General features: G+C 32.2%; 114 protein-coding genes, 10 tRNA genes, 3 rRNA genes, 2 other RNA genes, 1 pseudogene, 1 riboswitch and 2 other annotated features (2 of these 133 running past the window's edge). Of the genes and pseudogenes, 84 read left to right on the top strand and 46 right to left on the bottom strand.

Annotation, left to right across the window (positions count from 1 at the left end):
* The 3 genes in view from pheT to ACY3JJ_RS06865 are tightly spaced (at most 3 nt apart) and all read left to right on the top strand, a layout consistent with a single transcriptional unit that may run on beyond the window.
* Window positions 1–1,693, top strand: partial view of a phenylalanine--tRNA ligase subunit beta gene (pheT, locus tag ACY3JJ_RS06875; protein ID WP_463091356.1) — the 3' portion only. 704 nt of this gene lie to the left of the window's left edge; 1,693 of the gene's 2,397 nt are visible here — the last part of the coding sequence; its start codon lies beyond the left edge, outside the window; the stop codon is at window positions 1,691–1,693.
* Window positions 1,694–4,024, top strand: coding sequence for an endonuclease MutS2 (locus ACY3JJ_RS06870; RefSeq protein ID WP_463091355.1), 2,331 nt, complete (start codon window positions 1,694–1,696; stop codon window positions 4,022–4,024).
* A 3-nt stretch (window positions 4,025–4,027) separates the two neighbouring features.
* Window positions 4,028–5,098, top strand: coding sequence for an LptF/LptG family permease (locus ACY3JJ_RS06865; protein WP_463091354.1), 1,071 nt, complete (start codon window positions 4,028–4,030; stop codon window positions 5,096–5,098).
* Between the two features lie 3 nt (window positions 5,099–5,101).
* Here the strand turns inward: ACY3JJ_RS06865 and ACY3JJ_RS06860 are convergent, their stop codons facing one another.
* The 11 genes from ACY3JJ_RS06860 to ACY3JJ_RS06810 all read right to left on the bottom strand — a co-directional run bounded on the left by ACY3JJ_RS06860 (window position 5,102) and on the right by ACY3JJ_RS06810 (window position 9,997).
* Window positions 5,102–5,566 carry a 23S rRNA (pseudouridine(1915)-N(3))-methyltransferase RlmH gene (locus ACY3JJ_RS06860; protein WP_463091353.1) on the bottom strand — a complete coding sequence of 155 codons (465 nt, stop codon included), beginning with the start codon at window positions 5,564–5,566 and terminating at the stop codon, window positions 5,102–5,104.
* Window positions 5,566–6,735 (bottom strand): S1C family serine protease, encoded by a 1,170-nt coding sequence (locus ACY3JJ_RS06855; RefSeq protein WP_463091352.1) that lies wholly within the window; start codon window positions 6,733–6,735, stop codon window positions 5,566–5,568. Before ACY3JJ_RS06855 ends, ACY3JJ_RS06860 begins: the two co-directional genes overlap by 1 nt.
* Entirely contained in the window at window positions 6,732–7,550 is an 819-nt protein-coding gene (proC, locus tag ACY3JJ_RS06850) for a pyrroline-5-carboxylate reductase (protein WP_463091351.1), read from the bottom strand. Before proC ends, ACY3JJ_RS06855 begins: the two co-directional genes overlap by 4 nt.
* Window positions 7,551–7,570: 20 nt before the next feature.
* Window positions 7,571–8,818: a glutamate-5-semialdehyde dehydrogenase gene (locus ACY3JJ_RS06845; RefSeq protein WP_463091350.1), complete on the bottom strand. Its 1,248-nt coding sequence runs from the start codon at window positions 8,816–8,818 to the stop codon at window positions 7,571–7,573.
* 57 nt (window positions 8,819–8,875) lie between these two features.
* On the bottom strand, window positions 8,876–9,124 hold the full coding sequence (locus ACY3JJ_RS06840) for a putative signal transducing protein (RefSeq protein WP_463081931.1): 249 nt from the start codon (window positions 9,122–9,124) through the stop codon (window positions 8,876–8,878).
* Window positions 9,117–9,530, bottom strand: a complete 414-nt coding sequence (locus ACY3JJ_RS06835) for a SoxR reducing system RseC family protein (RefSeq protein ID WP_463091349.1) — start codon at window positions 9,528–9,530, stop codon at window positions 9,117–9,119. The genes ACY3JJ_RS06840 and ACY3JJ_RS06835 overlap by 8 nt, the downstream gene beginning before the upstream one ends.
* 18 nt (window positions 9,531–9,548) lie before the next feature.
* Window positions 9,549–9,623, bottom strand: a tRNA-Thr gene (locus ACY3JJ_RS06830).
* 27 nt (window positions 9,624–9,650) lie between these two features.
* Window positions 9,651–9,729, bottom strand: a tRNA-Asp gene (locus ACY3JJ_RS06825).
* 26 nt (window positions 9,730–9,755) lie between these two features.
* Window positions 9,756–9,831: transfer RNA gene (locus ACY3JJ_RS06820), tRNA-Val, on the bottom strand.
* Between the two features lie 4 nt (window positions 9,832–9,835).
* Window positions 9,836–9,913: transfer RNA gene (locus ACY3JJ_RS06815), tRNA-Glu, on the bottom strand.
* Window positions 9,914–9,921: 8 nt separating this feature from the next.
* Window positions 9,922–9,997: transfer RNA gene (locus tag ACY3JJ_RS06810), tRNA-Lys, on the bottom strand.
* Between the two features lie 170 nt (window positions 9,998–10,167).
* On the opposite strand from ACY3JJ_RS06810, the gene ACY3JJ_RS06805 reads away from it, so the two are divergent.
* Window positions 10,168–11,154: a Gfo/Idh/MocA family protein gene (locus ACY3JJ_RS06805; protein WP_463091348.1), complete on the top strand. Its 987-nt coding sequence runs from the start codon at window positions 10,168–10,170 to the stop codon at window positions 11,152–11,154.
* On the opposite strand, the gene ACY3JJ_RS06800 is transcribed toward ACY3JJ_RS06805, so the two are convergent.
* Window positions 11,146–12,285: a DUF362 domain-containing protein gene (locus ACY3JJ_RS06800; protein WP_463091347.1), complete on the bottom strand. Its 1,140-nt coding sequence runs from the start codon at window positions 12,283–12,285 to the stop codon at window positions 11,146–11,148. The genes ACY3JJ_RS06805 and ACY3JJ_RS06800 overlap by 9 nt on opposite strands.
* A 194-nt stretch (window positions 12,286–12,479) precedes the next feature.
* Between ACY3JJ_RS06800 and rplU the strand changes: the two genes are divergently transcribed.
* From rplU to ACY3JJ_RS06765, 7 genes are read left to right on the top strand one after another with little or no spacing between them, the layout of a single operon-like run.
* Window positions 12,480–12,794, top strand: coding sequence for a 50S ribosomal protein L21 (gene rplU, locus ACY3JJ_RS06795; RefSeq protein ID WP_463091346.1), 315 nt, complete (start codon window positions 12,480–12,482; stop codon window positions 12,792–12,794).
* Between the two features lie 19 nt (window positions 12,795–12,813).
* Window positions 12,814–13,074: a 50S ribosomal protein L27 gene (gene rpmA / locus ACY3JJ_RS06790; RefSeq protein ID WP_148807410.1), complete on the top strand. Its 261-nt coding sequence runs from the start codon at window positions 12,814–12,816 to the stop codon at window positions 13,072–13,074.
* A gap of 8 nt (window positions 13,075–13,082) precedes the next feature.
* Window positions 13,083–14,387: a GTPase ObgE gene (obgE, locus tag ACY3JJ_RS06785; protein WP_463091345.1), complete on the top strand. Its 1,305-nt coding sequence runs from the start codon at window positions 13,083–13,085 to the stop codon at window positions 14,385–14,387.
* A gap of 2 nt (window positions 14,388–14,389) precedes the next feature.
* Window positions 14,390–15,004 (top strand): nicotinate-nucleotide adenylyltransferase, encoded by a 615-nt coding sequence (gene nadD, locus ACY3JJ_RS06780; RefSeq protein WP_463091344.1) that lies wholly within the window; start codon window positions 14,390–14,392, stop codon window positions 15,002–15,004.
* Window positions 14,994–15,449: a VOC family protein gene (locus ACY3JJ_RS06775; protein WP_463081938.1), complete on the top strand. Its 456-nt coding sequence runs from the start codon at window positions 14,994–14,996 to the stop codon at window positions 15,447–15,449. The genes nadD and ACY3JJ_RS06775 overlap by 11 nt, the downstream gene beginning before the upstream one ends.
* Window positions 15,450–15,452: 3 nt before the next feature.
* Window positions 15,453–16,064 carry a ThuA domain-containing protein gene (locus tag ACY3JJ_RS06770; RefSeq protein WP_463091343.1) on the top strand — a complete coding sequence of 204 codons (612 nt, stop codon included), beginning with the start codon at window positions 15,453–15,455 and terminating at the stop codon, window positions 16,062–16,064.
* Window positions 16,055–17,083 carry a polyprenyl synthetase family protein gene (locus ACY3JJ_RS06765; RefSeq protein WP_463091342.1) on the top strand — a complete coding sequence of 343 codons (1,029 nt, stop codon included), beginning with the start codon at window positions 16,055–16,057 and terminating at the stop codon, window positions 17,081–17,083. Before ACY3JJ_RS06770 ends, ACY3JJ_RS06765 begins: the two co-directional genes overlap by 10 nt.
* Here ACY3JJ_RS06765 and ACY3JJ_RS06760 read toward each other — a convergent pair.
* Genes ACY3JJ_RS06760 through ACY3JJ_RS06750 form a run of 3 tightly spaced genes read right to left on the bottom strand, consistent with a single transcriptional unit; the run spans window position 17,050 to window position 19,553 of the window.
* A complete protein-coding gene (locus ACY3JJ_RS06760; RefSeq protein ID WP_463091341.1) occupies window positions 17,050–17,664 on the bottom strand; it encodes a YaaC family protein in 615 nt (204 codons plus the stop codon). The genes ACY3JJ_RS06765 and ACY3JJ_RS06760 overlap by 34 nt on opposite strands.
* A gap of 14 nt (window positions 17,665–17,678) precedes the next feature.
* Window positions 17,679–19,118: a glutamate--tRNA ligase gene (gltX, locus tag ACY3JJ_RS06755; protein ID WP_463091340.1), complete on the bottom strand. Its 1,440-nt coding sequence runs from the start codon at window positions 19,116–19,118 to the stop codon at window positions 17,679–17,681.
* Between the two features lie 24 nt (window positions 19,119–19,142).
* The gene (locus tag ACY3JJ_RS06750; protein ID WP_463091339.1) at window positions 19,143–19,553 is read right to left on the bottom strand and encodes an OsmC family protein; all 411 of its coding nucleotides are present in this window, start codon (window positions 19,551–19,553) and stop codon (window positions 19,143–19,145) included.
* 128 nt (window positions 19,554–19,681) lie between these two features.
* On the opposite strand from ACY3JJ_RS06750, the gene ACY3JJ_RS06745 reads away from it, so the two are divergent.
* The 3 genes from ACY3JJ_RS06745 to ACY3JJ_RS06735 are packed head-to-tail and all read left to right on the top strand — an operon-like array spanning window position 19,682 to window position 22,127.
* Complete coding sequence (locus ACY3JJ_RS06745) at window positions 19,682–20,752, top strand: bifunctional phosphoglucose/phosphomannose isomerase (protein WP_463091338.1); 1,071 nt, start codon at window positions 19,682–19,684, stop codon at window positions 20,750–20,752.
* Entirely contained in the window at window positions 20,749–21,333 is a 585-nt protein-coding gene (locus ACY3JJ_RS06740; RefSeq protein ID WP_463081945.1) for a metallophosphoesterase family protein, read from the top strand. The genes ACY3JJ_RS06745 and ACY3JJ_RS06740 overlap by 4 nt, the downstream gene beginning before the upstream one ends.
* A 2-nt stretch (window positions 21,334–21,335) precedes the next feature.
* A complete protein-coding gene (locus tag ACY3JJ_RS06735) occupies window positions 21,336–22,127 on the top strand; it encodes a DUF4032 domain-containing protein (RefSeq protein ID WP_463091337.1) in 792 nt (263 codons plus the stop codon).
* On the opposite strand, the gene ACY3JJ_RS06730 is transcribed toward ACY3JJ_RS06735, so the two are convergent.
* Window positions 22,124–23,374, bottom strand: a complete 1,251-nt coding sequence (locus ACY3JJ_RS06730) for an endonuclease Q family protein (protein WP_463091336.1) — start codon at window positions 23,372–23,374, stop codon at window positions 22,124–22,126. The genes ACY3JJ_RS06735 and ACY3JJ_RS06730 overlap by 4 nt on opposite strands.
* 94 nt (window positions 23,375–23,468) lie before the next feature.
* Here ACY3JJ_RS06730 and ACY3JJ_RS06725 point away from each other — a divergent pair, with 94 nt between their 5' ends.
* Together ACY3JJ_RS06725 and ACY3JJ_RS06720 are read left to right on the top strand one after the other, a co-directional pair.
* On the top strand, window positions 23,469–24,467 hold the full coding sequence (locus tag ACY3JJ_RS06725) for an alpha/beta hydrolase family protein (RefSeq protein ID WP_463091335.1): 999 nt from the start codon (window positions 23,469–23,471) through the stop codon (window positions 24,465–24,467).
* 72 nt (window positions 24,468–24,539) lie between these two features.
* Complete coding sequence (locus tag ACY3JJ_RS06720; protein WP_463091334.1) at window positions 24,540–24,953, top strand: RrF2 family transcriptional regulator; 414 nt, start codon at window positions 24,540–24,542, stop codon at window positions 24,951–24,953.
* Between the two features lie 6 nt (window positions 24,954–24,959).
* Here ACY3JJ_RS06720 and ACY3JJ_RS06715 read toward each other — a convergent pair whose 3' ends face one another.
* The 6 genes from ACY3JJ_RS06715 to cysE all read right to left on the bottom strand — a co-directional run bounded on the left by ACY3JJ_RS06715 (window position 24,960) and on the right by cysE (window position 31,208).
* Complete coding sequence (locus tag ACY3JJ_RS06715; protein WP_463091333.1) at window positions 24,960–25,961, bottom strand: DUF933 domain-containing protein; 1,002 nt, start codon at window positions 25,959–25,961, stop codon at window positions 24,960–24,962.
* Window positions 25,961–26,377, bottom strand: a complete 417-nt coding sequence (locus ACY3JJ_RS06710) for an archease (RefSeq protein WP_463091332.1) — start codon at window positions 26,375–26,377, stop codon at window positions 25,961–25,963. Before ACY3JJ_RS06710 ends, ACY3JJ_RS06715 begins: the two co-directional genes overlap by 1 nt.
* Entirely contained in the window at window positions 26,374–28,797 is a 2,424-nt protein-coding gene (gyrA, locus tag ACY3JJ_RS06705; RefSeq protein WP_463091331.1) for a DNA gyrase subunit A, read from the bottom strand. Before gyrA ends, ACY3JJ_RS06710 begins: the two co-directional genes overlap by 4 nt.
* A gap of 69 nt (window positions 28,798–28,866) precedes the next feature.
* Window positions 28,867–29,511, bottom strand: coding sequence for a thiamine diphosphokinase (locus tag ACY3JJ_RS06700; protein ID WP_463081953.1), 645 nt, complete (start codon window positions 29,509–29,511; stop codon window positions 28,867–28,869).
* An 11-nt stretch (window positions 29,512–29,522) separates the two neighbouring features.
* Window positions 29,523–30,323 carry an energy-coupled thiamine transporter ThiT gene (locus ACY3JJ_RS06695; RefSeq protein WP_463091330.1) on the bottom strand — a complete coding sequence of 267 codons (801 nt, stop codon included), beginning with the start codon at window positions 30,321–30,323 and terminating at the stop codon, window positions 29,523–29,525.
* An 84-nt stretch (window positions 30,324–30,407) separates the two neighbouring features.
* Window positions 30,408–30,518, bottom strand: a riboswitch (TPP riboswitch).
* Window positions 30,519–30,539: 21 nt separating this feature from the next.
* On the bottom strand, window positions 30,540–31,208 hold the full coding sequence (gene cysE, locus ACY3JJ_RS06690; protein ID WP_463092596.1) for a serine O-acetyltransferase: 669 nt from the start codon (window positions 31,206–31,208) through the stop codon (window positions 30,540–30,542).
* Between the two features lie 129 nt (window positions 31,209–31,337).
* Window positions 31,338–31,574 (top strand) — a binding site (T-box leader).
* Between the two features lie 43 nt (window positions 31,575–31,617).
* On the opposite strand from cysE, the gene ACY3JJ_RS06685 reads away from it, so the two are divergent.
* The 48 genes and pseudogenes from ACY3JJ_RS06685 to ACY3JJ_RS06450 all read left to right on the top strand — a co-directional run bounded on the left by ACY3JJ_RS06685 (window position 31,618) and on the right by ACY3JJ_RS06450 (window position 74,569).
* A complete protein-coding gene (locus ACY3JJ_RS06685; RefSeq protein ID WP_463091329.1) occupies window positions 31,618–32,970 on the top strand; it encodes a TrpB-like pyridoxal phosphate-dependent enzyme in 1,353 nt (450 codons plus the stop codon).
* A 106-nt stretch (window positions 32,971–33,076) separates the two neighbouring features.
* Window positions 33,077–33,151, top strand: a tRNA-Ile gene (locus ACY3JJ_RS06680).
* Window positions 33,152–33,779: 628 nt separating this feature from the next.
* A tRNA-Val gene (locus ACY3JJ_RS06675) sits at window positions 33,780–33,855 on the top strand.
* Window positions 33,856–34,477: 622 nt separating this feature from the next.
* A pseudogene (locus ACY3JJ_RS06670) lies at window positions 34,478–35,764 on the top strand (glycoside hydrolase family 127 protein); the annotation flags it as partial.
* Between the two features lie 67 nt (window positions 35,765–35,831).
* Window positions 35,832–36,335 (top strand): hypothetical protein, encoded by a 504-nt coding sequence (locus ACY3JJ_RS06665; RefSeq protein ID WP_463092595.1) that lies wholly within the window; start codon window positions 35,832–35,834, stop codon window positions 36,333–36,335.
* 53 nt (window positions 36,336–36,388) lie between these two features.
* Window positions 36,389–37,105, top strand: a complete 717-nt coding sequence (locus ACY3JJ_RS06660) for a zinc ribbon domain-containing protein (RefSeq protein ID WP_463091328.1) — start codon at window positions 36,389–36,391, stop codon at window positions 37,103–37,105.
* 315 nt (window positions 37,106–37,420) lie between these two features.
* Window positions 37,421–37,789: RNase P RNA component class A (gene rnpB, locus ACY3JJ_RS06655), an RNA gene on the top strand.
* Between the two features lie 170 nt (window positions 37,790–37,959).
* Complete coding sequence (gene mraZ / locus ACY3JJ_RS06650) at window positions 37,960–38,400, top strand: division/cell wall cluster transcriptional repressor MraZ (protein ID WP_463081982.1); 441 nt, start codon at window positions 37,960–37,962, stop codon at window positions 38,398–38,400.
* Window positions 38,388–39,281, top strand: a complete 894-nt coding sequence (gene rsmH / locus ACY3JJ_RS06645) for a 16S rRNA (cytosine(1402)-N(4))-methyltransferase RsmH (RefSeq protein ID WP_463091327.1) — start codon at window positions 38,388–38,390, stop codon at window positions 39,279–39,281. The genes mraZ and rsmH overlap by 13 nt, the downstream gene beginning before the upstream one ends.
* Window positions 39,278–39,583: a hypothetical protein gene (locus tag ACY3JJ_RS06640; RefSeq protein ID WP_463091326.1), complete on the top strand. Its 306-nt coding sequence runs from the start codon at window positions 39,278–39,280 to the stop codon at window positions 39,581–39,583. The genes rsmH and ACY3JJ_RS06640 overlap by 4 nt, the downstream gene beginning before the upstream one ends.
* 21 nt (window positions 39,584–39,604) lie before the next feature.
* Window positions 39,605–41,158: a peptidoglycan D,D-transpeptidase FtsI family protein gene (locus tag ACY3JJ_RS06635; protein WP_463091325.1), complete on the top strand. Its 1,554-nt coding sequence runs from the start codon at window positions 39,605–39,607 to the stop codon at window positions 41,156–41,158.
* Window positions 41,155–42,645 carry a UDP-N-acetylmuramoyl-L-alanyl-D-glutamate--2,6-diaminopimelate ligase gene (locus tag ACY3JJ_RS06630; protein ID WP_463091324.1) on the top strand — a complete coding sequence of 497 codons (1,491 nt, stop codon included), beginning with the start codon at window positions 41,155–41,157 and terminating at the stop codon, window positions 42,643–42,645. Before ACY3JJ_RS06635 ends, ACY3JJ_RS06630 begins: the two co-directional genes overlap by 4 nt.
* A complete protein-coding gene (locus ACY3JJ_RS06625) occupies window positions 42,635–44,032 on the top strand; it encodes a UDP-N-acetylmuramoyl-tripeptide--D-alanyl-D-alanine ligase (RefSeq protein WP_463091323.1) in 1,398 nt (465 codons plus the stop codon). Before ACY3JJ_RS06630 ends, ACY3JJ_RS06625 begins: the two co-directional genes overlap by 11 nt.
* Window positions 44,029–44,967 carry a phospho-N-acetylmuramoyl-pentapeptide-transferase gene (mraY, locus tag ACY3JJ_RS06620; protein WP_463091322.1) on the top strand — a complete coding sequence of 313 codons (939 nt, stop codon included), beginning with the start codon at window positions 44,029–44,031 and terminating at the stop codon, window positions 44,965–44,967. Before ACY3JJ_RS06625 ends, mraY begins: the two co-directional genes overlap by 4 nt.
* Complete coding sequence (gene murD, locus ACY3JJ_RS06615; protein ID WP_463091321.1) at window positions 44,952–46,322, top strand: UDP-N-acetylmuramoyl-L-alanine--D-glutamate ligase; 1,371 nt, start codon at window positions 44,952–44,954, stop codon at window positions 46,320–46,322. The genes mraY and murD overlap by 16 nt, the downstream gene beginning before the upstream one ends.
* Window positions 46,309–47,394 carry an FtsW/RodA/SpoVE family cell cycle protein gene (locus ACY3JJ_RS06610; protein ID WP_463091320.1) on the top strand — a complete coding sequence of 362 codons (1,086 nt, stop codon included), beginning with the start codon at window positions 46,309–46,311 and terminating at the stop codon, window positions 47,392–47,394. Before murD ends, ACY3JJ_RS06610 begins: the two co-directional genes overlap by 14 nt.
* Complete coding sequence (locus tag ACY3JJ_RS06605) at window positions 47,391–48,470, top strand: UDP-N-acetylglucosamine--N-acetylmuramyl-(pentapeptide) pyrophosphoryl-undecaprenol N-acetylglucosamine transferase (protein ID WP_463091319.1); 1,080 nt, start codon at window positions 47,391–47,393, stop codon at window positions 48,468–48,470. The genes ACY3JJ_RS06610 and ACY3JJ_RS06605 overlap by 4 nt, the downstream gene beginning before the upstream one ends.
* Before the next feature lie 2 nt (window positions 48,471–48,472).
* Window positions 48,473–49,864: a UDP-N-acetylmuramate--L-alanine ligase gene (gene murC, locus ACY3JJ_RS06600; protein ID WP_463091318.1), complete on the top strand. Its 1,392-nt coding sequence runs from the start codon at window positions 48,473–48,475 to the stop codon at window positions 49,862–49,864.
* Window positions 49,848–50,732, top strand: coding sequence for a UDP-N-acetylmuramate dehydrogenase (gene murB / locus ACY3JJ_RS06595; protein ID WP_463091317.1), 885 nt, complete (start codon window positions 49,848–49,850; stop codon window positions 50,730–50,732). The genes murC and murB overlap by 17 nt, the downstream gene beginning before the upstream one ends.
* Before the next feature lie 4 nt (window positions 50,733–50,736).
* Window positions 50,737–51,315: a hypothetical protein gene (locus ACY3JJ_RS06590; RefSeq protein ID WP_463091316.1), complete on the top strand. Its 579-nt coding sequence runs from the start codon at window positions 50,737–50,739 to the stop codon at window positions 51,313–51,315.
* The gene (gene ftsA / locus ACY3JJ_RS06585) at window positions 51,316–52,527 is read left to right on the top strand and encodes a cell division protein FtsA (RefSeq protein ID WP_463091315.1); all 1,212 of its coding nucleotides are present in this window, start codon (window positions 51,316–51,318) and stop codon (window positions 52,525–52,527) included. It abuts the gene before it with no gap.
* Between the two features lie 27 nt (window positions 52,528–52,554).
* Window positions 52,555–53,625, top strand: coding sequence for a cell division protein FtsZ (gene ftsZ, locus ACY3JJ_RS06580; RefSeq protein WP_463081996.1), 1,071 nt, complete (start codon window positions 52,555–52,557; stop codon window positions 53,623–53,625).
* Window positions 53,622–55,319: a radical SAM protein gene (locus ACY3JJ_RS06575; RefSeq protein ID WP_463091314.1), complete on the top strand. Its 1,698-nt coding sequence runs from the start codon at window positions 53,622–53,624 to the stop codon at window positions 55,317–55,319. The genes ftsZ and ACY3JJ_RS06575 overlap by 4 nt, the downstream gene beginning before the upstream one ends.
* A complete protein-coding gene (locus ACY3JJ_RS06570) occupies window positions 55,316–56,029 on the top strand; it encodes a purine nucleoside phosphorylase YfiH/LACC1 family protein (RefSeq protein WP_463091313.1) in 714 nt (237 codons plus the stop codon). Before ACY3JJ_RS06575 ends, ACY3JJ_RS06570 begins: the two co-directional genes overlap by 4 nt.
* Entirely contained in the window at window positions 56,026–56,937 is a 912-nt protein-coding gene (locus tag ACY3JJ_RS06565) for a hypothetical protein (protein WP_463091312.1), read from the top strand. The genes ACY3JJ_RS06570 and ACY3JJ_RS06565 overlap by 4 nt, the downstream gene beginning before the upstream one ends.
* A gap of 6 nt (window positions 56,938–56,943) precedes the next feature.
* Window positions 56,944–57,657 (top strand): YggS family pyridoxal phosphate-dependent enzyme, encoded by a 714-nt coding sequence (locus ACY3JJ_RS06560; protein ID WP_463091311.1) that lies wholly within the window; start codon window positions 56,944–56,946, stop codon window positions 57,655–57,657.
* Window positions 57,654–58,346 (top strand): response regulator transcription factor, encoded by a 693-nt coding sequence (locus tag ACY3JJ_RS06555; RefSeq protein WP_463082001.1) that lies wholly within the window; start codon window positions 57,654–57,656, stop codon window positions 58,344–58,346. Before ACY3JJ_RS06560 ends, ACY3JJ_RS06555 begins: the two co-directional genes overlap by 4 nt.
* Window positions 58,339–59,379, top strand: a complete 1,041-nt coding sequence (locus tag ACY3JJ_RS06550) for a sensor histidine kinase (RefSeq protein ID WP_463092594.1) — start codon at window positions 58,339–58,341, stop codon at window positions 59,377–59,379. Before ACY3JJ_RS06555 ends, ACY3JJ_RS06550 begins: the two co-directional genes overlap by 8 nt.
* A complete protein-coding gene (locus ACY3JJ_RS06545) occupies window positions 59,376–60,599 on the top strand; it encodes a DUF1015 family protein (RefSeq protein ID WP_463091310.1) in 1,224 nt (407 codons plus the stop codon). The genes ACY3JJ_RS06550 and ACY3JJ_RS06545 overlap by 4 nt, the downstream gene beginning before the upstream one ends.
* Window positions 60,600–60,602: 3 nt before the next feature.
* Window positions 60,603–61,706 carry a rod shape-determining protein RodA gene (gene rodA / locus ACY3JJ_RS06540; protein WP_463091309.1) on the top strand — a complete coding sequence of 368 codons (1,104 nt, stop codon included), beginning with the start codon at window positions 60,603–60,605 and terminating at the stop codon, window positions 61,704–61,706.
* Window positions 61,703–63,493 (top strand): TIGR03960 family B12-binding radical SAM protein, encoded by a 1,791-nt coding sequence (locus ACY3JJ_RS06535; RefSeq protein ID WP_463091308.1) that lies wholly within the window; start codon window positions 61,703–61,705, stop codon window positions 63,491–63,493. Before rodA ends, ACY3JJ_RS06535 begins: the two co-directional genes overlap by 4 nt.
* Window positions 63,486–64,121, top strand: coding sequence for a TIGR03936 family radical SAM-associated protein (locus ACY3JJ_RS06530; RefSeq protein ID WP_463091307.1), 636 nt, complete (start codon window positions 63,486–63,488; stop codon window positions 64,119–64,121). Before ACY3JJ_RS06535 ends, ACY3JJ_RS06530 begins: the two co-directional genes overlap by 8 nt.
* Window positions 64,114–64,866: an HAD family hydrolase gene (locus ACY3JJ_RS06525; protein WP_463091306.1), complete on the top strand. Its 753-nt coding sequence runs from the start codon at window positions 64,114–64,116 to the stop codon at window positions 64,864–64,866. The genes ACY3JJ_RS06530 and ACY3JJ_RS06525 overlap by 8 nt, the downstream gene beginning before the upstream one ends.
* A 13-nt stretch (window positions 64,867–64,879) precedes the next feature.
* Window positions 64,880–65,191, top strand: a complete 312-nt coding sequence (cutA, locus tag ACY3JJ_RS06520) for a divalent-cation tolerance protein CutA (protein ID WP_463091305.1) — start codon at window positions 64,880–64,882, stop codon at window positions 65,189–65,191.
* An 8-nt stretch (window positions 65,192–65,199) separates the two neighbouring features.
* Complete coding sequence (locus tag ACY3JJ_RS06515; protein WP_463091304.1) at window positions 65,200–65,634, top strand: nucleoside deaminase; 435 nt, start codon at window positions 65,200–65,202, stop codon at window positions 65,632–65,634.
* Window positions 65,635–65,664: 30 nt separating this feature from the next.
* Window positions 65,665–65,756: transfer RNA gene (locus ACY3JJ_RS06510), tRNA-Ser, on the top strand.
* A 36-nt stretch (window positions 65,757–65,792) separates the two neighbouring features.
* Window positions 65,793–66,020 carry an ABC transporter permease gene (locus ACY3JJ_RS06505; RefSeq protein WP_463091303.1) on the top strand — a complete coding sequence of 76 codons (228 nt, stop codon included), beginning with the start codon at window positions 65,793–65,795 and terminating at the stop codon, window positions 66,018–66,020.
* Between the two features lie 12 nt (window positions 66,021–66,032).
* An RNA gene (ffs, locus tag ACY3JJ_RS06500) (signal recognition particle sRNA large type) lies at window positions 66,033–66,298 on the top strand.
* A 22-nt stretch (window positions 66,299–66,320) separates the two neighbouring features.
* Window positions 66,321–67,085 (top strand): TatD family hydrolase, encoded by a 765-nt coding sequence (locus tag ACY3JJ_RS06495; protein WP_463091302.1) that lies wholly within the window; start codon window positions 66,321–66,323, stop codon window positions 67,083–67,085.
* Window positions 67,082–67,681, top strand: coding sequence for a TatD family nuclease-associated radical SAM protein (locus tag ACY3JJ_RS06490; protein ID WP_463091301.1), 600 nt, complete (start codon window positions 67,082–67,084; stop codon window positions 67,679–67,681). The genes ACY3JJ_RS06495 and ACY3JJ_RS06490 overlap by 4 nt, the downstream gene beginning before the upstream one ends.
* Window positions 67,678–68,583 (top strand): radical SAM protein, encoded by a 906-nt coding sequence (locus ACY3JJ_RS06485; RefSeq protein ID WP_463091300.1) that lies wholly within the window; start codon window positions 67,678–67,680, stop codon window positions 68,581–68,583. The genes ACY3JJ_RS06490 and ACY3JJ_RS06485 overlap by 4 nt, the downstream gene beginning before the upstream one ends.
* 48 nt (window positions 68,584–68,631) lie before the next feature.
* Window positions 68,632–68,769 carry a hypothetical protein gene (locus tag ACY3JJ_RS06480; protein ID WP_463082013.1) on the top strand — a complete coding sequence of 46 codons (138 nt, stop codon included), beginning with the start codon at window positions 68,632–68,634 and terminating at the stop codon, window positions 68,767–68,769.
* Window positions 68,770–68,776: 7 nt separating this feature from the next.
* Window positions 68,777–70,325: ribosomal RNA gene (locus tag ACY3JJ_RS06475) — 16S ribosomal RNA — on the top strand.
* An 80-nt stretch (window positions 70,326–70,405) separates the two neighbouring features.
* Window positions 70,406–70,482: transfer RNA gene (locus ACY3JJ_RS06470), tRNA-Ile, on the top strand.
* 15 nt (window positions 70,483–70,497) lie between these two features.
* Window positions 70,498–70,573: transfer RNA gene (locus ACY3JJ_RS06465), tRNA-Ala, on the top strand.
* A gap of 55 nt (window positions 70,574–70,628) precedes the next feature.
* Window positions 70,629–73,643, top strand: a 23S ribosomal RNA gene (locus ACY3JJ_RS06460).
* 66 nt (window positions 73,644–73,709) lie between these two features.
* Window positions 73,710–73,826: ribosomal RNA gene (rrf, locus tag ACY3JJ_RS06455) — 5S ribosomal RNA — on the top strand.
* Together the 16S, 23S and 5S rRNA genes with 2 tRNA genes alongside form the textbook arrangement of a ribosomal RNA operon.
* A 224-nt stretch (window positions 73,827–74,050) precedes the next feature.
* Entirely contained in the window at window positions 74,051–74,569 is a 519-nt protein-coding gene (locus tag ACY3JJ_RS06450; RefSeq protein WP_463091299.1) for a TlpA disulfide reductase family protein, read from the top strand.
* A 118-nt stretch (window positions 74,570–74,687) separates the two neighbouring features.
* Here ACY3JJ_RS06450 and ACY3JJ_RS06445 read toward each other — a convergent pair whose 3' ends face one another.
* Window positions 74,688–75,242 (bottom strand): 5-formyltetrahydrofolate cyclo-ligase, encoded by a 555-nt coding sequence (locus ACY3JJ_RS06445; protein WP_463091298.1) that lies wholly within the window; start codon window positions 75,240–75,242, stop codon window positions 74,688–74,690.
* A 155-nt stretch (window positions 75,243–75,397) separates the two neighbouring features.
* On the opposite strand from ACY3JJ_RS06445, the gene ACY3JJ_RS06440 reads away from it, so the two are divergent.
* The 6 genes from ACY3JJ_RS06440 (at window position 75,398) to ACY3JJ_RS06415 (ending at window position 82,395) form a co-directional block, all read left to right on the top strand.
* Window positions 75,398–76,123 (top strand): ECF transporter S component, encoded by a 726-nt coding sequence (locus ACY3JJ_RS06440; protein ID WP_463091297.1) that lies wholly within the window; start codon window positions 75,398–75,400, stop codon window positions 76,121–76,123.
* A gap of 3 nt (window positions 76,124–76,126) precedes the next feature.
* The gene (locus ACY3JJ_RS06435; RefSeq protein WP_463082017.1) at window positions 76,127–76,894 is read left to right on the top strand and encodes a type III pantothenate kinase; all 768 of its coding nucleotides are present in this window, start codon (window positions 76,127–76,129) and stop codon (window positions 76,892–76,894) included.
* Between the two features lie 56 nt (window positions 76,895–76,950).
* Entirely contained in the window at window positions 76,951–78,723 is a 1,773-nt protein-coding gene (locus ACY3JJ_RS06430) for a FecR family protein (RefSeq protein WP_463091296.1), read from the top strand.
* A 75-nt stretch (window positions 78,724–78,798) separates the two neighbouring features.
* Window positions 78,799–80,550 (top strand): CHASE2 domain-containing protein, encoded by a 1,752-nt coding sequence (locus ACY3JJ_RS06425; RefSeq protein ID WP_463091295.1) that lies wholly within the window; start codon window positions 78,799–78,801, stop codon window positions 80,548–80,550.
* Window positions 80,540–81,676 (top strand): HD domain-containing phosphohydrolase, encoded by a 1,137-nt coding sequence (locus ACY3JJ_RS06420; RefSeq protein ID WP_463091294.1) that lies wholly within the window; start codon window positions 80,540–80,542, stop codon window positions 81,674–81,676. Before ACY3JJ_RS06425 ends, ACY3JJ_RS06420 begins: the two co-directional genes overlap by 11 nt.
* Entirely contained in the window at window positions 81,661–82,395 is a 735-nt protein-coding gene (locus ACY3JJ_RS06415; RefSeq protein ID WP_463091293.1) for a DUF3307 domain-containing protein, read from the top strand. The genes ACY3JJ_RS06420 and ACY3JJ_RS06415 overlap by 16 nt, the downstream gene beginning before the upstream one ends.
* On the opposite strand, the gene ACY3JJ_RS06410 is transcribed toward ACY3JJ_RS06415, so the two are convergent.
* The 12 genes from ACY3JJ_RS06410 to ACY3JJ_RS06355 form a co-directional block, all read right to left on the bottom strand.
* Window positions 82,364–83,155, bottom strand: a complete 792-nt coding sequence (locus ACY3JJ_RS06410) for an HAD-IIA family hydrolase (protein WP_463091292.1) — start codon at window positions 83,153–83,155, stop codon at window positions 82,364–82,366. The genes ACY3JJ_RS06415 and ACY3JJ_RS06410 overlap by 32 nt on opposite strands.
* Entirely contained in the window at window positions 83,130–83,867 is a 738-nt protein-coding gene (locus ACY3JJ_RS06405) for a biotin--[acetyl-CoA-carboxylase] ligase (RefSeq protein ID WP_463091291.1), read from the bottom strand. The genes ACY3JJ_RS06410 and ACY3JJ_RS06405 overlap by 26 nt, the downstream gene beginning before the upstream one ends.
* A complete protein-coding gene (locus ACY3JJ_RS06400; RefSeq protein ID WP_463091290.1) occupies window positions 83,867–85,450 on the bottom strand; it encodes a bifunctional riboflavin kinase/FAD synthetase in 1,584 nt (527 codons plus the stop codon). The genes ACY3JJ_RS06405 and ACY3JJ_RS06400 overlap by 1 nt, the downstream gene beginning before the upstream one ends.
* Before the next feature lie 5 nt (window positions 85,451–85,455).
* A complete protein-coding gene (gene truB, locus ACY3JJ_RS06395; RefSeq protein ID WP_463091289.1) occupies window positions 85,456–86,334 on the bottom strand; it encodes a tRNA pseudouridine(55) synthase TruB in 879 nt (292 codons plus the stop codon).
* On the bottom strand, window positions 86,309–87,304 hold the full coding sequence (locus tag ACY3JJ_RS06390) for a DHH family phosphoesterase (protein ID WP_463091288.1): 996 nt from the start codon (window positions 87,302–87,304) through the stop codon (window positions 86,309–86,311). The genes truB and ACY3JJ_RS06390 overlap by 26 nt, the downstream gene beginning before the upstream one ends.
* Window positions 87,288–87,650 (bottom strand): 30S ribosome-binding factor RbfA, encoded by a 363-nt coding sequence (gene rbfA, locus ACY3JJ_RS06385; RefSeq protein ID WP_463082027.1) that lies wholly within the window; start codon window positions 87,648–87,650, stop codon window positions 87,288–87,290. Before rbfA ends, ACY3JJ_RS06390 begins: the two co-directional genes overlap by 17 nt.
* A 21-nt stretch (window positions 87,651–87,671) precedes the next feature.
* Entirely contained in the window at window positions 87,672–87,953 is a 282-nt protein-coding gene (locus tag ACY3JJ_RS06380; RefSeq protein ID WP_463084233.1) for a DUF503 domain-containing protein, read from the bottom strand.
* 3 nt (window positions 87,954–87,956) lie between these two features.
* The gene (infB, locus tag ACY3JJ_RS06375; RefSeq protein WP_463091287.1) at window positions 87,957–89,945 is read right to left on the bottom strand and encodes a translation initiation factor IF-2; all 1,989 of its coding nucleotides are present in this window, start codon (window positions 89,943–89,945) and stop codon (window positions 87,957–87,959) included.
* Window positions 89,945–90,232 (bottom strand): RNase P modulator RnpM, encoded by a 288-nt coding sequence (rnpM, locus tag ACY3JJ_RS06370; protein WP_463091286.1) that lies wholly within the window; start codon window positions 90,230–90,232, stop codon window positions 89,945–89,947. Before rnpM ends, infB begins: the two co-directional genes overlap by 1 nt.
* Window positions 90,225–91,313: a transcription termination factor NusA gene (gene nusA / locus ACY3JJ_RS06365; protein ID WP_463091285.1), complete on the bottom strand. Its 1,089-nt coding sequence runs from the start codon at window positions 91,311–91,313 to the stop codon at window positions 90,225–90,227. Before nusA ends, rnpM begins: the two co-directional genes overlap by 8 nt.
* A 15-nt stretch (window positions 91,314–91,328) precedes the next feature.
* Entirely contained in the window at window positions 91,329–91,799 is a 471-nt protein-coding gene (locus tag ACY3JJ_RS06360; RefSeq protein ID WP_463091284.1) for a ribosome maturation factor RimP, read from the bottom strand.
* A 138-nt stretch (window positions 91,800–91,937) separates the two neighbouring features.
* Complete coding sequence (locus tag ACY3JJ_RS06355; protein WP_463091283.1) at window positions 91,938–92,237, bottom strand: hypothetical protein; 300 nt, start codon at window positions 92,235–92,237, stop codon at window positions 91,938–91,940.
* 226 nt (window positions 92,238–92,463) lie between these two features.
* Between ACY3JJ_RS06355 and rpsB the strand changes: the two genes are divergently transcribed.
* The 10 genes from rpsB to galK all read left to right on the top strand — a co-directional run bounded on the left by rpsB (window position 92,464) and on the right by galK (window position 100,298).
* The gene (rpsB, locus tag ACY3JJ_RS06350; protein ID WP_463082034.1) at window positions 92,464–93,207 is read left to right on the top strand and encodes a 30S ribosomal protein S2; all 744 of its coding nucleotides are present in this window, start codon (window positions 92,464–92,466) and stop codon (window positions 93,205–93,207) included.
* A 28-nt stretch (window positions 93,208–93,235) separates the two neighbouring features.
* Entirely contained in the window at window positions 93,236–93,832 is a 597-nt protein-coding gene (tsf, locus tag ACY3JJ_RS06345; RefSeq protein WP_463082035.1) for a translation elongation factor Ts, read from the top strand.
* 3 nt (window positions 93,833–93,835) lie between these two features.
* Window positions 93,836–94,585, top strand: a complete 750-nt coding sequence (gene pyrH / locus ACY3JJ_RS06340) for a UMP kinase (RefSeq protein ID WP_463091282.1) — start codon at window positions 93,836–93,838, stop codon at window positions 94,583–94,585.
* Window positions 94,578–95,135 carry a ribosome recycling factor gene (gene frr, locus ACY3JJ_RS06335; protein ID WP_463091281.1) on the top strand — a complete coding sequence of 186 codons (558 nt, stop codon included), beginning with the start codon at window positions 94,578–94,580 and terminating at the stop codon, window positions 95,133–95,135. The genes pyrH and frr overlap by 8 nt, the downstream gene beginning before the upstream one ends.
* A gap of 4 nt (window positions 95,136–95,139) precedes the next feature.
* Window positions 95,140–95,355 (top strand): hypothetical protein, encoded by a 216-nt coding sequence (locus ACY3JJ_RS06330; RefSeq protein ID WP_463091280.1) that lies wholly within the window; start codon window positions 95,140–95,142, stop codon window positions 95,353–95,355.
* Window positions 95,333–96,061 carry an isoprenyl transferase gene (locus ACY3JJ_RS06325; protein ID WP_463091279.1) on the top strand — a complete coding sequence of 243 codons (729 nt, stop codon included), beginning with the start codon at window positions 95,333–95,335 and terminating at the stop codon, window positions 96,059–96,061. Before ACY3JJ_RS06330 ends, ACY3JJ_RS06325 begins: the two co-directional genes overlap by 23 nt.
* Window positions 96,054–96,836, top strand: coding sequence for a phosphatidate cytidylyltransferase (locus ACY3JJ_RS06320; protein WP_463091278.1), 783 nt, complete (start codon window positions 96,054–96,056; stop codon window positions 96,834–96,836). The genes ACY3JJ_RS06325 and ACY3JJ_RS06320 overlap by 8 nt, the downstream gene beginning before the upstream one ends.
* The gene (gene dxr / locus ACY3JJ_RS06315) at window positions 96,833–97,975 is read left to right on the top strand and encodes a 1-deoxy-D-xylulose-5-phosphate reductoisomerase (protein WP_463091277.1); all 1,143 of its coding nucleotides are present in this window, start codon (window positions 96,833–96,835) and stop codon (window positions 97,973–97,975) included. The genes ACY3JJ_RS06320 and dxr overlap by 4 nt, the downstream gene beginning before the upstream one ends.
* Window positions 97,976–98,190: 215 nt before the next feature.
* The gene (galT, locus tag ACY3JJ_RS06310) at window positions 98,191–99,150 is read left to right on the top strand and encodes a galactose-1-phosphate uridylyltransferase (protein ID WP_463091276.1); all 960 of its coding nucleotides are present in this window, start codon (window positions 98,191–98,193) and stop codon (window positions 99,148–99,150) included.
* A 2-nt stretch (window positions 99,151–99,152) separates the two neighbouring features.
* On the top strand, window positions 99,153–100,298 hold the full coding sequence (gene galK / locus ACY3JJ_RS06305) for a galactokinase (RefSeq protein ID WP_463091275.1): 1,146 nt from the start codon (window positions 99,153–99,155) through the stop codon (window positions 100,296–100,298).
* Here galK and cimA read toward each other — a convergent pair.
* Genes cimA through ilvB form a run of 8 tightly spaced genes read right to left on the bottom strand, consistent with a single transcriptional unit; the run spans window position 100,295 to window position 109,510 of the window.
* On the bottom strand, window positions 100,295–101,869 hold the full coding sequence (gene cimA, locus ACY3JJ_RS06300; protein ID WP_463091274.1) for a citramalate synthase: 1,575 nt from the start codon (window positions 101,867–101,869) through the stop codon (window positions 100,295–100,297). The genes galK and cimA overlap by 4 nt on opposite strands.
* Before the next feature lie 6 nt (window positions 101,870–101,875).
* A complete protein-coding gene (gene leuB / locus ACY3JJ_RS06295; RefSeq protein ID WP_463092593.1) occupies window positions 101,876–102,970 on the bottom strand; it encodes a 3-isopropylmalate dehydrogenase in 1,095 nt (364 codons plus the stop codon).
* On the bottom strand, window positions 102,967–103,467 hold the full coding sequence (gene leuD / locus ACY3JJ_RS06290) for a 3-isopropylmalate dehydratase small subunit (RefSeq protein ID WP_463092592.1): 501 nt from the start codon (window positions 103,465–103,467) through the stop codon (window positions 102,967–102,969). Before leuD ends, leuB begins: the two co-directional genes overlap by 4 nt.
* A 2-nt stretch (window positions 103,468–103,469) precedes the next feature.
* A complete protein-coding gene (gene leuC / locus ACY3JJ_RS06285) occupies window positions 103,470–104,744 on the bottom strand; it encodes a 3-isopropylmalate dehydratase large subunit (protein ID WP_463091273.1) in 1,275 nt (424 codons plus the stop codon).
* 37 nt (window positions 104,745–104,781) lie between these two features.
* A complete protein-coding gene (locus ACY3JJ_RS06280; RefSeq protein ID WP_463091272.1) occupies window positions 104,782–106,293 on the bottom strand; it encodes a 2-isopropylmalate synthase in 1,512 nt (503 codons plus the stop codon).
* Window positions 106,294–106,316: 23 nt separating this feature from the next.
* On the bottom strand, window positions 106,317–107,312 hold the full coding sequence (gene ilvC, locus ACY3JJ_RS06275) for a ketol-acid reductoisomerase (RefSeq protein ID WP_463091271.1): 996 nt from the start codon (window positions 107,310–107,312) through the stop codon (window positions 106,317–106,319).
* Between the two features lie 26 nt (window positions 107,313–107,338).
* Window positions 107,339–107,821 carry an acetolactate synthase small subunit gene (gene ilvN, locus ACY3JJ_RS06270; RefSeq protein ID WP_148807603.1) on the bottom strand — a complete coding sequence of 161 codons (483 nt, stop codon included), beginning with the start codon at window positions 107,819–107,821 and terminating at the stop codon, window positions 107,339–107,341.
* A gap of 15 nt (window positions 107,822–107,836) precedes the next feature.
* Entirely contained in the window at window positions 107,837–109,510 is a 1,674-nt protein-coding gene (gene ilvB / locus ACY3JJ_RS06265) for a biosynthetic-type acetolactate synthase large subunit (RefSeq protein ID WP_463091270.1), read from the bottom strand.
* Window positions 109,511–109,553: 43 nt separating this feature from the next.
* Window positions 109,554–109,774: a binding site (T-box leader), on the bottom strand.
* Between the two features lie 254 nt (window positions 109,775–110,028).
* Here ilvB and ACY3JJ_RS06260 point away from each other — a divergent pair.
* From ACY3JJ_RS06260 to ACY3JJ_RS06245, 4 genes are read left to right on the top strand one after another with little or no spacing between them, the layout of a single operon-like run.
* Window positions 110,029–111,741: a DUF4900 domain-containing protein gene (locus tag ACY3JJ_RS06260; protein WP_463091269.1), complete on the top strand. Its 1,713-nt coding sequence runs from the start codon at window positions 110,029–110,031 to the stop codon at window positions 111,739–111,741.
* Window positions 111,738–111,980, top strand: coding sequence for a hypothetical protein (locus ACY3JJ_RS06255; RefSeq protein WP_463091268.1), 243 nt, complete (start codon window positions 111,738–111,740; stop codon window positions 111,978–111,980). The genes ACY3JJ_RS06260 and ACY3JJ_RS06255 overlap by 4 nt, the downstream gene beginning before the upstream one ends.
* A 21-nt stretch (window positions 111,981–112,001) precedes the next feature.
* Complete coding sequence (locus tag ACY3JJ_RS06250) at window positions 112,002–112,562, top strand: type IV pilus modification PilV family protein (RefSeq protein WP_463091267.1); 561 nt, start codon at window positions 112,002–112,004, stop codon at window positions 112,560–112,562.
* Window positions 112,559–113,320, top strand: a complete 762-nt coding sequence (locus ACY3JJ_RS06245; protein WP_463091266.1) for a pilus assembly FimT family protein — start codon at window positions 112,559–112,561, stop codon at window positions 113,318–113,320. The genes ACY3JJ_RS06250 and ACY3JJ_RS06245 overlap by 4 nt, the downstream gene beginning before the upstream one ends.
* On the opposite strand, the gene ACY3JJ_RS06240 is transcribed toward ACY3JJ_RS06245, so the two are convergent.
* The 3 genes in view from ACY3JJ_RS06240 to ACY3JJ_RS06230 are tightly spaced (at most 2 nt apart) and all read right to left on the bottom strand, a layout consistent with a single transcriptional unit that may run on beyond the window.
* On the bottom strand, window positions 113,317–113,847 hold the full coding sequence (locus tag ACY3JJ_RS06240) for a hypothetical protein (RefSeq protein ID WP_463091265.1): 531 nt from the start codon (window positions 113,845–113,847) through the stop codon (window positions 113,317–113,319). The two genes, ACY3JJ_RS06245 and ACY3JJ_RS06240, sit on opposite strands and share 4 nt — an antisense overlap.
* 2 nt (window positions 113,848–113,849) lie before the next feature.
* On the bottom strand, window positions 113,850–114,395 hold the full coding sequence (locus ACY3JJ_RS06235) for a hypothetical protein (RefSeq protein WP_463091264.1): 546 nt from the start codon (window positions 114,393–114,395) through the stop codon (window positions 113,850–113,852).
* Window positions 114,392–115,343: the 3' portion of a PilN domain-containing protein gene (locus ACY3JJ_RS06230; RefSeq protein ID WP_463091263.1), read on the bottom strand. Its footprint extends 434 nt past the window's final position; only the last 952 of its 1,386 coding nucleotides appear in the window; the start codon falls outside the window, past its right edge; its stop codon occupies window positions 114,392–114,394. The genes ACY3JJ_RS06235 and ACY3JJ_RS06230 overlap by 4 nt, the downstream gene beginning before the upstream one ends.

Below are 115,343 nucleotides of genomic sequence, written 5' to 3'. Positions count from 1 at the left end.
GAAAATAGAAAGAGTTGGACTTAGATCTATAAACAATGTAGTTGATGTTACTAATTATATAATGTTAGAAACAGGCCAACCTTTGCATGCTTATGATTTTGATCTTATTAAAGGAAGAAAATTAATTGTCAGAAGAGCGAAACAGAGAGAAAAGATTATACTAATAAATGGGGAAGAAAAAGAATTGGATGAAAATGTTTTAGTTATAGCTGATGTTGAGAGAGCTGTAGGTATTGGTGGTATTATGGGAGGAAAAGAGACGGAAATAAATGAAAACACTAAGAATGTACTTCTTGAAGCAGCCAATTTTATGCCTGTTAATATTAGAAGAAGTGCAAGAAAATTAGGCTTAAGAACTGATGCTTCTTTGCGTTTTGAAAGAGGTGTAGATATTTATAGGACTGCAGAGATATTAGATTATGCTGCTGAGATGATAAGATTGGTTGCTGGAGGTGAGATATCAAAAGATAAAATAGATCTGAATCAAGGATTGCCCCCTTTACCAAAAATATTTTTAAGACCTCAGAGAGTAAATAAGATTCTTGGTACAGAATTAAAAGAACATGAAATTACAGAAATATTATCAAAAATAGAATTTAAAGTTATATCTCATAATCCAATATTAGAGATAGAAATACCATCTCATAGACAAGATATTAGGGAGGAAATAGATTTAATAGAAGAGGTTGCACGTTTTTATGGATACAATAACATAGCATCTTTACCACTCCAGAAAGGAATGGTTGTAGATCCACCTTTGGTAGAGGAGATTGTTGAAAGAAAAATAAGAGAACTTCTATCTGATATAGGGATTTATGAGACCATCAATTTTAGTTTTATGTCATACGAAGATCTTAAAAACTCAGGTGTATTAGACACTTCTCCATTCAATAATTATATAAATATACAAAATCCATTAAGTTTGGAAAACTCTGTATTAAGAACTTCTCTTCTTCCGTCTCTTCTGAAAGTTGCCCAAATCAATAATAATAGACAAAATAAAGATGTATTTCTATTTGAAATTGGAAAAGTATTTTACAAAAACACTAGCGGTTATATTGAGGAAAAACATTTGGCAATTTTGCTTTCTGGGGAATGGTATACGAATACATGGAATATACCATATGAGCTTAGAAAAGTAGATTTTTATGACTTAAAAGGAATAATAGAACTTCTTTTTGAAAAGATATGGGGTATTAAGCCTGATTTTCTAAATAGTACTTATTCTTTTCTACATCCTTTAAGACAAAGCCAAATATCTTTAAATGGAGAAATAGTGGGATATCTGGGTGAAGTAAATCCATGGATTACTCAAGAAATGGATTTAAGGGAGAGAGTGTATTTTTCTGAGATAAATTTAGATAAACTTAATTTTGTAAAAGAAAAGACAAAATATAAACCTATACCAATATATCCTGGCATTAAGCGAGATCTTGCTCTTCTTATTCCAGAAGATATGCAAGTAGTAAACATAGAAAATGTTATAAGAAAAGTTTCTGGAAATTTATTAAAGAATTTAAGTGTTATTGATGTATATAAAGGGGAGAAGATAGAAGGAGGATACAAAAGTGTTACTTTCTCTATGTTTTTTGTTTCAGAAGATTATACCCTTACTGATAATGAAGTAGATGATGTTATCAAAAATATACTCTTAAATCTTTCAGAAATAGGAGTGTATTTAAGACAGAAATAAATGGAAAAAGCCTTAAAAGTATTAGAATGGGAAAAGATTATAAAAGAGATAGAAAAAGAGGCTGAAACTACAGGTGGAAAAGAGCTAATTTTAAGTTTGAGGCCAATTACACAGATAGATATTATTAAGAGATGGCATTTATTAAATGAAGAGGCTTTGAAAACAGTCTATTCTTTAGGTTATCCTACCTTTTCTGGAGTAAAAGATTTAAGAAATTATATTGAGAGGGCAGAGATAGGTGGAATAATATATCCTGAAGAATTTGAAGAAATTGCAAATACATTAGAGACTTTTAAAAAATTGAAAGATTATCAGAATAAAGCTAAAAATTTAGCACCAAATCTATGGGGAAGAAATATATTTGTATTATCATATCTTTATTCGCAGATAAGAAAAGCTATTCAAAATGCTGAAATACTTGATACAGCGTCTCCTGAGTTAAAGTCCATAAGACAAAAGAAGGAGAGAATTCAACAAAAAATCAAAGAAACTTTAAATAATATTATAAATAAAGATTGGCGTATATATTTACAAGATCAAATTGTTACTATAAGGCATGGAAGATATGTAGTCCCTGTAAAACAAGAATTTAAGACTAAAATTTCTGGAATTGTACATGACCAATCTACTTCTGGACTTACGGTATATGTAGAACCTCTTTCTATTGTTGAGTTAAATAATCAGTTAGCTTTATTAGAGGTTGAAGAAAAAAAAGAGATAGAGAAGATACTAAGAAAGCTTTCTTTACAATTCTTAGAACATAAAGAGGAGGTTTTAGAAACCTTAGATACTGCTTTTTATTTGGATTTTGTATATGCGAAAATTAAATGGGCACAAAGGTATAATGCTGCTATACCCATTATAGATGAAAATCCTGTAATAATTATAAGGGAAGGTAGGCATCCGTTTCTTGGAGAAAAGGCTGTTCCTATAAGTTTAGAAGTAGGAAGACAATTTAATACCTTAGTTATTACAGGTCCTAATACTGGAGGAAAAACTGTAACATTAAAAACTATCGGTCTTTTTGTACTTTTAAATCAAGCAGGAATTCCGGTACCTGCTAAAGAAGGCACTGTTCTTGGAATATTCAATCAATTATTTCCAGATATAGGAGATGAACAAAGTATTGAGCAAAATCTTAGTACCTTCTCTTCCCATATGACTAATATAATTTCATTTATAGATTATTTGGAGAAAACTGGAGATAGAAAGGTTTTAGTAATTCTGGATGAACTTGGAGCAGGTACAGATCCACAAGAGGGTGCTGCTTTAGCCGTAGCTTTGTTGGAGTACTTCCATAGTAAAGGTACAATAAATGTTATAGCAACTCATTTTCCTCAACTTAAGATTTTGGCTTCAAAATATGAAGGTATGGAGAATGCTTCTCTTGAATTTGATGAGAATACTCTTAAACCTTTGTATAAAATAAACATCGGAATACCTGGTAAGAGTAACGCACTTTTAATTGCTAAAAAGCTTGGTTTGCCAAGAAAAGTTTTAGATAGAGCAATGGGTTTTCTAAGTGAAGAAGAAATAGAATTGGAAGAAGTTATAGGAGAATTACAAAGGGGAAGAAGAAAGCTTCAAGAAGAAATAGAAAAGGTAGAAAAGATGAAGAAAGAGTTACAGGAGGAGAAAAGGAAGATAGAAGAAGAGAAGAGAAGTATACAAAAAGAAAAGGAAGAATTAAAGGATAAACAGAAAAAGGAGATAATAAAGGAATTATTGGAAGTAGAGAATAAAGTAAAAAATATAATCAGGGAATTGCAAAAAGGGAATATTAGTATGAAAGAAGCACAGAAACTTCAAGAAGATATAAAATTAATTAAAAAGGATCTTATCTCTCAAGAAGAATTTGTTAATATAGAATATATTCCTCAAGAAGGAGATAGAGTAAGGATTAAAAATACAAAAAAAGAAGGTATTGTACTGGATATAGATAGAGAGGAAAGAATAGTTACAGTACAAGTAGGAATTATAAAGATAAACGTTCCTTGGAATGAATTAGAGCAGGTTATACCAAAGGAGGAACAGATTATTAATAAATATGTATATATACAAAGAGATAATAAAGATAATGTTCCTTCAGAGCTTAATATAAGAATGATGACTGTAGATGAGGCATTAGAGGAATTGAAAAAATATTTAGAAAAGGCCTTTTTAGCAAGATTAAGGAGAGTAAGAATAATTCATGGTAAAGGAACTGGTAAATTAAGAAATACTGTTCACGAATATTTAAAAAGTGTACCTTATGTAAAAGAATTTTATTTAGCATCACCAGCGGAGGGAGGAGAAGGGGCTACAATTGTCATATTGGAAAGCCCCGTTTAGGCTTTGAAAATAATTTCTCAATATTTTCTCAAAAATTTTATACCTGTGTTTATTGTGGGAGTTTTACTTTTTTCTACCATCCTAATTATTTCTCCCCTTTTCAGTATTATGGATTTGGTTATAGCTCGTTCGGTATCTTTAGATTTAGCTTTCCAGATTTTTCTAACAAAGATTCCCCAATACTTAACATATACTTTTCCTATGGCTATATTTCTCGCAGTTATCTTTGTTATTGGCCAATTTAATGAACATGGAGAGATTATGGCAATGAAAGCTTCAGGAGCTTCTATAAGATATTTTTTGCCTGCTATACTTATTTTGTCTTTTTCTGTACAGATTATTATGTTTTATTTTAATGAGATTCTTACTCCTATAGCCTATGAAAGAGAAAAAATACTGTTAAGCAAGGTATATAATACAGTATTAGTTCCTACACGTGAGAATGTATTTTTCAATGAAAATCATAATTTCTACTTTTTCAGAAAAGTGGATTCTAAAAATAAAAAATTCGAGGATATACTATTAATTCAATTTTTAGAGAATGGAAAGATAAAATTAATTATGTCTGCTAAAAGGGCATATTTCAATGAAAACGTGGGTTGGAGATTTCAAGATGGAGAGATATATTCATTTAATGATAACGGGGAGATGATTTTTCAGGGAAAATTCAAGGAGCAAAAGGTTAATCTGACTAGAACTCCAGAACAATTAACACCTTCATCAAAGCCTATTGAGGAAATGAGTATTTTTGAGATTATAAATCAGATAAGGCTTTTTGAAGGAATTGGATTAAATACAAGAAATCTAAAGACAGAGTTTCATATAAGAATTGCTCTCCCTTTTACTTGTCCAATTTTTGCAATTTTAGCTCTTGGATTAGGTCTTCAGATAGGAAAAGGTGGTAGATCTCTTTCTTTTGGTTTAAGCGTTATTTCTATTTTTGTTTATTACATTTTATTTTCTATAGGAAGATCTCTTGCCAAGACAGGGATTATTCCTTACTTTTTAGGAGCATGGTTAGGAAATATAATCTTTTTAATCTTAGGTATATATCTTCTTACAAGGAGGAAATAATCTTTAATAATGATAAGGTTCGTTTTTTAAAATTTTTATCCCTCTGTATATCTGTTCTAATAGGATTAATAATGCAAATTCGTGAGTGAAGGTCATTTTGGAAAGTGATAAGATAAGATTACTGGATTTTTTGATATCTTCTGGTATTCCGTATATTCCTCCGATAATAAAAATTATTTCATTATTTTTAGAGATTTTGTCTAAATCAAAAAGCTTATAAGCAAATTCTTCAGAGGATAATTCTTTGCCTTCTTTATCTAAGGATATAATATATTTTTTATCCTTAATTATTTTCTTTATAATTTCTTCTTCTTTTGATAAAGCCATTTCCTTAGGTAAATCGGAGAAATTTTGTAGATATTCGATGTCTATATTAAAAAAGGGTAGGAGTCTTTTTCTATACTCATGGACTCCTACCCTAATAAATTCATTTCTTATTTTTCCTACTAATAAAATCTTAATTTTCACTATCCAGATATGTCTTCAGGCATTGCTTCTAACTTAATTTTAACAGTATATTCCTTTCCATTTCTTATATATGTTATTTCTACCACATCTCCTACTTTTCTTTTTTGTATTTCTGATCTTAGTTCTTCCATGCTATCTACGCTTTTTCCATCTATTTTAGTGATGATATCTCCACCTACAATTATTTGAGTACCATCTACATAAATGACTCTGTTTCCTCCTTTTAAACCAGCTTTATCAGCAGGACTTCCAGGCACTACTTCTGCTATGACTACTCCTTTATTTACAGGGAACTTAATATAATCCAACATATCAGAAGTAATAGCATATCCTCTTATACCTATCCATGGGTAGGTAATTTTTCCTTCTTTAATTAATTTGTTTGCAATTTGTTTAGCTTTATTAATTGGTATAGCAAACCCAATTCCTTGGGCATCACTTTTTATTGCAGTATTTATACCTATAACTTCTCCCTTTATATTTATAAGTGGTCCACCACTATTTCCAGGGTTAATAGCAGCATCTGTTTGAATAAGATTTTCAAGTCTTACTCCGTTAGGTTCAATAATGGTTCTATTAAGAGCACTAACTATTCCTAAGGTGACCGTCCTATTAAGACCATAAGGGTTTCCTATAGCTATGGCAAACTGACCTGGTTCTAATTTATCAGAATCTCCTAAAGGTAGATAAGGAAGATTTTCAGCATCTATTTTGATTACTGCTAAATCTGATCTTTTATCATATCCTATTACCTTACCTGTGTATTTTTTACCTTCGGATAGAGTAACTTCTATTTTTCTTGCTCCTTCTACTACATGATAGTTTGTAAGAATGTATCCCTTAGGATCTATGACAAAGCCTGAACCTACTCCTGATTGAGGATATACTCCAAAGAAAAAGTCTTCAACTAAAGTAATAGTACTTATGTTTACTACTGCTGGCATTGTCTTTTTAACAATAGCTACTATATCTTTTTCAAAAGATCCTAAGGCACTTGGTACATAAACCTCTTGAGTGGGAAGAATATTATTGGATATTTCTGTGGATGATGTTTTATTTTTATTACTAACTAAATAGTAACCTCCAACAGTTCCAATTAAGCCACCTATTATAGCTCCCAAGATGAAAATGATAAGTATAACCTGCCATATTCCTCTTTCTCTTCTCATAGCAGTCCCTCCTTAATCTCATTAGTTATTTCAGAGCCTCTATTTTTGGATGACGTTATAGCATTCATAATTATTCCAATAATCCCTTCATTATATAGAACTTCAAGTCCCATGATGGTTGTGCCAGCAGGTGATGAGGTCATTCTGATTATATCTTCAAAGGTAAGATTTTTACTCTTAATATACTCCAATACTCCCTCGAAAAGTTGAATAACCATCTCTTTTGATATATTATATGGTATCCCACCTTTTACACCTGATAATGTAAAACCTTGTAGAATTAAAGCAACAAAAGCTGGACCACTTCCCGTAAGAGCGGTTACTGTATCAAAATATTTTTCAGGTAAAATCCATACTTTTCCAATTGTTTCAAAAAGGCTTTTAGTAAACTTAATATCTTCCTCCTTTGCTTCTGAATATGTAATCGTTATTGTTCCTTTATTAACAGTGCATGGAAGATTAGGCATTACTCTAATAATACTTCTTGCTTCTTTTATATATTTAGATATTAAGGAAATAGGAATACCAGCTGCTATTGATATTATTACATGATGGGATTTTATATGTGGGGAAGTTTCCTGAAGTACTTCTTTGAAATTTTGAGGCTTTATAGCTAAAAGAATATATTCACAATTATTCACAGTATATACATTATCAGAAACCACCTTTATTTCGTATTTTTCTGTTAAGTATTTCTTTCTTTCCTCAAGAGGTTCTGAGACTAATATATCTTCTTTTTTTAAAAAGGAAGAGGAAAGTATACCCGAGAGAATAGCTTCTCCCATCATTCCTCCACCAATAATACCAAGTTTCATACTAAATTCTCCCTTCTTTTTTATTCTCTTATCTGACCTTCTCCAAAGATGATATATTTAGTGGTGGTCAGCTCCTTTAATCCCATAGGTCCTCTTGCATGAAGTTTCTGGGTAGATATTCCTATCTCTGCTCCAAGCCCAAATTCTCCACCATCAGTGAATCTTGTAGATGCATTAACATAAACAGCAGCTGCATCAACTCTTTGCAAGAAAGTCATTGCTTTATGATAATCTTTTGTTATAATTGCTTCTGAATGTTTTGTATTGTATTTATTTATGTGTTCTATAGCTTCCTCCAAAGAATTTACTACCTTTATTGCAATAATAAAATCTAAATATTCAATGTACCAATCTTCTTCTGTAGCTAAAATTGCATCTTTTATAATTTGACATGTTTTTTCACAACCTCTAATCTCTACATTATATTTTCTTAAATCTTCAACTATTAGTGGTATAAATTTATCTGCAATATTTTTGTGAATAAGAAGTTTTTCAATAGCGTTGCAAACAGATGGTCTTTGAACTTTTGCATTTATTATTATTTTTCTTGCCATATCAAAATCAGCATCTTCTTCTACATATATATGATTATTTCCTGCGCCAGTTTCTATAACAGGTACCTTAGATATATTAATTACATGTTTAATAAAATTTGCACTTCCTCTCGGTATAACCACATCTACATAATCTCTCATTTGAAGAAGTTTTTCTACAGCTGAATGTTCTGGTGTCTCTATGATTTGGATACTTTCTGGGGGTACTTCTGATTCTAATAATGATTCCTTCATTATATTAGCAAGGACAATATTCGAATATGATGCATCTGAACTTCCTCTTAAAACTATAGAATTTCCTGATTTTATTGCTAAAATTGCTCCATCAACAGTTACATTTGGTCGTGCTTCGTAGATTAAAGCTAAAACACCGATAGGTACTCTCATCTGTCCTACTAGTATCCCATTAGGTCTTTTTTGCATAGAAATGATTTCTCCAACCGGATCTGGCAGTTTAATTACATCTTCAATGCTTCGAACAATATCTTTTAGACGTTTCTCATTTAGAAGTATTCTGTCCATTAATGCTTTACTTAAGCCTTTTTCTTCTCCTCTTTTTAGATCTTTTTTATTTTCCTCCAATATTATTGGAATATTCTTCTCTATACCTTCTGCTATTTTTCTTAATGCTTCATTTTTTGCCTTGGTACTGAGTAATGCTAATTTATAACTTGCAGTTTTAGCTTCTTGTAATTTCTTTTCCATATTCTCCATCTTTTCTCACCCCAGAACTTAAGATTTTTCTGATTATAAAAGGGTTAGTAAATTAAGTCAATTATTATCTATGTTTTCTTCTTCTATAACTCTTTTAGCCTCTTCAAACTCGTTTTCTGGTACTATTATGTAAACAGGTAATCCTCTGCCCATATATACAGGATCTGTGTAGGGAAAAGAGGAAGATAAAATTTGAGGATGTAAACCTGAAGTGGTTAATAAGTTATATACTAATTCACCAATTATATAGTTTGGTGCAGTTATGAGTAATTTATATCCCTTTGGAGGCTTAAAATCTTTAAACAACTTTTTTAGCCACTATAATATATTGTTGTTTTTTACTTAACTTACGATCTAAAAATCTTACCAAAATATAACCAAGAGTCATTAATAAGAAGCCTAAGATTAATCCAAAAAGTTGAGGGTCAAAATGTATTTTGGGATTGAATAAGTATCCCAAAATAACGCCAATAATGAAAAGAGTTAAAGGTAATCCGTATATTAAAAATAAGGCCTTATAATATTTTTTTCTTTCTATCTCAATAACGACTGTGTCACCAACTTTTGCGTTACAATTATCTAAGGCATCGAGATAAAAGTTATATGTACCTTCCGAATGACAAAGAACACATATCTTACACGTAGAGGTAGGGTTTAATTCTATCTTTAAAATATTCCCCTTTTTATCTACAACCTTGCCAAATTCAACCATATAAATAACACCTTCTTATGGAGCCGGAGGCCGGATTCGAACCGGCGACATGCCGATTACGAATCGGCTGCTCTGCCTCTGAGCTACACCGGCCCTCAAGGTTCAATTTACTATAAAAAATGGCGGGGTCGACGGGATTCGAACCCGCGGTCTCCTGCGTGACAGGCAGGTGTGTTAAACCGGGCTACACCACGACCCCACATTATATATTATATCATTTTTTAATGGTGGGCGGAGCAGGACTTGAACCTACGACCTCCTGCTTGTAAGGCAGGCGCTCTAACCACTGAGCTATCCGCCCACTTTGGCGCCCTCAGGGGGATTCGAACCCCCGTCACCGCCTTGAAAGAGCGGTGTCCTAGGCCGGGCTAGACGATGAGGGCCCTTTCATTGGTGAGCCGCACAGGAATCGAACCTGTGACCCCCTGATTAAAAGTCAGGTGCTCTACCGACTGAGCTAGCGGCTCACACAGGTATTTTTATATACTATATTATTGATAGTTTGTCAACATCTCAAATGTACAATTTATCTTCTGATCTTTCCAAGCTGTATTTTATCAAAAATTATGAGATTTTTCAATGATCATTTCTAAGATATAATAATCATAGAAATTATCTATTTAGGAGGTAAAAAGTAATGAAAATAGTCATTATAGGTGGTTCTGGACATATAAATTACGTGATGGAAGGATTAAAGGAAATTACAGATTATAAAATTGTTGGTGTTGCTCCTGGATCATATGGTGAGGATATAAGCAAAGTTTTAGAAATGATAAAAGCTCTTCCTTATAAGGTAAATGTGTATGATAATTATGAGAAGATGATAGAAGAAACTAAGCCTGATATAGCAGTAGTTGCTTGTCATTTTGGAGACATTGCAAGGTTAAATATGAAAGTATTGAAGTATGGTTGTCATGTTTTTAGTGAGAAACCATTAGCTACTACCATGGAAGATCTAGAAAATCTGAAGAAAGTTTATTATGAATCCAATAAACATCTATGTGCTATGTTTGGAATAAGATACAAATCATGGTTTCTAACAGCTTGGCATAAAATTCAAGAAGGTGTAATAGGTAATATTAGATTAATAAACACTCAAAAATCTTACAAATTAGGGAATAGACCAGAGTTTTATAAACACAGAGAATCTTATGGGGGGACAATTCCATGGGTAGGAATTCATGCTATTGATTGGATTTATTGGTTTACCAATAAGAAATTTAAAAAAGTATATGCTACTCACTCAAGAAAATATAACAAAGATAATGGGGATTTAGAGGTCACAGCTCTTTGTTTTTTTACTTTGGAAAACGAAATATTTGCTTCTTTAAGCATTGATTATTTAAGACCATCTAATGCTCCAACTCATGATGATGATAGAGTAAGAATTGTGGGTACGGATGGTATAATAGAAATCATTTTTAACAAAGTATTTTTAATAAACAAGAAGTATAAAGGTGAAGAGTTACTACTTATGCCAGGAAAAAGGATCTTTGTGGATTTTATCAATGAAATAATGGGGAAGGGTAAATGTATGGTTAGGCCAGAAGATTCCTTCTATGTTACTGAGGTAGCTATTAAGGCAAGAGAATCGGCAGATAGCGATAAAATTATATTACTTTAAATTTTTAATATCCTTTATTGCTTGCTTTGCCATATTAGCTCTTGGGGGACAACCTTGTACATATAGTCCTCTATCTCTATATGGAAAAGTGCAATTCCCAAAAAGAATGATTTTATCTGTCAGTTTAAATTTGTCCAAATCTTCAACAGGGCCTAATACTATAGTTACATCTGAAATGTCAACATCTGGATAGTTTTCAATGATGTCTGAGAGCCCACTGCTTACTGCCCTTTTACATCCATGGCATGCCTTAAATGGATCTATTATATTTATTCTGTCTCTAAAATTTTCATAGTCTATAATTGGCCAAGCTATATTTTTTCTCCATTCTAAAGATTCAATAGATTCACCAACAAGTTCTATATTCTCCATATCTATAGGTCCAAGTCCTAAGTCATTTGCTAAAGTTAGGTGTCTTATATTGTGAGGATCAGCATTTAATATTAATGCTGATACAGAATCTACAGCAACTACATTATCTCCAGCAATTAATGTATTACTCTCTATTCCATATCCTGTAACTGGGAAATTTCCAACTATAGTATGTATTGCAGTAGAAATTACAAGATTACTTCTTCTAAAATAGTTAAGATCTACAATTGCATCCTCTAATCCAGAAAGGTGTATCAAAAGAGTTGTTTCCTTAGGCATAATTCCCATTATGTTTTTCATACCATTTGATATAATAGTTAAGGCATGAAATCTCAGACCAGGTACATTTATAAATACATCACATTCTTCTACAGTTTTAGGTATGGGAACAGCTGTTTTTATAACTCTGGCATTAGGTAATACCCTTAAATTAAAATGAATGTCATCAAAGCATACTACTTTTGCTATATCTATTTTCTCTTGAGGATACCATTTATTAGCAGTAGGTGTTCTTTCTCCTATATATACCTCTTTTGCTCCTTGTTCTTTACATAACCTTGCTATGGAAAGAACCACATCAGGGTCTGAAATAAAACCTTTCTCTTCCTTACTTATAAAGGCATTTGGTTTTATTAGAACAACATCACCTGACTTTACAAATTTATCAATTCCGCCGATAAGATCTATCGCATCTCCAACAGCATTATATATATTTTTATTAGTTGTTCTCACTATACTAACCTTACTTTTTTGGTTCATATTATTTACCTCCATTTTCATAATTTGCAAAATATATGTATAAAAGTAAAAGCTTATTAAAGTATAGAATTATATAACTAAAGTTGTCAAATTTTATTTTCTAATCTTGAAATCTTGACAAATACTTGTATAAAGTGATAAATTGTAGTGTTAATTCATTTAAAATATCAACTTTTGTAAGGAGGTTATAGGGAATGTTTGCTATAGTGGAAACAGGAGGAAAACAATATAAAGTAAGTGTAGGAAGCTTAGTTAATGTGGAAAAAATAAAAGCAAATGTGGGTGAAGAGGTAGTATTGGATAAAGTTCTATTGGTAAGTAAAGAGGATAACGTTTTGGTAGGAAAGCCATACGTAAATGGTGCTAAGATTAAGGCAAAGGTAGTTAGGCAGGATAAATATCCAAAAGTAATTGTATTTAAGTTCAAAAGAAAGAAACATTATAGAAGAAAGTATGGTCATAGACAGCCGTTTACACAACTCTTAATACAAGAAATAGTAACACCTTAAAAATAGGAGGTGAAAATAAATGGCTCACAAAAAATCAGGTGGAGCAAGTAGAAATGGTAGGGATAGTAATCCTAAATATTTGGGAGTAAAGAGATTTGAGGGGCAGTTGGTGGATGCTGGAAATATATTAGTTAGACAGAGAGGTACAAAGATTTATCCAGGTATAAATGTGGGTTTGGGTAAAGATTTCACTCTTTATGCATTAAAACCAGGTATTGTTAAGTTTTCTGTAAAACATGGCAGAAAATATATAAATGTTCTCCCTGTTTCTCAAAATTAATCCAAGGTATGTTTATAGACTGGGCAAAAATATATATTAAAGCAGGTGATGGGGGTAACGGATGTATTGCTTTTCGTAGAGAAAAGTATGTGCCCAAAGGAGGACCTGCTGGTGGTGATGGTGGTAAGGGTGGAGATGTAATTATAGAAGCTGATGAGAATTTGGATACTCTGCTCGATTTCCATTATAAACGTCATTATTATGCTGAGAGAGGAGAGCACGGAAAAGGTAAAAAACAAAAAGGAAAAGATGGAAGGGATTTAATTATTAAAGTTCCAGTAGGAACTTTAATTTTTGATGCTGAAACAGGAGAATTTCTAGGGGATTTGACATCCCATGGGCAAAGAATAGTAGTAGCAAAAGGTGGTAAGGGTGGTAGAGGTAATGCTAATTTTGCAACCTCTACAAGACAGACCCCTTATTTTGCAGAAAAGGGAGAAAAAGGAGAGGAAAGGTGGCTATATTTAGAATTAAAACTTTTAGCTGACGTAGGACTTGTGGGCTTGCCAAATGTGGGTAAATCAACTCTTCTTTCAAAAATAACTAATGCAACTCCAGAAATTGCTCCCTATCCTTTCACAACAAAATTCCCTAATCTTGGTGTTGTGGATAGAGGAGATTTTACATTTACTGTAGCAGATATTCCAGGAATCATAGAAGGAGCTCATGAAAACAAGGGAATGGGAGATGAATTTTTAAGACATATTGAGAGAACATCAGTTCTGGTTTTTGTTCTTGATGGAAGTGATTTGGAGAATCCTCTACAAAAAGCATATGAAATATTACAAAAAGAGTTAAGTCTTTATAGCCCAAAACTTCTTGAAAAACCGAGGATTATTGTAATCAATAAAATTGATTTACCAGAGACTCAAGAAAGAATGAAAGAAATTAAAGAATGGTTTAAAAGCTTAAGTATACCTTATATCTTTATCTCAGCCAAAGAGGGAATAAATGTAGATAAGTTTTTAGAAATATTAGAAAAATATGTGAAAGAAAAGAAGAAAAATATTCCTGCTATTGACTTAGATAAAGAGATTTCTAATAAAGAATTAATTAAAGAGTTAGAGGTACCATTACTTGAGAAAAATGAAGAAAATATATGGGTACTTAAAGATGATAAGACTGAAAAAGTAGCTAATAAATTAGATCTTTATAATCCGCAAGCCTTTGCCTATTTTTCTAATTATATTAAAAGACGAGGAATTATAAAACTTTTGAATAAATATAGAGTGTCTGATGGAGATATAGTTAAAATAGGAGATTACATGTTTATATTTGATAAAAAAAATAATTCTTTAATATTGAAGGGATAACTATGAAGAGAATTGGCGTTTTAGGAGGTACTTTTGATCCTATTCATTATGGACATCTCTGGTTTGCAGAATATGCAAGAGAAAAATTTCATTTAGATAAGGTATTTTTTATACCTAATAAGATACCACCCCATAGAGAAATTCCAGAAGCTACCTCAAAACAAAGATATGAGATGGTTATGTTAGCTATTCTTAATAATCCTTATTTTGAGGTATTACCTATAGAGCTTGAAAGAGAAGGTGTTTCTTACACTATTGACACTTTAAAAGATCTATCTACTCTTTTTTATAATACGGAGATGTATCTTTTACTGGGACAAGATGCATTTAAATATTTTCTAACTTGGAAGGATCCTTATGATATTTTGGGACTTTCAAAAATAGTTATTGGAAGTAGAGGAGAAAATTATTTTTCCGAAGAGATTAAGGAACTTTTTGAAAAATTTGAAGATAGAATCTTTTCTCTGGAATTTCCATATTTCCCAATTTCGGCAAGAGAGATTAGGGATAGAATAAAAAAAGGGTTGTCTATTAAATACTTGGTACCAGAGCTTGTAGAAAATTATATAATAAAAAATAGAATATATTGTAAGGAGGAAAAAGAAAATGGTGAATGATATTTTAGGTACTGATGTAGTGGTTCAGATAGGTATAATTGTGAGAGATATTGAAAAGGCAGTAGAGGAATATTCTAAAATTTTTGGGGTTGAAAAACCTGAAATTATTATCACTGATGTCTATGAAAAAGCTAAGACACAATATAAAGGAAATCCTACACCAGCAAGGGCTAAGCTTGCTTTCTTTAAAAATTTTAAGAATGTAGAGATAGAACTTATTGAACCGGATGAAAATCCTTCTACTTGGAGAGAGTTTTTAGATACTCATGGGGAAGGGGTACATCATTTAGGATTTTTAGTAAAGGGTACGAAAAAGATAATAGAGGATTTTAAGAAAAATGGGATAGAAGTTGCTCAGCAAGGCTACTATACAGGTGGTATGTATACTTATCTTGATTCATTTGAAAGAATAAAATTTATAATAGAACTTTTGGAGAATTTTTAGAAAATGAGGAGAATTCTTGCAATATTAGGGGATTTTTATCATCCTGAAGTTTATTTGAAAGAAGTCTTAGAAAAAGTAAAAAATAAAGAGGACTATATTGATTATATAATTCCAGATGATTTTCCTATTAATTTAAAAAATTATCATCTAATTATTTTGGGAAGGGAAAATAGAATAGGGCAAGATAAAGACAAAGTTTGGATGCGAAAAGATATAGAAAGTAATATACAAAATTATATATTTGAAGGAGGAAAATTTTTAGTCTGGCACTCTGGTCTTGCCTCCTATGATCCAGAAAGTCTTTTTGTAAAAGATATATTAAAAGGTTATTTTAAATATCATCCTGAAAGAGGGAAAGTAGAATATTTCGGAAAATCGCCTAAGGATGGGAAAAATATAAATTTTGAGCTTCTTGATGAACACTATTTTGTATATTGTGATAAAGGAAGAACAAATGTTTTTCTTTATTCCAAATCCTTAAATGGGGAATCCATAGCAGGATGGTATCATTATTATGGTAATGGAAAGGTGGTATGTATAACACCAGCTCATAACGAAGCTTTATCAGATAAACATTTTTTGGAATTTTTTAAAGAATTAATGGAATGGATATGAACGAAATTCAAAGATATCTTCTTCAAATAGAGAAAAGATTACAAGAAAATTGGAATAAGTTTTCATCAGAGGTTCCAGTTCATTTTATTACTGCATACCATATGGGCTGGGTGGATGAAAACTTTCAGCCTCTTATGGAGTTTAAAGGTGGAAAAAGATTAAGACCTCTTTTTTGTGTATTAATAAATCAATCCTTAGGTGGTGATCTTGACTCTGTTTTAGATATAGCATCCTCTTTAGAATTTCTTCATAATTTTTCTCTTGTTCATGATGATATTCAAGATAGAGATGAGAAAAGACATGGAAGATGGACTGTATGGAAAATTTGGGGAGAAGCTCAAGCTATAAATGTGGGAGATCTTTTATTTGATATGACATTTCAGGTTCTATCTAATTTAAATCCTCAGCTTCTTGCTAAAACCCTATCAACTATTACTGAGACTATAAGAGAACTTATAGAAGGTCAATATCTGGATTTATTGTTTGAAAAAAAGAAAGAAGTATCTCTTAAAGAATATCTTATTATGATAGAGAAAAAGACAGCTAAGCTTTTTTCTACAAGCTTTTATTTAGGGGCTTATTCAGCAATTTATAAGGAAGATCCAGCAAAAATCTTCCAAGAGATTGGTAGAGATTTTGGAATGTTCTTCCAGATAGCTGATGATGCTATGGGAATTTGGGGGGACCCAAATAAAACAGGAAAGAACACCTTTAATGACCTCTTACGACGGAAGAAAACTTATCCTGTATTGTACTTATATTCGGAGGCTTCAGATAAGGAAAGAATGATGTTAGAAGAAATATGGATGAGGGAAAGATTATCTGAAAGAGATATTTTATATATAATTGAGCTTTTAGATAAAAAAAGAGTAAAGGAAGCTACGTTTAATACTGCTGAAAAATATTTTGACAAAAGTTATAATAAGCTAATGAGTTTTAAAGATCTTTATAATATTTCCCTAATTAAGGATCTTTTTGAAAGTTATTATAAATTAATCTTTTCTCTCCAAAGATCATAAATTTCTCTTCCTACAATTTTTAAATAGGTATTCAATTCTCTTGAGAAAGAGGATTTTTCATATGCCCATCCCCACTTTTGAGGTTCATATCTTGCTAACATAGATAGAAGAAATAGAATAAGATAATGGACAGCTAAAGGTTCTAATGAGGTTTTTCTTTCGAGAAAGAGGAAGAGATCTCCTAAGGTGTATTTTTCACCCTCGGGAAGAGCATGGGAAGATATAGATTTGTAAAAAGTAGGAAAAAGACCTTTTTCCTTAACAAGAACTGTTTCATTTTTGGGATCATAATTTTTAGTCCAATCTATGGATTTTTCTCCAGCTACTCTTACTGTAAGTCCATGTAAAACCTCTCTTGGTATAATCTTGGAATTTTTCAAAATTATAATTTTGGCTAATGCTACTATACCATAGAAAAAGAGAAGAGGAGAGACAAAATAGTCAGATTTTTCGGCTATTTCCAGATTACTTTTTGCTTGTATTAAGGTATAGTGCAGAAAAAGACGCTCTCCTTCTCCTATATCCTTAGAAAGGATATTTTCGTAATTTATTATATCTTTATAAGGAGAGCGTCTTAACATATTACTTTTGGGCTTTAAAGTCTTTTAAGGAACTCTATAAACTCTTCTAATCTTTTTATGACTCTTTCTTTCCCAAGAATTTCTGCAAGCTCATAAAGACCTGGACCAACAGTTTTATTTGTTAACGCAACACGGATAGGATGGACTAAATTTTTCGTTGGAATCTGATGGGTTTCTGCTAAATTTCTTAATATGTTTTCTAAATTTTGAGCGTTGAATTCTGAATTTGAAATTTTAGACCATTCTTCTTTAATTTTCTCTAAATAAATATGTATATCTGGACTTTTACATACTTTTTTTACAGTTTCAGGGTCGTAATTTAGATTATCTAAGAAGAAATAATCTCCATATTCTCGTATCTGAGATAGAGTTTTTAATCTTTCTTGTAGAATAGAGACAACTTTTAGATAGTAATTTTTGTCAAAATTATTCTTATTGAACCATTCTGCTTCTTCTAAGAATGGTAAAGTCAGCTCAGCCAATTTTTCTACAGAAAGTCTTCTTATATGTTGTGTATTTATCCACTCAAGTTTTGTTATATCAAAAATACCTGGATTTTTAGTGACCCTTCTTAAATCAAAAAGTTCTATTAGTTCTTCAATCGTATAAATTTCTTTATTTTCTTCTGGGGTCCACCCTAAAAGAGCAAGGTAGTTAACTAAAGCGTCTGGTAAATATCCCATCTTTTTATATTCTGTAACAGATGTAACACCATGTCTTTTTGAAAGTTTAGATCGATCTGGGCCAAGAAGTAAAGGTAAATGGGCGAATTCAGGTGGAGTCCAGTTAAGGGCATTATATATAAAAAGCTGTTTGGGAGTATTTGATATATGATCTTCTCCTCTTATCACATGAGTTATTCCCATTGTGTAGTCATCTACAACTACAGCAAAATTATAGGTAGGAATGCCGTCTGATTTCATTATCACAAAATCTCCTATATCCTCATTATCAAATTCTATTTCGCCTCTTATGATGTCATTAAAAACAGTTTTACCTTCTGGAACTAATAATCTTATAACAGGTTTTCTTCCCTCTCTTTCGTATTTTGCTATTTCTTCATCTGATAGATATAAGCATTTTCTATCATATTTTGGAGGTCTTTTTTGAGCTAAAGCCTCTTTTCTTCTTTGTTCTAATTCTTCAGGAGTGCAATAACAATAATATGCTGCACCTATTTTAAGAAGCTCTTCTGCATATTTTCTGTACAGATCTAATCTTTGAGTTTGATAATATGGACCTTCATCCCAATATAGACCAAGCCAAGTTAATCCTTCTAAAATATTTTCTTCATATTCTTTTGATGACCTTTGTATATCAGTATCCTCAATTCTTAATATAAATTTTCCATTGTTATGCTTTGCAAAAAGCCAGTTAAAAAGAGCAGTATGAGCAGTCCCTACATGGAGATATCCAGTGGGACTTGGTGCTATTCTTACTCTTATATTATCCATACTTAGCCTGTTCTCTCCCTTCCACTAAAGTATTTTATATGAGTATGTAACTTCTGCTGTGTTTCTTAACATAGCAGATACAGAGCAGTATTTTGTTTGAGAAAGATCTATAGCTTTTTTGATATTAGCTTCATTTAAATTTTCCCCTTTGAAAATGTATTCAATATGTACTTTGGTATAAACTTTAGGATGCTCTTGGGCTCTTTCTGCTGTGATTTTCATTTCAAAATGTTCAACCTTCTCTTTCATTTTATTTAAAATAGAGATTACATCCATACCTGTACATCCCCCAAGAGCTACAAGTATAAGCTCCATAGGGCGAGGTCCTTCATTTCCTCCTCCATGATCTGGTGTAGAATCCATGACGATATTGAAGTTAGAAGGAGTTGTTCCTGTAAATTTCATTTTTCCATTCCATACAACCTTTGTTTCCATTTCTTTCATCCTCCTTTCTTAAATTATTTTAAATACTTTTAAAGTATACAGAGTATTTAATTATTGTCAACGATTTAATTATAAGCTAAAATAATTTCACAAACAAAATAATTAAAGGAGGCATAAAGATGGTAGAGAAATTGGATCAAATTGATGTTCTTAAAAACTTAGACCCCAAGGACATGTATTCAGCAGTTTATAGTTTGCCAGAACAAATAGAAAGAGCCGCAGAAGTTTCTTATTCTGCTCCTATAAAAAATGTGTCTTATAATATAGAGAGGGTTCTTGTGCTTGGTATGGGCGGATCTGCTATAGGAGGCGACGTTTTACAAAGTGCCCTTTTTAAAGAAGCAAGATTTCCTATATATGTAAACAGAGATTATGATCTCCCTACTTGGGTGGATAGTAAAACCTTAGTATTTGCGGTTAGTTATTCAGGTAATACTGTAGAAACTTTAAATTCTGCCAAAGCTGCTTATGATAAAGGAGCCTCTGTTGTAGCAGTAACAAGTGGAGGAAAATTAAAAGAATTTGCAAATGAAAAAAATCTTACTTTGGTTGAGATACCATCAGGCATGGCACCAAGAGCTGCTATAGGCTATGTAACAATTCCTTCTTTTGTAGTTTTGGAAAAAATAGGAGCAGTATCCTCTAAAAAGTCAGAGATAGAGGAGACTATTAATTATCTTAAAAAGGCAAGAGAAAGCTTCAAGAGAGAAGTACCAACAGAAGAAAATGTGGCAAAAAAAGTTGCAAAAATGATCTTTAAGCGTATTCCTGTTATTTATGCTGTAGAGGAAAAATGGAAGGTAGCAGCTTATAGATGGAAATGTCAAATCAATGAAAATTCAAAATATCCTGCATTTTATCACTTCTTTCCAGAGCTTAACCATAATGAAATTATGGCGTGGGAAGCTATGGATGAAGTTATTAAGCCATTAACTCTTATTTTCTTGTACACCTCTCTTGATGGAGAAATGAAGATTAGGGTAGAGTTCATGAAAGAGAAAATATCTGAAAGAGGAGTACCTATATTCATGTGGCAAGCTGAAGGAAAATCTCCTCTTACTCAGTTCTTTTCTATGACATATTTAGGAGATTTTGCTACTGTATATCTTGCTTATTTAGCAGATAAGGATCCTTTCTCTATAGGATATATTAATGAACTTAAGATGAGGATAGGACAGCCCTTAAGTTGAAGGTATTAGCTCTATCTGACATTGAATCTCCAAATTTTTATGAAAAATTTGATATAACTCCATATAAAGGGGTAGAGGGGGTTATATCCTGTGGTGATGTTATGCCGGAACTTCTTACTTATATAGCTACAATGTTAAATGTACCAGTATTTTATGTACATGGAAATCACGATGAGATATATGAAAAGAGGCCTCCAGAAGGTTGTGAAAGTATTGATGGAAGGATGATAGAGTTTAAAGGGAGGAAAATTTTGGGACTTGGTGGTTCTATAAAATATAGTGTAGGTAAATTTCAATATACCGAAGAGGAAATGGAGTGGAGAATTAGAAGATTGTTTTTAAAGTTAAGAAAAGGGGTGGACATTGTGGTAGCTCACTCTCCACCTTTTGGAATTCATGAAGGAGATGATTTAGCTCATAAAGGTTTTAAAGCTTTTCTAAAATTAATAGAGAAATATCAACCTCAATATTTTCTTCACGGGCATACACACATGAATTATGTTTATAACTCTAAAAGGTTTGCAGAGCTTGGTAATACAAAAATTATAAACTGTTCTGGAATAATTCTTTTGGATTTATAGAAATGAGGTTTTTTAAGAGATTTTTAAAAAATAAAAAACATTTAAAGAGTTTTGATGAAGTTTTAAAAGAAGAAGAAATTTCAGGATGGAGAGACTTAGGTTATCAGACTATTGAGGTTGATAAGATTGTTGGTAGTGTTGGAAGATATAAAGATTTTGATGAAGAGTTTAGACCTTTAAAAGGTAGTTCAAAAAGTAGATTACAAGAGCTTGAAAATGCAATTTTGAGAGGAAAAATTTTACCTCCTATCGAGGTTTATAAGATAAAAGATGAATATTATGTTGTTGATGGAAATCATAGAGTGGCTGTAGCAAAGAAATTAGGTCAGAAAGAGATCGATGCTCATGTAATTGAATATATTCCTTCTGAAAACAGTATAGAAAATATATTACACAGAGAAAGGTCAGATTTTGAATTAATTACAGGGTTAAGAGGGATAATTCTTACAGAAATAGGGCAGTATAGAAAGCTTTTAAATCAAATTTTAGAACATAAATATTATATGAGCGAAAAAAAGGGGGAAGAGGTTAATATTAAAGAAGCGGCAAGAGATTGGTATAGAAATATTTATCTACCAATTGTTAAAAAAATCCAACAAGAAAGACTTTTGGATGCTTTTCCAGGAAGAACAGAAGCAGATCTTTACGTTTATATATCAGATCATAAATGGTTAGAGAGTCAGAAAAGAGGTTATGATATCGGATTTGATAAGGCCATTGAAGATTTTAAAAACTTACTACCAGGCATAACTTTAAAGGATAAAATTTTAGAGCTTTTCAAAAGATCTTTTTAGAAGAGAGAAAGTTGATTTTCTGAAGATGCCTCTTCTGGAAAAATTATTATTTTACCATAGACCCCATCATATCCCGGAATTTTTTTTATTTTTCCTTGTCTCATAAGGTTTATGCCTTTGGCAATTTTTTCTCCAGAAATTCTAATTATATCCTCTAATGATACATCCATTAAGATGCTTAGCTCATTTCCAAGATTTGATATGGTTTTTAAATATTCCCTTTGTACTATAGGTGATGAAGGTTCTTTATTTAAAGATTGCCCAATAATCTCTTCCAATGGTACTAAATTTTTATAAGGTATTTTAATAGGTAAATATACCTCTTCTCTATCAGCTAATTCTTCTACTCTATGTAGAACACCTATAGTAAGTGGTTTACCGCAAATGGGACAGATTTTCCCTAACTTAATACTCTCTTTGGGGTGTAATGATATATTACAATTTCTATGACCATCAAAGTGGTATTTTCCTTCTTCTGGGAAAAATTCTATAGTATATAAAAATTTATCTTTATCTTGATTTTTAATAGCATTAAAGATATCTTTGTAATTTAAATTGCAATTAAGTACATTAGCTTCTCTACCTATTTTATTTGGAGAATGGGCATCTGAATTTGAAATTAAACAAATCTTATCTAATTTACTTAACCTCCAATTCATAGAGGGATCACTACTTAATCCAGTCTCTATAGCAAAAATGTATTTAGAATAATTACCAAAGGCTTCTTCTATTGAGTCAAAACCTGATTTTGAGCCAAATATAGAGTACCAAGGAGTCCAAGCATGAGCAGGTATTATATGGATCTCTTCAGATAAATCCCAAAGTTGAGGTATAACTTTTTGTATGGGTTCACCCAATGTTGGCCTTCCATCTGACGTTAAATTACTATATTTTTCAAGTATGCGATTAATCTTATATGCTATCTCAAAGGAAGGAGCAAAAATAAGAAGATGAATTCTCCTTAATTTGTTATTTTGATTATATATAAGACTTATCTCTGAGGATAAAATAAAATAAATATCGTTGTAAGAATATATGCCGTAATTTTCTTCTTTTAATTTACCTTTCAACCCGTTAAACCATAATGGATGCGTAAAATCGCCAGTACCTAAAATATTTACTCCCTTAATTTTAGCCCATTTTGTAAGGCTATGGAGATCCATATCTTTACTTGTAGCCCTGCTATATTTTGAATGTATGTGAAAATCCGCAATTAACCTCAATTTATTAATCTCTTTATATTTCATTTTAAGTTATTTTAAAACAATCATTTATTTTTGTTAACATCAGATAAATTAATAGTGTACAATATAAACATTATTTTGATTAAGGAGGATACTTATGGACTTTTTATATTTTAAAAAGCTTTATCAAAACGAAAGATTATATGGATTTAAAGCAAAGAATAAGGAAGAATGGCTAAATTGGAGAAAAAATTTTAGATTAAAGTTAATTGAACTTTTAAGGGGATTTCCAGAAAAATGTGATACCAATTTGAGGGTTTTAGATACTAAGGATTTTGAGGATTATAAGAGAGAACTTATTATATTCAATTCGGCAGAAGATATAGAAGTTTATGCTTATCTTCTTACTCCCAAAAAGGTAGAACTTCCTGCTCCTGCTGTTATTGCTGTTCCTGGTCATGGAATAGGGATGAATGATGCTGTTGGACTTGATGAGAATGGTAATGAGAGAGAAATTCCATCTGGTTATATGAAGGATTTTGGAATCTCATTGGTAAAACAGGGTTTCATTACATTTGTTATTGAACAATTGGGTTTTGGATACAGGAAAATAGTAAAGAATGAAAAGATTTCTTCTTGTAGAGAGTTATTTTTCTGGGCTTTAATGCTTAGTAAAACAGTTATAGGACTTAGGGTTTGGGATATAATAAGAAGTATTGATTTACTTCAAGGTTTCCCTGAGGTAAAAAAAGATTCTATAGGCATTTATGGGATTTCAGGTGGTGGGACCTCTTCCTTATTTGCATCATCATTAGATGATCGTATTAAAGCTACCATTATTAGTGGATATTTAAATACCTTTAGAGACAGCATATTAAGTATTTCTCATTGTGAATGCAATTATATTTATGGTATTTTGAAATATGCAGAGATGTATGATATTGCAGGACTTATTGCACCAAGATTTCTATTTATTGAACATGGTATAAAAGATCCTATTTTTCCTATAGAAGCAACAAAATTTGCTTTTTCAAAGATTAAAAAAGTATATGATTTTTTAAATGTATCTGATAATTTAAATTATGAGTTTTTTAATGGGGGACATGAGATTTGGGGGAATAAATCTTTTCAATGGCTGAAGAATGTTTTGGTCTGATTGATGTTTGACTTTTAAAAGGATAACATGTAAAATATCCTAAAAAAGTATGAATTTAGAGGTGTAATAATTATGAAATTATCAACAAGGTCAAGATATGGTTTGAGAGCTCTCATATACATAGCTAAAAATCAAAAAGAGGGAAATCCTGTAAGTGTAAGGAGAATATCTGAGGCTGAAGAGATTCCTCTAAGATACTTGGAAAGAATTATGAGAATTCTTTCGCAAAACAAATTTGTTAAGGCTGAGGTTGGAGCAGAAGGTGGTTATTATATAAATGGTGATCCAAAGGAAATTAAGATTTTAGAGGTGGTAGAGGCTTTAGAAGGTAGGACTGCATTAGTGGATTGTATAGTTTTTCCTAATAAGTGCAAGAGGGTTTCTCAGTGTAAAACAAGACCTTTATGGATTGAGATGACAAATAAACTAAGAGAAACGCTAGCTAAATATACACTTTATGATTTTGTTAAAGAAGAAAAGACTTAATTAATTTTATATGTGGAATCTTATATATAATACATCTCCATCTTCTACTATATAATCTTTCTTTTCTACTCTTACTTTTCCTTCTTGATATGCCTTTTTCCAATCACCGATTTTTACAAGCTCGTCCCATCTTATTACTTCAGCTCTTATAAAACCTTTTGCAATATCTGTATGAATAACACCAGCAGCATTTAAAGCTGTGCTTCCTTTTTTTAGCTTCCAAGCTCGAGCATCCTTTTCTCCAACTGTAAAGAAGGAAATAAGATTGTTAAACTCAAAAATTTTATCTATTAATAGGTTTCTTATGCTTTTTGATAAGTTATACATGGACAAATACTCTGTTACATCTTTTTCATCAAGTTCTAAGAGTTCTTCTTCTAATTTAGCCGGAAATAAGAAATAGATTTTATCTTTTAATTTCTCCTTTATGGAATTTAGAAGTTTTTCATCTTCTAATTGAGTATTTGAGATATTTATTATGTAAAAAATTGGTTTTATAGATAGTAGATTCCAAGCAGAAAGTATTTTTAGTTCATCCTCTCTAAATTCCATATTGCTTAATGGAATCTCATCTAATAAACTTTTTTGGATTTTATCTAAAACTGCTTTTTCAGGTATACCTAATTTTCTATTTTTCAAAAGTTTTTCTGTAGTTTCCAGATCTTTTAGTATAAATTCATTTTCTTGGTTTTTTATCTCATCAAGATCTTTATCTTCTCTAAAAAGAGGCAGCATATAAAGAATTATTTCTGCTTTTTGTATTTTTTCATAAAGTTGGGGATTTAGGTATGTAAAAGTAGCATTACCTGGTGGATCCATAAAGTCTAAGTTTATAAAATTAATAGATTTACTTTTAAAGATTTTCCAAAGTTCTATTAGCCTTTCATCCTCTTTGGGTACTGCACATATATTATAATCAGAAAATTTAATGTGTGCCTTTCCTTTTGAAAGGACTTTTATAAGTGTTGTTTTTCCTGATTGAGATTCTCCAACTATTAAGTTTGCCATTAAATATCAAATACCACCTGTATTATCCATTGGTTATCTTTATTTTCAATCTTTAATAGATTATATGTTACTGCTTTTATTTCTCTTATGATTTCATGTTTTTTAGGATCAAATTTCTCACCAAAACAGTGGCTTATTAGTTGATTATTCCCTATAAGGGTGACATTAAATTTTTTGAATATAAGTCTTTTAACGTCAAATACATAAAGGAGTTCATTTAACCATGTAACAAGTAGAGATTCTAAATCTTCAGCATCTACTTCAATGTCAAACCTTTCCTTTTCATCAATTTTTTCTAACGGACACATAAGGTCAAACATTGCTTCTGCTGATACCTCAAAAGCTTCTTCCTTTGTACTTCCATATGCAATTATTCCTATATCTGCTGTATGATCTATTAATTCATATTTTTTCATTCTTCGTTACTCACCAGATCAATACTAACTACTCTATCTTCATCATTTAATTTTACCAATTTTACCCCTTGAGTATTTCTACCCATGATAGGTATATTTTTCACAGCTAATCTTATGATTTGACCCTTTTGAGTGCTAATTAATATTTCATCATTTTCTGACACATTTTTTACTCCTATTAAATTACCTGTTTTAGGTGTTATTTTTATTGCTCTAATTCCAATTCCACCTCTTTTTTGCAAATTGAATTCATCAGGTTTTATCCTCTTACCTATGCCATATTCTGTAACAAGTACAATGTCTTTATCTTTTTTAACTATTATTCCACCTATTACAGAGTCGTCCTTTCTTAGTTTTATTCCTACCACTCCTTGAGCAGATCTCCCCATAGGTCTAACATCTTTTTCATCAAATCTTATAGCATTACCTTTCTTTGTAAGTAATATAATATGATCGTTTCCAGTAGTTAAGAATACATTAACTAATAGGTCATTATCTGCTAATTTTATAGCATTTATGCCGGTTTTTCTAACATTTTGAAATTCTTCCACAGGAGTCTTTTTGACTATTCCTTGAGAGGTTACAAATAGAAAATAGAGATTTTGAGGAAATTCATTTAAAGATATAATTTCTGTTATTTCTTCTCCTTCTGATATGCCTATATAATTCTTAAGAGGAGTACCTTTACTTTGTCTTGAAGTTTCATCTAATTCATAGGTTTTTATGTAAAAGACCCTTCCTTTGTTGCTGAATAAAAATAATGTACTTCTTGTAGATGTAACCACAAAAGAGGTTATTATGTCATTTATATTATTGGCAAGAGTATTAAGACCCTTTCCACCTCTTTTCTGTATTTGATACGTGGATAATGGAAGTCTCTTTATATATCCTTCTCGAGTAAGACATACAACTTCAGGATTATCAGGTACTAAATCCTCAATAGTTATGTCGCTTTTTTCTTCCTCTTGAATTTCTGTTCTTCTTTTATCAGAGTATTTATTTTTTATCTCTTTTAATTCCCCTGCAATTACTTTCCATAATTCTTTTTCATCGTTAAGTATTTTTTGTAGTTCTTCAATAGTTTTTCTTATGCTTTCCATCTCATTTATTAATTTCTCTTTTTCAAGCTTTGTTAATTGATGTAATCTCATGTCAAGAATTGCCTGAGCTTGTACCTGTGTGAGCTTAAATTTTATCATTAATTCCTCTCTCGCAGAATCAGCATTCTCAGCTTGTCTTATAATTCTTATTACTTCATCTAAGTGATCTAATGCTATTAACAGTCCCTCTAAAATATGAGCCCTTGCCTTTGCTTTCTCCAGATCATACTTAGTTCTTCTCAGTACAACATCTTTTCTATATTCTAAGAAAATCTTAAGTAATTCTATAAGATTAAAGACTTTAGGCTGACCATCCAAAATAGCGAGCATGATAACTCCAAAAGTGGTCTCTAATTGGGTATGTTTATAAAGCTGATTAATAACAATTTGGGGTTCTGCTTCTTTTCTAAGCTCTATTACAACTCTTATTCCATGTTTATCCGACTCATCTCTTAGATCTTTTATTCCAGTTATTTTCTTTTCTTGTACAAGTTCGGCAATTTGGGTTAGTAGATTAGCCTTGTTAACCTGATAGGGTATTTCGGTAATAATAATATTTTTTTCACCTTTCTTTGTTTCCTCTATTTTAACCTTTCCTCTTACTATGATTTTACCTTTACCTGTTAAGTAACTTTCCCTTATTCCTTTTCTTCCCACAATTATTCCACCTGTTGGAAAATCAGGACCATCTATAAACTTTAATATTTCATCAAGCCCTGTATGAGGATTTTCTATTAAATATAGTAAGGCATCTATTAATTCTCCTAAATTATGAGGTGGGATATTAGTTGCCATTCCTACGGCTATTCCAGAAGAACCATTCATAAGAAGCTGAGGAATTTTAGTGGGAAGTACTACCGGCTCCTTTAGTGAATTGTCATAGTTGGGTACAAAATCTACCACATCTTTTTCTATATCTGCAATCATTTCTGAGGCTATAGGAGCAAGTCTTACCTCTGTGTATCTCATAGCTGCTGGTTCGTCTCCGTCTATGGAACCAAAATTCCCATGTCCATCTATTAATGGGTATCTGAAGGAAAAATCCTGAGCCATTCTTACTAATGCTTCATAGACTGCAGCATCCCCATGAGGATGATATCTACCTAAGACATTACCTACTACATGGGCACTCTTTTTGTAGGGTCTATTATGTAGCATTCCAGATTCGTACATAGAATATATAATTCTTCTTTGTACAGGTTTTAGTCCGTCCCTTGCATCAGGTAAAGCTCTTCCTACGATTACGCTCATAGCGTAATCCAAGTAGGAATTTTCCATCTCTTTTTCTAAGCCAACTAATATTATTTTGCTTTTTTCCATTTTCTCCTCAGAATTAAAAAAATTTCAATGATATTGAAAAATAAAGACTATATATTTTAACATAAGAGCTTATTTTTTGTGTAGATGTATTACAAAGAGTGTCCCTTCAGAAGTTTTTATTTTTGCTTGCGGTAAAAGGAATTCATTACTTATTCCTCTTGTAAGCTTTCTATATAATGGTTCATTTTGTAAGGGGTATTTTAAGCCTTCTAAAGAGATCCCATCAACCACATCTGATAGGGGAATGAGGGAGAGTGTATCTCCCTTGTTCCCCCAAAATATTCTTTCTTCTTCCCCTTTCATAAGATATATATTTAAATTTTTATCTATTACATATGGCTCTATGCCCATATCTTTTACTTTTTCTAAAAAGAATAGATTAGAAAGTAAATGGTCAATCCTTCCCCCCAATAGTCCAATAAAATATATTTCTTGGGGGTTGAATTTTATAGCTTCTCTTACAGCTAATTCTAAATCAGTTTCATCTTTTTCTTTTGGATAGATTTTCCACTCTATTTTTTTATTCTCAAACTTTTTAGATATATCTTCTGTTAATGAATCTAAATCACCTACAATTATGTCAGGTGTTATATCAAACCTTAATGCCAATTTAGTACCACCGTTAGCACAAATAATTTTGTCGACAGGGAATATAGTTCCTATATCATTTATATCTAAATTGCTTTCTCCATTTGCAAAAATTACTATTTTCATAGATTCTTTTATTATATCTCACTTTCTTTTAGTCTGGGGTATATAAGTAGTACTAATGGTAAACATACAAAAGTACTAGGTACAACTACAAAAAGATTATATATTAGGGAGTAAATCCATGCAGGTGTCCCAGGTGGAGCATATTGGGAAAAGAAAATCACGCCTGACAGGAAATGAGCAAATAATCTTCCGAGGCCTCCAATAAATACTCCAAGTTCTATGGGTTCTTGGGTCTTTCTGAGGACAGCACCATAAATTAAAAGTAATGCCCCAAGAATACCTGCAACTATTAAAACTATTCTTGAAATTGGGAACCACTTCAATTTAAATTCTAAATCTTTAATATCCTCTTCTATATTAGTTTTTTCTTCACCTTGGGCAGATTGAAGTTTTAATTTTAACTCTTCTAGAGTTTTTTGAGCTTGAGGAAGTTCATTAGATATATTAACTACAAACAGAATTGAACCTGCTAAGAAAAGTAAAGCTATAAAAAAGGAAATTATTTTTGAGGCTTTAATCTTTTTGGCTATTCCTGAAAGGCCTATTAAACCAAAGGCGATGGGATAATCTAATAAATATTGGGCCCAATGAACAACATACATATCTTGTAAGGAGTGTATAACCCCATATACTAATCCTACTAAAATACCTGGTAATGTTCCCCATCTTAAAGCAAAGATAAAGAGAGGAAGCATTTGCATACTTATACTTCCACCTTGAGGCATAGCTCCGATACGTAAATACCAAAGGAGAAGAGATAAAGCTATAGAAAGAGCACCTTCTGTGATGAGCCTTACAGGTTTTTGAAACATTAGGAAGCACCTCCTGTATAAAAATTTAAGGTCCCCTTGCCAGCATAGTTGGAAGGGAACCTTAAATTTTACACATATTTGTCTTTTTCAACTTTATCCCTTCCCTACGCTGGCATTACCCAGATCAGGTTCAAAGGGTCGGTAGCTTCCGCTACCCTCTCAGCCTCGGATTCAGAGGCTCCCCCGGGAACCTTTTTCTCTTAATTTGTGATTATATCATAAGTTTTCTGATTTTTCTCTTAATAATTTCTCTAGCATTTCTATTCTATTTTCAAGGTTCTCAATTCTTGATTTTAGTTCTTCAATTAAACTTAGCTCAGGATCTGGAATATTACCATGTTCCAACATTTCCTTAGGAGTTAATTTTCTTCCTTCTTGGACTATAACTCTTCCCGGCACTCCCACAACTGTACAGTTAGGTGGTACAGACTTTAATACTACAGACCCAGCGCCTATTCTCGTGTTATCTCCTATGGTTATTGGTCCAAGGACTTTTGCTCCTGCTCCAATAACCACGTTATTGCCTATTGTAGGATGTCTTTTACCCTTTTCTTTACCTGTACCTCCTAAAGTAACACCTTGATATATGAGTACGTTATCTCCTATTTCTGTTGTTTCACCTATAACTACCCCCATACCATGATCAATAAAGAAACCTTTACCAATCTTTGCTCCAGGATGGATCTCTATTCCTGTTAAAAGTCTATTGAGATGGGAAATTAAACGTGGAATAACTGGTATTTTTAATTTCCAAAGAAAATGGGCTAATCTATGTAATAATATAGCATGAAAGCCCGGATAACAAAGTATTACTTCTAAAAAATTTCTTGCAGCAGGATCCTTTTCAAATACAGCCTTGTAGTCTGCAACTATTGTTTCAATTATTTTAAGCATTTTTTCACCCCATCCTTTATAAATTATACCAATTTGATATAAAATAACATAAAAATAAAAAATTTTCCACTGAGAGTTTTTGTTATTAAAAATTTATAGTATAATATCATCTAAAAATTAGGAAAGGCTGTGAAGGGAAATAGTAACTACCAAATAGCAAGATAACAGAGAGGTTGGTATTAGCTGTAAACCAGCCATCTTGCAGGTAGTGAATGGGGCCTGGAGCCTTGGAACGAAAGAGATAATATATCTTCGAGTAGTCTCCAACGGGTTAGCCTCCGTTAAATGGGCAAAGAGTTGGGGGATATCTACCTCAATTAAGGTGGTACCACGAGACCAAGCCTTCTCGTCCTTTGTGGATGAGAAGGCTTTAATTTTTATTAGGGGAGGTTTTTAATGTATGAGTCAGTATAAGTATATTTTAGAAGAATCAAAGCTTCCTAAGGATTGGTACAACATTATACCTGATCTTCCTTTTCCGCTACCCCCTGTAATTCATCCTGCAACATTACAGCCTGTTAAGCCTGAAGATCTTGCACCTATTTTCCCCTTGGAGTTAATTAAACAAGAAGTGAGTCAAGAAAGGTATATTCCTATTCCTGAAGAAGTGTTAAATATTTATAAGCTTTGGAGACCCACACCTTTGTATAGAGCTGTAAATTTGGAAAAATATTTAGATACACCAGCACATATATATTATAAATATGAAGGGGGTAGTCCTCCAGGAAGCCATAAACCAAATACTGCAGTAGCTCAAGCTTTCTACAATAAACTGGAAGGTGTAAAAAGATTATCTACAGAGACTGGAGCAGGCCAATGGGGCTCTGCTTTATCTATGGCATGCAATTTCTTTAAGTTAGAATGTAAGGTATATATGGTTAAAGTAAGTTATTATCAGAAACCTTATAGAAGATCCTTAATGGAAATATGGGGTGCAAAGGTTGTACCAAGCCCAAGTCAAGATACAGAAGCTGGAAGAAGGATTTTGGAGAAAGATCCAGATTCTCCTGGTTCATTAGGTATCGCTATTAGTGAAGCAGTAGAAGATGCAGTTAAGAGAGATGATACAAAATACTCCCTTGGTAGTGTACTTAACCATGTACTTTTACATCAGACCATAATTGGAGAAGAAGCTTTGATGCAGATGGAAATGGCAGAAGAATTTCCTGATGTGGTTATAGGATGTGTGGGTGGGGGAAGTAATTTTGCAGGTCTTTCTTTTCCTTTTGTAAGAGAAAAACTTAAGGGTAAAAAGATTAGAATTATTGCTGTAGAACCCGAATCTTGCCCAAGTCTTACAAAAGGTATATATACATATGATTTTGGTGATGTGGCTAAAATGACCCCCCTTTTAAAGATGTATACACTTGGCCATAATTTTATCCCTCCTTCTATTCATGCAGGAGGTTTACGTTATCATGGAATGGCACCTTTGGTAAGTGCTCTTTATCATAATGGATATATTGAGGCTGTAGCGTATCCTCAAACAAAAGTATTTGAAGCAGGAATTCTTTTTGCAAGGACGGAGGGTATTGTACCAGCACCAGAATCTTGCCATGCTATAAGAGCAGCTATTGATGAGGCTTTGGATGCCAAGGAAAAAGGAGAAAGAAGAGTAATATTATTTAACCTTAGTGGTCACGGTTTCTTTGATCTTTCTGCCTATGATCAATATTTAACAGGTAGACTGGAAGATTATTCTTATCCTAAGGAAAAGGTTGAAGAAGCACTTAAGGATCTACCTAAGATTTAAGCTATTTGAAGAGGGGAGAATTTAAGATTTCTCCCCTTTACTTTTTAAATCACACTTAAGCTCTTGAAATTTGTAAAAGAATATAATATAATTTACGTTGAAAGTTGGGCCCGTAGCTCAACGGCAGAGCAGCCGGCTCATAACCGGTTGGTTCTAGGTTCGAATCCTGGCGGGCCCACCATTTTTTATATAACTTTCATCATAAATCCTTATAACTCCTTAAAGTCTATATGAATTTTTTAATTTAACCTATTTGATTTTAGTTAATGGATGAAAGGAGAGAAGAAGATCAAAATATTCTTTTTGTAAAATACTTTAATTAGTAAAAGAGTTTTAAAGGAAAACCCAATTTTAACCTCTAAAAAGGTAGTCAAACCTTAATTCCATGGCGATATGTTTATCATTTTATCTTTGGCTATTTTAAACTTTATATAAATTTTCACATAAGCGAGGTCTTAGAATATATCATTATAAGTTTCAAAAAGTTGTAAAGGAGATTTTACATGAGTTAACTAAGAAAGTTGGGAAAATATTTTTTCAAAGAAAAGAAGTAAGATAGAAAGGGTTAATAGTTGATGGGACTGGATTTGGTTGTAGAAAAGTATGTATTTGAGTGACTTTGTGGGACATCTTAAAAAAACTTTCATTACATGTTATAAATAATCTTATATTATTTGGGATATATGGGAGAATGAGAAAAATGATAGGACATTTGTGGATTTTAATACTGTATTTTAGAATTTACCGAAGGTCTCTTCATAGTTATTGACAAAAATTTCTTTTTGTATTACTTTATCATTAGCAAGCTTGGGCGGATAGCTCAGTGGTTAGAGCGCCTGCTTCACACGCAGGAGGTCGTAGGTTCAAATCCTGCTCCGCCCACCATTTTTAATTAATATTGACCCAAATCTGATCCATATTTTCTATTCTTAATTTTTTATATATTAGAATGAGTAGAAAGAAGTTAAAAAATACCGTATTTGTTGGTTTCATGGGTAATGGAAGTGTAGGAATTATAATTTCTACAAAGAGTTAAAAATAAACTTAAAGATTTGAAAAAAATGTGCCTGAAATAAATAAAGAAAATAGTGATAGAGATAATGGCTATTAAAGCGAAAACATATTTTTCTATAGGTAAAACAATTTGAATTGAGAGATTTATTAGATAAAATCAAAGCTGTTCTTAATTAAGAAGACCCATTACTTCTTTTATAAGAGCAGTAACGATTGTGAACATAGAAAAAATATCTAAAAATAAAAGTTTCAAAGTTAACTCATACTAAAATATCAGATATAGATGAGGACATGTGATTTTAAATCATATATATGGAATAGCTAAGCTTTTCTTAGAAAAAAAGAGTTCTTTTAGTGAGATCATAGAAAGGTTACTTGAAGTTTTTTAATCCTCTTTTTGACAGGACTTTGGAAAAACGTAAAATAATTAAAGAGAAAACTAATAAAATTTTCCAATATATTAATATATTAATAATATAAGGTGGGCGAAAAGATGAATAGAAGTTTTGTAATTGATACTACAAAGAGTCCATATGCGAAATTAAAGACAATACCTATATCCTCTGTAAAGGTATTTGGTTTTTGGGGGAAAAGAATAATAATACTACACGATGTTACCTTACCAGAGCAATATAGACTATTAGAAGAGACACAAAGATTGTACAACTTTAGAAGAGCAGTGGGAAAAGTGAAAGGGGATTATTATGGCTTTTTCTTTAATGATACAGATGTATATAAATGGCAAGAAGCAGTATCATTTTCCTTTGCATCTTATGGAAGAGATGAAAATTTAGAAAAGATATTAGATCAAACCATAGAGGAAGTAGCAGAGGCCCAAGATGAAGATGGATATTTAGATACCTACTTTACCTTTGAAAGAAAAAAGGACAGATGGACAAACTTAAAAGATATGCATGAGCTATATTGTGCTGGACATTTAATACAAGCAGGAATTGCACATCACAGAACAACGGGAAAAGACACTTTGTTAAACATTGCAAGAAGATTTGCAGACCATATAGATGCTGTATTTGGGCCGGGCAAAAAAGAAGGCACATGTGGACATCCTGAAATAGAGATGGCACTTGTAGAACTTTACAGAGAAACAGGCGACAAAAGATACTTAAATCTTGCAAAATTCTTTATAGATGAAAGAGGAAAAGGACTAATAGGCGGAGAAAAATATCACATAGACCACAAATCATTCAGAGAACTCATTGAAATTGTGGGGCATGCAGTAAGAGCCTTATATCTAAACTGTGGGGCTACAGATCTCTATTTAGAGACAGGAGAAAAAGAGCTAATGGAAGCGTTAGAAAGATTATGGAAAAATTTTACAGAAAAGAAGATGTATATTACAGGAGGTGCAGGAGCGAGACATGAAGGAGAAGCCTTTGGAGAAGAGTACGAACTACCAAATGATACAGCATATGCAGAGACATGTGCAGCAATAGGAAGTTTCATGTGGAATTTTAGGATGCTACTTGCAAAAGGAGAAGGAAGATTTGCAGATATAATGGAACAAACATTATACAATGGATTACTATCAGGAATATCTCTAAATGGTAAAGAATACTTTTATGTAAACCCATTAGAAGACATTGGAGAACACAGAAGAAAGCCATGGTTTGCATGTGCCTGTTGTCCACCAAACATAGCAAGATTAATAGCATCAATACCGGGATATTTTTATACTACATCAGAAGAAGGAATATGGGTTCATTTATATGGAGAGAATGAAGCCCAAATTCCATGGAGAGATAAGGAGGTAAGGCTCATAGAAAAGACTAATTATCCGTGGGAAGGGAATATAGAATTTGAAATAAAAAAAAGAATGAGAATACAAAATCTTTTTAAGGATACCGAGCTGGGCAAAAGGCTACACGATAAAAATAAATGGAAATCATTTAAATACAAAGGAAATAAGAAATGGATATATAGAGATAGAGAATCAATGGAAAGAAGGGGACAAAATAAATTTAAGATTACCCATGGAGATAGAAATAATAGAGAGTCATCCAAAGGTAAAAGACAATATAGGGAAAGTAGCGATAAAGAGGGGACCAATAGTTTACTGTATGGAGCAGGTTGACAATTCATGGGGTGATCCAAGATACATGGAAATTTCTGAGTATAATTTAGAAGCAGAGCTATCAGAGATTCTTGGAGGGATAGTTACGATAAAAGGCAAAGGAAAGATTGTAAACAGCAGAGTTTGGGAGAGCAATTTATATTTACCGATGGAAGGAGTAGAAAAAAGCAAAAAAGAGGTAGAATTTATAGCCATACCGTATTATGCATGGGCAAATAGAGAAAAAGGTCCTATGACAGTTTGGATAAGAAAAGGATAGATTATAATAAAATGATATACTTTATATAAATAAAAAAATTTTAGGGAGAAAGTATGAGAAGAGAAATAATACCAAGTTTACTAGAAATCCAAGAATTAATATTACAACTAAGAGATTATGAAAAAAGGCTTAAAAATTTGGAATTAGAATTTGAAAACTATCTCAATGAAAATCTTAAGTTGATTAATGACAAAGAGGAAGAGTTAAGAAAGATCAATGATGATTTTAAGTTAATTAGAGATCAGCAAAAGGAAAAGGAAGATAAGGTTGTAATATATAGGGAAAAACTATCTCAGGAGGAAAAAAGAAGCTTAACTTTAAAAAATCCTAAAGAGGTGATGCATGTTGAAAAGGAAATTGAAAATCTAAAGAAACAAATTAATAATCTTGAAGATGAAATATTAAATTTAATGATTCAGTCAGAAGAAATAGATTTAAGGAAAAAACATGTAAGTTTAGAATTACAAAAAATGAGAGAAGAGTTTGAAAACAAGAAGAAAATATTAGAGAATGAGATAAATTTAGTTAAAGATGAGATAAGGAACTTATCTGATAATATTTCTGAAAAAAGGTCTAAGATACCTGAGCAAGATTTGATTGAGTTTGACAATTTATTAAAATCTAAAAATAGTAGAGCAATTGCCAGAGTTATAAATAAAGAAATATGTGAAGGCTGCAGACTTTCGATACCTAAAGCTGTTTTAGAAAAGGTTAAAAAAGGTGATATTGTAAATTGTCCGAATTGTGGTAGAATTTTATGGTTGGAATAATATTATTAAGGTAGGAAATTTATGGAATTAATATTATTATTACTTTTTGCAATCTTGATATTGTATATAGGTGATAGAGTTATTAAATATTTAACAACTCCTCGATGTCCTAATTGTGGTAAAGTTTTGAATGTACATTACAAATTAATCAAAGCTCCGACAACTATTGAGGATGGAATAGAAGAAAAGACTTTATACTGTGAATGCGGATACGAAAGGAAAGTAACATATAAAGTTCCTTACTGGAAAATAGTTAGGAAAGAAGGACTTAGAGGTTTTGAAGTTGTACCTTGGACTAAGTTGTATGAGGGGGAAGAAGTAGATCAGGCAACCGCGGAATCGAAAGATTCCGAGGAAAGTCCGAACACCACAGGGCAGGGTGCTGGGTAATACCCAGTCAGGGTAACCTGAAGGATAGTGTCACAGAAAACAGACCGCCCATATAAGGTTAATGAAAATTCTTATATGGGTAAGGGTGAAAAGGTGAGGTAAGAGCTCACCAGCAGGAAGGGTGACCTTCCTGGCTTGACAAACCCCACCCGGTGCAAGGCCAAATAGGAGGGGTTGAGGTGGCCCGCTGACCCTCGGGTTGGCCGCTTGAGGTAAGGAGTAATCCTTACCCTAGATAGATGGTTGCCGCCCCTAAAAAGGGGAACAGAATTCGGCTTATGGTCTGCTTCTTCCCTCTTAGTGTTTATTAAACAAAACTTGAACAAAAGTTAGGCATTAATTTAACCAGTTTTAATAAACCCTTATTACATCATATTTAACTCTTATTTCTATTTGTTAAGGATTACATTGTATAATTGTGTAAAAAGGTGGTAAAAAGTGGAAATCTTGTGGGGGATATTAAATTGTTTTGTGGGGAATATCATTATTCTTTAGATGAGAAAGGGAGGATAGTTATACCTACAGTTTTTAGACAAGTATTAGGAGATACTTTTTATATAACAAGAGGCTTTGAAAAATGTTTAAACATTTATACTATTGTGGATTGGAATAATTTCTCAGAGATAATAAGTAGTTTTTCTCCTACGGATGATTATATAAGAAGATTATGTAGGTTTTGGTTTTCAGGCTCTGTACAAGTTACAACAGATAAGTTGGGCAGGATTCTTATTCCCTCTTTTCTTATCGAATATGCCCAACTAAATAGAGATGTGGTGATTGTAGGGGCTGGTAGACATATAGAGATTTGGGCAGAGGAAAAGTGGAAAGAAATTAATAAAGAAGAAGATTTGATTAATAATATGAACGAAATAAATGAAAAGATAAAGGACTTATGGAAGAGATAGAAATTATACATAAGCCAGTTATGCTAGATAAAGTTTTATATTACCTTAAGGTAACACCTGGAAAAATCTACATTGATGCTACCTGTGGACTTGGAGGACATAGTAGTGCCATATTGAGAGAATTAAATAGATCAGGGTTACTGATAGGTATAGATAGAGACATAGAAAGTTTAGAAATAGCTAAAAATAGGTTGAAAATTTATGGAGATAATTTTGTACTTTTTAATACAACGTTTGATAGAATTCCAGAAGTTTTAGAAAAGCTAAGTATAGCTAAAGTTGATGGTATCTTATTTGATCTTGGTTTCTCATCATATCATATAGAGAAAAGCAAGAGAGGTTTTTCCTTTCAAAGGCCTGAGGAACCTTTGGATATGAGATTTTCTAAAGATGACTCTTTAACAGCTGAATATATTTTGAATAATTTTTCTGAAGAGGAACTTGTAGAAATTTTTTACAAATATGGTGAGGAACCCAATGCCTACAAAATAGCAAGGAAAATAGTAGAAAGAAGAAAAATAAAACCCTTAAAATATGTGGGAGATTTGTTAGAAGTTATAGGGAAAAATATCCAAAATTATAAAAGGCATCCTGCAACCCGTATATTTCAAGCATTGAGAATAGCTGTAAATAGAGAATTAGATCTTTTAGAAAGGTCCTTAGAAATTACACCTCATATTCTTAATCCACAAGGAAGAATTGTAGTTATAACCTACCATTCCTTGGAAGATAGAATTGTAAAAAATTTTTTAAAGAACAACAGAGATAAATTTGAAATTATTACTAAAAAGCCAGTAGTACCTTCAAAAGAGGAGATTGAAAATAATAAAAGGGCAAGAAGTGCAAAGTTGAGAGTGGGGGAAAGGAGGGTGGAAAGTTGAAACAATTTTTAGTAATTATATTGTTTTTTTTAGTGTTTTTAAGTACAGTTTTTTTAAATGTAAAAGTTTCAGCTCTTAAAAGTGAAATGGCAAAAATAAACAGAGAAATAGATAACTTAGAAAAAGAAAAAGTATACTTGGAAACAAAGATTCAATCATCTTTAAGTATTAAAAATATAGAAACTAAGGCTCAAAAATTAGGTTTAACTTATCCTAAAAATGTGGTAGAAATAAAAGTTTATAATGGTAGAGTGGCAGAGGTAATAAGGGAGAAGTATTATGCAGCTTCTTTAGAACAATAAATATGGTAATATAAATTGTTTATGAATATTATAAGAGCACGAATATTCTTAACTTTTTGGATTATAACAATTTTTTTTATTGAAATATTTATCATTATACTCCAGTTAGGAGGGGGTATATCTTACCCTCAAACAAGGACAAAAGATAGGGGGATTATATTAGATAGGAATGGGGAAGAGATTGTATTTAATGTAAAAAGGAAATCTTTAGCTATTAATCCTAAAGGCATTGAGAGTAAAGAGAGAAAAAAAATAATATCCATACTTTCCAATAATCTTAAACTTTCTTCAGATGAACTTTACAAAAAGATAGATCTTCCATATGAATTTGTTTGGATTAAAAGAATGCTCTCTGATGAAGATGTCAAAAGAATAGAAAAATATGTTGATAATAAAAAGATTATTTTAATAGATGAACATTATAGGGCTTATCCTATGGGAATAGGAATTTCAAATCTTATTGGTTTTGTCGGAGTTGATAACCAAGGACTATCGGGATTAGAGGCATATTTTGATTCTTATTTAAGAAATGGATATAGTATTAGTCTTACTATAGATAAAAATCTTCAAGAGCTTTTGACTATGTATTTAAGAGAATACATGAAAGAGTATAATGCAGATGGTGCTTTTGGTGGAATTATGGATTTAAATACAGGAGAAATTATTGCCCTAACTACTCTTCCTGAAATTGATTTAAGTGGAAATCTTGATGAAATAATAGAACAGAATAATAGATTTAGAAATCTTTTAAGTACTGTTTTAGAACCTGGATCTCTCTTTAAAGTAGTTACAACTGCTATTGTCTTAGAAGAAAAATTGGTAGATGTAAATTTTTCTGTTTATTGTAAAGGAGAAGAAATAATTGACGGTTATAAAGTAAGATGTACAGAGCATCATGGATTAGTAAATATAGAAGATGCTTTAGTTAGATCCTGTAATATATATTTTTATTATTTAGCAAAAAAAATACCTGCATCTATCTGGGAAAAATATTTTAAACTCTTAGGGTTAGATTCTGATATACCATTAGATGTGAAGATCTTTTCTGGAGATACAATTTTACCTGATGTTAAAAGTAGTATTGTTGTGCATGGTACGTTAGGTTTTGGGCATGGTATTGGTATGACACCTTTGAAAATGTTATGGACTCTTAGTTTTGTAGGAAATGATGGGTTTTTAGTAAAACCTAAACTAATCAAAAAGATAGAAAATAATGGTAAAACTATATATACGTCTAAATCAGAAATATACAGACAAGTTTTTTCTAAAGATACATCTTTCCAGACATTAAATTATATGTTTCAGGTAGTAAAAAGAGGAACTGCAAATATCCTAGCTGATTTAAATTATAAAATAGCTGGAAAAACAGGAACTGCTCAAGTTTCCGGTAAATTTGGATATACATCTTATTATAATCACTTTTTCTTAGGTTTCCTCTTTTTAGATGATAAAAAATATTGTATTCTTGTTATGTTAGATAAGCCAAAGAAAGGTAGGTTTGCAAGAGAAACAGTAGTACCTATATTTGGTGAGATTGTTAAAAAACTCTCTATATATGGGAGGTTAATAAATTGAAAAATTTGCAGAATATATTAGGTTATTTTAAAGAAGAAATAATTGATATTATGGGAAGTACTTCTCTATATATAGAGGGTATTAGTGTAGATTCAAGAAAGGTTAAAAGTGATTATGTATTTTTTGCTTTGCCTGGAACTAAAGATGATGGGAAAAAATATATTGATCATGCAATATCAAATGGTGCTAAAGTAATCTTTTACAATGGTGATTTAAATTATGCAATAAAAGATGGTATAACTTATATTAAAGTAAATGATATATTCAAAGTTCTTGGGATTTTTTCTTCTTCTTTTTATGATTTTCCAAATAAACATTTAAAGATATTTGGAGTTACGGGTACTAATGGAAAGACTACTACTGCGAATTTAATCTACCATTATTGGAAATCAAAAGGTAAAAAATCAGGTCTTATAGGTACTATAGATTATAGAATAGATGATGAGATCTATTCTTCCAATTTTACAACCCCACAGCCTCATGAACTACAGGAACTTCTAAGGAAGATGGTAGATAAAAAAATAGAATATGTTTCTATGGAAGTATCATCTCATGCTTTAGCTCTTAAGAGAATTGAAGGATTAGAATTCAAAGGTGTTATATTTACCAACCTAACTCAAGATCACTTAGATTTTCATAAAACTATGGAAGAGTATTTTAATTCAAAGATGAAAATCTTTGATTATTTAGAGCAGGATGGCTTTGGAATTATAAATAAAGATAATGAATGGACAGGAAAAATAAATCTAAAACACAAAAAAATTTATTGGGTGTCTCTATATGATGAGAAAGCTGATATAGTCCTTAAAAAATTTTTTGTAGATAAAAAAGGAATGTTCATAGAAGCTATTACTCCTATAGGTCAAATAGAATTATCTACCAAGTTAAGAGGAAAATTTAATATTTATAATCTTCTTTTTGCTGTAGGTTTATTAATGGCAAGCGGTGAAAACTTAGATGATATTGGTAAATATTTAGCTACTTTTAAAGGGGTAAAGGGAAGATTAGAGTTTATAGAAGAGGGACAAAATTTTGATGTGATTGTTGATTATGCTCATACACCAGATGGATTACTGAATGTTCTTGAGACAATTAAGGAGTTTACTAAAGGGAGGATAATTGTGGTATTTGGATGTGGTGGAGATAGAGATCCTACAAAGAGAGATAAAATGGGTGAAATATCTGCTAAATTATCTGATTATGTGATAATAACTTCGGATAATCCAAGAACTGAGGATCCTTTAAAAATCATTAGGGACATAGAGGCAGGAGTCAAAAGAGTTGGTTTTAGAAATTATGAGATTATAGAAAATAGAGAAGAAGCAATAAAAAAAGCCATAGAAATGGCAAAAGAAAACGATACTGTGCTAATTGCAGGTAAGGGACATGAAAACTATCAGATTATAGGAACTCAGAAATATCCATTTAGTGATCAAGAAATAGCAAGAAAATATATAAAGGAGCGCTTATTAGGGTATGAAGATTAATCTTACTGTAGAAGAAATACTAAAAGCTACAAAGGGATTCCTAATTAAAGGGAATTTAAAAGACGTAGTAAATAGTATCTCTATAGATTCGAGAACGATTAAACCTGAAGATCTATTTATACCATTAAAAGGAGAGAAATTTGATGGACATAATTTTATAAGCGAGGCAATAAGAAAAGGTGCAAAAGGCTTCATCTTTAGTAGAGATTTGGAAATTCCAGCAGAAGAAGTAATTATTATAAAGGTAAAAGATACTCTTATAGCCTTACAAGATTTAGCAAATTATTATAGGAAAAAGATTAAGGCAAAGGTTATTGGAGTTACAGGTAGTAGCGGTAAGACTACTACTAAAAATTTAATTGGTGAATTGTTAAGTAAGATAGGAAAAGTTAATATAAGTAGAGAAAATTATAATAATGAAATTGGAGTTCCACTAACTATATTAGAAACGGAAATAGATACGAATTTCTTAGTTTTAGAAATGGCTATGAGAGGTAAAGGACAGATTAGAGAATTAAGTAAAATTGCAGAACCTGATGTAGGAGTCATAACTAATATAGGTTGGGCTCATATTGGAATTTTAGGTTCCAGAGAAGCGATTATGGAGGCAAAAGCTGAGATTTTTGATTATATTAATGATCAAGGTTATGCGATTTTGAATAGGGATGATGACTTAAGTATACGGATTTTTGAAAACTTAAAATTAAATAAATACACCTTTGGATTTAATGAGGATAGTAACATAAGAGGGAAGATTTTAGATAAATTAGATGATAAAGTAAGAATGTCTATAGGTTTTCCAGATGAATCTGAGATTGAGATCTTACTACATTTATATCCATTAAACATATATAGAAATGTCCTTTCTGCTTTTGGAGTATTATGGATATTTTCTCCCGAATCTGTAAATAATTTTTCTTCTATTAATTATGATTTGTCATTACCCAAACAGAGGTTGACCACTAAAATTACATATAAAGGGATTAAAGTTATTGATGATACATATAATGCAAATCCTGATTCTGTTAAAACAGCTATTGAGTACTTAGATATATTGCCTTCATCTGGTAGGAAAGTCCTATTATTAGGGGATATGTTAGAACTTGGGGAATATAGCAATTCTGCACATAAAGAAGTGATAAAACATGCTATAGATAAGGATTTTTATTATTTATTATTTTATGGCGAAGAGTTTAGTAAGGCTATTGATGATATGAAAGCTGAATTAAAAAATATTTTTGATTCTAAAATTTTTCATACGAAAGATGAAAAAGAGATAAAGAGTTTTTTAAGAGAAATTTTGAGACCTTATGACATTATTTTAATTAAAGGTTCAAGGGCTATGAAAATGGAAAATTTCATTAAGTTCATTGAGGAGGAAATATGAGAGAACTATTATTTTTCAGTATTGTTTCTTTCATATTTTCATGGTTTTTTTTAAATTACTGGATTAAACTTCAAAAAAATAAACAAATAGGTAAATATATTAGAAAAGAAGGACCTTCATCTCATTTTTCTAAATCAGGAACTCCTATAATGGGGGGATTAATTTTTATAATTATTTCATTACCCTTTTTGTTTATAAAAGAGACCTTTTTTATCTCTTTATCCACCATACTTTTCGGATTATTAGGACTTATAGATGATTTAAAACTACTCAAAAATAAAGATTATGGAATAAGACCTCTTAAAAAAATATTTCTATCTTTTGCTTTAACCTTGATAATGTTTTTTTCTTATGGTTTATTTTCTACTCCAGATTATAAGCTAAGTTGGGGCTCATACACTCTATTTAACTCAAGAATTATTTACTTTATATTATTTTTTTGCCTCTTTATCGCAGTACCTAATGCAGTTAATTTGACTGATGGTCTTGACGGACTAGCAGGTGGGACTACTTTAATTACTTTTTTAACCCTTTTAATTTATAAATTTTCTTATACTTCCTTACAAATAAACATATATATAGGTGTTATTATAGCATCAATCTTAGCCTTTCTTTGGTACAATATGCATCCTGCTGAAATATTTATGGGAGATGTGGGTGCTTTTTCCTTAGGAGGAGCAATTTCTGCCTTAGCTGTAACAAAAAAGGTAGAATTTTTAATGATCTTTTTAGGAGGTATTTTTTTAATAGAATCTTTGTCCGTCTTTATTCAAGTATTCTTTTATAAATGGAAAAAGAAAAGAATCTTTTTGATGAGTCCTCTCCATCATCACTTTGAGTTAAAAGGATGGAAAGAAACAAAGATAGTGGCAAGATTTAATATAATTCATATCATTATGATTGTAGGAGGAATTATTTTATGGATGTTAATTTAATTTTTAAAAAAGCTTTAGTTTTAGGGCTTGGTATAAGTGGTTTGAAGATTGCAGAATTTTTAAAAAATGAAGGCATAGATGTAATTGTAAATGATTATAAAAAAGAAGATAGTTTTAAAGATGTGATCCCTTTGCTTAAGGAAAAAGATATAGATTTCTTCTTTGGAGATCATCCGGTAGAACTTTTACAAGATATTGATTTATTAGTGTTAAGTCCTGGTATCCCGAAAACAAATCCTATTTATCAAGAAGCTATAAAAAGAAACTTAAAAATTATTGGAGAAATAGAACTTGCTTATTGGTTTGCAAAGGTGCCTATTATTGCTGTGACTGGAACCAAGGGTAAATCAACAACTACTACTTTAATAGGGGAGATCTTAAATGGAGCAAAGATAGATAATTTGGTGGCTGGTAATATAGGTTTACCATTTATAAGTGTTGTAAAAAATCTTGATAAAGGTTATTTTGTATTAGAAGTAAGCAGTTTTCAGTTAGAAGATATTGAGAGTTTCAGACCCTACATATCGGTTTTTACAAATATTTATCCCGATCATTTAGATAGATATGGTAGTATGAATGAATATATAGAGGCAAAAGAAAGAATTTTTATGAATCAAAAAAAAGAAGATTTTGCTATTTTAAATTATGATCAAGATATTATAAGGGAAGTAGCCAAAAAGTACCCCGTAAATAAACTATACTTTAGTGAAAACCCAATTAAAGAGTACGGCATATATTTCGATAAAAATAAACTTATTTATTATACAGAGAACAAAAATGGTTTTATAAATCCCTCTCCTAATGGGTTATGGAATAGTATTTTACTAAAGAATTTTATGGCTGCATCTTTAGTAGGATTAATTCTTGGTATAGATGAAAAAGTTATTGAAGATGTGGGAAATAAATTTAAGGGAATACCTTTTGCTTTGGAAAAAGTAGATACCGTAAATGGAAGATTATTTATTAATGATTCAAAGGCTACTAATCCAATTTCAACCATATCAGCTATAAAAAGTATTAATGCAAGTATCGTATTAATATTGGGTGGAAGAAATAAAAATTTTGATTTTACTGAACTTTTTGAAAATATAAAACAAAATGGCAATGTAAAGCATGTAGTTCTTATTGGAGAGACTAAAAATATAATGAGAGATTTAGCCAGATCTTATGATATATCATATGAGGAAGCAGATACATTAGAGGAGGCTGTTAAAAAGGCTTATTATTTATCGGATTTTGGTGATGTAATATTACTTTCTCCTGCTTGTGCAAGTTTTGACATGTTTGAGAATTATAAAGAGCGAGGTAAAGCTTTTAATAAGATAGTTGAGAGATTAAAAAATGAAAAGATATGATAGAATGATATTTATTTTATCATTGCTACTTTCCCTTATTGGGCTTCCGGTAATTCATACAGCGAGCTGGAAGTGGGCAAGTATTTCGCTCAATAACCCTTCTTATTTTTATAAGCACCAATTGATTTATTTACCTTTAAGTATTGGAATTGCATTTTTTGTATCTATAATTCCAATAAATTTTTGGAAAAAGTTTTCTTTTCCTCTCTTAATATTAGGTTTTTTAGGATTAATATTAGTTTTTATACCACCTTTTGGGAAAGTCTCAAGAAACGTTGCACGTTGGATTGAAATAGGGCCTATACAGATTCAACCAATTGAGATAATGAGGTTTAATTGGATTATTTTTCTTGCTAAATTTTTATCTTTAAATAAGGATAAAAAATTAGAAAACATAAGGTTAATATGGATAATGGTTTTTTTGTTTTTAATAGCTTTTCTTCTATATCTTCAACCTAATGTAAGTATGCTAATATTGTTTTCTCTTTCAACCTTTATAATCCTCTTTATTTCTAATATGGATTATAAACAAACCACGCTTTTGGCTTTAATCTTGATCCTTTTTATTGGTATCTCAATATTAACTGGAGACTATAGAAAGCAGAGAATAGTTATGAGTGGATCATTTTTCCCCCTTTTTTCAACTTATCAGCAAAGTCAAGCTTTAAATGCAATAAAAGATGGAGGATTATTTGGAAAGGGTTGGGGTAGAGGTATCTTGAAATTTTATATTCCAGAAGCATATAATGATTTCTTGTTGCCAGTAATCTTTGAGGAGGGAGGATTAATAGCTGGTACTTTTATTATTTTTATTTATGTTTTGTTGATTTTAACTATATTTTATTTATCTTTAAATATTTCGAAAAAAGATCTTTTTAGTGGGTTATTAAGTATGGGAATATTAGTTTTTTGGGGTATTGAGATTATTTTAAATATATTAATGACTATAGGTTTTTTACCTGTTATGGGTTTACCATTACCTTTTTTAAGCTTTGGGGGTTCTGCTCTAGTAGTTAATTGGGCTCAAGTAGGATTATTAATGAAACTGGGAAGTATAGGTGATATAAAATGATTAGTTTAGTTTTTGCTGCTGGAGGAACAGGTGGACATGTGATACCAGCCATTAATATGGCCGATTTTATTATTAGTAAAGCACCCCATTGGAAAATTGTCTTTATAGGAAGAGAAAATAGTTTGGAAGAAAGACTTATAGTTGGAAAATATCAATTTTATGGTCTTCCGCTTAACAAAAGTACAGAATTAAAATCTACAAAGTTTTTATTCTCGGTGAAAAAGAGTATACATATTTTAAATGAAATAAAACCTGATCTTTTAATAGTATTCGGAAGCTATATTACAGTTCCAGTTTTGATCTCTGCTATAATTAGAAGATATCCTTTTTGGCTTCATGAGCAAAATGTTATTCCAGGGAGAGTAACTAAATTGTTTACCCCCTTTTCGACAGGTGTAGCAGTTACTTTTTCTGATACAAAAAAATATTTGGGAGATAGATCAAAAATTTTTGTAACTGGTAATTTTATAAAAACTGAATTATTGACTTTAGATAAAGAGAATTGTAAAAAAGAATTAGGGTTTCAAACAGATAGAAAACTTCTTCTGATTACTGGAGGAAGTCAGGGGGCAAGGATGATAAATATGGTAGTAAAAGAGATTATTCCTCAGCTTTTAGAGAATGGTTGGCAGGTACTTCATCAAATAGGTGAAAAAAATTATGTGGAATTTGTGAAAGATATCCCTCTTGAAGAATGGGTTAACAGAGGATATAATCCTGTTCCTTTCATAAAAAATATGGAGATTGCAATAAGGGCATCAGACCTTGCTATAAGTAGGGCTGGTGCTACAACCATTTCTCAGTTTTTGGTAGCAGGTTTACCTGCCATATATATTCCTTATCCATATGCGAAAGATAATCACCAAGTATATAATGCAGAATTTGTAGTTAAGAGGGGAGGGGGAGAGATAATTTTTGAAAAGGATCTTAATCCTGATCTACTTTTTAAACATATTATGAATTGGGATGATAATAGGTTATTAGAAGCTTCTGCTGTTTGCATCTCAATTTCTAATCCTTATGGTAGAGAATATTTTTGGAATTTGATTTTAGAGACATTAGAAGGGAGGAACTAAATTTGTTTAATTATAAGAGGATTCATTTTATTGGTATTGCTGGTACAGGTATGAGTGCTCTTGCATACATTTTTGTAGAAAAAGGTTATGAAGTATCAGGCTCTGATATACAAGAAAATATTTCTACAATAAGATTAAAAGCAAAGGGTGTAAAAATATACAATGGACATCATAGAGAAAATCTTAAAGGTGTGGATGTGGTTATAGTTTCTTCAGCTATTCCTCCAGAAAATGAGGAGTATTTGGCTGCAAAGGAAAAAAATATCCCTATATTACATCGCAGCGAACTTTTGGGAGAACTGACAAAAGAAAAAAAGTCTATTATTGTCAGTGGGAGTCATGGAAAAACAACAACTACTTCTTTAATTGGGCTTGTTCTTGATAATAACAAGGTAGATCCTACAATTATTGTGGGTGGGGAGGTAGAAGATATAGGTGGGAATGCAAAACTTGGTAATGGAGATTTTTTGGTAGCAGAAGGAGATGAAAGTGATGGCTCTATTTTAAGACTTTTTCCATTTATTCTTGTAGTTACCAATATTGATAATGATCATTTAGATTATTATAAAGACTTAGATAAGATAAAAGAAACATTTCTTAAAACAATAGATAAGATACCCCAAAATGGAAAAGTTTTATTATGTTCTGAATGCGATAATATAAAGTCTATCATACCCTATATTAATAAAGAATTTTATACATATGGCTTTGATAATGCAGATTTCACTGTTAATATTATAAATCTTACACCATATGGATCTGAATATGTGGCCTATTTCAGGGGAGAGGAAATAGGTAAGGTTAAATTAAAAATACCAGGTAAACATAATGTACTAAATTCTCTTTCTGCATTAGCTACTGCTAAAATACTTGGATTAGATATAGATCTAACAATTAAAGCATTAGAAAAATTTAATGGTGTACAAAGAAGATTACAGCTTAAAGGTATATTAGAAAATAATGTTTTAATTTTTGATGATTATGGACATCATCCTACAGAAATAAAAGCAACTTTATCAACTCTTAAGCTTTATAACAGAAGATTAGTAGTAGTTTTTCAACCTCATAGATATACACGCACTTACTATCTTTATAAAGATCTAGCAGAATCTTTAACCTTAGCTGATGTGGTTATCTTAACAGAGATTTATTCTGCTGGTGAAAGACCTATATTAGGGGTTTCGGCGAAAAAAATATATGAAGAAATCAAAAGAATAAGACCAGATTTTAATATATACTATGTGGAAAATTTAGCTGATGCAGCTTCTACTGCTATAGATGTATTAAGAGATGGAGATATACTACTGACAATAGGAGCAGGAAATGTCTGGAAAGTTGGTGAAGCACTGCTTGCTAAACTAAGGAGTGAAATTAAGGTTGAATATCATCAATAATGAGAAACTTAAAAGTAAAATATATTTACAACATGATCTGGCTCCTTATACATCTTTTAAAATAGGTGGAAAAGCAGATTTATTTATTATTCCTTATTCATGGGATGAACTTATTTATATATTGTCTATTCTTAAAGAAAAAGAAATACCTACAAAGATTTTAGGAGCGGGAACTAATGTACTGATTTCTGATGAGGGTATAAGAGGAGCAGTGATAAAAATAAGTAAAAACCTTGGTAATGTTAAAAGAGTAGATTCTTTAATAGTTGAGGCTGAGAGTGGATGTTTGATTTCAGAATTGTTGTATTTTGGATGGCAAAACGAATTAGGTGGATTAGAATTTTTAATGGGAATTCCAGGAACCATTGGTGGGGCTGTAATAGGAAATGCAGGAGCGTGGAAAAAGGCTATTGGAGATTATATAGAAGGATTATATGTAATAGATAATTCTTTAAGTGTAAAATATATAGATAAAAAGGATTTACATTTCTCTTATAGGAATTCTAATATTCCAAAAGAGTATATTGTTAAATCTGTATTGATAAGATTTGAAAAAAAAGATAAAGATATTTCTATAGAACAAGCTAAAAAATACTTAAAAGAAAGAAGTAAAAGGTTACCTAAGTATCCCTCTGCAGGAAGTGTTTTTAAAAATCCCCCTCAAGGGCCAGCAGGAGTTTTTATAGAAAGACTTGGTTTAAAAGGAAAAAGAATTGGAGATGCTATGGTATCTTATGAACACGCTAATGTGATTATTAATTTAGGCCACGCTAAATATAAGGATGTTATTTCTTTGATAAGTTTAATTAAGGAAGAAGTGAACAAGGAGTATGGTATAGAGTTAGAACCTGAGATTAGGGTTTGGTAAAATTATGAGAAAATTTCTTGTCTTAATTTTAATAATAATCTTTTCGTCTACGTGGATCTTATATGTAATAACAAATGATGGTGATACGAAAATTAAAGAGGATATTTGTCAAATTTTTAAATTTAATAATATTCTTTTTTTAAATAGAAAAATCGACCTAATTGAGAAAAAGCATGAAATAATAATAAAAGATATAAATTACCTTCCTTGGGGTGTAAAGATTAATTGGGAACCTGAGGTGACTCTTCTTGAGGTAGACTATGACAGTATAAAATTTTTTTATAATCAAAAACTTAAAGAGATGAAGAAATTTAAATCTTTTGATGGTACAATAAAGATAGAAGGTACAAAGAATATTCAACTTATTAGAACAATATTAGAATCCTTTAAAGATCTAAATATAAAAAAAATAGTTTTTTATAAAAATTATTTTGAGATTTATGGAAATAATTTTTTATTAAAATTTTCTAATGATAACTTTAAAGAGAAAATTGAAACATTTAAAGAAATTGTCAAGAAGATGGGTATAGAAAACAAAAGTTTAGATTTCAGGTTTAGGATTCCTTTTATTGGAGGAATATAGATGGCCGATACTGTTGGGGCTATAGATTTAGGTTCTACAAAAATAGCGGTTGTGGTAGGAAATGTTTTAGAAAAAAACATTGAAATAATCGGTTTTGCTATTTCACCTTCTAAGGGAATAAAATATGGAGTTATAGTTGATATTCAAGAGGCAAGTAATAGTATAAAAGATGCATTAAATAAAGCTATAAGAATTGCAGGAATAAAGAACATATCAAGATTATATGCAGCAATTAGTGGAGAAAAAGTAACAGCTATTCCAAGCAGAGGCATGATTATAGTAAAAAGCAGAGAACAAGAAGTTACGGAAAAGGATGTTGAAAGGGCGATTGATGCAGCAAAAGCAACCTCTATTCCTCCGGATAGGGAAATTATATATCATGTAGTTAGGGGATTTAGATTAGATGGCCAAGATGGAATTGTAAATCCAGTAGGCATGATAGGTACTCGCTTAGAATCTGATTTGTTATTAGTAACTCATGATAAAATTCAACTTAGAAATATTATCAATACTTTGGAAAAAGCAGAAGTGAATATTGAAGGATTTGTTCCTCAAGAGATAGCAGCAGCAGAAGCAGTGCTTACTCAAGAAGAAAAAAAATTAGGAGTAGTAATGGTAGATATTGGAGGAGATTTAACTAATCTTGCTATTTATAGAGAAGGTTGTCTTTATAGTATTGGTATATTAAAATTAGGTGGGGAAAGAATTACAAGAGATTTGGCTATTACGCTAAGAATTTCTACCGAAGAAGCAGAAAAGGTTAAAAAAATATTAGGAACTTTAAAAGATGAAGAAGAAGAAACGTTAGAAGTTACATCATTACAAGAAAGAAAAATTAGAGTATCAAAGTCTCAAGTTAGAGAGATCATACAACCTCGCGTAGAAGAGATTTTAGAATTTATACAAAAAAAACTAGAAGAACTAAATTCTCCCTTAGAAATTATTCCAGGAGGTATCGTGCTTACAGGTGGTACTGCTCTCTTAGATGGCATAGATGAATTTGCAAGTAATTATTTAAAAGTACCGGTCAGAATAAGTGCCCCTACTCAAATGAGAAGTTTTCTAGGAGAAAAAGATGCTGTATTTTACTCTTCTGCAGTAGGGGCTTTAGAGAGTTTTTTGAAGACTATTTCTTTTGAAGACAAAAACAAAAAACTTCTTGACTATTTAAAAGAAACATTTAACAATATATTTAGACCTTTTAAAGAGTAAAGAATTAGGGGAAGGTGGTGTTAGAAATTGACTTTATCAAGATTTACAGACAGCTTAGATAATGGAGAGATAAGGGCAAAAATTAAGGTTATTGGTGTTGGGGGTGGTGGTGGTAATGCTATTAATAGGATGATTGAAGCTGGAATTCATGGCGTTGAGTTTATTGCAGTTAATACCGATATTCAAGTACTTGATCTTAATAAAGCTCCTCATAAAATCCAAATAGGGGAGCAAGTGACTCAAGGTCTTGGTGCTGGTGGAGATCCTAAGATTGGGGAAAAAGCAGCTATAGAAAGTAAAGAGATTTTGAAAGATATCTTAGATGATGCAGATATGATCTTTATAACTGCAGGAATGGGAGGAGGTACTGGAACAGGAGCTTCTCCAGTTATAGCTGAAATAGCAAAAGAAATTGCAAAACTTGTGGTAGCTGTGGTCACATTACCTTTTACTTTTGAAGGAAGAAAAAGAAGAGTTAATGCTATGGAGGGAATAGAGAAACTTAAGGATAAAGTTGATACTCTTTTAATAATACCTAATGATAAACTTTTAAAACTTGGTGATAGTAGATTGCCTTTAGTTGAGGCTTTTAAGAAAGCCGATGAGGTTTTAAAACAAGCTGTTCAAGGAATTACAGAATTGATTACTGTTCCTGGATTGATAAACTTAGATTTTGCTGATATACAATCTATAATGTCAAAGGCTGGTACAGCTTACATGGGTATAGGAGTAGGAAAAGGTGAAAATAGAGCAAAAGAAGCAGCTCAGAATGCCTTACAGAGTCCTCTTTTAGACTTCTCTATTAATGGAGCTAAAGGAGTTATATTTAATGTAACAGGGGGCTTAGATTTATCCTTACATGAAGTAGAAGAAATTGCAGAAGTTATTACTCCTAAGGTTGATCCAGAAGCTAATATTAAGTTTGGTGCTGTAATTGATGAGAATATGAAGGATAGTATAAAAGTTACATTGATAGCCACAGGTTTTGATCATCAAGGTGAGGAAATAGAAGAAAGTTCTAGTAAGAAGGATTATACTAACATATCAGAAGATGATTTAGATATTCCTGCTATCTTACGGAGAAAGAGATACTCTTGAACTGGAAACTAAAGAAAGAAATATTAGATGTATTAAACAGTGAGAAAGGATTTAAGTTAAGTAAAAAGGGTGGAGATGTAAAATTATTATTTATATACCCTAGCACATATAATGTATCCATAAATAATTTAGGATATATAGGTTTATATCATATTTTTAATGAGCAACAAGGAATTTTATGTGAAAGAGCGTATATTCCTATAGATTGGAAAAAGAGAAAAGATTTTAGAGTTTATTCAATTGAAGGATTTAGAGAATTAAGAGACTTCGATGTTTTGCTTTTTTCTGTTAGTTTTGAACTGGATTTTTTTAATATAATTTATATTTTAAACTTGGAAAAAATCCCCCTTTATAGTTACGAAAGGGATGACAGTTATCCTCTAATAATTGGAGGGGGAATTGCTTTAAGTTCCAATCCAGAGGCAATATCTGAGATTTTCGATCTAATACTAATAGGTGAAGGAGAAGACATGGTTTCAGAATTATCGGAAGCTTTAATATTAAAGAAAAAAAACGGTTGGACAAAAGAAAAGTTTTTAAATACTGTAAAAGATTATGAGGGTTTTTATATACCTAAATTTATCAAATTCACATATAACGGTAAAAAAATAGAGAAAATATGGGGAGATCAAAAATTACCAGTAAGAAGAAGAATTTATTCAAATTTTTCCAATAACCCCATGGTTTCACCTATAACATCTAACAAGGGTGTATTTTCTGATATGGCATTATGTGAATTGGTTAGAGGGTGTAAATATCAATGTAGATTTTGTTTGGCTGGTTATTTCTATAGACCCTATAGGGTTTCTTCCCTAGAGAGAATATATGAAAAGGTTAATTGGTTTTATAAAGAGGATATACCTAAATTAGGATTTATTGTTCCTGCCATAGATCCCTCTTTAAGCTTGATAAATGTTAAGGATTATGTAGTGAGAGGTGAAATACTTATATCTTTCTCATCTCTTAGACTAGAAGATATTACAGAAGACATATTAGATCTTATAAAAATTACTAATCAAAAAACTATTACTATAGCTCCAGAGGCAGGTACTGATAGGCTTAGAAAAGTATTGAATAAAAAGTTTACTAATGATGATATCCTAAATTTTAGTGGGAAAATTAAGGATTATGGGATAAAAACTTTAAAATTATATTTTATGATTGGATTACCTAATGAAACTTGGGAAGATATTGAAGGGATTTTGGATTTAATAATGAATATCAGAAGAATTGTTAAAAAAATGGAGATAAGTGTAAGTGTTTCTACCTTTATTCCTAAACCCCATACACCTTTCCAATGGGAAAAAATGGCAGATCTTGAATATATTGAAAGAGTTAGATCTTATCTATTAAAAAATCTTAGGAAAATGGATAATGCAAAAATGGAAGATGAAAATATCATTTGGGTTTTTTGGCAAGGAGTTTTAAGTAGAGGAGATAGAAGATTGAAAGAATTTTTTAAAGAATATATAAAAGATCCTCATAGTTTAAGAATTTTAAAGAAACTTGTAAAAGATAATCTATTAAAAGAGTATTACTTAGAAGAAAAAGAAAAGGATGAAATTTTTCCTTGGAGTTTTATAGATACAGGAGTTAAAAGAGAATATTTGTGGAGAGAAAGGGAGAAGGCATATCAAGGAGTTATTACTTTGCCATGTAACAATTATTGTAAGACTTGTGGGGTGTGTATATGATTTGGCAATCCAAACTTTTGAATAAATTTCACGAAATATCCCATGGATTCGTATCAGATCCATATTCTTTTCCTTTTTATTTCTCCCTTAAGCATATCCCTTCATATATAAGGTTTCTTTCTTTGATTAAGATATTTCCAAATAGATGGGTTGTAGCAGAACAAGTACATGGAGATAATATATATGTATCAAAAATTAGCAATGTATCTTTTTTTCCAAAAATTGCAAATAAAACTGATATTATACTAACCCAAGAAAGAAGACATCCCCTTATTATGTTTTTTGCAGATTGCATTCCAATTTTTGTCTATATACCTAAAATTAGATTGATTGGTTTGGCACATTCTGGATGGAGAGGAACAATTAAAAAACTTCCCCAAAAATTAATATACGAATTAAAGAATAGATATAATATCTCTTCTGAGGATATATTTATAGGTGTTGGTCCAAGCATTCATTCTTGCTGTTTTGAGGTTAAGGAAGATTTTATTTCTCAGTTGCCTAAGGAATATAGAAAATACCTTATATATGAAAAAGAAAAGGTAAAATATGATCTTATAGCCCTTCTTTTGCAACAACTCGAAGAAGAGAAAATACCAAAAGAAAATGTTGATATATCTGATATATGTACTTATTGCAACAATGCTTATTACTCCTATAGGAGAAATAAAACATCCAAAAGAAATATTGCCTATATATTTTTAAAATGAATCCTTTTTATAAAGAAGGTTTTTATAGATTAAGAAAGAATAGAAAAAGACTTTTTAGAAGAGTTTTATTATTTTTTATTATTTTTATAATTTTCATAGTTTTTCTCATTTATGTTTTACTGTCTAATAGAATCCCTCCTATAATTGGATATTTTGAATTTGATGAGAGTCTTATAAGAGCTCCAGTTGATGGAGTCTTTAGAACAAGTATAGATGATATGGAGAAAGTTAGAGTAGGACAAATAATTGGTTATATGGATACAGTTAATAAAAGGAAAGAACAGAATATTTTATACGATAAAAGATACATAGATCTACTTGAAGAAATAAATAAACTGGGCGATAAAATTAATTTGAAAATTGATGAAATCAGGATTAAAGTTTTTAATAATGATTTCAAAGAAATAGATAAAGATATTATATATCTTAAAAGTGTATCTGAAGAAAGATTAAAAATTTTTAACATTATAAAGGTTTTAGAAGAAAATATTCGGAAGGAGATAAAGAGGATTCAGGAAGAAAATTATATTTTTGCAATTAAATCTGGATATATTTCTTTTTTTATTGATAATTTAATAGACAAAAATCTTAATGAGGTATCACTTTCACAACTCAATAATGTAAAATATACTTCTTTTTCTGGAAAAAGAGTAAAAAAGGGGGATCCTTTATGTGTGATAAGGGAGTTACCACCTAAATCTTTAATACTTTTTTCTAAAAGCTTGGTAGAATCTGGTAGATATGTAATAATCGATACAAATTTTCCTTCCAAAAATCTAATTAGAACAAGAGTCTTAAAAGTTGAATTTTTAAAAAATTTTTACAAATTAACTACTTTACCTTTAGAATTTAACAATATAATATTAAAGGAAAGGATTATTAAGGGAAAAATTCTAAAGATATATTAATCTCTTATGGATAACGAATTAAATTTTATTAAAGAAAATTGGGAAAAAGTAAAAGAAAAGATAGAGAAAGCTGCTCTTAGAGTGGGAAGAAATCCTGATGAAATTAAAGTAGTTGCAGTTTCTAAGGGTTTTCCATCAACTTATATAAGAAAGGCTTATGAGGTCGGAGTTAGAAAAATTGGAGAAAACAGAGTGCAAGAAGCAGAAAAGAAAATAAACGAATTAGCAGGAGATTTAGAATGTGAATGGCACTTAGTGGGTCATCTACAAACAAATAAGGTAAAGAAAGCATTAAAATTATTTGACTTGATTCATTCCTTAGATAGATTGGATCTTGCTAAAGCTTTAAATAAAGAAGCTCAACGTGAGAACAAAGTAGTAAAGGTATTAATTCAGTTAAACTTATCTGGAGAAAAGACGAAATATGGATTTAAAGAGGATGAATTTTGGAAATCACTAAATGAATTATTGAGTTATGAATATCTAAAAATAGAAGGTCTTATGACAATAGGTCCTTTGACTACAGATAAGGATGAAATAAGGAGGGTTTTTAGAAGTCTTTATAATATCTGGGAGGTTTTAAAAGTTAAGGAAAACCTAAACTTAAGGTATCTATCAATGGGAATGTCGGAAGATTTTGAAATAGCCATTGAAGAGGGAGCTAACCTTCTTAGGTTAGGAAGAATAATATTCTCTAAAGAATTTGAGGTGAGAGGATGAAAAAGATATTACTAGTGGAAGATGATAAGGGTATAGTAAGCTCTCTATCGCTTTTATTGAAAAAAGAGGGATATGAAGTGGAAGCAGCTTATGATGGCGTAGAAGCATTAAACAAATTCAAGCTCTTCAATCCTGATTTAGTGCTTCTTGATATAATGTTACCTGAAAAGGATGGATGGGAAGTATGTAAAGAGATAAGAAAAGTAAGTAATGTACCAATTATAATGTTGACAGCCAAAGATGAGGAAGTAGATAAAGTTCTTGGTTTAAAAATAGGAGCAGATGATTATATTACAAAGCCTTTTAGCGCAAAAGAACTACTTGCAAGGATAGAAGCTGTTTTAAGAAGGTATCAATCAGATCTTTTGAAAAGTCAAAAAATTGTTGCCCCACCTTTTGAAATGGATTTAGTTAAGAGAACTGTAAAAGTAAAAGGAAAAGAAGTTAATCTTTCATATAGAGAGTTTGAAATATTAAAACTATTAATATCTTCACCTGGAAGAGTATGGACGAGGGATATGATTATAAAACATATATGGGGAGAGAACTTTTGGGGAGAACCTCGAGCGGTAGATGTATATATAAGATGGTTAAGAGAAAAAGTAGAGGATGATCCTAGTCACCCTAAATATATTGTGACAGTTAGAAATTTAGGTTACAAATTCCAGGAGGCGAGCGAAAATAAATAAGTTAAAAGAAAGATGGAATTTTCTTTTAGAATATATTCCTATAGGGGTAATTATCATTAACAAGGATGGTACTGTACTATATGTGAATAAGAAGGCTTCTGAAATTTTTGATATACCGAAAAAAGCGAGAAGGAAGAAGTTAATAGAATTAATACCGGATTATGAAATAGATGATGTATTTAGAAAAACATTAGAAAATCAAAAATATAATAAAATATCCCTCAATTTTTGGGGAAATGAAAGAAAATTTTTAGAAATCGAAGCTTATTATTTAAAGGAAAGTAAAGAAGTGATGCTAATAATAAATGATTATACTCCTATACAAAAAATGGAGGAAAACTTCAAGGAATTCTTAGGAAATGCATCTCATGAATTAAGGACACCACTTACTTCTATACAGATATTAATAGATCTTTTCTCTGAAAAAAAGATTACTCTTGAAGAAATATATAGTGAATTTTTTCCTTATTTAAGAAGAGAAATAGAGAGAATGTCAAAACTAATAAGTAATCTTCTTAATTTATCAAGATTAGAAGCTGGTGTTATAGAACTTCAACCTAAAGATGTATCTCTCTATGAAAGTGTAATTAATGTCTTGGATAGACTGAGTCCTCATATTTCTAAGAAGAACTTAAAAGTAAGTATAAATTTATCAGAAAACATTGTAATATTTGCAGATCCACAGTATTTGGACACTATTTTATTTAATTTGATTGAAAATGCTGTTAAGTATACCCCTTCTGGAGGGAAAATTGAGGTAGGAGTAAATGATAAAAATGAATACTTAGTCTTATGGGTACAAGATACAGGTATTGGAATTCCTGAGAAGGATATAGATAGAATATTTGACAGATTTTATAGAGTAAGTAAATCTCGCACTAATGAGGATGGATTTAGTTCAGGGTTAGGGCTTTCTATTGTCAAAAAGTTGGTTGAAAGACACGGGTGGAGTATAAAAGTAGAAAGTAAACTTGGAGAAGGGACAAAATTTGAAATTATAATTCCTAAAAGAAAGGAAGGTAATAATGTATGATTAAGTTTTTACCATTTAGAGCTCTAAGATATAATTTAAATCTTCCCTTAGAAAAACTTATTGCTCCACCTTATGATGTGATACAAAAAGAAGAAAGGGTTTATTTTCTATCTATGCATCCTTACAATATAACTCATCTTACATTAGGAGATAAATATCCAACCAATTATATAGAAATTTCTAAAGTTTTTAAAGAGTGGATAAATCAAGGTATTCTTGTCTTTGAGGAAAATGGATATTTTTTATATAAACAAGAATATCAATGGGGAGACAAAATAGATAAGATGTATGGACTTTTAGGAATATTAGAATTACAACCCTTAGGTGAAAACATTTTACCTCATGAACGTACTTTTTCTGGTCCAAAGAAAGATAGATTAGAGCTTCTCAAAGAATTAAGGGCTAATCTTGAACCCATTTGGGGCATTTATGAAGACAAAGAAGGAAAACTTTCATTATTGTGGAAGAAGATTGAAAAGGAGAAACCTCTCATTAAAGTAACTAGCTGGGATTATAGAGATCATTATCTATGGAAAATAAACGATGAATCACTTATAAATCTCATTGAACAATATTTGATTGAAAAAAAGATTTTAATTGCAGATGGTCACCATAGATATGAAGCCTCATGGCTTTATTATAGTGAGACTAAAGATGAAAAAGCTAAATATATACTTATGCTTATTACTGACTTATATGATCCAGGCGTTAAGCTTTTACCAACCCATAGAATAGTTAGTAAAGAAGTTCAATTAAATATTGAGGATCTCAGAAAGAACTTTGATGTATATTTAGGGGAGAATATGGATGATTTAGATCTTGTATTTAATCCAAACAAACCTTTTATATACCTTCTTAAAGATAATAGAATATTGAAATTAATTCCTAATACCTCATATATAAATAGTAGGAATAATGACGTTTCAGATTTATGGTGGATCTTACCTACAACTCTACTTCAAAAAGGTGTTTGGGAAGGTATATTAAATACTACTGAAAGTGATTTACAAGAAAAAGGATTAATAAGATTTTCCCATGATCTTAAAGAGTTAAGAAAAAATATAAATTCTAACGAATTTGAATATGCTTTCATATTGCCCTCCATACCTATTGAAATCGTCTATGCTTTGGCTATAAACAGAGAAAGACTTCCTCAAAAGTCTACATATTTTTATCCAAAACCAGCATCAGGATTGGCTCTTTGGAAAATGGATGAATAAAACATGGTACGAAAATATTTGGTACGTATTTTTATATTATCTATATTACTTACGTTTATAGGACTTTTTCTTATTTATGATACTACTGTAAGTAGACTAACTTATCAGAAACTTTCACCCTTTCTTTTTGTAAATAGACAATTACTAGCTTTTTTAATAGGGATTATATTTTTCTTTCTATTTATGTCCATTCCCTTTAGAGTTTGGGAAAGGGCTTGGATTTTAGTATATATATTAAATATAATTTTACTGATATTTGTTTTTTTCTTTGGAAGAAGAAGTTTAGGGGCTCAAAGATGGTTTTCTATTCTTGGTTTTTCTTTTCAGCCCTCTGAATTATCAAAACTCTTTATAACCATATCAATATCGGGCTTTCTTATTGAATTATCAAAACATAAAAAAAGTTTTTCTTTTAAAGACTATACTTTAATTTTATCACTCATCTTAGTTCCTACTATGTTAGTGGTTATACAACCGGATCTTGGAACAGCAATAGTTATTTTTACTTCTGGAATTTTTGTTTTATATCTTTATGGTATTCCCAAAAAATATATTATAAGAACCTTTTTTCTAATACTTACTATTCTTCCTTTTCTTTGGCTTTTTCTTAAGCCTTATCAACAACAGAGAATATTGACATTTTTTGATCCTATGAGAGATCCTCTCGGTAGTGGATATCAAGTAATTCAATCTATGATAGCTATAGGTTCTGGAAGAATTTTGGGAAAAGGATGGTTACAAGGACCCCAGACACATTTAAGTCTTATTCCAGAACAACATACTGATTTTATATTTTCTTCCCTTGCTGAAGAATTTGGGTTTATAGGTAGTGTTTTGCTAGTTTTACTCTATTATTTATTATTTAGAAATATATGGGAAATTTGGAAAAGGCTAAAAGATAATTTTGGTAAGTTAGTAGTTGGAGGAGTACTTTTTACCCTTTTATTCCAGACCTTTATAAACCTAAGTATGGTTATGGGAATGGCACCAGTTGTTGGTATTCCTCTGCCCTTTGTAAGTTTTGCAAGAACCTCATTAATCGTAAGTTATGCTATGTTGGGATTAATGTTTAATATTGCATTGAGGAGTGAAATAAATATTTTATGAGAGATTTAGAATTAATCTTGGATAAAGTAGAAAAACCCTCAAGATATATAGGCAAAGAGCACAATATTATTATTAAGGACTGGAATAAAGTTAAATTGAAAGTTGCATTAGCATTTCCAGATTTATATGAAATTGGAATGTCTCATTTAGGTTTTCAGATAATTTACTTTTTACTAAATAATAGAGAGGATACACTATGTGAAAGAGTTTTTGCCCCTTATATAGATTTAGAAAATTTGCTAAGGGATAGAAAAATCCCTCTTTTTTCATTAGAAACGCAAAAGCCTATTAAGAGTTTTGACTGGTTGGCTTTTAGTTTATCCTATGAGCTTACCTACTCTGGAATCCTTACCATATTAAATTTATCACATATTCCTATATTCTCAAGGGATAGAGATGAATCTTATCCTTTAATAATTGCAGGTGGTCCTACAGTATTAAATTCAGAACCTATTGCTGATTTTATTGATGTAATTTTTATTGGTGAAGCAGAGGAAGCTATTAACGAAATTATTGATGTATATTTGGAATGGAAGGAGTCAAAAGAAAATAAAACTCAACTGTTTAAAGAACTTGTAAAAATAGAAGGAGTATATATCCCTTCATTATACAAGCCAATTTATGAGAAGGATAAATTTAAAGAAATAATTCCTTTATATCCTTGGGTTCCTCCAAAAATATCAAGGAGAATTGTCTATGATTTAGAAAAAGCTCCTTTTCCAACTCGTCCTATTGTGCCCATCCAGCAGGTTGCTCATGATCGTGGAGCAATAGAAATTATGCGAGGATGTCAAAGAAGTTGCAGATTTTGTTTTGCAGGTTATATATATAGACCTAAAAGATACAGAAGTATAGATACTATAAGAAAATATGCTAAGGAAATATTTGAGAACACAGGTTATGAAGAAATTAGTTTATTATCTTTAAGTACTAATGACTATCCCAATATAGAAAAACTATTAGATTTATTGAACGAGGATTTTAAAGGAAAACATGTAAACTTTACTTTACCATCTCTTAGAGCTGATAAATTCTCCTTAGAGCTTGCAGAGAAAGTAGAAAAAAATAAAAAATCAAGTCTTACTTTCGCGATAGAAGCAGGAACTGAAAGGTTGAGAAAAGTTATAAATAAAAACCTTAAAGAAGAAGAGTTTTTTAAGACTCTCGATGTGGCTTTTAGTAAAGGTTGGAATAATATTAAGTTATACTTCATGCTAGGACTACCTACAGAAACAGATGAGGACATTTATGAGACTGTCAATCTAGTTGAAAAAATAATAAGGTTAAATAGAAGGTCTAAAATACATTTGAGTTTCTCCATATTTGTTCCAAAACCTCATACCTCATTTCAATGGGAAAAATTTGAGGATAGAGAAATAATTGAGAGAAGAAAAAATATTTTAAGAAAAGCTCTTAAAAGAAAAAATATTTCTATAGATTTCCATGACTATAGTATGAGTTATTTGGAGGCAATTTTTTCAAGAGGTGACAGAAGACTTTCGAACATTCTTAATTTAGCTTGGCAAATGGGAAGCAGATTTGAAAGTTGGACAGAGTTTTTAAGAATAGATATTTGGGAAAAGATCTTTAATAATCTAAATATAAATCCTAAATGGTATACAGAAAAGAAAAATATAGATGATCCTTTACCCTGGGATCATATATTTTGTGGGGTTAGAAAAAATTATCTTATAAAAGAAAGAGAAAAAGCTTATAAATGTGAAGAGACACCTCCTTGTGAATGGGGATTATTTTGTGATTTTTGTGGAGTATCTCATTATGGATAAAATAGTCTATAGACTTGCATTTTACAAAAAAAGGTTGCTTAAATATATAAGTTCAATAGATATGTTAAATTTTATGAATAGGGCTATAAGGAGGTCTGGATTACCTGTAGCTTATTCTCAGGGGTATAATCCAAGGCCTCTAATATCCTTGGGATTACCTTGTCCAGTTGGAATTGAGAGCAAAAAAGAATGGTTAGATATAACGTTAAAGTATTATATTGAAAGGGAAGAAGTTCTTAATAAATGGAACAAGGAATTACCTGAAGACCTTCAATTTTTTGAGGTGTTAGAATCACCTAAATCATCTCTTATCAAAGATACTTACGGCATAAATTATGAGTTAGAAGTTTTTGTGGCTAATGAAAGTTCATTTTTAGAAGATATTGAAAGATTTAAGAATAATGATAAGGTTTATATATTAGTAAGAAGAGGGGAAAAGATAAAGGAAATAGATTTGAAAAGGTATATTTACGATATAAAAATAGAAAAAAGGGACAATAGATATAATATAGAATTGAAGACCAAAAAGATAGAAGATTCAATTATTAGAGGAGAGGAATTCTTAGAAATTTTTTCCTATAAGCCTTTGCTAATAAACCAAGTAAGAGAAGTGATTTTAAATGTATAAGCTACTTGTGGCTGATTTTGATGGAAGTATAGTTGATTATACAGAAACCTTATCATCTCAAAACATTATTGCTGTAAGAAAGCTCAGAGAAAAAGGAATAGATTTTACCATAGCAACGGGTAGAAGATGGTCATCTATAGAATCAAAGATAAGAATATTAAATATTAATATACCAATAATATTGTACAATGGGGCTGGAATATATCATCCTGTGGAAAGTAGATTTTTATTTATCAGATATTTATCCAATAGAGAAGTTAAAGATTCGCTTCAATTTATAAAGATATATTATGAAAAAATAAAAGTAGGGGTATATTATGAAGATATGCTTTTTGAAGATGAAGAGGCTTTATTGCTACTTGAAAGAGAAAACGAAAAAATAATTAAGATATTCTTGGAAGGAAAAGAAGAAGATTTAAAGATTATTAAAACTCATATAGATAGAAATTATAATAATAAAATTAATGCTGTATTTTCTGCTCCGTATTATTTAGAAATATTACCATATGGTATATCAAAGGGTAATGCCCTCAAGATGCTTATAAATATGTTAAATATATCTCCTAAAGAAGTTATTGCCATCGGGGATTTTGATAATGATGAGGATATGTTAAAATTAGCTGGATTAAGCTTTACATTGATAAACTCATCAGAGAAACTTAAGAAGGTTGCTAATTTTATATTAGATTGTAATCCAAATGATTCTTTATATAGAATTGAGAAGAAGATTATTAATTTAAAGTGAGGTGAAGAGAAAAATGATATTATGTATTATAACGGTGGATAAGGAAGAGACAGCAGAAAAAATAGTCAACGCTCTTTTAGGTGATCATCTAATTGCTTGTGGTAATATTATTCCTAATGTTAAGTCTTACTTTTATTGGAATAATGAAAAACAAATTGCAGATGAAGTGATAGTTTTATTAAAAACAGATAAAAGTAAATTTCCAGATTTAGTAAAAAAAGTGAAAGAGTTACACCCATATGAACTTCCTGAAATTATAGGTATCCCAATAAATTATGGACTTCCCGAGTATATAAGATGGGTCATGGACTCAGTAAAGATATAAACTTTTTTATGTCAGAAGCATTAAGAGAAGCAAAGAAGGCTTTAGAAAAGAATGAAGTACCTGTAGGTGCTGTTATTGTAAAAGATGGGGAAATAATTTCTCGAGGACACAATCTTCGTGAATCAAAAAAAGATATTCTTTGCCATGCAGAGATTATAGCTATAAGGAAAGCATATAAAAAGCTTGGTGATTGGAGATTTTATGGCTGTACTATATATGTAACGCTTGAACCTTGTATAATGTGTTTCGGAGCTATACTACAAGCAAGATTTGATAAATTAATATATGGGGCGAGTAATCATGAAGAAGGATTTTCAAGGTTTATATGTAATATTGAAAATTATAAAAAGTGGCAGAAATTGGAAATTATAACTGGAATAATGAAAGAAGAAAGCGAGGAAATTCTAAAAAAGTTTTTTACTAATTTAAGGAGTTCACCTTAACGTATTTTTATGATAAAATATAATCAGAGCGGAGAGGTGGCTGAGTGGACGAAGGCGCTCGCCTGGAGAGCGAGTAGGCCACGAAAGTGGCCTCGTGGGTTCGAATCCCACCCTCTCCGCCATTTAGTATAAATAATTAATATTAAAGATATGAAGATATGAAAAATATAAGAGAATTAATGAGTCTAACGAGTATTATAATTAGTTTTTTTGTTGGTATATTAGCTGCTTTTGCAGTTGTAAAAGAGCTAAATTTTTCTTTGTTTTTTAGAAATGAAAAAAGCATAGGAGCATGGATAGGTAAAATATTAATCTTCTTACTAATACTTTCATTTGTTTGGGTTATTTTTAGTACTTTATTCATATTATTAAGAATTCAAGAATAAAAATGCCCAGGGCTATGCTTAGGCGGGGAGCTAGCGGTGCCCTGAACCTGCAATCCGCTATAGCAGGGCCGAAAGGCCACCTGAGGTTTGGTCTTGTGGGTAAGAAGGGAGAGATGGAAGCGATGAAGATTAGGAGCTGTGCACTAAGAAGTCCTCAAACCCCGCCAGGTCCGAAAGGAAGCAACGGTAAGAGGTACTTCTTAGGTGCCGCAGTGAACCTAATTGGAGCTTTCCTATCTCTCTTCTCCCGGAGGATCAAATCGACGGTGGAGGCATAGCCCTGGGCTATTATTTTAAAGTATGTGGATTGATTCACATGTTCATCTAAATGATAAGCGACTTTATGCTTCTTGGGAAGAGATCGTAAATAGAGCTAAAGAAAAAGAGGTTAATAAATTTTTTGTAGTAGGATATGACATAGAGTCAAGCCGAATTGCAGTGGAACTAAGTGGGGATGATGATATTTATGCAATCATAGGCTTACATCCGCATGAATCCGACAAATTTGAATTCAATAAGAAAGAGTGGGATAAACTTCTTACGTCAAAGGTAATAGCTATTGGAGAAATAGGGCTTGATTATTATAAACTATACTCTTCAAAAGATTCTCAGAAACAAGTATTTATACAATTTATTCAATATGCCAAAGAAAATAAACTTCCTATTGTCATTCATAGTAGAGAGGCCTGGAAAGATCTTATAAATATTATGAAAGCCGAAAGAGTATGGGATGTAGGAGGTATAATGCATAGCTTTAGTGGAAGTTATGAAATAGCAAAAATTATAGCAGATTGGAATTTTTTGTTCAGTTTTTCTGGACCTATAACTTATCCAAATGCAAATAATTTAAGAGAAGTTTTAAAAAAATTACCACTAGATTTAATAGCTACTGAGACTGATGCACCTTATCTTCCTCCTCAATCTATAAGAGGAAAGATTAATGAACCTGCCTATTTACCTGAGATAGCCCAAAAAATATCCGAAATAAAAAATATAGATCTAATCACTCTCTCTGATATTATCAAGAAAAATTTAAAAAGAATATTCAAAAATATAAATATATGAACGTAGTATATGTATTAGGTGAAAATTTGTATCTTAATATAACCAATAAATGTACTAATAGATGTACATTTTGTATACGCAATTATTCAGATAGAATCGGTGATAAAATATTATGGTTAGAAAAAGAACCTACCTTTAAAGATATTATTATTGAATTAAAAGAATTAAATTTGAAAGACTATAAAGAAATAGTATTTTGCGGATATGGAGAACCCTTATTAAGAGTAGAAATAGTAAAGAAAGTTTCAAGATATGTTAAAGAATACTATCCCAACAAAAACATAAGAATAGATACTAATGGACATGCTAATATATTTCATGGAAAAAACATTTTGCCAGAAATTTCACCTTTTGTAGATAGTATCTCTATTAGTCTAAATGCAGAAAATGGATATAAATATAACTTAATATCACGACCAGTATTTAAAGATGCATATAAATATTTAATTGAATTTATCAAATTCTCTTCTATTTATATTAAAGATGTGTGGGTAAGTGTTGTTAATATACCTTCTATAGATATAAAAAAATGTGAGGAAGTGGCCCATAATTTAAATGTAAAATTTAAGATAAGGGAATTTTTAAGGTCCTTATGAGACCTATTTACATTGAGAGTTATAAGAAAGGTGATTTGGAAAGAAAAATTAATATCTTAAGTAAAAAACTGGAATCATGCAACCTGTGTCCAAGAAATTGTAAAGTAAATAGAAAAAAAAGAGAAAAAGGGTATTGTAAGGCTTCATCAGAAATAACTATATCAAGTTATTTCCCTCATTTTGGTGAAGAAAAGGTTCTAGTTGGGAAAAGTGGATCTGGTACTATATTCTTTACTTATTGCAACCTGGGTTGTATTTTTTGTCAAAATTATACTATTAGTCATTTAGGGATTGGAGAAATTATTAATACAGAAACCTTAGCAAATATAATGATTGAACTACAGAATATGGGTTGTCACAATATTAATCTTGTCACACCTACTCATTATGTACCTCAAATATTAGAAGCTCTTTATTATGCTATTCCTAAGGGTTTAAATATACCTTTAGTTTATAACAGTAGTGGATATGAGTCTTTAGAAACCCTTAGAGAGTTAGAAGGTATAATAGATATATATATGCCAGACATAAAATTTTGGTCCTATGATATATCTTTAAAACTTGCTAATGCATTTGATTATCCTGAGGTAGCAAAAGAAGCAGTAAAGGAAATGTATAGACAAGTGGGAAATCTTATAACGGACGAGAATGGCGTAGCTATAAGAGGCCTTATTGTAAGACATCTCCTACTTCCCAATGGGGTTTCATCTATAAAGGAATGGCTCGAATTTTTAAAAAAGGAAATCTCTACAGATGTTTTTATAAATATAATGCCTCAATACAGACCGCTCTATAAAGCCTATGAATATCCATTAATAAACAGAACAATATTACCAAGTGAATATAAGGAGGCAATAAATTTAGCTAAAAATATGGGGTTTACAAGAATATATGTAGACTAATTTCTTTTAAAAAATTTAAATCCCCCCTCTTGCAAAAGGGAGATATATATGATAGAATTTAATCCGCCCGATGAGAAAGGGCGGATGCACATTAGACAAAGGGAGAAAAGGGAGAGAGAAGAGAGAAGGAAGAAGAGAGGAAGGCATATAGAGAGCGAGGATACAGACCCGAAAGGGAAGGTATGATATATACTGGATGGAGGGTTTGATCCTGGCTCAGGACGAACGCTGGCGGCGTGCCTAAGGCATGCAAGTCGAGCGGTAGCTCCTATTGGGATAACCGATAGGAGTGAGAGCGGCGCACGGGTGAGTAACACGTAGGTAACCTACCCCAGAGAGGGGGATAACACCTCGAAAGGGGTGCTAAACCCCCATATACTTATCGAGCGGAGAGCTAAGGTAAGGAAAGAGTATACAGAGGCAACTCTGTATACTGCTCTGGGATGGGCCTGCGGCCTATCAGCTAGTTGGTGGGGTAATGGCCCACCAAGGCGAAGACGGGTAGCCGGCCTGAGAGGGTGGTCGGCCACACTGGGACTGAGACACGGCCCAGACTCCTACGGGAGGCAGCAGCCGGGAATCTTCCGCAATGGGGGAAACCCTGACGGAGCGACGCCGCGTGAGGGAAGAAGCCCTTCGGGGTGTAAACCTCTTTTCTCGGGGAAGAAAGCTGACGGTACCCGAGGAAAAAGCCCCGGCTAACTACGTGCCAGCAGCCGCGGTAAGACGTAGGGGGCGAGCGTTGTCCGGATTTACTGGGCGTAAAGGGCGTGTAGGCGGCTTAGCAAGTCAGATGTGGAAGCCCCAAGCTCAACTTGGGGAGGCCATCTGATACTGCTAAGCTAGAGGGCAGGAGAGGAGAGCGGAACTTCCGGTGTAGCGGTGAAATGCGTAGATATCGGAAGGAACGCCGGTGGCGAAGGCGGCTCTCTGGACTGGCCCTGACGCTGAGGCGCGAAAGCTAGGGGAGCGAACGGGATTAGATACCCCGGTAGTCCTAGCCGTAAACGATGGGCACTAGGTGTGGGGAGTCAGACTCTCCGTGCTGCAGCAAACGCGATAAGTGCCCCGCCTGGGGAGTACGGCCGCAAGGCTAAAACTCAAAGGAATTGACGGGGGCCCGCACAAGCGGTGGAGCGCGTGGTTTAATTCGATGCTAAGCGAAGAACCTTACCAGGGCTTGACATGCAGGCTGAAAGCTTACCCGAAAGGGTAAGTGCCGAATGAGGGGGGTTTCCCCTTATTTGGAGCCTGCACAGGTGGTGCATGGCTGTCGTCAGCTCGTGTCGTGAGATGTTGGGTTAAGTCCCGCAACGAGCGCAACCCCTGCCCTTAGTTGCCAGCGGGTAAAGCCGGGCACTCTAAGGGGACTGCCGGCGATGAGCCGGAGGAAGGTGGGGATGACGTCAAGTCAGTATGCCCCTTATGCCCTGGGCTACACACGCGCTACAATGGGTGGTACAGAGGGGAGCGAAGCCGCGAGGTGGAGCGAATCCCTAAAACCACCCCCAGTTCAGATCGCAGGCTGCAACTCGCCTGCGTGAAGGCGGAATCGCTAGTAACCGCAGATCAGCCACGCTGCGGTGAATACGTTCTCGGGCCTTGTACACACCGCCCGTCACACCACGAGAGTCCGCAACACCCGAAGTCAGGCGAAGAGCCTGCCGAAGGTGGGGCGGATGATTGGGGTGAAGTCGTAACAAGGTAGCCGTACCGGAAGGTGCGGCTGGATCACCTCCTTTCTTATGGAGAAGGAAAAGTGTCCTCTTTTTCCTTTATCTCTTCTCCCTCTTTTCTCCCGACTAATTATGATTATTAAAGTGGGCTCTTAGCTCAGGTGGTTAGAGCGCACCCCTGATAAGGGTGAGGTCCCTGGTTCGAGTCCAGGAGGGCCCACCATTTTATTTGAGGGGTGGGGCTGTAGCTCAGCTGGGAGAGCACCTGCTTTGCACGCAGGGGGTCACCGGTTCAAGTCCGGTCAGCTCCACCAAATTTGCACCTTAGACAAGAGAAGATAGAGAGGGATGATGCAGTAATCAGCCGGGCGTCAAAGTAGAAAGGGCGTACGGTGGATGCCTAGGCGCCAAGGGCCGAAGAAGGACGCGGCAGGCGGCGAAACGCCCCGGGGAGCTGCGAGCAAGCTATGATCCGGGGATTTCCGAATGGGGAAACCCACTCTGGGTAATGCCAGAGTATCCCTAAGGGGAAACTCTTAGGGAGGGGAACTGGGGGAACTGAAACATCTTAGTACCCCGAGGAGAAGAAAGAGACAATCGATTCCCTGAGTAGTGGTGAGCGAAAGGGGAGGAGCCTAAACCTGAGTGGTGGAGAAGCTCGCGGGCGTTGCCACTCAGGGGTAGAGGGATAAGGCCGGAGGGAGCCGCGACTCTCTCGTAAGGGAATACATACTTAGCCGAACAGTCTGGGAAGGCTGGCCAGAGAGGGTGAGAGCCCCGTAGGCGAAAAGTATGTATCTCTTATGGGCCTTAATCCCGAGTAGCGTGGGGCACGTGGAATCCTGCGCGAATCAGGGCGGACCACCGCCTAAGGCTAAATACCCTTGGTGACCGATAGCGCATAGTACCGTGAGGGAAAGGTGAAAAGAACCCCGGAGAGGGGAGTGAAATAGAACCTGAAACCGTACGTCCACAAGGAGTAGGAGAGCGATGCTCAAAAGGGGGTAACTCTTTTGAGCTGGCTCGACTGCGTGCCTGTTGAAGAATGAGCCGGCGAGTTAATGCGTGTGGCGAGGTTAAGGGAGAGGAGTCCCGGAGCCGAAGTGAAAGCGAGCCTGAAGAGGGCGTCAAGTCACACGCATTAGACCCGAAACCAGGCGAGCTACCCATGGCCAGGATGAAGCGGGGTTAACCCCCCGTGGAGGTCCGAACCCGTTAGCAGTGAAAAGCTATGGGATGAGCTGTGGGTAGGAGTGAAAAGCTAATCGAGCCTGGAGATAGCTGGTTCTCCCCGAAATAGCTTTAGGGCTAGCCTCAGCTGATGAAGCCTAAGGAGGTAGAGCACTGGTTGGGCGAGGGGCGGGGATCCGCTGCCGAGTCCAGTCAAACTCCGAATGCCTTAGGTGGATGGCTGGGAGTCGGACTGTGGGGGATAAGCTCCATAGTCGAGAGGGGAACAGCCCAGATCAACAGCTAAGGTCCCAAAGTCCGGGCTAAGTGGTAAAGGAGGTAGCTTGGCGAAGACAGTCAGGATGTTGGCTTAGAAGCAGCCATCATTCAAAGAGTGCGTAATAGCTCACTGATCGAGCCAAGCTGCGCCGAAAATACACGGGGCTAAAGCCCGGCACCGAAGCTTTGGGTTCTACCTATCTTCGGGTAGGTAGAGCGGTAGGGGAGCGTTCCGCTGTAGGGAGAAGGCGGACCGGAAGGACCGCTGGACGAGGCGGAAGTGAGAATGCCGGCATGAGTAGCGAAAAGGAGGGTGAGAATCCCTCCCACCGAAAGCCCGAGGTTTCCTGGGTAAAGCTCGTCTTCCCAGGGTTAGGCGGGAGCTAAGCCGAGGCCGAAAGGCGTAGGTGATGCACAGCCGGTTAATATTCCGGCCCCACCTGCTAACCGTTAATACCGAAGGAGGGACGCAGGAGGGTAGGTGCGCCTGGTGGTGACATACCAGGTCCAAGCTCTAAGGGAGGGAGTGTAGGCAAATCCGCACTCCTGATGAACCGAGGAGTGATGGGGAGTCCTCGAGAGAGGGCGAAGGCATCGAGCCCACACTGCCGAGAAAAGCTTCTAGGGAGGTTAGCGGGTGCCCGTACCGCAAACCGACACAGGTGGGCGAGGTGAAGATCCAAAGGTGCGCGGGATAACCCTCGTTAAGGAACTCGGCAAAATGGCCCCGTACGTTCGCAAGAAGGGGTGCCCGAGTAAGGTGAATAGCCTGAAAGGGCCGCAGTGAAGTGGCTCTGGGGACTGTTTACCAAAAACACAGGTCTCTGCTAAGGCGTAGAAGCCGATGTATAGGGGCTGAGGCCTGCCCGGTGCTGGAAGGTTAAGGGGAAGGGTTAGGGGAATACCCGAAGCCCTGAACCGAAGCCCCAGTGAACGGCGGCCGTAACTATAACGGTCCTAAGGTAGCGAAATTCCTTGTCGGGTAAGTTCCGACCCGCATGAAAGGCATAACCACTGGAGCGCTGTCTCAACGAGGGGCCCGGTGAAATTAGAGTGTCCGTGAAGATACGGACTACCCGTGGCAGGACGGAAAGACCCCGTGAAGCTTTACTGCAGCCTGGCATTGAACTTTGGCACCGCATGTAGAGGATAGGTGGGAGGCTGAGAAGCAGGGGCGCCAGCCTCTGTGGAGCCGCCGGTGGAATACCACCCTTGTGGTGTTGGGGTTCTAACCCCAAAAGAAGAGCCTTTTGGGGGACAGTGCTTGGTGGGCAGTTTGACTGGGGCGGTCGCCTCCTAAAAGGTAACGGAGGCGCCCAAAGGTAGGCTTGGCACGGTTAGAAATCGTGCCTAAAGTGTAAGGGCGTTAAGCCTGCCTGACTGTGAGGCCGACGGGCCGAGCAGAGACGAAAGTCGGGCCTAGTGATCCGGTGGTCCCGAGTGGAAGGGCCATCGCTCAACGGATAAAAGTTACTCCGGGGATAACAGGCTGATCTCGCCCGAGAGTCCACATCGACGGCGAGGTTTGGCACCTCGATGTCGGCTCACCGCATCCTGGGGCTGGAGAAGGTCCCAAGGGTTGGGCTGTTCGCCCATTAAAGCGGTACGTGAGCTGGGTTCAGAACGTCGTGAGACAGTTCGGTCCCTATCCGCCACGGGCGTAGGAAACTTGAGGGGAACTGCTCCTAGTACGAGAGGACCGGAGCAGGCGGACCTCTGGTGTACCAGTTGTGCCGTCAGGTGCAGGAGCTGGGTAGCCAAGTCCGTACGGGATAAGCGCTGAAAGCATCTAAGCGCGAAGCCCACCCCAAGATAAGGTTTCCCACAGGGAAAACCTGGTAAGGCACCTCCGAGAAGAGGAGGTAGATAGGCCGGAGGTGGAAGCGCAGCAATGCGTGAAGCCGACCGGTACTAATATGCCGAGGCTTTGACGCCTGGCTGGTTACGGTGTGATCTCTCTCAAGAAGGATTTATGATGGAGTTATGAAAGAAGAGGAGGCTACTGGTGATTAGAGCGGAGGGGAAACGCCCGTTCCCATTCCGAACACGGAAGCTAAGCCCTCCAGCGCCGATGGTACTGCCCTGGCAACGGGGTGGGAGAGTAGGTCATCGCCAGAGAGCCTCCTCTTTTTTTGATCAGTGTAAATTATTTCTGTTATTATTTTTAATCAATTTTAAAATTAGGAATCTTGACAAAAAATTTTTAAAATGTTAGGATTATATCAAAAAGAATTTGTTAAGAACCTTTCCAGGCGAGGGTCCCCTTCCCCCCTCACCCATCACCCCCTACCTCGCCTGGAAAGTTCTTTTAATTAATATATGCAAAAAGGGAGGAGTTTAAAATGAAAAAAATGATGAAGAATAATAGATTTTTAAAAATTCTTTTAATGATTATATTATTTGTCCTGTTAATTCATACATCTTACTCAATAGCCAATCTAGGAGAAAATGAAAAAGCTATAGATTTTTCACTTAAAGATCTAAAGGGGAAAAATTATAGGCTTTCTGATTTTAAAGGGAAAGTTATTTTATTAAATTTTTGGGCTACATGGTGCCCTCCATGTAGATATGAAATGCCGTTATTAGATAAGCTATACAAGGAACATAAAAATAAAGGATTTGAAATAGTGGCTGTTAGTATAGACTCAAATCCTAAAAATGTTAATGATTACTTAAAAAATAATCCAGTTAGTTTTACTATTCTTTCTGACAGAGAAGGAAAAGTAGGATATACATATCAAATTGTAGCTATACCAACATCTTTTTTAATTGATAAAAATTTTATTATAAGAAAAATTTATTTAGGAATTCTCTCAGAAAAGGATGTTAAAAAGGAATTGGAAAAATGGCTAAAAAAGTGATTATAAGATTTTTTATATTCTTTCTTATATTCCTTTTTTTGACTATTGGTATTTATATGGGAGAATTTTATGAAATCCATAGAAATAGTATTATTTTGTGTTTATCTTGTATAGGTATTCAATAATTATTAGTAAAAATAATCTTTTTCTCTGAAATAATAATATCAACTTTTTGATCGTAAGGATCTTTTGGAAGTTCATTAATAATTAAATCGTCAAAGGTTAAACCTATTTTTATACCTCTTTTAATGTTGCTTAAAAAACGATCATAATAACCTTTACCATAACCTATTCTATAACCTTTAACATCAAATGCAATTCCAGGTACTATAATAATATCGAACAAGTTATAATCTATTTCATAAATCTCCTTAGGTTGCAGTATGCCAAATGGACCTTTTTCTAAATCATTAATTGTCTTAATTTCTCCAAATTTTAAGTCTTTACCAAAGATAACGGGGCAAAATACTCTTTTGTTTTCTACAAGAGCATGATAAATTATGAACCTTGTATCTACCTCATCTTTTATAGAAACATAAGTGTTAATTATAGATGCTTTTCCCCAAATAGCTAAATTCTTCAGCTTATGAAAAATTTCATGGGATTTTGCCTCTTTATCTCTTATATTCTTTCTTTTTTCTAAAAATATCTTCCGCAATTCTTTTTTATCCATTAATATAACCTCTTTTCTTTTTTTAGTTTATATATTATAATCCAAAAAGCCTGCAGATCTTTAGGATCGCGGGACAATATCAATAAATATCAATATAAATAGTCAAATCAAAAAAACGGCATCCCTTGTTGGGGAGCCGGAAGGGAGGTATTAAAATGTTTAAAAACATCAAAAAAATCTCATTAGCATCTCTTTTTGTTGCAATTACCCTCTTATTAGGTTTTTCACGTATAGGCTATATATCCCTACCAACACCAGCAGGTGCTGCAACAATAATGCATATTCCAGTGATATTAGCAAGCATTGTTATGGGACCATGGTTTGGAGCCTTAGTAGGTAGCATTTTTGGCATTTCTGCAGTTATGTATTTTTCCCATATTGCCCCTTTCTGGGTGCTTTTTCCTGCAAGACCTTTTATTGGTATTGTTTCAGGTCTTGTTTATAATTTTCTCTTATCCTTTTTTAGGTCTCAAAAGAAGCTTAAAAACTCTACCGCTTTTATTATCTCTTTTGTAGTTTTCTCTTTCGCATATCTTAGTGGTGTCTATATCATGAGAGAGTGGTTTACAGAAAGCCTTATTAATTACTCTTTAGAATTTAGTTTTTTAATAGCTTTAATCTCTTTTATCATAGCTTTTTTAATTTTATTTATAATAAAAGAAAAAGAAGGAGAAATAGTTGCCATTGGAATAGCATCCTTCTTAGGAAGTATGACTAACACTGTGGGAACTCTTGGTCTTGCAGCAATTTTTAAAATTTTCCCATTAGGAGTTATTATATTCATAGGAATTCTTCATGGTATTCCAGAAGCAATTATCGCGTCAATAATTTGTCCACCTATAGTTGTATTATTAAAAAGATTAATTAAGGAGAGTGCATAGGGTATGCTTTTAACTATAGATATCGGCAATTCAAATATAGATATAGCTTATTTTAAAAAAAATAAAATTATATCTCATTATGAATTTGAGACTAAGAAATACTCTACAAGCTATGAATATTCACTACTTATTGAATGGACTCTAAAAAGAAATGGGATCTCCGAGGCTAAAGTAGAAGGTATAGCTATATCTTCTGTAGTTCCATCTCTTACCTCAGTTTTTGTTGATGCCATAAGATATATCTTCAATTATTCTCCTTTTGTTGTAGAACCAGGAATAAAAACAGGAATCTCCATAGAGACGGAAAACCCCAAAGAGGTAGGTTCAGATCTTATATGTAATGTGGTTGCTATTCAAGAAGAGTATGGTCCAGTTGGAATAGCTATAGATTTTGGCACAGCAACTACTTTTTCTGCTATAGAGAATAAGAAATTTTTAGGAGTAGCTATAGCACCGGGCGTAGGGACGGCATCCTACGCCCTCTTTGAAAAAACCGCTAAACTTCCTCAAGTAGATATTAAAGCTCCAGAATCTTCCTTAGGAAAAAACACTATATCTGCAATTCAAGCAGGAATAGTTTTTGGGTTTGCAGGACTTGTTGATGGAATTTTAGAAAGACAAATATCAGAAATGAATGGAAATCCTGTTCTTATAAGTACTGGTGGTTGGGCTAAAAGAATAGTACCTCATTCAAAATACCTTAAATTAGAAAATATTGATCCTTATCTTACTCTTAAAGGACTTTGTTATCTTTATAAAAAGAACCTGTGATATAATATAAAAAGTTTAAGATTATTTTAAAAATAATTTAGTGGGGTGTATTAAAAATGTTTAAAAAACTTTTTGTCTTTCTTTTAGTTTTATTAATCCTTATTGTCCCTATTTTTGCTCAAGCAACAAAAAGGGTAGCAATAATAACATATCTAAAAGGAAATGTTTATGTAAAAAAGGCTGAATCAGAGTTATGGATACCTGCTAAGTTAAAAATGGAACTTTCTTCAGGAGATAAGATTTGGGTACAACAAAACTCACAAGCTATATTAGAGTTTTCAGATAGATCAACCCTAAAACTTGCTTCAAATACCCAGCTTGATATTTTAAGATTGGATCGTGATAAAGATACACAAAAAGAAGTATCAATATTTAAATTACTTTTAGGAAAAGTATGGGCGACAGTTGAAAAGATATTATCTACAGGAGAAAGAGTAGAGATACAAACACCTACAGCTGTTGCAGGTGTAAGAGGTACGGAATGGATTCAGCAAGTAAGTGAAGATGGAACGACTGTGGTGAAAACTCTTAAAGGAGTAGTTTCTTTATCTGCTAAAGGTGTAACAGTAGATGTAAAAGAAGGTTTTCAAAGTATTGTAAAACCTGAAAATCCTCCTGAAAATCCGACACCAATAACAGAAATTGAAAAGTTTGATGAAGAAGAGAAACCAAAAGGAGAAAAGCCCAAAGAAGAGATTAAAGAAGAGAAACCTATTACACCTCCCCAAAGGGGATCATCCGAAGGTGTTAGATTAGCGCTTAATAATAATTTAGATTATGGTTTATATAAAAAGAATGATTTGATGCTTGCTAAACTTTCCTTTTCTCCAGAACTTTCTTTTGGAATATTAAAACTCGGTCTTGATCTTTCTTTATATACCGATGGAGAAAGTATAAGTTATATTCAAGGAAAAATAAGGTATGGAGAACTAAATTTACCTTGGCTTGGAATAAAATATGGTGTTATAGATCACTTTACTCTTGGATACGGATTAATTGCCAATAGATATTCCACATATGAAATGGAGGGGGTAGTACTTCGATTAGAAGATCCAAAAAGAGGGGGTATTCTTACTCTCTTTCCTTCTCCTTTTAATAAATATGAAAATCTAACCTCAACATATGCATTGAGAGTTTTTTATCGACCCATAAATAGATTAGAAATTGGTATAAATGGTATGATGGATATGGATGTTGATGAAAATAAAAGACAAGCAATAGTTGGAGCAGATTTATCGTACTTTTTGACAAAAAATACTGTTATTTATTCATCTTTTGCACAAAGAATAATACATGATGGAGTAACAATTAGTGATCCAAGAGTTCTAAGTGAAAATGGTGTTGCATTAGGTCTTCAAAGCAATTTCAGTCTTTTCAACAGTGTTTTTAGTGTCCAGCTAATAAACTTTTCTGATAATTTTTATCCTGGCTATTTCAATGCTTATTATGAAAAGAATAAGGTACTTAAAACTCTATCTCCTTTAAAAGAGTCTGTAAATAGAATATTTGGTTTAACATTAGATTTAGACACTAATATATTAAATATTGCCTTTTTAAATGTAAATTACCAATCTTTTAATGGTATGCGTCCATCTATATATAGTAGATTTACTATGTCATTAAATGAAAGATTAAAGATGAACTTACTATATGAGCAAAAAGAGATAAAAACTCCATTTATGCTCTTTAATGAAAATACAATTATGACTTTAAATATAACCTATCCATTAGCTCAAAATGTAGATGCTATACTAACTATAAAAAGAACTTTTGATCCTTATGGTAATCCAACAGATATATATTTTGTATCGACAAAGTTAAGACTTTAAAAAGTGAATTATATAAATAGGTTTATAAAGAATGGCATAATAATAAGATGTATAATAGTGCTAATATCTTTTGTAGTGACTTTATTATTGTTTCAAAGTCAAGTACTTCAAAAACTTGAATTAGGCTCTATTAACTTAAGATTTATATTTAGAGGGGAGAGAGAGTCAGAAAGTAATATCGTAATAATAGGAATCGACGATAATTCAATACAAGAATTAGGTAATTTTCCTTGGAATAGATCTTTATATGTGGAATTAATAAATAAACTAGGGAAAAATCCCAAAATTATAGCCTTTGACATATATTTTGATACAGAAACAACTCCGGTAGATGATAAGAAATTTGAGGAACTTTTAAAAAGGGATAAAAGGATAATACTTTCTGCTTTTTATATATCAGTGGATGATCCAAGATATGGTTCTCTTAAAAGACTCTTTCTTCCCATTGATAAATTTCTGAAAAACGCTAAGGTTGGACTCGTTAATCCAGAACATGATTTGGATGGATTTATAAGAAGATTCCAACTAAAAAATTTCGTATTAGAAAAGGAATGGATTTCTTTTCCTTTTTTAATAGCATTAAAATATCTTTCTCTAACTTCAGACGAATATATTTCTAAAACAAAATTGTTCACAGATAAAAAAAATAACATATATATAAATTACAGAGGAGGACCTTTTAGTTATCCTGTTTACTCTTTTGTTGATATATTAAAAGGAAATATTGATCCAAATGTTTTTAAAAACAAAATTGTTCTTATAGGTGCAGTAACTGAGACATTACACGATACTCATTTCACTCCATTTTATGGTTTTATAAGATATGGAGGTTCTATTAGATTAGGAAAAATGCCGGGAGTAGAAGTTCATGCTAATGCTATAGACACCCTTATTAGCAAAGATTTTATAAAACCTTTTAATGATGGATCCCTATTATATATAATTACATTACTTATGAATTTTATTCCTTCTATTTTAATAAGAAAATACAAGGCAATTTTTATATTTGTAATATCCGTGATATTTTCCTTATTATACCTCACAATAGCCAATTTATTTTTTGTTTATTTTAATACGTTACTTCCATATTACATACCAGTATTTGGACTTTTAATTTCTTATTTATTTAACATGTTATATGAAATTATAAAATCAGAACAAGAAAAGAGAGAAATTAAGACATTATTTCAAAGATTTGTCTCTCCAGAAGTTGTTGAAATGCTTCTTAAAACAGAAAGAGATAAAATTTTCACTACCAAAAGAGAGAAGATAAGCATTCTGTTTGCAGATATTAGAAATTTTACTTATTACTCTGATATAAGAGAACCTGAAGAGATAATTAAGATCTTAGATGATTTCTTAAAAAGCTCTTCAGATATTATTTTAAAAAACAATGGGACTGTAGATAAATTTATGGGAGATGCAATAATGGCAATTTTTGGAGCTCCTTATCCTTTGGAAAATACTGCAGAAAAAGCTGTACTTTCTGCCTTAGAAATACAAGAAAAGATCAAGAAATTACAATTAGAATGGAAAAGTAAAGGATATCCTTCTTTTGAAGTGGGAATAGGAATTTCCTCGGGAGAGGCTTTAGTAGGTATTATAGGACCCAAACAGAAGATAGAATATACAGCAATTGGAAATACTGTAAATCTTGCATCTCGATTAGAAGGTTTAGCTAAAGGAGGAGAGATTCTAATATGTGAACAAACATATAATGAAATAAAAGATAAGTTTATTATTGAAGATCTTGGTTTTTTCAATATTAAAGGAAAAGAAAAACCTGTTCATGTATTTAGAGTATTAGGGTACAAAAATGAAAATTAAAATAGGTAAAATACTTAAAGAAAATATATCTTTAAAAAAAGAAATAGAGAGACTCTATTTAATTAGGGAGATTTCCTATAAGATTGTTTCAAATTTGAATCTTTCTGATATTTTAAAAATAATCATGGAAATAGTAAAAGAGATTTTAATGGTTGAGGCTTGTTCGTTACTTCTTCTTGATTCCAAAAAAGAAGTATTATATTTTGAAGTAGCTCTTGGAGAAAAGGGAGATACAATCAAAAGATATACAGTAAAAGTAGGGGAGGGGATTGCAGGAAAAGTTGCTCAAACAAGAACTCCTATTATTGAAAATAATGTGGAAAGTAGTAATATATTCAATCCAAAATTTGATTATTTAACCTCTTTCAAAACCAAATCCATTTTAGGGGTACCAATGTTGTATAAAGATGAACTAATAGGTGTAATAGAAGCTATAAACAAAAAAAGCGATAAACCTTTTGACTATGAAGATTTAGACTTACTACAAACTATAGCAAATGAAGCTGCTGTAGCAATAAAAAATGCTCTTTTATACAATAACTTAAAAAGTCTATTTTTTGATACTATAGAATCTCTTGTAAATGCTATTGATGCAAAAGATCCTTATACTCATGGACATTCAAAAAGGGTCTCTGAATTTTCATATTTAATTGGTAAAGAATTAAATTTAGATTTTGATTATTTAGAAAAAATTAGACTTGCAGGGTTACTACATGATATAGGAAAAATTGGGGTAGAGGATAATATTCTGAGGAAAAAGGATAAACTTTCTGAAGATGAATTAATGGAGATAAAAAAGCATCCAATAATAGGGAAAAATATATTAGCACCCATCGATCTTTTAGAGGATATTATAAAAGGTATTGAAGAACACCATGAAAGATATGATGGTAAAGGATATCCAAAAGGCTTAAAAGGTGAAGAAATTTCTCTTATTGGAAGAATTATTTCTGTGGCAGATACTCTTGATGCTTTAATATCTGATAGACCTTATAGAAAAGGTGTAAGTTTAAATTTAGCAATAGATAGAATTAAAGAGGAAAAGGGTAAGCAATTTGATCCTTCTATAGTTGAAGCTCTTTTATCTCTTTATAGAAAGGGATTACTTAAATGTTCTGGTTTTTAAGGTTAATTTTAGCACATCTTATTGCAGATTTCACTTTACAGACGAACAGAGTATTTAAATATAAAGTCTATAATAAATATGGAGTTCTAATACATACAAGTATTTACTTAGTAATTACAATTATACTTTCCATACCTTTCTTAACTTCCCCAATGTGTTTCTCTTACATTTTTATTCTATTTTTACTACACACTATAATAGATCTTTCAAAAATCCAAAAAATATCCAAAAGTAATGGTATTAGAGAATTTTTGAAAGATCAAATTCAACATTTTATAACTTTAACTTCTGTTTTCTTACTACCTCAAGCGAAAGAGCCCAAATATCTAAATCTAAGCTCTACCTTATCCTTTCTAAATCGCTTTTATAATAGTGATTACTATATTCTTTTATCTATTGGTTATTTTTTTGTTGCTTTTGCAGGAACTATCTTTTATTTTTATGTTATAAAAACCTTTGGGGGGAAAAATATATTTTACAAAGATGGAATATCAATAAAAGAAAAATATAAGGAAGTCATTATAAGAACTATAATATTCATTACCTACTATAGAGGCTCATTTTATATGTCACTTTTTGTTTTTATAATTTTGAGAATTTTAGAAATGATCATTAATAAGACTTATAGAAACATTATATCTTTTCTGTTGATATTAACATATGATTTTACCTTTATATTTTCCATGATCACTTTTCTAAATGCTCTTTTAGGAACTTAGTTAAATCCTCAAGATTTTCAAATACAAAATCAGGTTTTATCTTTGATCTTTCTAAATCTTTACTTTGAGTTACTCCTGTAAGGAGTAAAAAAGTTTTTACATTAAGTTTTTTTCCAAAGCTAATATCTGTATCTATTCTATCCCCAACAACTCCTACTTCTTCTAATTTTAGGCCCAACTTTTCTATAGCAATTTTTCCCATATATGTTGATGGTTTCCCAATTATAAAAGGTCTTTTTTGAGATGCTGAAGAAACAGCTGCTACCAAAGATCCAGCCCCTGGATCTATACCATTTTCAGTTGGAAATGTCTTATCGGGATTTGTAGCTATAAACTTTGCCCCATTTCTTATATGGTAGTTTGCTTTTCTTAATTTCTCAAAAGTAAACTCTCTATCTAATCCTACTACCACAGAATCAACTAGATCCTTATCTTCGCATAATTCCCACCCAATGTCATAAATAACTTTTTTCAATGCTTTTTCTCCTATAACGTAAGCTGTACCTTGATTTTTAATTTTTTTAAGATATATAGCTGTAGCAATTCCAGATGTTAGAATTTCATCAGTATTAGTGAAAATTCCCATTTTTCGTAATTTTTCCATATATTCTTCGGGAAGCTTAGTGGAATTGTTAGTTAGAAACATGAATTTCACATTTTTCTCTCTTAAAAATTCTATGAACTCTTTACTGTAATGAAGAGGGACATCTCCTCTATAAATAGATCCATCAAGATCAATAAGTAATCCTTTTAATTTCAAGTGAAATACCTCCCCATGGATATTTTTTAATTTTATTTTCTTCTTCCAATATAATACTTCCATTATCATCTATATCTACTATTTTAACTTCTTTTCCATTTAATCTGTTTACAGCATTACTTCCTATATACGGAAACCTACTCTTGTAAAACTGAAATACATAATCCCAATTATCAGGAAAATCAGCTATATTCGAAAGAATCTGATTTCTTATCTCTTTTAATATGATTAGTTTATCTTCAATTAACATTAGGTCTTTAAGAGAAGTAGCATCTATATTATGTTTTTCAAAATATGATTGTTCTACAAAAAGATTTATTCCAACACCTGCTATTATGTATTTTATTTCATTATTTTCATAAATACTTTCCAATAGTATTCCTGCAACCTTCTTTTTATTGAGTTCTAAATCATTAGGCCATTTAAAATTAAGAATATCTTTTTCTTTCAAAAATTTATCTAAAGCTTTATATACTGCTACAGATATAAGAATACCTAAACAATCTATTTTCTTTTTCAGATAGATAGAAGGATAAAGGATTATAGAAAACCAAAGGCCACCTTCAGGAGAAATCCATTTTCTTCTTAATCTACCTCTTCCTTCTGTCTGTATATCAGCCAAAATAATTGTGCCATGAGGAAAATTCTTTGAAGCATAATCATGAGCAATATCCATAGTAGAGGTTACTTGCTTATAATAAATAATCACCATTACATTGATCTCATAAATAAAGTAGTAATAATGTTTAGAACTTCGTCTATTGTGGTATATGAATTATCTATAAAATAACCCCCCTGAGGAAGCCTAAGAGGTGCCACATCTCTGTTTATGTCTAAATAGTCTCTTTCTCTTATGCTTTCAAGAAGCTTTTCTTTATTTGTATCATTAAGATCTTTTGCTCTTCTTTCACATCTTATATCAATATTAGCATTAATAAAAAGCTTTAAGTTTGCGTTTGGAAAAACTATTGTTCCACTATCTCTACCTTCTATAACTAATCCCCGTTTCACTTTTTTAAGAAAAGCCCTCTGCCAGTTTGTTATAATCTCTCTAATTCCTCTAAACCTACCTATTTTAGAAGCTACAAGTCCTATTTCTGTAGTTCTTATCAAATCTGTTAATTCCATTTCTTTATAGAAAACTCTAAATTTTTCTCCATCCCACAAAAATTTTATTTGATTTTCTTTTATAATTTCTGCCAATTTACTCTCATCAAAAATATCAAATTTCATAGCCAAAAATCCCACACTTCTATATAATGCACCGCTATCTATGTAATCAAAATTAAATTTTCTTGCTAAAGATTTTGCTATTGTAGTTTTACCAGATCCTGCAGTGCCGTCTATTGTTATGATTTTAATTTCTTTTTCTTCTTCATATATTCTATATTTTATAGATAAGAGATCTTGAGCAATTTGTTTCTTTAATTCATCCAATGAGGGAAATTTTATATCAGGTCTTATATATTCTTCTAAGACTAATTCAATAATCTCGTTATAAATATTACCAGCAAAATCAAATAAATATGCCTCTATACGAAGCTCTTCACCATTAAAAGTAGGTCTTGTTCCTATATAAATAGCAGAATGATATATTTTATCTTTTATTTTAGCTTTACCTTTATATATTCCATTTTTAGGAATAAGTTTAGAAGGCTCAGGTTTTACGTTTACTGTTGGAAAGCCTATCTTTTTTCCTATATTATCACCTTTTATCACTTTACCTCTTATAAAATATTTATAACCTAACATTTTATTAGCAAAAGAAATGTCTCCTTTTTGAAGGGCTTCTCTTATCATACTACTTGATACAGTTGTATTATCTATATCATGAAGTGGCTTTACCAATACTTTAAAATTGTAATTTTTACTCAATTCTAATAAGGTACTTACATCTCCTGTTCTTCCTTTTCCAAACTTGAAATTATCCCCTACAAGTATGTATGAGAATTCTATATTTTTTCTAAGAAATTCAATAAAATCCTTCGGACTAAGATTTCTAAGTTTTGAGTCAAAGGGCAAACAAAACATATAATCAATTCCTTTTAAACCTAGCATTTCTCTTTTCTCATCCTTTGTTAGTAGAAAGGAGGATAAATTTTTGAAAACTTTGGGATATGTATCTTCAAAAGTTATTATTCCAGTATTTGAATCACTAATCAGCGCATAGTTGAACATCTCTTCCAGAATAGAGGAATGCCCTTTGTGTATTCCATCAAATACTCCTATACTTAGAATTAGTTTTCCCTTTTTTTCTATATTGTTCAGCTTTATTACTTTGATATCTTTTTCCATAATAATTATTCAATTGAAAAGACCTTTTCTGGTTTTAGAACATTTCCTTTTATCTTACCTACAGCAATAAAATTATCTTTTGAATTAACTACTGAGACAAAAATTTCCTTATTTTCATAAGTAGGTAAAAGAACATCGTTTCCATTTAAAATTCTTTTCTCTTCCAGAGCATCAACTTTTATTAGAGGAAAGTTTAATATTTTAACTGGAGAAACTAAATTTTCTTTCCAATGTTTAGAGAGTTTGTTAAAAGATATACTATCACTTATAGAGATATGACCAATTTCAGTCCTTAATAAAAAAGAGGTTATTGCATAACATCCAAGTTTCTCACCTATATCTTTTACAAGGCTTCTTATATAGGTACCAGCTGAAACCTTAAATTCAATTAAAGCAATAGGAAATTTACTTTTCTTATAATCTAATAGTTCAGCCTTAAATATTTTTACCTTCCTTTTTGGAAGTTTCAAATTTTTCCCTTCTCTTGCTAGTTCATAAGCCCTTTTACCATTTATATGAAGAGCAGAATAGATTGGGGGTTCTTGTTCAATTTCTCCTAACAAGCTTTTTAGTATTTCTTCTATTTTTTGGGGAGAAATATCTTGATTTTTTATGTTTTGATATTTAAAAGAATAAGCCTCTCTATCATAAGTGTCACTACTTATACCAAAATGAATCTCTACAATATATGTTTTTGTAAAGTTTAAAATGTATTCCTCTAATCTTACATATTTTCCCAAGCCTATTATTATAAGCCCACATGCTCTGGGATCCAAAGTACCCATATGTCCTACTTTATCTATTTTTGTTATTTCTCTTATTTTTTTTACTACATTGAAGGAGGTTATACCAGGAGGTTTATTTACTAAAAGAAATCCGTTCATTTTCTTCAATAAACTCTTTTAGCTTATTGATAACTAAGTTATAAACATCGGAATTGTTATTTTTTACTTGAAAACCTGCTGCCTCTTTGTGTCCCCCTCCACCAAAAGATTGTGCAAATTTACTTACATCAATACGATTATCTTTAGATCTTAGGCTGACTTTTAATGTTTTTTCATTTATTGGATAGAAGAACACTACAACTCTCACATCTTTCAACATCCTAAGATTGTCTATTATTCCCTCTGTATCTTCTAGTGTTGCATTATATTTCTCCATATCTTCCATATTGATAAAACTCCAAGCAATATCTTTATCAACATTTATTCTTAGTAATGATATTCCTAATAATTTTAATGATGAAAGTTTTCTTTTCTCGTATATCTCCTTTGATATAGAGGAAATATCAACCCCTATCTTAACAAGATTACTTGCTACTTTTAGGCTTTTAGGAGTAGTGTTACTAAATCTAAAGCTTCCTGTATCAGTTATTAGACCAGTTAAAAGACAAGCAGCCACATTTATTGATATGTTGAATTTTGATTTGGTAAGAATATCGTAAATAATTTCTGTTACCGATGAAGCTTTTTCGTTTATAATATTTATGTCTCCAAATTTTGAATTTGAAGTATGATGGTCTATATTTATTAGTATTTTAGTTTTTTCTTTTACGTTTAAATCTTCCTTAACCCTATATATATCACTACAATCAAAGACAATACCTATATTATATGATCTATCCAAATTACTTATTATGTTTACATCCCCCTTTAAAAGGAATCTATAAAAAGAGGGGATAGGTGAATTTAGAAAAATATATGTTTTTTTTCCTATTTCTAATAGAAAATAATAAAATCCTAATATAGATCCAATAGCATCACCATCAGGATTTATGTGTGTGAATAAAATAAAATCTTGATATTTTTCTATTATATCTATTAATTTTCTAATCTCTTTATTGATCTTCTTCATCCTCTAATTTCAATTCTTTCAATTTTCTAAGTATCCTGTCTCCTCTTTCTAAGGATTCGTCAAGCTCAAAAGAAATTTCTGGGATAAATCTTATTCTAAGATCCTTTCCTAATTCGCTTCTTATGAAGCCTTTAGCACTTTCAAGTCCCTTCATAGTTTCTCTTTTTTCCTCTTCACTACCATAAACACTCACATATATTCTTGCATATCTAAGATCTTTACTAATTTCTACTTCAGTTATTACAACAAAATTAGACGATATACGAGGATCTTTAACTCTTCTTAATAATATCTCACTTATTTCTTCTCTAATTAAAGCACTTAATCTTTCTTGTCTTTGTCTCATTTTAACATCACTCCTAGTAATTTACAAAATTTCTATTTCATAATCTACTATTTCTGTGTCTTTTTGTTCTTCTAACAATTTTATAACATCTGATAATATTTGATATATATGTTTTGACTCTGTAGATACAATACTTATTCCTAAGACAAGTTCGTTCCATATTTCTTGAGAGTCTACCTCAGCTATAGAAACATTAAATCTTGTCCTTATTTTGTCTACAATACTTCTTTTTACTCTCCTTTTTTCCTTAAGGGAGAAACTCTCAGGAATCGATAAAATAACTCTACAAACTCCTATTAACATGAATTACTGTACTTGTTGAACAGTATATACTTCTAAAATATCCCCTGGTTTTATATCTCCAAAATTCTCTAAACCTACTCCACATTCAAAATTTGTAAGAACCTCTGTGACATCCTCTTTAAACCTCTTCAAAGAGGCTATCTTTCCATCATATATAACTACACCGTCTCTTATTAGTCTAACCTTTGCATTTCTTTGAATTTTACCTTCTCTAACATATACTCCTGCCACAGTACCAACCTTAGGAACATTAAACGTAGCTTTCACTTCGCCTCTTCCTATAATTACTTCCTTGATCTGAGGGGCTTTCAATCCTTTGATATAATTTTGTAAATCATCTATTATTTCATATATAATTCTGTATGTTTTAGCAATTACTTTTTCTTTCGTAATAGCATCTTGAGCCCTTGAATCTGGTCTTACGTTAAAACCTATAATCATACCTTTGGAAGCAGATGCTAACATGACATCACTCTCTGTAATTCCCCCTACACCTGAATGTATTATTTTAACAGTTATATCTTCTGTTGGAAGTTTGTCTATAGTTTGTAAAATAGCTTCTAAAGAACCTTGAGTATCAGCTTTTACAACTAATGGTAAAACTTTTTCACCAAGTCCTACCACTTCTATATTAGATGTTTCCTTCTTTTTCTTTCTTTCCTCTAAAATCTCTTCGGCAACTGCTTCATTAGGTACAACTTCAAGAATATCTCCAGCTTGTGGCAACTCTTCAAATCCTGAAATTTCAACAGGCCAAGAAGGATAGGCCTCCTTTAGAGATCTACCCTTATCATCAACCATTGTTCTAACACGTCCCATAACATCCCCAGCCACAAAAATATCCCTTAATCTGAGGGTTCCTTCTTGAATTATTACTGTTGCCACAGGTCCTTTACCTTTATCTATTTTTGTTTCAATAATTGTTCCTTTGGCAGGCTTATCAGGGTCAGCCTTTAATTCTAAGATATCTGCCATAAGTAAGATCATTTCTAATAATTGGTCGATGCCTTGTTTCCTTATAGCAGAGATAGGCACCATTATGGTATCTCCACCCCATTCTTCCGGAATAAGGCCATATTCAGATAATTGTTGTTTTACTCTTTCAGGGTTTGCATCAGGTTTATCAATCTTATTTATAGCCACAATAATAGGTATATTAGCTGCTTTGGCATGATTGATTGCTTCAACCGTTTGAGGCATAACACCATCATCAGCAGCTACCACAAGTACAGCTATATCTGTAACTTGAGCACCTCTTGCCCTTAAAGCTGTAAATGCCTCATGACCAGGAGTATCTAAAAAGACAATTTTTCTTCCATTATGTTCAACCATCGACGCTCCAATATGTTGAGTTATTCCACCATATTCTTTTTCTGCCACCTTTGTCTGTCTAATAGCATCTAAGAGAGTAGTTTTACCATGATCCACGTGTCCCATTACTACCACAACAGGTGGTCTTGGTTTTAGCCTTGCTTCTTCCTCAGGTGTTAACTGTACTCTCTTAACTATTGCTTGAGGTTTTACCTCTTCTACTTTATATCCATGTTTACTCGCAAGTTTCTTAATAACATCTGGATCTAAAAGTTGATTCACATTGGCTAATATTTTCATATTTAAAAGTTCCATTATTAACTCTGTAGGAGATACAGAAAGAGCATCAGCTACATCTTTTACCCTCATACTTCCTTGTATTATTAATACCTTTTCCTTTTCTTTAACAGTTATTTGTTCGTTTTCCTCTGCTTTTTGAGATTTTGTCTCTGTTAATTTTTGATCTTCCTTTATTTCTTCTGCTTGAATAGCCTCTGAGGCAGTGGGGGGATTTTCTTCTTTACTCTTTCCTGTAACAAGTTCCTTTATAATCTCTTCTACTTCTTCATCTATTACATTTAACGCTGACTTTGCATTAACTCCTAAATCACTAAGAATCTTTAATAAGTCTTTACTTTCTATACCCAGTTCTTTACTTAATTCATATATTCTCTTTTTCATTACTTTATCTCCCCCCGACGAGAAATTTCGTTTTGTAATTCTTCTTTAATTTTTTGTAATGTTCCGAAAGAAACATCACATCTTAAAGCATGTGAAAATGCTCTTTTCTTGAAAGCCAAATCTAAACATTCTATCTTTGGACATAAATATGCACCTCTACCCGAAGCCTTACCAGTAGGATCAAAACTTATATTATTATCTTCATCTCTAACAATTCTCAAAAGCTCTCTTTTGGGCTTTTTTTCTCCGCAACCTATACATGTTCTTATAGGCACATGCTTACTCACTTTTTTCTACCACCTTTTCTATTTCCTTATTATCTTTTTCTTTAGAATATTCTTCTGGAGTCCTTACATCAATCCTCCATGATGTAAGTTTTACAGCTAATCTTACATTTTGACCTTCTTTGCCTATAGCTAAAGAGAATTGATCAGGAGGCACTATAACAATAGCTTTATGTTCATCTTCCTTTATTTCTACTGATATGGGTTTAGCAGGACTCAAACTTCTTGCAACAAATTCCGCTGGATCTTTACTCCATAATACTATATCAATTTTCTCACCATTAAGCTCGTTTATAATATTTTGTATTCTAACTCCCTTAAACCCAACACAAGCACCAATTGGATCTATTTCAGGATAATGAGAATAAACAGCAACCTTCGATCTTAAACCTGGTTCTCTTGCTATGCTTACAATTTCTACAGTTCCTTCTTTAATCTCAGGAACTTCCAATTCAAAAAGCCTTTTTAAAAATCCAGGATGGCTTCGTGATAATATTACTAAGGGATCTTTTGTGGTCTTTCTTACCTCCAAAAGGTAAGCTCTTAATCTTCTTCCTATCCAATATTCTTCTCCTGGAATCTGTTCTTTTACAGGTAACACTGCCTCAATATCAGGAAATCTTACATAAACATTTCCTCTTTCTATTCTTACAACAGTACCATTAACTAATTCTCCCTCTTTAGCTTTATATTTATCATATAAAATTTTTCTTTCGGCTTCTTTCAAACTTTGCATAATAACCTGTTTTGCAACTTGAACAGCTATACGCCCAAATTCTTGAGGTTCCACTTCTATTTCTATCTCATCTCCTAATTTTGCATCAGGTTTTAAGGCCTTTGCCTCATCAATTGTAATCTCTGAAATTGGATCTAATACCTTTTCAACCACTCTCTTTACCACATAAATTCTTATTTCTTGTCTATTTACATCCATTTCTACACGCGCACCTTTGCTTGTACCATAAGCTTTCTTAAAAGCTGAAAGCAAAGCTTTTCTTAAAGCCTCTATAACTACAGCTTTATCTAATTTTTTCTCTTTAATAATCTGTTCTAAAACAACCCAGAAATCTTCACCTAATCTCATAAATTATCATCCTCCTCAAAATTCTACAATCAACATTGCTTTTTTTATTTTGGAGAAAGGAATAGAAATGAAGCTACCATCAACTTCTATTATTACATTTTCTTCATCAGTACTTATAATTTTTCCTTCAACCTTCCTTCTCCCTTCAATATTTTCCAAAAGTAAAATATTTACTTTTTCGCCAATATGTCTATCAAAATCTCGCTTTTTCTTTAATGGTCTATCCAAACCAGGAGATGAAACTTCAAGCACATATGAATGTGGAATTGGATCGTGAATATCAAGTTCCTTACTTATTTTTTCACTTATATAAGCACAGTCCTCTACTGTGACACCTCCTACTTTATCAACAAATACCCTTAGTACCCATCCACGAGATTCTCTTTGATATTCTAAATCTACAAGTTCAAAATAGTATCTCTCGCAGACAGGCTCTATGATACTTCTTAGTTTTTTAACAAACTCCATATGTATTTGATCTTTCACTTTCTTTTACCTTATTAAAAAGAAAAAGTGGGAATTCCCACTTTTTCTTCCTTAAACTTTCTCTTTTAACAAACTTTATTTAAGTATACATTAAATCACTATAAAAAGCAATAAAATAATTAAAAAATTTAGCTTATTTTAACCATCATTACTAAAAATTTCTTTTGGTATTTCATATATTTCTATAACATTCAACGAAGCTAAGATTTTTAAGAAAGTGTTTATTTCTAAGTTTTTAGTATTTATCCCTCTATCTTCTGCCTGCTTTTTGTATATTTGAAAAAATTCTGATAAACTAAGTTTTGGAGCTAATATCTTTTGACAAAGTATTAAAATTTCTCGAGCATTTCCAATAGCAACCACAGGAATATCGTACCTATTAATATTCTCATCTTTTTTCAATATTCTTACTATATATATTGGGAAATTGTAGCTCAATCTTAATACAACTCCAATTCTTTTAAAGAAATTTTAAACAAAGTATACCATAAATAAAAATTTCTTTAAATAGTCTTGTAAACCAAATCACTTCGTGATATACTCCTTTTTGAATGATTTAAGAACTCACCCTTCCAGATTCTCTTGGGGGTGCTTCTCTTTTAGGAGAAGTTCCAAGAGAAGAAGAAGGAAGGGGAGGAAAAAACCAAAATATGGAGGTGTTACAATGGCACATGTATTAATGAAACAGCTCTTAGAAGCAGGAGTTCATTTCGGGCACCAGACAAAAAGATGGTGTCCAAAAATGAAAGAATACATATTTTCTGAGAGAAATGGTATCCACATTATTGATCTTCAAAAAACACTTGTTAAACTTGAAGAAGCTTATGAGTTTGTGAAGGAACAAGCAAAAGAAGGTAAAACTTTTCTTTTTGTAGGAACAAAAAAGCAAGCTCAACAGACCATTGAAGAAGAAGCAAAAAGATGTGGAGCGTTTTATGTTACACAAAGATGGCTTGGAGGTATGTTAACTAATTTTACTACTATAAAGGCAAGAATTGACTATATGATAAAATTAGAAGAGCTGAAGAATAATGGTTATTTTGAAAAGCTACCTAAAAAACAGGCATCAAGATTAAACAGAGAATTAGAAAAACTTGTAAAAATATTTGATGGCTTGAGAGGTATAGAGAGAGTTCCAGATGTATTGTATATAGTTGACCCCAAAAGAGAAGAAATTGCTGTAAAAGAAGCAAATAGGTTGGGTATACCTATTGTTGCTATTGTGGATACTAATTGTGATCCTGAATTAATCACTTATCCAATTCCAGGAAATGATGACGCAATAAGATCTATAAAACTTATCACTTCAAAAATAGCAGATGCTATTATAGAGGGCAGAGATTTAAGAGAAAAAGAGCTTTCTCTTGAGTTTAAAGAAGAAGATCTTCAATCAGAAATTTCAGAATAATTAATAAAAAGTAGGAGGTTGAAGAAAGATGGAAATAACTATTGAAATGATAAAGGAATTAAGAGAAAGGACAGGAGCAGGAGTAATGGAGGCTAAGAGAGCCTTGGAGGAAGCTAATGGAGATATGGAAAAAGCAGTTACCATATTGAGGGAAAAGGGTGTGATAAAGGCTGCTAAAAAAGCTGGAAGAATAGCAAAAGAAGGGATTATAGAGGCATATATACATACGGGAGAAAAACTTGGAGTTTTAGTAGAAGTAAACTGTGAAACAGATTTTGTAGCAAGAACAGATGAATTTAGAAGGTTAGCAAAAGAAATAGCTCTCCAGATTGCAGGAATGAACCCCCAATATGTAAGTAAAGAAGATGTTCCTCAAGAGGTTATTGAGAAAGAAAAAGAAATATATAGAACTCAGCTTAAGAATGAAGGAAAACCTGACCATGTGATTGAAAAAATTATAGAAGGAAAACTTGAAAAGTTTTATGAAGAAGTGTGTTTATTAGAGCAACCCTTTGTAAGAAATCCCGAAATAAAAGTAAAGGATTTAATAACTGAGGCCATATCAAAACTTGGAGAAAATATAGTGGTGAGAAGATTTGCGAGGTTTGTTGTAGGAGAAGAGTAATATATGGAACCTAAATATAAAAGAATACTTTTAAAAATAAGCGGAGAGTCGTTCAGTGGAGCTCAAGGTTTTGGTTTAGATCCTGAGAGTATTAAAAATATTGCGGAAGACATAAAAGAAGTCCACGATTTAGGGGTAGAAATAGGTGTTGTTGTAGGAGGAGGAAACTTTTTTAGGGGGAGGGAAAGTAGAACTTTAGGAATAGATAGGGTCACTGCTGATTATATGGGAATGTTAGCTACAACTATAAATGCTCTTGCATTACAAGATGCATTAGAAAAACTTGGAGTTGTAACAAGAGTACAAACAGGAATTGAGATGAGACAAATTGCTGAACCTTTTATAAGAAGAAGAGCCATAAGACACTTGGAGAAGGGGAGAGTGGTAATTTTTGCGGCTGGAACTGGAAATCCTTTTTTCTCTACCGACACTGCTGCTGCTTTAAGGGCAGCTGAAATTAAAGCAGAAGTTATTCTAAAAGAAACAAAGGTTGATGGGGTTTATAATAAAGATCCATTAAAGTATCCTGATGCTGAAAAATTTGATTCCATAGAACCGATTGAATTTCTTAAACTAAGATTGCAAGTTTTAGATGCTACAGCAGTTTCTTTGTGTATGGATAATAAAATTCCTATAATTGTATTCAATATGTCCGAACGAGGGAATCTTAGAAGAGTTATACTAGGAGAAAAAGTAGGAACCTATATAGGAGATGTTGAAATTATATCCGAGAAGGGGGGAGAAGATGGGTAAAGAGCATTTTAAAGAAATAGAAGAAAAAATGAAAAAGGCAGTAGAGGTTGTAAAAAAAGAATTTCAGGGTATAAGAACAGGTAAACCTTCTGTAGGAATATTTGATGAAATAAAGGTTTCATATTATGGGAATCTTATGCCATTAAACCAAGTAGCAAGTCTTAAAGTGGCAGAAGGAAGATTAGTTATTATTCAGCCATGGGACAAAAGTATTTTAGGAGAAATAGAAAAGGCTATATTAAAATCTGATCTTGGTTTGACCCCACAAAATGATGGTCAGGCAATAAAGGTTGTATTTCCACCACTTACTGAGGAAAGAAGAAAAGAACTTGTTAAAGTAGTACACAAAGAGGCGGAAAATGGACGTGTAGCTATAAGAAATATTAGAAGAGATTATTTAGAGATATTTAAAAAAGAAAAACAAGAGGGAAAAATATCAGAAGATGAATTTTTTCGTCTGCAAGAAGAGCTGCAAAAACTAACTAACAAATTTATAGATGAAATCGAGAAACTCATAAAATTAAAAGAAAAAGAGATTATGGAAGTTTAAGTCTATGGGTTATTTAGGAAGAAAATATGAAGAAATAGAGAGAGAAATTGGCAAAGAAAATATAATTTTTGACTTAAACTATTTAGATGCACCATGCGAAGCCTTTGGAGATTTAAGAATAGTTGCTGAAAAAAGAATAAATGGAAAGTGGTATTTCTTATTATCATATGAAAATTATCAAATAAGAAACATCAAAGATGATAGAAATTCCAAAAGATAAATTACCAAATCATATAGCTTTTATAATGGATGGAAATGGAAGATGGGCAAAAGAAAGAAATCTTCCAAGATTGATGGGGCATAGAGAAGGTGCTTTGGTTGTTGAAAGAATATCTGAAACTGCCTTTAATTGGGGAATAAAATATTTAACCTTTTTTGCTTTTTCTACAGAAAACTGGAAAAGGCCAAGAGAAGAAGTAGAAGGTCTAATGAAACTTCTGGATGAAAGTATTGATAAGTTTAAAGACAAATTAATTAAAAACAATATTAAATTGAAGGTTATAGGAAATATAGAAGCTTTACCAGATTATTTACAAAGAAGAATAAGATATGTAATTGAAGAAACTAAAAACGGGAAGGATAGAATACTAACAATAGCATTAAACTATGGTGGAAGGTGGGACATATTAGAGGCAGTAAAAAAGATTTTAAATGAAGTAAAATCTAAAAAATTCTCATTAGATGATTTAAACGAAAATACTTTTTCATCTTTTCTTTCAACCTATGATATTCCCGATCCAGATCTTTTAATAAGAACAAGTGGAGAATTTAGGATAAGCAATTTTCTTTTATGGCAATTAGCTTATACAGAGTTATGGTTTACACCAAAATATTGGCCTGATTTTAACGAAGAAGACTTAAAATTAGCCTGTATTGAGTTTTCTAAAAGAAAACGAAGGTTTGGCGGTTTAGATAACAATGCTTAAAAGAATTTTTACTGCTTTATGGGGAATTCCCTTAATTTTATGGATAGTTCATCTAGGTGATCAACCTTTTTTTATATTTGTAGTATTAGTTGCATGTTTAGGACTTTTCGAATTTTATTCTCTTTTAGAGAAAAATAATTATAATACTCTTAAAACAGAAGGTATAGTAGCTGGTTTTTTATATTTAACCTTTCTTTATCTCGAAAGTAGATGGGCCCTGAGAATTTTTTTACCTCTACTTATAGTTTCAATCCTTATATATGAATTACTGAAAAAAGAGCATTCTATAATAGAAATATCACTCACCTTTTTAGGCTTCTTTTATATTCCTTTTTTATTGGGCTACTTTTTGTTATTGAGAAATCTTCCTCAAGGTGAAGTATTAACTTATTATACCTTTTTTGTTACTTGGGTAAGTGATTCAGCAGCATATTTTATAGGTAAATTTTTTGGTAAACATAAATTAGCACCTTCTATTAGTCCTAACAAAACAATAGAAGGAACTGTTGCAGGTATTATAGGATCAATTATAGTATCTCTTGCTTTTGGGGCTATTTATTATGGAAAATATTTATTACCTATAATTCTTGGAACATCCTTAGGTATAATGGGACAATTAGGAGATCTTGTAGAATCAATGTTAAAAAGAGAGATAGGTGTAAAAGACTCATCTTCCTTACTTCCAGGTCATGGTGGGATTTTAGACAGATTTGATAGTCTATTTTTTATAGTACCCACTACTTATTACATGTTGTTTATCTTACGATTATTATGAGAAACATAGTAATATTAGGTGCTTCTGGATCAATAGGTTTACAAACTATAGATGTGATAAGAAAACATAAAAACAAGTTTAAACTTTTGGGGTTAGCTGTAAGGGAGAATATATCATTATTACAAGATGTAATAGAAGAATTTAAACCTCCCTATATCTCTATTTATAATAAATCAGTAAAGCTACCAAATTTAAATTATTCTCCCAAGGTTTATTATGGAAGGGAAGGCTTAGAAGTTTTAGCCTCTTTAAGCGAAGCAGAATTGATTGTTATAGCTATTTCGGGAATAGAGGCTATTTACCCTACTCAAAAGGCAATTTTAAATAATAAAAAAATTGCCTTAGCAACAAAAGAAGTGATTGTTGCTGCAGGAAAATTTATTAAAGAGTGGCTAAAAAATACAAAATCAGAAATAATACCTGTAGATAGCGAACACAGTGCTATATTCCAGCTTATTAAAAATAGGATTCATGTAGAGAATATTATATTAACGGCATCAGGAGGACCTTTCTTTAAAAATGACAAAAAAGATATTGAAAATGCTAAAATAGAGGATGTATTGAAACATCCCCGATGGAAAATGGGGAAAAAAACTACTATTGATTCTGCAAACTTGGTTAATAAAGCCTTAGAAATCGTGGAAGCTCATTATCTTTTTAATGTACCGTATGAAAATATTAAAGTTGTTATACATCCACAGAGTATTGTTCATGGAATTATTGAATTATTGGATGGTAGTATGATGGCATATCTTTCACCTCCTGATATGAAGTTTGCAATTCAATATGCTCTTTTTTATCCTGAAGGACCAATTTATAAATGGGAAAAATTAAACCTCCAAAATTTAATACTTGAATTTTATCCAGTTGATAATGACAAGTTCCCTATTATTAAATATCTTTATGATGTGGTAAAAAGCGGTGATATATATCCTGCAATTCTTGCAATTTCTGATGAAATATTTGTTTCATATTTTATAAATGGACAAATAAGATTTTCTCAAATTGTTCCTTTTATAATGGAACTTATGGAAAAATGGAAAGGAAAAAGCAACATTGACAGCATTGATGAATTGTTTAACCTTATTGAATGGGTCAAAAAAGAATCGGAAAATCTTATTAAAAACTATTCTTCTTAAATATGGTATCCGTTATTAGAATTAGAGTTAACATAATCTATTGGGGAGTTTTAAATTTGTTGAACTTTTATTAAAATCAATCTAAAATTTGTATAATACTATTTCTTGGGAGGAATCATTTATGAGGAAGTGGAAAATGATTAAAAAAGTAGAAACAAAAGAAGATGGTAGGCTTATGTATTATTACGATTTTGAATTAGAGGGAGAGATTAAGGATGAGCAGTGAACTTAGGTGGCATCCATTTTTAAAAGAATGGGTAATTGTGGCTGGTAAGGTCCAAGAAAGACCTGTTCTTCCAGCAAGAAATGCATGCCCATTATGCTATGGAGGTGTAGAGATTCCAAAACCTTTTGATATAGCAGTTTTCGAAAATAGATATCCATCTTTAACAAAAGAGACTCCTGATATTATACCTTGGGAAGATGATTTGTATAAATTAGAAGGGGGAAGAGGAGTATGTGAAGTTGTTCTTTATACTATGGATCATGATTCCTCCATGTCAAGGATGTCCTTAGAACAAATTGAAAAATTAGTTTTAGTTTGGGAGGATAGATACAAGGATTTAGGAAGTCTGGATTTTATAAAATATGTTTTTATATTTGAAAATAGAGGAGAAATTATAGGTGTAAGTTTACACCATCCTCATGGACAAATATATGCTTTTCCTTACATTCCTCCAATTATAGAAAAAGAGATTATATCAAGCGATGAATTTTACAATCAAAAGAATAAATGTCTCTTTTGTTCAATTATGGAAAGGGAACTTAGTGAGGGAGTAAGAGTTGTATATGAGAATAAACATTTTGTGGCTTTTATGCCATTTTATGGAAGATATCCCTTTGAATTACATATATACTCTAAAAGACATGTGGGATCTCTTCCAGAAATGACATATGCTGAAAAAATATATCTTGCTGAAATAATTCAGAAAATCACAAAAGCCTATGATAATGTATATGGATTTAACTTTTCCTACATGATGGTTTTTCATCAAAAACCTGTAAAAGGTGACTTTCCTAATTATCACTTTCATATAGAATTTTATTCTCTACATAGAGCAAAAGACAAAATAAAATATTTAGCAGGAGTAGAGTCGGGTGCCGGAACTTTTATAAACCCTTTATCTCCAGAAGAATCTGCTGAACTTATGAGGGATAGTATAAGGAGGCTTTAAAGATGTTTAACGAATCCCTTAACAGGATTTTTGGAGATATAGAAGGATTTAGGATTTTTAGAGCTCCAGGGAGAGTAAATCTTATAGGCGAACATACTGATTATCATTATGGATTTGTGTTACCAGTAAGTATTGATAGATATTTTTATTTTTGCATTAAAGAAAATAATCTTAATAAATTTAGAATATATTCGGAAAATTTTAAAGAACTTTATGAATTTGATTATGATTCTCTCAAATATGATCACGAAAAGCTTTGGATAAATTATTTAAAAGGGGTTATCAATGAAATTGTAAAACTGAAAGGTAAAATACCTTATTTTGATGCATTAATATACGGCGATATACCAATGGGATCTGGACTTTCAAGCTCTGCGGCCTATGAAGTTACTGTAGCTTTTGGAATAAATACTTACTTTAAACTTGGAATAGATAAAATAGAGATTGCTAAATTATCTCAAAGAGCTGAAAATAATTTTGTGGGTGCACCATGTGGTATTATGGACCAGTTTATCGCTACTTTTGGTAAAGAAAATACAGCCTTGTTTATCGATACATTAACTTTGGATTTTGAGAATGTACCTTTTGATCTCAATAAGAGAAATTTAAAATTAGTGGTAGTTGATACAAAAATTAAGCATTCTATTGCTGGTGAAGGATATTCTACAAGGAGAAGGGAAGGGGAGGAAGCCTTAAAAATTCTTAGGAAATATCTTCCCATAAATTCACTAAGAGACTTAAATGATGAAAGTTTTAAAATATCACAAGAAGTCTTGCCTTCACCATTAAAAGAAAGAGTAGCACATGTTTATAACGAAAATAAAAGGGTTGTTGCTTTTGTTAATGATCTCAAAAAGGACAATTGGGAAAATCTTCCTAAATATATGTTAGATTCCCATTTAAGTTTAAAGTATCTCTATGAGGTTACTTGTCAAGAATTAGATTTTTTAGTAGAGAAAGCCTTAGAATATGGTGCATTTGCATCGAGAATGACAGGTGGCGGTTTTGGGGGATCAACAGTAAATTTACTTCATCAAGACATATTAGATAAATGGTCTGATAACATTTCTAAGAGCTATAGAGAAAAATTTGGTTTTGATCCAGGAATTTTAATACTAAATATCTCAGATGGGGTGCGGGAGATTTAAATCTCCCGCATTTTTAGAATTCCATATTCTATACTTTGGACTAATGCTTCCCAGCTTGCTTCGATAATATTAGTTGAAACTCCAACAGTACTCCAAGTGTCTCCTTTAAAATTAGAAGAATCAATTAATACTCTTACCTTTGCTGCAGTACCTGCACCTCCATTAAGTACTCTGACTTTGAAATCTGAAAGATGAATGTTTTTTAACTCTGGGTAGAACTCAATAAGAGCTTTTCTCAATGCTTGATCTAATGCATGTACAGGACCATCCCCATCGGCTGCAACGTGAACCACATTATCTCCGATTTTTAATTTTAATGTTGCTTCAGTAATAGTTTCACCTTTATCTCCAATTTTATCTATAATAACTCTCAATCCTATTAGATCAAATAATTTAGTTTCTTGCCCTAAGGCATGTCTTACTAAAAGCTCAAATGAAGCTTCTGCACCTTCAAAATAGTAACCCTCATTTTCAAGGTGGGTTATCTGTTCTAATATCATTTTTGCGAGAGGTGAATCCCTATCAATATCAATATTTAATTCTTTTACTTTTGATACTATCGTACTTGTACCTGAAAGTTCAGATATGAGAAATCTTCTTTTATTTCCTACTTTTGAAGGATCAATATGTTCGTAAGACCTGGGATTTTTTAACACAGCATTTACATGCACTCCACCTTTGTGAGCAAAAGCACTTCTTCCAACAAAAGGAGCAGTAGGATCAGGAGGAAGATTTGCCACTTCAGAAACCCAATTAGCTAAATCTGTAAGCTGAGCTAATTTCTCTTCTGGAAGTACCTCATATCCCATTTTTAATTGAAGAATTGGAATTATTGTACATAGATTTGAATTTCCACATCTTTCTCCATATCCGTTTATAGTTCCTTGAACCTGTATAGCTCCTTCTCTAACTGCTATTATTGAATTAGCAACTGCAACACCACTATCGTTGTGAGTATGAATACCTAAAGGAACTTTTATTCTCTCTTTTACTTTTTTCATAATTTCTTCTACTTCCCATGGTAGTGTACCACCATTTGTATCAGCTAATACAATCCAATCAGCTCCTCCTTCGACTGCAGCATCTAATGTAGCCAAAGCATATTCCGAATCAGACTTGAAGCCATCAAAGAAATGTTCAGCATCATATATTACTTCTTTATTATGACTTTTTAAATATTTAACTGAATCATATATCATTTTAAGATTATTATCTAAAGTGGTTTTTAAAACTTCTATAACATGAAGATCCCAAGTCTTTCCAAAAATTGTAACTACAGGTGTTTCGCTTTCTAAAAGAGATTTTAAATTAGTATCATCCTCCGGTGTTACCTGGGCTCTTCTTGTACTCCCAAAGGCTGCTATCTTGGCTTTTTTAAGTGGTATTTCTTTAATTCTTTTGAAGAAATTTAAATCCTTAGGATTAGAACCTGGCCATCCTCCTTCTATGTAATCAAAACCAAATTCATCAAGTTTTTGAGCTATTCTAATTTTATCTTCTAAAGAAAAAGAAATTCTTTCACTTTGAGCTCCATCTCTTAAGGTAGTATCATATAAAAAGATTTTTGTCATGAATTACTAAGCACCTCCTTCAATTATCTTACAAACCAAATCACCCATTTCTTCTGTACTTACTAATTGCTTTGCGTAGGGATTTCCTGTAAATAAATCTTGTGTAAAGTATCCACTATCAATTACTTTATCAACTGCATTTTCTATATCCTTTGCTTCTTTTTCTAAGTCAAAAGAATAACGAAACATCATAGCCACAGAAAGAATTGTTGCCAAAGGATTTGCTATATTTTTTCCTGCAATATCTGGAGCTGTACCATGAATAGGCTCATATAAACCTTTTGTCCCTTCCCCTAAACTTGCTGAGGGTAACATTCCTATTGAGCCTGTAATTACTGCTGCTTCATCACTTAAAATGTCTCCAAAAGTATTTTCAGTAAGAATCACATCGAACTGTTTAGGATTTCTTACAATCTGCATGGCACAATTATCTACGTACATATGCTCTAAATTCACATCCATGTATTCTTTACTCACTTCATCCACAATCTTTCTCCATAACCTTGAACATTCCAATATATTCGCCTTATCTACTGATGTAACTTTTTTATTTCTTTTTTGAGCCATTTTAAAAGCCACATGAGCAATTCTTTTTATTTCAGAAGCTTTATATGTCATAGTATCTATAGCCATTTCTTCTCCATTTTCAACCCTTATCTCCTTGGGTTTTCCAAAATATAGTCCTCCGGTAAGCTCTCTAACTATTACAAAATCTACTCCTTTTAAAACCTCTGGTTTTATAGTAGATGAAAATGAAAGTTTTTCAAATACTTTAATTGGCCTAATATTAGCAAAAAGATTAAAGCCACCTCTAAGTTTTAAAAGAGCTTTTTCAGGACGTTTTTCACCCGGATGATTGTCCCACTTAGGTCCACCTACAGCTCCAAGTAGTATAGCATCGCTTTCTTCACATAATTTCCATGTCTCATCAGGCAAAGGATCTCCATATTTATCAATTGCTTCTCCTCCAACAATACCCTCTAACAATTCAATATTATGCTCATATTTTTTCTCAATAGTTTTAATAACTTTAATAGCTTGCTTAACTACTTCAGGACCTATGCCATCACCAGGAAGTACTGCTATCTTAAGCTTCATTATTTCCCTCCTTTAATTCTTTCTTTAGCAAAATTAATTAGACCACCTTTTTTAATTATTTCTTGAATAAGGGGAGGGAAGGGGAATGTTTTAAAAGTCTCTCCCGTTGTTAAGTTCTTTACAATCCCATTATCAAAATCTACTTCTACTTCGTCCCCTTCTTTTATTTTATCAACTGCTTCTGGCACCTCCAATATTGGTAAGCCAATATTTATAGCATTTCTATAAAATATACGAGCAAAGGATTTTGCTATTATACATTGAACTCCAGAAGCTTTAATTGCAATAGGGGCGTGTTCCCTTGAAGAGCCACAGCCAAAATTTTCTCCTACTACTAAAATATTTTTTTCTTTTACTTTATTTTTAAAGTACAAATCAAGATCTTCCATACAATGTTCAGAAAGTTCCTTAGGATCAGTTGTATTTAAGTACCTTGCAGGTATAATTACATCAGTATCAATATTGTCTCCATATTTTAATGCAAACCCTCTAAACACCATCATTACTCTTTCACCTCCACTTCCCACGGAGCAGCTATTCTTCCAAGAATAGCAGAAGCAGCTGCTACTGCGGGATTAGCCAAATATACTTCACTTTTCGGATGACCCATTCTACCAACAAAATTCCTATTAGTTGTTGCTACAGCTCTCTCACCATCTGCCAATACTCCCAAATGTCCTCCTAAACACGGTCCACAACTTGGTGGTGTTATTGAAGCTCCAGCTTCCAAAAATATTTCTATTAAGCCTTCTCTTAATGCATCCATATATATACGCGGTGTGGCAGGTGTTACTATAAGTCTAACATCAGGATGTACCTTATGCCCTTTTAAAATTTTAGCTGCCATCCTTAAGTCTTCAATTCTTCCATTAGTGCATGACCCTATATAGACTTGATCTATATAAATGTCTTTACTTATTGAAGAAATCGGCTTTACATTACTTGGTAGATGAGGAAAGGCTACAACAGGCTCCCACTTACTTACATCCCATTCATAGATTTCTTTATAATTAGCATCAGAATCGCTTTTATAGAATTTATACCCTCTTTTTGCTCTTCCTTTTACATATTCTAATGTGATTTCATCAGGTTCTATTATTCCGTTTTTTGCTCCTGCTTCAATAGCCATATTGCATATGGTAAGCCTATCAGACATAGGGAGAGTTCTAATGATCTCACCTGTAAATTCCATTGCTTTATATCTTGCACCATCAACTCCTATATATCCTATTGTTTGTAATATTAGATCTTTTCCAGTTACCCACTGTGGTAATTTTCCATAATAAACAAATTTTAAACTTTCTGGAACTTTAAACCATATTTCTCCAGTTGCCATGGCATAAGCAAAATCGGTACTGCCTACACCTGTTGAAAAGGCTCCTAATGCTCCGTAGGTACATGTATGAGAATCAGCTCCAATAATACAATCACCTGGCAATACTAAACCCTCCTCAGGGAGTAAAGCATGTTCAATTCCAACTCTACCGACCTCATAATAGTATTTTATATTATTTTTTTTTGCAAAATCTCTTAACATTTTACTTTGTATGGCTGACTTTATATCTTTATTAGGTGTAGAATGGTCTGGAATTAAAGCAATTCTTTCAGAATCAAATACCTTTTCTGCACCAATTTTTTCAAATTCTTTAATTGCAAGTGGGCCTGTAATATCATTGGCAAGAATAAAATCAAGTTTTGCAAAAATTAATTCTCCTGGATATACTTCTCTTCTTCCAGAATGATCTGCTAATATCTTTTCTGTTATTGTCATTCCCATTTATCTAAAAGCCTCCTTTTTTACGAAACTTATTCTGTCAATCTTTACCTCTAAACATAATCATTTGATTAATAGCCCTTAAATAAGCCTTTGCACTTGCTTCTACTATATCAGTACTTGATGCCCTACCAACATAAAAGTTTCCGTCTTTATCTGATATCTTTACTACTGCTTCCCCTAAAGCATCAGTACCACCAGTAATAGACTTTAATGAGAAATCTTCAAGATTATGCTGTATTTTTACTGCCTTTGATATAGCTTTATACACAGCGTCCACTGGACCATTCCCTATCTCTACAGATTTTATTGTTTCGCCATCTTCTGCAATAATTACAGTTGCAGTTGGTACTATTCCTATCCCGCTTACTACTTGAAGATGTTCTAACTTATAAAATTCAGGTATAAGTCTCATTTGATTAGATATTATTGCCTCAATATCCCTGTCTGTAATTTCTTTCTTTTTATCAGCCAATTCTTTGAACTTCTTAAAAGTCTCCTCCAATTGATCTGCTGATAAATTATAACCTAATTCTTGTAATCTCTTTTCAAAAGCATGTTTGCCTGAATGTTTACCAAGGACTATTCTACTTTCAGGTATACCTATCATTTTAGGATCTATAATTTCATAAGTAGTTGGATCTTGAATTATTCCATGTTGATGGATACCTGATTCATGAGCAAAGGCATTTTCACCAACTACTGCTTTATTAGGCTGAATAGGAATACCTGTTAGAGTACTTACTAATTTGCTTGTTTTATATATTTCTTGGGTATTAATACCTACTTCATAAGGAAGTCTTCTGACTTTTATTGCCATAATAATTTCTTCCATGGCTGCATTTCCAGCTCTTTCACCCAATCCATTTATTGTACATTCTACTTGTTCCGCTCCATTTATTATTGCAGAGAGAGAATTAGCAGTAGCAAGCCCTAAATCATTATGGCAATGTACACTAACTATAACTTTATCTATATTTTTTACATTTTCTTTCAGTCTCTTAATAAGTTCACCAAATTCCCAGGGTAATGCATAACCAACTGTATCAGGTACATTTATGACAGTTGCTCCAGCCTCTATAACAGCCTCAAACACTTTACATAGAAAATTAAAATCACTTCTAACTGCATCTTCTGCTGAAAACTCCACATCACTACAATATCTTTTTGCATATTTAACAGCTGAAACAGCTTGTTCAAGAACCTCATCTCTTGTTTTTCTTAGTTTTTTCTCAATATGTATATCAGAAGTAGCAATAAAGGTATGAATCCTAGGAGATTCTGCTCCTTTTATAGCTTCCCATGCTCTATCAATATCTAAAGGAATAGCTCTTGCAAGAGCAGCAATAATAGGCCCTCTTACATTATCTGCTATATTCTTTACAGCCTCAAATTCTCCAGGAGATGCAATTGGAAATCCAGCTTCAATAATATCCACATTAAGCTTAGCAAGTTGTTTTGCTATTTCTAATTTCTCTTCCTTATTTAAGTTAACTCCAGGGGTTTGTTCTCCATCCCTCAAAGTTGTATCAAAGATGTATACCTTTGACATAAAAACTCACCACCTTAAATTAATTACTTTTTCTTTAACCAAGGCATCATTTCTCTTAAGATTTTTCCAACCTTTTCTATTAGATGTTCCTCATCCTTTTTCAAAAGAGCATTAAAAACTGGTCTTCCTACTTGATTTTCAAGTATCCATTCCTTTGCAAATTGTCCACTTTGTATTTCATACAATATCTTTTTCATTTCCTTTTTAGTCTCTTCATTAATAATCCTTGGACCTCTTGTTATATCACCATACTTAGCTGTATCTGAGATGGCTTTTCTCATAAAGCTTATACCACCTTGGTTTATAAGATCAACAATAAGCTTCATCTCATGTAAACACTCATAATAAGCAACTTCTGGCTGATAACCTGCCTCAACAAGAGTCTCAAATCCAGCCTTAATTAACGCAGTAACTCCACCACATAATACTACTTGTTCGCCAAAAAGATCTGTTTCTGTTTCTTCTTTAAAGGTGGTCTCCATTACTCCTGCTCTTGTAGCTCCGATACCTTTGGCATAAGCAAGAGCAATTTCTTTAGCTTTTTGAGAATAATCCTGATATACGGCAAACAATGCAGGTACTCCTTTACCTTCTACATATAAATCTCTTACAAGTGGTCCAGGCCCTTTAGGAGCTACCATAAATACATCAACAAAGGGTGGGGGAACTATTTGGGAAAAATGTATATTAAATCCATGAGCAAATCCTAAAGCTTGATTTGGTTTTAAATATGGCATTACTTGATTATTATAGATATGTGGTTGTTCTGTATCTGGAATTAAAAACATTATTATATCGGCTTTTTGTACAGCATTCTCTATTTTTTCTACATTCATACCTTCCTCTACAGCTCTTTTCCATGATTCACCGTTAGGTCTTACTCCCACTATAACGTTGAGTCCACTGTCCTTCAAATTTCTGGCATGGGCACGACCTTGACTACCATAGCCAATAATAACAATAGTTTTACCTTTAATGATATCTAAACTAACCTCTGAATCATGATAAACCTTTGCCATAGTAGAACCTCCTCATATTAAAGTTTTCATAATTTTAATCCTCTCTCCATAACAATCTTTCCAGTACGTACCATTTCCTTAATTCCGTATGGCTCCAAATTCTTCTTAAAGGCATCTATTTTCTCGCTATCTCCAGTAACTTCAATAATAAGATCCTTATCACTAACATCAACTATACTTGCCCTAAATATTTCAACTAAATCTATAATAGCCCTACGAGTTGATGCATCTGATTTAACTCTTATTAAAGCGAGTTCTCTTTCTACAACAGGAACACCTGTAAAATCATTAACTTTAATAACTTCTATTAGTTTGTAAGCTTGCTTTGTTATTTGCTCTAATACCTTTTCATCTCCATTTACTACTAATGTAATACGAGAAAGATTAGGAGTTTCTGTGGTATTAACTGCTAAACTCTCTATATTATAACCTCTTCTACTAAAGAGTCCTGCAATTCTTGCTAATACTCCAGGCTTATTTTCTACAATTAATGATAAGGTATGTTGCATAAATCTTCGCCTCCTTTAGTCAATCATCATTTTATCAATAGAACCACCGGCTGGGATCATAGGAAAGACATTAGCTTCCCTTTTTACTTTAATATCTACTATTACTGGAGCATCGTTTATATTCAGTGCCCACTCAATAGCATCTTCTAGTTCATCAATTTTAGTAACTTTTCTCCCATATGCTCCATATGCATCTGCTAATTTTTCAAAATCAGGAGCTACATCTAATAATGTACATGCATATCTCTTGTTATAAAAAAGTTCTTGCCACTGTCTGACCATGCCAAGACAGCTGTTATTTAAAACAAAGATCTTAACAGGTAGTTTCTCTGCTGAGGCAGTAGCTAATTCCTGAATATTCATCTGTATACTTCCATCACCTGCTATATCAATAACAATTTTATCTTTATTTGCTATTTTGGCTCCTATTGAGGCTGGAAATCCAAATCCCATCGTTCCTAAGCCACCAGAAGTAATAAATTGTCTAGGTCTTTTTACTTTATAAAACTGGGCAGCCCACATTTGATTTTGTCCTACTTCTGTGACTACTATAGCTTCTCCTTTGGTTTTTTCATAGATTTTTTCAATTACATACTGGGGTACTATTTCATCATCATACCATCTATATCTTAAAGGATACTTAGTTTTCCATTCTTTAATCTTTTCCCACCAGATAGGATTATGTTTTGGCTCTACTATCTCGCACAATTTCTCTAAAGCTCTTTTAGCGTCTGCCACAATAGGTATATCAACAGAAACATTTTTACCAACTTCAGCTGGATCTATATCTATATGAATTATCTTAGCATGTGGAGCAAAGGTTTCTACTTTTCCTGTAGATCTATCACTAAATCTTACTCCTATAGCAATAATAAGATCACTTTCATTTATAGCATAATTTGCATAAGCAGCCCCATGCATCCCTATAAACCCACAACATAACTCATGATCTTCTGGTATAGAGCCTTTTCCCATTAATGTGGTTACTACAGGAGTATTAATTTTTTCTGCAAATTTAATAAGCTCTGTAGAAGCATCTGAAGATATTACTCCACCACCTGCCAGTATAATTGGTCTTTCTGACTCTTTTATTAATTGAGCTGCTTTTCTAAGTTGTAACGGATGTGGTTCATAATTAGGACGATATCCAAGAAGTTCTACTTTGTTAGGTACAGAGTATTCAATTTTTGAAGAAAATACATCTGCTGGAATATCAATTAAAACAGGACCTTTTCTACCTGTTTTTGCTATATAAAAAGCTTCTTTAATTATTCTTAGTGCCTCACTTGGATCTTTCAATAGATAATTATGTTTAGTAATTGGCATGGTTATACCACGGGTATCTACTTCTTGAAATGAATCTTTTCCTATAGCAGAAGTTCTTACCTGTCCAGTTATAGCCACGATTGGAGTAGAATCCATATATGCTGTTGCTATACCTGTCACTAAATTGGTAGCTCCTGGGCCAGAGGTAGCCACACATACACCAACTTTACCTGTTGATCTTGCATAACCATCTGCAGCATGAGCTGCACCTTGCTCATGCCTTACTAATACGTGCTTAAGGGTTGAATTATATAATGCATCATAAAAACCTATAACAGCACCACCTGGATAACCAAATAATATTTCAACTCCTTCTTCTTCCTGCATATATTTTATTATTGCTTCAGCGACTGTCATCTGCATGATACTTTTACCTCCTTTCTTAAAATAAAAGCTTCTCAACCACAATAAGGATGAGAAGCTCCCACGGTACCACCTTTATTGCCTTAAGATGATTATACTTAAGGCCTCTCTTCTCTTTAACGCAGAGATACGTGAAATCCTACTAAAAGTTTCAGATTTCAAGCTCCGAGGCGAGTTCTGTAGACTCCATCACCAGGTCTCACCAACCCCTGGCTCTCTGTAAAAGATGCAAGTCTACATACTAATCCTCTTCATCGCCTTTGATTTTTTATATTTAATCAGGAATATTATCATACAAAATATTTTTTGTAAAGGGGTTTAGGTGAAATTTTTATATGAATTTTACTATTTTTGTTTTCACTTCCGATAATATATATTATGTAAAGTTATTTTGAGAAAAAAATTAAGAAAGTGGATTATATATTTAATTAAAATCACAAATTCTTGTTATAATATAACAAATTTTAGGGTATAATATTCTAATAAGAAGAAATTATGAATAAAAGGGAGTAGAGAGTATGAAAAATAAAAATTGGGTGAGGGAAAAGGGGGATATAAGTTTAATAACAGCTTTAACTCTTGCAATTTTTGTAACTGCTCTTATTGCTTTACTTTTAAATCTTCCCATTGAACAATCTTACTTTACGCGCAGAAATCAAGCAAGAGATCAGGTTTTATATGCTACTCAAATAGGAATCAAAAGTATTTTAACTACTGCAAGATATTATTTAAAAGAAGAAATAGGTAAACTTAAAGTCTCCGAAATTACAGAAGATAGAATGAGAAATATATTATCTTCATCAAATCCAAATTTTATAAATACAATTCAATTTATATATACAAATACAGCTCAGGTGGATCCTACTACAATATATTCCTTAAATAGTTATTCTTTTACTTTATCTGCTTATTCTGCAAGTGTTAGAGGGGGAGTTACAGATTATATAACCTATACATATAATTACACCATTGTATGTACAGGTAGGAAGGTAAATTTTTCACCTGCAGTTACTCTTACAGTTACTGTTACCGGAAAAATTGAAGGGGTTTTACGAAGAGAAAATTTTGCAAGATTTGCCTTATTTACAGATTTACATCAAATGGCTGATGGCTCAACAGTATGGTTTACAGATAGGACACGGTTTTATGGACCAGTTCACACTAATGGAGAATTTGCCTTTGCTTATACTCCACAATTTTTTGATATAGTATCATCATCTTCAACAACTGCGTTGTTTTACAATAGAGGAAGAACAGTAAGACTTAGTGCAGATAGAAATCCTCCAAATGACGTTCCATTCTTTGCACAAGGATTTATAAGAGGTGCTGGTAAAATTGATCTTCCACCTACCACATATACTCAGCTTTATGCAGCGCTATCTTATTTTCCTGGTGATGTTTTTCCTACTTATTCTCCAACATACTCTATTATTAGAAGCTATTTAGGTTTACCTGTTAATAACAATCCACCTCCAGATGGTGTATATACTATTACAATTGCAAATGGTGGTGGTATATATGTAAAAGGAGATACTAGTATAGAATTCGGCAAAGACTCATCAGGAAGAGCTGTATATACTATTGCCCAAGGAAACAATACATATGTTTTTACTATTGATTCTGAAAATAATAAAACTTATGTAAAAATAGGGAATAATACTATTGTGATAAATAAAGTACCAAATGGAGTTATATATGTGGACGGAAATATAACAAGTATAAAGGGGTTAATTCAAAAAGATCAAAGATTGTCTGTTATTGCAACGAACACAATTACTATCACAAATAATCTTGTTTATGAAGATGATCCAAGAAATAATCCTAATGCAATTAATGTTCTTGGTCTTTTAGCACAAAATGGAAATATATGGATTGATACCAAAAATCCAGATGGTACTCCTCTTAGGGATCCAAATATTCATGGAGTATTAATGGCCCCAAATGGAGTCGTACAAGTAATGAACTATAATACAAGATCTCCTGCAGGTGATGTACATTTACTTGGAGGAATTATATCAAAAAGGTACGGAGCATTTGGAACTTTTACTACAGATAGTAATGGTAATCCCGTACCAAAGACTGGTTATGGTAGAGATTTCTGGTATGATTATAGAATGCGTACTGGGTATGCACCCCCATATTTCCCTACTACTAATAGAACTATTCAGGAAGGTAATCCTCAAACCCATAGATGGGTAACTATAGATTCATGGGTGGAGAGCTGGAGATGAAAGATTTAGATAGAATATTGCTAATAATCAGTATAGGCATATTTATAGTGATTCTCATATTTAGATTGATACCTTCAAAAACCGAGGAATATTCATCTATGGAAATAAAGAGTAAAGTAGAAAGGGATATTAATTTGGAGATTGAAGAGAAAAATACATATACAAATCCAATCAAAAAGGAGAATAAGAATCATAATAAAAGAGGTCCTTATCCACCATTTGTTGAGTTTATTGAGTAATTTTTGAGGGGGTGATGGTTAATGAAAAACAAAAGAGAAAAAGGACAATCATTAATTGGTGTAGTGATTTTTGCTATAATTTTGATGATTCTTGTTTTAGGAGTAACAGGAGCAACAGTATTAAGTTTTACCTTAAATAAAAGATTAAAAGATAGAGCAGAAGCTCAAGATATAGCAAAGAATATTATAGAAACAATTAAGGTTTGGTCTGGGAATAGTCTTGATAACTTTTTATCTTTAAATGAAAATGAAAAACCAAACGCTCAAGGTGCAATACCAGCAATACCAACTATATGTCAAGCTATTCCAGCAGACCCATCTGGAGGTGACATGATATACAATCAATTTATCAATGTTCCTCAAGTAAACGGATCTCCTAAATATGCTATACAATTTTTAATTAAGGATTACTATCAACCTGGAAGTTCTACAGTTATACTAAAGAGAATCACAATTAGGGTATATTACGCAAAAAGAGATGGAAAAATTGATACCAGTTTCCATAAGCCAGGACCTGGAAGTCCACCAAAAAGATATGAAAATCCATTAGCTGAGATTGTGGGAGTAATATCAAGGCCATGAAAAAAGGAATGTCTTTACCTGAATTAATAATATCTATTACAATTCTTTTTATAGTATTGGCTTCTGCTTTTACTATGTGGTTTTCCATACAGAGGGACCTTATTGTTCAAAGACTTGATAGAGAAATGTCAGATCAATTATCTACAGCAAAATCTCAAATTTTAGATTCTATTCTAAAAAGTATTTATATATACCCTCCTGATATAAATATTGTTTTGAAAGACAATTCGCGCTTTAATCTAAATATAAATGAAAATGTGGCTTATAACAAGTTATTAACTATCACCCCCACCTCAGGAGGGTATTATTTAAATGCATATTTAACCGTCCCAAGAAATCCTCAAGATACTTTATTACCAAATGCGAGAATGCTACTCTATTATAAAAAGTTTATAAATTGGACTCCACAATATACCACTTTTACTTTAACGGTTGTAGAAACAGGAGGAACAAGAGTTGTAAAAGTAGCAAAAATAATCAATTATCCTAATAACATTACCTTTACTACTGGTGAAGGGCCAAAAGTGATCGCTGATTATGTGATAAATAACGGATTTACAATAAATTATTACGTTATTGATATAACATCATCTTATTCATATACAACTTATACAAATACTATCACCTCAAGAAGTATAAACATACAGCAAGTAGAAATAACTATAAGAGTACAAAGAAGATATCAAAATATATATAGAAATAAGGAGACAAGATTTAAAGGTGCCATATTTTTAGAGGAGCTCCCTATAGCGTACTAATCTTTCATTTTCAATTTATATGAAATATTTCCCTTCCTTAATATTACCTCTCCCTTTTCCACATCTACTTTATAAATTTTATAACCATCTATTAAGCTTCCTTCCTCTAAAACTGTACCTTTATCTTCTCCTTTTTTTTCAAGAATAACTAAGCTCTTTTCTTCGCCTTTTAAGATACCCCTAAGCTCATATGGAATTTTCTCCTCAAAAGATTCATTTTTCTCTACAAAGGAATTATTAATTAGATTTAAATTCTGATTTGTTTTTGTCTCTTTATCTTCTTTTATTTTTATAAGAGGATCAAAAGGATCATCTCTTCCTAATACCAATTTATAACTTTTAAGTGGTTTTATTTCAGGAATTTTTATATTAATGTTTTTATCCATCTCAAGGGATGCTTTTTTAACATTTATAATTTCTATATGATCTTCCTTTGATATTATTTTATCTACATTTAAAACTAGATATGTATTTAAACCCATTGATATTATCAATAATGATCCTAAGAAATAGTCTAATTTATTCATCTTTACTCCCCTCCTCTAAGAATATATATATCAAAGGATGTATATAAGATAAGGTTACCATCTTCATTATTCATTAATTGTATTTGGGTAAAACTTATAGGATAGCTTTGGTTATAAAGATTTCTAAAGAAATCTAAAAATTGATTATAGTTTCCTACTAATCTTAATTCTATAGGTAGTTTCCGCATTTTTAAAGGAAAATTCTCCGGTAAGTCTTTCAGATCTTCCATATCACCCGGTTTTATTTCAAAAGATTTTATATTATTTTTCTTTATGACTATACTCAAATCTTTAAAAAAGATGGGGATCTCATACTCTCTTAGAAAAAGAAGATTTCTCTCAGCAAAAATCAATTTCTTCCTCTCCTCTATTTTATTTAATGTATCTCTAAGAATAGTTAAACTCTCAATAGTATTCTCTAACTCTAATCTCTTACTTCTATAAAGGCTCTCCAGTTTATTAACCTGACTATATTTAGGCATTATAAAAAGGATTAAGCCTGAGAGAAATGTTAATAAAAAAATATAAATATGAATTTTCTCTCTCATTTTATATAGCCTACCATTCTAAATTTTTGAACAGGTTTATCTCCAACAATCTCTAAAACTGAACTTTCTAATTTTATGTTTTTAACTCTTTCATATTGAGATAGAGCAAGCATGAAATCTGCTACTCCTTCGGTATCAAGACTATATCCCTCAATAATAATTTTTTTATCTAAGCCAATCTGAAAATTTGTAAGCCAACAACTTTTTGGAACAAAATTTTTAAGATCGGAAAGAAACAGAAAAGGTAACGCAACAGATGATCTTTCGTCAAGCCATCCTTCTAAGGTTTGCAACAACAAATTGCCATCATCCACTTGTTTTCTTAAATTAAAAATCTGATCATTATATTTTGCTATCTCCTGACTCAAACTTTGTATTCTTCTATTTAAATCTCTAATTCTAAGATCCAAATAGAAATTCAAGGGAAATAGTAAAGATAAAGATAAAAGTAGAGACAGTAAAGAACGGGTAATCAGCTCTTTATCAATACTTATCCCAAATTTTATAAAATTAAGATCTGGTACAATCTTTTCTCTATAAAGAATTGAGCCTAAGAGCGGCAGACTTGTCTCTTGTATTAAGCTGGCATTGAAGGTTAAAGATAAATTTTCTAAAAGATTAACACCTACATTCAAAAATCTATCATCTTCTCCTACAATAACAATTGATTTTTCTTCCATGTCATATAATCCACTATTTAAATAAGTAATCACCTCTTCTTTCCAGCTTATGTAGGCTGGATCCATGTCTAAGGAATCTAAGTTTGTAAAATCATTAATTCCAACACTTAAATTTATAAAGGAAGATAATTTTCTATTATTCAAAAATATGAGATCAGTAATATCATTTCCAATAAATATGACAGATCCTATATTTTCTTTTTGTGTGTATAATAGATATCTAAAAATTGTTAAAGAGGTAGGCTCAAAACGAGTAAGAGATATTTTA

The sequence above is a fragment of the Dictyoglomus sp. DH genome, from assembly GCF_055181375.1.
Note: the sequence above shows the minus strand (reverse complement) of the source record. Positions and strands in the feature narration are given on the sequence as shown.

Coding starts and splice junctions, on each gene's coding strand:
- ACY3JJ_RS06870 (WP_463091355.1), top strand. CDS start 1,694: ATGGAAAAAGCCTTAAAAGTATTAGAATGGGAAAAGATTATAAAAGAG.
- ACY3JJ_RS06855 (WP_463091352.1), bottom strand. CDS start 6,735: ATGAGAAGAGAAAGAGGAATATGGCAGGTTATACTTATCATTTTCATC.
- proC (WP_463091351.1), bottom strand. CDS start 7,550: ATGAAACTTGGTATTATTGGTGGAGGAATGATGGGAGAAGCTATTCTC.
- ACY3JJ_RS06845 (WP_463091350.1), bottom strand. CDS start 8,818: ATGGAGAATATGGAAAAGAAATTACAAGAAGCTAAAACTGCAAGTTAT.
- ACY3JJ_RS06835 (WP_463091349.1), bottom strand. CDS start 9,530: ATGGTTGAATTTGGCAAGGTTGTAGATAAAAAGGGGAATATTTTAAAG.
- ACY3JJ_RS06805 (WP_463091348.1), top strand. CDS start 10,168: ATGAAAATAGTCATTATAGGTGGTTCTGGACATATAAATTACGTGATG.
- ACY3JJ_RS06800 (WP_463091347.1), bottom strand. CDS start 12,285: ATGAACCAAAAAAGTAAGGTTAGTATAGTGAGAACAACTAATAAAAAT.
- rplU (WP_463091346.1), top strand. CDS start 12,480: ATGTTTGCTATAGTGGAAACAGGAGGAAAACAATATAAAGTAAGTGTA.
- rpmA (WP_148807410.1), top strand. CDS start 12,814: ATGGCTCACAAAAAATCAGGTGGAGCAAGTAGAAATGGTAGGGATAGT.
- obgE (WP_463091345.1), top strand. CDS start 13,083: ATGTTTATAGACTGGGCAAAAATATATATTAAAGCAGGTGATGGGGGT.
- nadD (WP_463091344.1), top strand. CDS start 14,390: ATGAAGAGAATTGGCGTTTTAGGAGGTACTTTTGATCCTATTCATTAT.
- ACY3JJ_RS06775 (WP_463081938.1), top strand. CDS start 14,994: ATGGTGAATGATATTTTAGGTACTGATGTAGTGGTTCAGATAGGTATA.
- ACY3JJ_RS06770 (WP_463091343.1), top strand. CDS start 15,453: ATGAGGAGAATTCTTGCAATATTAGGGGATTTTTATCATCCTGAAGTT.
- ACY3JJ_RS06765 (WP_463091342.1), top strand. CDS start 16,055: ATGGATATGAACGAAATTCAAAGATATCTTCTTCAAATAGAGAAAAGA.
- ACY3JJ_RS06760 (WP_463091341.1), bottom strand. CDS start 17,664: ATGTTAAGACGCTCTCCTTATAAAGATATAATAAATTACGAAAATATC.
- gltX (WP_463091340.1), bottom strand. CDS start 19,118: ATGGATAATATAAGAGTAAGAATAGCACCAAGTCCCACTGGATATCTC.
- ACY3JJ_RS06750 (WP_463091339.1), bottom strand. CDS start 19,553: ATGGAAACAAAGGTTGTATGGAATGGAAAAATGAAATTTACAGGAACA.
- ACY3JJ_RS06745 (WP_463091338.1), top strand. CDS start 19,682: ATGGTAGAGAAATTGGATCAAATTGATGTTCTTAAAAACTTAGACCCC.
- ACY3JJ_RS06735 (WP_463091337.1), top strand. CDS start 21,336: ATGAGGTTTTTTAAGAGATTTTTAAAAAATAAAAAACATTTAAAGAGT.
- ACY3JJ_RS06730 (WP_463091336.1), bottom strand. CDS start 23,374: ATGAAATATAAAGAGATTAATAAATTGAGGTTAATTGCGGATTTTCAC.
- ACY3JJ_RS06725 (WP_463091335.1), top strand. CDS start 23,469: ATGGACTTTTTATATTTTAAAAAGCTTTATCAAAACGAAAGATTATAT.
- ACY3JJ_RS06720 (WP_463091334.1), top strand. CDS start 24,540: ATGAAATTATCAACAAGGTCAAGATATGGTTTGAGAGCTCTCATATAC.
- ACY3JJ_RS06715 (WP_463091333.1), bottom strand. CDS start 25,961: ATGGCAAACTTAATAGTTGGAGAATCTCAATCAGGAAAAACAACACTT.
- ACY3JJ_RS06710 (WP_463091332.1), bottom strand. CDS start 26,377: ATGAAAAAATATGAATTAATAGATCATACAGCAGATATAGGAATAATT.
- gyrA (WP_463091331.1), bottom strand. CDS start 28,797: ATGGAAAAAAGCAAAATAATATTAGTTGGCTTAGAAAAAGAGATGGAA.
- ACY3JJ_RS06700 (WP_463081953.1), bottom strand. CDS start 29,511: ATGAAAATAGTAATTTTTGCAAATGGAGAAAGCAATTTAGATATAAAT.
- ACY3JJ_RS06695 (WP_463091330.1), bottom strand. CDS start 30,323: ATGTTTCAAAAACCTGTAAGGCTCATCACAGAAGGTGCTCTTTCTATA.
- ACY3JJ_RS06685 (WP_463091329.1), top strand. CDS start 31,618: ATGAGTCAGTATAAGTATATTTTAGAAGAATCAAAGCTTCCTAAGGAT.
- ACY3JJ_RS06660 (WP_463091328.1), top strand. CDS start 36,389: ATGAGAAGAGAAATAATACCAAGTTTACTAGAAATCCAAGAATTAATA.
- rsmH (WP_463091327.1), top strand. CDS start 38,388: ATGGAAGAGATAGAAATTATACATAAGCCAGTTATGCTAGATAAAGTT.
- ACY3JJ_RS06635 (WP_463091325.1), top strand. CDS start 39,605: ATGAATATTATAAGAGCACGAATATTCTTAACTTTTTGGATTATAACA.
- ACY3JJ_RS06625 (WP_463091323.1), top strand. CDS start 42,635: ATGAAGATTAATCTTACTGTAGAAGAAATACTAAAAGCTACAAAGGGA.
- mraY (WP_463091322.1), top strand. CDS start 44,029: ATGAGAGAACTATTATTTTTCAGTATTGTTTCTTTCATATTTTCATGG.
- murD (WP_463091321.1), top strand. CDS start 44,952: ATGGATGTTAATTTAATTTTTAAAAAAGCTTTAGTTTTAGGGCTTGGT.
- ACY3JJ_RS06610 (WP_463091320.1), top strand. CDS start 46,309: ATGAAAAGATATGATAGAATGATATTTATTTTATCATTGCTACTTTCC.
- ACY3JJ_RS06605 (WP_463091319.1), top strand. CDS start 47,391: ATGATTAGTTTAGTTTTTGCTGCTGGAGGAACAGGTGGACATGTGATA.
- ACY3JJ_RS06590 (WP_463091316.1), top strand. CDS start 50,737: ATGAGAAAATTTCTTGTCTTAATTTTAATAATAATCTTTTCGTCTACG.
- ftsA (WP_463091315.1), top strand. CDS start 51,316: ATGGCCGATACTGTTGGGGCTATAGATTTAGGTTCTACAAAAATAGCG.
- ACY3JJ_RS06570 (WP_463091313.1), top strand. CDS start 55,316: ATGATTTGGCAATCCAAACTTTTGAATAAATTTCACGAAATATCCCAT.
- ACY3JJ_RS06565 (WP_463091312.1), top strand. CDS start 56,026: ATGAATCCTTTTTATAAAGAAGGTTTTTATAGATTAAGAAAGAATAGA.
- ACY3JJ_RS06560 (WP_463091311.1), top strand. CDS start 56,944: ATGGATAACGAATTAAATTTTATTAAAGAAAATTGGGAAAAAGTAAAA.
- ACY3JJ_RS06555 (WP_463082001.1), top strand. CDS start 57,654: ATGAAAAAGATATTACTAGTGGAAGATGATAAGGGTATAGTAAGCTCT.
- ACY3JJ_RS06545 (WP_463091310.1), top strand. CDS start 59,376: ATGATTAAGTTTTTACCATTTAGAGCTCTAAGATATAATTTAAATCTT.
- rodA (WP_463091309.1), top strand. CDS start 60,603: ATGGTACGAAAATATTTGGTACGTATTTTTATATTATCTATATTACTT.
- ACY3JJ_RS06535 (WP_463091308.1), top strand. CDS start 61,703: ATGAGAGATTTAGAATTAATCTTGGATAAAGTAGAAAAACCCTCAAGA.
- ACY3JJ_RS06530 (WP_463091307.1), top strand. CDS start 63,486: ATGGATAAAATAGTCTATAGACTTGCATTTTACAAAAAAAGGTTGCTT.
- ACY3JJ_RS06525 (WP_463091306.1), top strand. CDS start 64,114: ATGTATAAGCTACTTGTGGCTGATTTTGATGGAAGTATAGTTGATTAT.
- cutA (WP_463091305.1), top strand. CDS start 64,880: ATGATATTATGTATTATAACGGTGGATAAGGAAGAGACAGCAGAAAAA.
- ACY3JJ_RS06515 (WP_463091304.1), top strand. CDS start 65,200: ATGTCAGAAGCATTAAGAGAAGCAAAGAAGGCTTTAGAAAAGAATGAA.
- ACY3JJ_RS06505 (WP_463091303.1), top strand. CDS start 65,793: ATGAAAAATATAAGAGAATTAATGAGTCTAACGAGTATTATAATTAGT.
- ACY3JJ_RS06495 (WP_463091302.1), top strand. CDS start 66,321: ATGTGGATTGATTCACATGTTCATCTAAATGATAAGCGACTTTATGCT.
- ACY3JJ_RS06490 (WP_463091301.1), top strand. CDS start 67,082: ATGAACGTAGTATATGTATTAGGTGAAAATTTGTATCTTAATATAACC.
- ACY3JJ_RS06485 (WP_463091300.1), top strand. CDS start 67,678: ATGAGACCTATTTACATTGAGAGTTATAAGAAAGGTGATTTGGAAAGA.
- ACY3JJ_RS06480 (WP_463082013.1), top strand. CDS start 68,632: ATGATAGAATTTAATCCGCCCGATGAGAAAGGGCGGATGCACATTAGA.
- ACY3JJ_RS06450 (WP_463091299.1), top strand. CDS start 74,051: ATGAAAAAAATGATGAAGAATAATAGATTTTTAAAAATTCTTTTAATG.
- ACY3JJ_RS06445 (WP_463091298.1), bottom strand. CDS start 75,242: ATGGATAAAAAAGAATTGCGGAAGATATTTTTAGAAAAAAGAAAGAAT.
- ACY3JJ_RS06440 (WP_463091297.1), top strand. CDS start 75,398: ATGTTTAAAAACATCAAAAAAATCTCATTAGCATCTCTTTTTGTTGCA.
- ACY3JJ_RS06435 (WP_463082017.1), top strand. CDS start 76,127: ATGCTTTTAACTATAGATATCGGCAATTCAAATATAGATATAGCTTAT.
- ACY3JJ_RS06430 (WP_463091296.1), top strand. CDS start 76,951: ATGTTTAAAAAACTTTTTGTCTTTCTTTTAGTTTTATTAATCCTTATT.
- ACY3JJ_RS06420 (WP_463091294.1), top strand. CDS start 80,540: ATGAAAATTAAAATAGGTAAAATACTTAAAGAAAATATATCTTTAAAA.
- ACY3JJ_RS06415 (WP_463091293.1), top strand. CDS start 81,661: ATGTTCTGGTTTTTAAGGTTAATTTTAGCACATCTTATTGCAGATTTC.
- ACY3JJ_RS06405 (WP_463091291.1), bottom strand. CDS start 83,867: ATGGTGATTATTTATTATAAGCAAGTAACCTCTACTATGGATATTGCT.
- ACY3JJ_RS06400 (WP_463091290.1), bottom strand. CDS start 85,450: ATGGAAAAAGATATCAAAGTAATAAAGCTGAACAATATAGAAAAAAAG.
- truB (WP_463091289.1), bottom strand. CDS start 86,334: ATGAACGGATTTCTTTTAGTAAATAAACCTCCTGGTATAACCTCCTTC.
- ACY3JJ_RS06390 (WP_463091288.1), bottom strand. CDS start 87,304: ATGAAGAAGATCAATAAAGAGATTAGAAAATTAATAGATATAATAGAA.
- rbfA (WP_463082027.1), bottom strand. CDS start 87,650: ATGAGACAAAGACAAGAAAGATTAAGTGCTTTAATTAGAGAAGAAATA.
- ACY3JJ_RS06380 (WP_463084233.1), bottom strand. CDS start 87,953: ATGTTAATAGGAGTTTGTAGAGTTATTTTATCGATTCCTGAGAGTTTC.
- infB (WP_463091287.1), bottom strand. CDS start 89,945: ATGAAAAAGAGAATATATGAATTAAGTAAAGAACTGGGTATAGAAAGT.
- nusA (WP_463091285.1), bottom strand. CDS start 91,313: ATGAGATTAGGTGAAGATTTCTGGGTTGTTTTAGAACAGATTATTAAA.
- rpsB (WP_463082034.1), top strand. CDS start 92,464: ATGGCACATGTATTAATGAAACAGCTCTTAGAAGCAGGAGTTCATTTC.
- tsf (WP_463082035.1), top strand. CDS start 93,236: ATGGAAATAACTATTGAAATGATAAAGGAATTAAGAGAAAGGACAGGA.
- pyrH (WP_463091282.1), top strand. CDS start 93,836: ATGGAACCTAAATATAAAAGAATACTTTTAAAAATAAGCGGAGAGTCG.
- frr (WP_463091281.1), top strand. CDS start 94,578: ATGGGTAAAGAGCATTTTAAAGAAATAGAAGAAAAAATGAAAAAGGCA.
- ACY3JJ_RS06330 (WP_463091280.1), top strand. CDS start 95,140: ATGGGTTATTTAGGAAGAAAATATGAAGAAATAGAGAGAGAAATTGGC.
- ACY3JJ_RS06325 (WP_463091279.1), top strand. CDS start 95,333: ATGATAGAAATTCCAAAAGATAAATTACCAAATCATATAGCTTTTATA.
- ACY3JJ_RS06320 (WP_463091278.1), top strand. CDS start 96,054: ATGCTTAAAAGAATTTTTACTGCTTTATGGGGAATTCCCTTAATTTTA.
- dxr (WP_463091277.1), top strand. CDS start 96,833: ATGAGAAACATAGTAATATTAGGTGCTTCTGGATCAATAGGTTTACAA.
- galT (WP_463091276.1), top strand. CDS start 98,191: ATGAGCAGTGAACTTAGGTGGCATCCATTTTTAAAAGAATGGGTAATT.
- galK (WP_463091275.1), top strand. CDS start 99,153: ATGTTTAACGAATCCCTTAACAGGATTTTTGGAGATATAGAAGGATTT.
- cimA (WP_463091274.1), bottom strand. CDS start 101,869: ATGACAAAAATCTTTTTATATGATACTACCTTAAGAGATGGAGCTCAA.
- leuD (WP_463092592.1), bottom strand. CDS start 103,467: ATGGTGTTTAGAGGGTTTGCATTAAAATATGGAGACAATATTGATACT.
- leuC (WP_463091273.1), bottom strand. CDS start 104,744: ATGGGAATGACAATAACAGAAAAGATATTAGCAGATCATTCTGGAAGA.
- ACY3JJ_RS06280 (WP_463091272.1), bottom strand. CDS start 106,293: ATGTCAAAGGTATACATCTTTGATACAACTTTGAGGGATGGAGAACAA.
- ilvC (WP_463091271.1), bottom strand. CDS start 107,312: ATGGCAAAGGTTTATCATGATTCAGAGGTTAGTTTAGATATCATTAAA.
- ilvN (WP_148807603.1), bottom strand. CDS start 107,821: ATGCAACATACCTTATCATTAATTGTAGAAAATAAGCCTGGAGTATTA.
- ilvB (WP_463091270.1), bottom strand. CDS start 109,510: ATGCAGATGACAGTCGCTGAAGCAATAATAAAATATATGCAGGAAGAA.
- ACY3JJ_RS06260 (WP_463091269.1), top strand. CDS start 110,029: ATGAAAAATAAAAATTGGGTGAGGGAAAAGGGGGATATAAGTTTAATA.
- ACY3JJ_RS06255 (WP_463091268.1), top strand. CDS start 111,738: ATGAAAGATTTAGATAGAATATTGCTAATAATCAGTATAGGCATATTT.
- ACY3JJ_RS06250 (WP_463091267.1), top strand. CDS start 112,002: ATGAAAAACAAAAGAGAAAAAGGACAATCATTAATTGGTGTAGTGATT.
- ACY3JJ_RS06245 (WP_463091266.1), top strand. CDS start 112,559: ATGAAAAAAGGAATGTCTTTACCTGAATTAATAATATCTATTACAATT.
- ACY3JJ_RS06240 (WP_463091265.1), bottom strand. CDS start 113,847: ATGAATAAATTAGACTATTTCTTAGGATCATTATTGATAATATCAATG.
- ACY3JJ_RS06235 (WP_463091264.1), bottom strand. CDS start 114,395: ATGAGAGAGAAAATTCATATTTATATTTTTTTATTAACATTTCTCTCA.